We start from the raw sequence: 112,543 nt of genomic DNA on the forward strand, positions 1-112,543 counted from the left end.
GCGGTGACCCGCACCACCACGGCGGTCTCGGCGCCGGTGTTGACCAGTTGCCGCCCGTCCACACCGCCGAGCACCCGGGTGCGCCCCGCCACCAGTTCCTGCACCGCGAGCAGGTGGCCACCCTCACCGGTGACCACCGCGTGGACGCGTCCGCGCGCCACCAGCAGCACGTCGCCGTGGACGGGAGGACCCCCCGACCGCACGTCGGACAGCGCGACGAACTCGTTGGGGGCCAGCGCCACCACGGCCATCCGTGCCCGGCCGGGGGCGTACCGTCGGACGGCGCGCGGCGGACGCTGCCAGTGTCCGTGCCGCCGCGGCCACAGGCGGAGCCGGGTGAGGGCGTCGGCGGCGCCGCGGGCAGCCGGCACGAGTCGGCCGACGGTGGGCAGGGGCCGGGCGGCCAGGTGCGCGTAACCGCTGCGCGCCCCGGCCATCACGATGTCGCCGATCCCCTCGGGGGAGGCCGTGACGGCGTTCCCCCGCGTGGGCAGCGGTTCGGCGGTGGAGACGGTGGAAGCGGAAGAGACGGTGGAGAGACCGGACAGCATCGACGGTGGTCCTTCGTGGTGAGCCGCACCGTCCGCACACGACGGTGCGGCAGCGGCGGAAGTACTGCGGTCCGGAACCGCGGGGCGGCCCGGAGAGAGACGCGCCCGGGGGCGCGCGGTGAACGGAACCGCCCGCGCGGGCGGGTGGGTTCCGTGGAACGACGCGGATCAGTCGATCAGCGACAACACGAAGGAGCCGAACACAGCGCACTGGCCACACGTCGGAAGGCCACCGGGGCCTTGCGAACGATGGCTGACTGGAGCGTGACAGTGCGCGGACGCATGTCGTCAAGCAGACCAACCCCGAGATGTGATGTCAAGCTCGGGACGGCGATCGGAGTGTCGTCTCCCTCATCCCTCCCCTACCCGGAGAAACCGTGGAAACCGGCAGCACGGGAGGTTGTGGTTCGGAAGAGACCAATGATGGCATTGGGCTTTGCCGAAACCGCCGAAGCTCTGATTGCGTATGGGACGACGGGCGAACGGCACGGGGCGTTCCACGGGACCGGCGGCCACGCCCCTGGCTTTCGGGATGCGCACCGGAGGTGACACGTGGGATACGGCGGAGACTCCCCCTCTGAAGGACTCGGCCCCGTCGCCGTCGTGCCCGACTCGCTGGGCGCGCAGGTCGTGCGGTTCACGATCCGCTTCCTGGTCGTCGTGGCGTCGGGTGTCATGGGAGCCGGTTTCCTGGGGTGGCAGGCGGGGGTGCTGGTGGCGGTGCTGGTCGCGCTCAGCTACCTCCTGCTGGCCACCCTCGCTCCCCACCTGCGCGCGCCGTTCGGCCGGGGACGGCTGCTGCGCACCCTGTACCGGAACGGCTACCACGTGGTCCCGGGAGGGCGGTCCCGGCACGTGGCGGTCGGCGCGGGCGGTGTCTACCTGCTGGAGACCCGGACCTGGCAGCACGCGGTCTCCAGGAACGGCGACTCCTGGATGATCGGCGCGCTTCCCGCCGACCGCGCCGTGGAGCGCGTCGGTGCCCACGCGGCACGCCTGGAGCGCTCGCTGCACCTGGCGGAGAACTGGCCGGGAGTCAGGGTGGTGCCGGTGATCACGTCCGTGGGACGGCTGCCCGAGCCGGTGATGCGTTCGGGTCGCGTGGTCATCGCCCGCCCCCGCCAGGCGGTCGAGCACATCCTGGCCCAGCCGACCATCCTCGACCCCCAGGATGTGGACGACATCGCGCAGCGCTTCGCGTCCTGACGCCTCCGGGAGGACTCCGCGGCTGCTGGGACGCTGCCGCGGGATTCTCGCCGGACTCCGCGGGCATGACTTCCGCCGTTGTGGGCACGCACCTGACCGTGCTGACGAATTTCATCCCCGTTGTCGGGAAAAACGTCGTGCCCCGACCGGAGAAACCGTAATTTTATGCCCATGACGGACCGTGAGCTTCTCCAGGCTCTGCGATCGGGTGGCTCCACCACGGCACAGACCTGCGGCCTGCTCTTCGACGCCTACGGCGCGGAACTCTACGAGCACTGCCGGAACACGCTCGACGACGACGCCGCCGCGCAGAGCGCACTACGCGACACCGTCATCGTCGCCCTGGCGCACATCGGCAGGCTGTCCGATCCCGACCTGCTGCGGGACTGGCTCCTCGCCCTCGCCGACGCCGAGTGCGCGCGGCACGAGGCGGCCGCGTCGCAGTGGAGGGAACAGGACCACGACGGGAAGCCGCCGCGGGCCGCGCTGACCGGAGTCTCGTCCGTGACACAGCCCGCGGCACTGCGTGTGCGGGTTCTCAGCGGAGTGATCACCCCGGAACTGGCCGAGTACCGCAGCCTTGTGGCGGCCAGGGGCAATCACTTCGACCGGAGGGGTTTTCCACTTCCCGCCTCGGCCAGGCGTTCCCCGGGGCCCTGCTCCTACCTGGTTCCCGGGCTGATCGCCGGCGTCGGCGCGGTGGTGGCACTGGTCGTCGTACTGTTTCAACTGGTCAGCCGCACGGTTCTGTGAGGAGTTCCTTCTCCCGTGGGTCCGCCGGTTCGGTCCGGACCGGCGCCGGGGCATGACCTGTCGGCCGATCCGGCCGCCTCGTCACCACGACCGCGCCACCGTTGTCGTCTGTTGTCCGCGGGTCAGTCGTCCAACCTGATGTGTGCGTCGTTCTGGTGTCCGTGCTCGGCGGCGCGCTTGACGGAGTTCCTGATCTCCTGCTCGGCCTCGTGGCGGCCCACCCAGGTCGCGCCCTCGACCGACTTGCCCGGCTCCAGGTCCTTGTAGACGGTGAAGAAGTGCTGGATCTCCAGCCGCTCGAACTCATTTACGTGATGAATGTCACGAAGGTGCTCCATGCGCGGGTCCGTGGCGGGCACGCACAGCACCTTGTCGTCCCCTCCGGCCTCGTCGCGCATGCGGAACATGCCGATGGCGCGGCAACGGATGATGCATCCGGGGAAGGTGGAGTGTTTGAGCAGCACGAGAGCGTCCAGCGGGTCACCGTCGTCACCCAGGGTGCCCTCGATGAAGCCGTAGTCGGCGGGGTAACTGGTCGAGGTGAACAGCATGCGGTCCAGCCGGATGCGGCCGGTCTCATGGTCCATCTCGTACTTGTTTCGCTCTCCCTTAGGGATTTCGATCGTGACGTCGAATTCCATACTGTTCTCGGCTCCCCTAGCGACTAATGTCGCCATAGTTCACAGGTTTTTGCGACGTCGACGGAAGGCAGGTACCGGGAGTGCGGAACGATCGACTCTGGGCTCTCCTCACCTTGGCCTTGCTCACCCTGTTCGTGCTGGCCACCAGCCTGGTCGCCCGCGACGCGATCGCTGCGCGCCCACCGGAGACCGTGCCTGTTCCCGTCGCGGTCGCAGAGACGGTGCCTCTTCCGGCCGCCGCGGATGCCGAGACCGTGGATCCGGCCCGACTCGCGGATAAGCTCGATGATCCCATGTCGCGGTCGGGCATCGTCGAGGGGCTCTCCGCATACGTCGTCGACGCGGAAACCCACCAGGAACTCTATGCTCACGACGCGGACGAGGAGAGGGTCCCGGCCTCCACCACCAAGATCGTCACCGCCGTGGCCGCCCTGCACGCCGTGGGCCCGGACGCGCGGATCGACACCAGGGTCGTCCGGGGTTCCTCCCCCGACGAGGTCATCCTCGTCGGCGGGGGCGACCCCACCCTGACCGAGACCGACGACCCGGACCGCTACCCGCGTCTGGCTTCCCTCGAGGAACTGGCCGCCGGGACCGCGGACGCGCTGGCCGAGGCGGGCGTGACCACGGTGCGGCTGGGCTACGACGAGTCCGCCTACGCGGGGGACTCCCTGGGCCCCGGCTGGAAGCAGGGCTACGTCGACGAGGGCAGCACCGCCACGGTGCACGCGCTGATGATGGACTGCGGCCGGATCCAGACCACCGAGGTGTGCGGCCTGCTCGACATCGAGGACAAGTACGGTCCGCGGGAGACGGACCCGCCGCTGGCCGCCGCGGAGGCCTTCGCCCGGCAACTGGGCGAGGTGGGCATCACCGTGACGGGTGCGCCGCAGGCCACCCGGGCCGCGGCGGACGCCGAGACGCTGGCGAGCGTGTCGTCTCCCCCGGTGGGGACCCTGGTCGAGAAGATCCTGCTGGACAGCAACAACAACGTCGCCGAGGCCCTGGCCCGTCAGGTGGCGGTCGTCAGGGGCGAGGAGCCCAGCTTCGAGGGTGCGGCGAGGGCCGTCATGGCGGTCATGGACGAACTCGGCGTCGAGGGTGTGCGGGTCAGTGACGGCAGCGGTCTTTCGGTGGACAACCGGATCACCGCGCAGGCGCTGGTGGAGCTGCTGGTGCTCTCGGCCGACCCCGCGCACCCGGAGCTGTATCCGACGCTTTCGGGGCTGCCCACCGCACACGCCACCGGCAGTCTGGACAACCGGTACGCACCGGACGGATCCGCCGGCGCGGGCGCCGGTCTGGTCCGCGCCAAGACCGGAACGCTCAACGAGGTGAGCTCACTCGCGGGCACCGCCTACACCTCGGAGGGCAGGCTCCTGGTGTTCGCGTTCATGGCCAACCATCCCGGTGCGACATGGCAGGCCGTCGACATTCTCGCCTCCACCCTCACCGAGTGCGGATGCTGAGGGGCGGGGCGTCGAGCCGGTGACGGCTCGGATCTCTCGGTACGCGGTCAGGCCGCGGTGGACACCCGCGGGTGCGGGGCGATCATCGAGTTGAGCAGTGCTGCGGCGCCGGAGGGGTCGTTGGCGGGGTGGGTGACGGTCGTGCCGAACGGTCCGCTCCAGATGAACTTGCCGTCGCAGCACCACACGTTGAGACCGGAACTGGTGGAGACGAAGGCGACGTCGGGGGAGCCCGCCTGGTACCAGGGCTTGGTCTGGCCGTCGCTCAGTTCGCAGAAGAGGGCCTCGACCGAACGGTCAGCGCGGAACCCGTGTCTGGGGACGCGGCGCACGCGGGCGGCTTCCGTCAGCTTCACCCGATAGGTCCGTGGATTGTTCAGTCGTGGATGGCTCAAGGCTTCTCCTGCGGGTGGCTTCGGGGCGCCGCGGACCGCGGCGCTCCTCTCCTCCTTCGGCGGCCACTGGCTGTGTCCGCCGCGGTCGCTCCGCCCACTGGGCGGCGGACGACCGAAGGATCATCCTTCTTTACGAGGAACGGATTGCATCGTTACCTCACAGTGATCCTCGAGATCGGGATGCTAGCAGGATCTGCCCGCCGTTAGGAGGGTCTTCGAAATGTAGGCCATGTCACATTGTGATCATCTCGCAACCATGACATGGTGAGTGCTTTGCCTGGTCATTGCCTGTTTTGCGGTTCTTCGGAGCCCCTCCGCCCCCTCTCCGTCGGGAGAGTGGTCAGGACCATTCACACCGTCTTCTCCACACCTGTCGCCCCCTGTGCGCAGGAGGTCCGGAGCACACGGTCCGCCCCGATGCGCCCGCACCCTCCCGACAGACGTGTTTGATCCCTCATCACGGGGAGCGGACCGGACGGACGCGGACCATGCGTTCCGCGGGAGCACCCCCGGAGCGGACCGTGGTCACGGGAGTACGATCGGCGCTGTCGCGCGGTCGGCGGGGAACGGGGGGAACGATGAGTCTGGAGACGTCGCAGCACACCTCTGGACAAGAAAGATCCGATGACAGGACTACTACTGTCCGGCAGGTGGCGAGCGAGCCCCCCGGCGGCGCCCGCGCGTGGCTGGTGTGGGGCATCGCGGCCGTCGTCTACTTCCTGGCCATGTTCCACCGTAACGGCATGAGCGCGGCCGCCCTGCACGCCCAGGAGCGCTTCGACGTCGGTCCGGCTCTGCTGTCGGCCCTGCCCACGGTCCAACTGGTCATCTACGTGCTCTTCCAGATTCCCGCGGGCCTGCTCGCGGACCGTCTGGGACCGCGCCGGTCCCTGGTGATCAGTCTGGGAGTCATGGCGGCGGGCACGGTCCTGTTCGCGGTCGCTCCGGACGTGCGGACCGCCGTCGCGGGACGGCTCCTCATCGGTGCGGGCGACTCCCTGGTGTTCCTCAACGTCATCCGGACCGGTGCCCTGTGGTTCCCCCGGCGGCACTACAGCCTCGTCAGCGCGCTCACCGGACTCGTCGGCGGACTGGGGCAGCTCAGCAGCGCCGTACCGCTGTCGGCGCTGCTGAACGGAGTCGGCTGGGAGGTGTCCTTCCTCGGCGCCGGCGCGGTCAGCCTGCTGACCGGCGCCCTGGTCCTCCTGCTGGTCCGTGACCGCCCCGACGGCCGCCCCGCGCCCTCACACGCCCTCCCGTCGGTGCGGGAGAGCATCGTGGAGGCGCTGTCGCACCGCGGGCCGCGCGTCGGTATGGCCGCGCACGCGGTCATCATGGTGCCGTTCACCGTGCTGGGGATCCTGTGGGGCTACCCGCTGCTGGAGGAGGGTTACGGGCTCTCCGCGCGTACCGCCGGTCTGCTGCTGACCGGAGCGATGGCCCTACCGATGGCTCTCGTGCCGTTCCTGGGCCGGATTCCGGGCAGACACCCGAGCGCCCGCAGGCCGCTGGTGCTGGCTCTGGCCTGGACCGTCACCCTCTCCTGGCTGGGCGTGGTGGCCTGGCCGGGCGGCCTGCCCCCTCTGGCGGTCACCGCGGCGGTGATCGTGGTCAGCGCCTTCGCCACGGTCATGGCTCCGTCGCTCTCCTTCGACTACGCCCGCGACGGCCTGCCCGAGCAGCGCACCGGGACAGCCTCGGGGCTGGTCAACATGAGCGGCTTCACGTCGGTGATGCTCGGCGTGGTGAGCGCGGGAGTCCTGCTGGACCTCACGGGCGCCGACGCGTCCTTCCAGTTGGCCTTCGTGCCCATGGTCCTGCTGTGCCTGGCGGCCTCGGTCACCATAACGGTGTTGCTGCGACGCCCACGCCGGTGAGCCCGGCTCGCGGGGAACCGACGCCGCGCGGTCAGGAGGGGCACACCCGGAAGCCCCGACCGAGGAGGCCGGGGAGCATCGACTCCGGGGAGTTTCCCGTGGCCCCGCCCCGGGAGGCCGGGTGGCCCAGGCCGCCCGGGAACTTCCCCGGAGGTGGGCGTCAGCGCACCCGCACGCACAGGGCCGTGGCGATCGCCGCGATGCCCTCACCGCGGCCGGTGAGACCGAGTCCGTCGGTCGTGGTGGCGGAGCACGAGACCGGCGCGCCGGCCGCCGCCGTGAGCACCTTCTCCGCCTCGTGGCGGCGCGGGGCGAACTTGGGCCGGTTGCTGATGACCTGGATGGCGATGTTGCCGATCTCGTAGCCCGCCGCACGCACGCGTTGGGCGGCCTCGGTCAGCAGCGCCACCCCGGATGCCCCCTTCCACCGGGGGTCGGAGGTGCCGAACTGCGAGCCGAGGTCGCCCAGAGCGCATGCCGAGAAGAGAGCGTCGCAGGCCGCGTGCGCGGCGACGTCGCCGTCGGAATGCCCGCTGACCCCCACTTCGCCGGGCCATTCGAGCCCGGCGAGGAAAAGCGGACGCCCCGACTTGAAGGGGTGAACGTCCGTCCCGACGCCCACCATCGGCAGATCGCGAATCAACTCGGTATTTCTTGGTGTGGTTGGTTAACTGGTGAGAACCTCGTCGAGAAGAGCCTCGGCCTTGTCCTCGTTGGTCTTTTCGGCGAGAGCCAGCTCACTCACCAGAATCTGCCGTGCCTTCGCCAGCATTCGCTTTTCTCCGGCGGAAAGGCCGCGTTCCTTGTCGCGCCGCCAGAGGTCGCGGACGACCTCGGCCACCTTGTTGACATCGCCGGAGGCGAGCTTCTCCAGGTTCGCCTTGTACCGCCGCGACCAGTTCGTGGGTTCCTCGGTGTGCGGCGCCCGCAGCACCTCGAAGACCCGGTCCAGACCTTCCTGACCCACTACGTCGCGAACACCGACCTCCTCGGCATTGTCCGCGGGAACGCGTACCGTAAGATCACCCTTGTCGACCTTCAGAACGAGGTAGATCTTTTCCTCGCCCCTAATGGTTCGCGTTTCGATAGCTTCGATTCGAGCAGCCCCATGATGGGGGTAGACAACAGTGTCGCCGACCTTGAAAGTCATGTGACAAGTACCCCTTCCGCTACTACCAGGATACCACGAACCTGCCACTTAACGCACCTGTCGGATTTGCGAATGCGCAGGTCAATGCCTTAATTGCAGGCTCGACAAAGCGGGCCTGGGCCGCCTGTCGAAGCATCGGGAAAGCACACGCAACACACCCCAGGCCGCTTCTCCTGATAGCGGTGGGAATCTCCTATTCTACCCGCGGCCCCTCAGCTCGGCCACGGTTACACGCAGAACGGGGCCGTGGTCTCACCCACGACCCCGTCATCCTCTGTTCGGATGTCTGCTGTCACACGGGGGTCAGCCCTCCCCGTACGAGTCCTTGGGGCGCTCGCCCGTCACCAGGTAGACGAGGTGGTCGGCCACGTGGACGGCGTGGTCGCCGAACCGCTCGTAGAACCGGCCGGCCAGGGTGACGTCCATCGTGGGCTCCACGCCGTGCTGCCAGTTCGGCGAGAGGATGCGCTCCAGCAGCTTGCGGCGGAGCCGGTCCATGCGGTCGTCGTCCTTGTCCAACTCCCGCGCGGTCTCGACGTCCCGGTTGGCGACCACCTCCCCCGCCTTCACCACCAGCAGTTCGGCCTGGTGGCCCATCTCCAGGACGATCGACCGCAGCTCCGCCGGAATCGCCGAGTCGGGGTGCCGCCGTCGCGCGATCTTGGCGATGTGCACCGCGTGGTCACCCATCCGCTCCAGGTCACCGGACATGTGCAGCGCGGTGATGATGGTCCGGAGGTCCTGCGCGACGGGCTGCTGCCGCGCCATGAGGTCGAAGGTGCTGCTCTCGATCTCCTCGTTGAGTACGTTGAGCCGCTCGTCCCCGGAGATGACCTCCTGGGCCGCGTTGAGATCGGCGTCCAGCAACGCGGTGGTGGCGCGTGCGATCGCGTGTCGGGCCAGCCGGGTCATCTCGACCAGCCGGGTGGAGAGAGCGTCGAGCTCCTCGTGGTATGTGTCGCGCATGGTCTCAATCGTTCCAAGGGGTATCTGAATCACCGAGAAATCTACGGTGAACTCTCAAGAAAACTCGGTTGCGCGGGACCGTCAATCGGGTAACGGGGCGTTCTGTCCGCTTACGATCGAATTGTGGAAGGGGAGTTGCTGGCCGCGATCGCGGGACTCGTCGGGCTCGTGACGGGCGTCGCGGCCGGTCTGGCGTTCCGGATCAGCGAGTCAGATCGTGACCATACCCCCGATCCGGCGCCGCAATCAGGGCTGCCGGCGGGGATCGCCGAGGTGCTCGCGGCGCTGCCGTCGTCCGCGGTCGTCCTGGACTCGACCGACCGCGTTCTGCGGGCGAGTTCGGCGGCCCGCGCCTACCGCATCGTCAGTGGGGACGAACTGCTGATCGGGGAACTGCTCGCCCTGGCCCGCCAGGTGCGCCGGGACGGCGTGATCCGCGAGACCGAGATCGAGGTGGCGGTCCGCAGGTTCGGTCCCGACTCCACCTCCTTCGCGGTCCGGGTGGCTCCCCTGGGCGGCACCGGGCTGATCCTGGTGCTGGCCGAGGACCAGACCGAACGGCGGCGGGTGGAAGCGGTCCGCCGCGACTTCGTGGCCAACATCAGCCACGAGCTCAAAACCCCGGTGGGCGCGCTGTCGCTGCTCGCCGAGACGATCAACGACGCCAGCGACGATCCCGAGGCGGTGCGCCGCTTCGCCACGCGCATGAAGCACGAGGCGGACCGGCTGACCAGCCTCATCCAGGACCTCATCACCCTCTCCCGCATCCAGGGCGCCGAACCCCTGGCCGAACCCGTCGAGGTCGCGCTGGACACCGTGGTCGAGGAGTCGCTGGACGCGGTCCGCACTGCGGCCGACACCAAGAACATCGAACTGGTCTCCGGTGGCGACACGGACGTGCTGACCATGGGCGACGAGGGCCTGCTGATCACCGCCCTGCGCAACCTGGTCGCCAACGCCGTCTCCTACAGTCCCGAGAACACCCGGGTGGCGGTGTCGGTGCAGACCACCGCCACCACGGTGGAGATCAGCGTCGCCGACCAGGGCATCGGCATTCCCCAACAGGACCTGGAACGGATCTTCGAGCGCTTCTACCGAGTGGACGCGGCTCGTAGTCGGGCCACCGGAGGCACCGGCCTCGGCCTGGCGATTGTGAAACACGTCATGACCCTCCACCGGGGGGAAGTGACAGTGTGGAGCAAGGAGGGCGAGGGGTCGACGTTCACGCTGCGTCTGCCCCGGACCGAGACCCCGGAGCCGCCGAGCTCCGACGGCAACACCTATCGGGAGGCAGCACAGTGACGCGTGTACTCGTCGTCGAGGACGAGGAATCCTACAGCGACGCCCTGTCGTACCTGCTCCGCAAGGAGGGCTTCGAGGTCGCCGTCGCCCCGACCGGCACGGTCGCGCTGGAGACCTTCGACCGCACCGGCGCCGACCTGGTCCTGCTCGACCTGATGCTGCCGGGTCTGTCGGGTACCGAGGTCTGCCGCACCCTGCGGCAGAAGTCCAACGTCCCGGTGATCATGCTGACCGCCAAGGACAGCGAGATCGACAAGGTCGTCGGACTGGAACTGGGCGCCGACGACTACGTGACCAAGCCCTTCTCCTCGCGGGAACTGGTGGCCCGCATCCGTGCGGTGCTGCGCCGCCGCGGCAAGGACGACACGCTGCTGCCCACCACCCTGGAGGCCGGCCCGGTCCGCATGGACGTCGAGCGGCACGTGGTGACCGTGCGCGGCGGCCACGTGCAGCTTCCCCTCAAGGAGTTCGAACTGCTGGAGGTGCTGCTGCGCAACGCCGGCCGCGTCCTGACCCGCCCCCAGTTGATCGACCGCGTCTGGGGCGCCGACTACGTGGGCGACACCAAGACCCTCGACGTCCACATCAAGCGGCTGCGCGCCAAGATCGAGACCGACCCCAGCAACCCCCAGTACATCATCACGGTCCGCGGTCTGGGCTACAAGTTCGAGCCGGGGACCTGATCCCGGGCGGCACCGCCGCGGGGCGCGAGCGCTCGGGTGGAGGGGTCCGCTCCCCCGCACCTCCGGACACCGAGGCGGCCGGGTCCACACGGACCCGGCCGCCTTCCGTTCGCCGTGTCGGAAACTACTTGCCCTGGTTCCTGACCGCTTCGATGGCCTCCTTGGCGGCCTCGGGGTCCAGGTACTCGCCGCCCGTCTTGCGGGGGGTGTAGTCGTCGTTCAGCTCGTAGAGCAGCGGGATGCCCGTGGGGATGTTGAGTCCGGCGATCGTCTTGTCGTCGATGCCGTCCAGGTGCTTGACCAGGGCGCGCAGGGAGTTGCCGTGCGCGGCGACCAGCACCGTGCGGCCCGCGGCCAGGTCGGGGACGATCGAGTCGTACCAGTAGGGCAGCATCCGCTCCACGACGTCGGCCAGGCACTCGGTGCGCGGCATCAGCTCCGGCGGCAGGGCCGCGTAGCGGGGGTCGCCGTGCTGGGAGAACTCGTTGTCGTCGGCCAGCGGCGGCGGGGGCGTGTCGTAGGAGCGCCGCCAGACCATGAACTGCTCGTCACCGAACTCGGCGCGGGTCTGGGCCTTGTTCTTGCCCTGGAGGGCGCCGTAGTGACGCTCGTTGAGCCGCCACGAGCGCTTGACCGGAAGCCAGTGCAGACCGGCCTCGTCCAGCGCGATGTTGGCGGTGCGGATCGCCCGCTTGAGCACGGACGTGTGGACCACGTCGGGACGCACTCCCGCCTCGGACAGCAGCCTTCCGCCCTTGCGGGCCTCTTCCTCGCCCTTCACGGACAGGTCGACGTCCACCCAACCGGTGAACAGACCTTCGGCGTTCCAGACGCTTTCGCCATGGCGCAGCAGAACCAGAGTCGACATGTCTCTCAGCCTAGCGACCCGTGTTCCGACGCATCGCGGGGGGCACCGATTGGTCTACGCCAATTCTCCGATGTTTCACTCCTCCCCGTCCCCGTCCGACCCCTCCTCCACCAGGTGGCGGAAGGCCCGCAGGTTGCGCAGACTCGCCCCGCGCCTGGTGCGCCACGCCCACTCCTTGCGGATCGCCGTGGCGAACCCGCGCTCCAGCGCCGGGTTGAAGTTGTCGTCGGAGTAGGAGAGCACGCATCCCAGCAGCCGGTCCACCTCCTGCGGCGTGATCCCGGCCAGCGGCAGCCGCCCGGTGATGTACACGTCGCCCACGTCGTCGGCGGTGAAGGCCATCCCGTACATGTCGGCGCTGCGCCGCATCAGGTAGCGGTAGAACCCGCCCTCGTTCTCGTCCGGACGCCGGCAGAAGAAGCTCTTGACCAGCAGGCTGTGCTCGCCGATGTTCAACCACACCAGCGTCTTGAGCTTGCGCTCACCCGGGAGGGTCACCAGGAAGGCGTCGGACCTGGGCCGTTCGTACTCCAGCCCGGCCTCCTCGAGGGCGGTCTCGATCGCACCGGCCGCGTCGACCTGTTCCTGTGTGGGCATGCGGCTCCTCCTCGGTCTCGTCGTACTCCGTGGTCCTGACGTTCCCGGCCCGCGGCCCTCCTCGTACGGGGGTCACGGGCACGGCACGGTCAGTCGGCACCGTTCCAGGGCGCCCCGGTAGGCGTCCAGCAGTCCGTCGACGGTCGCCTCCCAACTGAGCCCCGAGGCGTGCCGGACCCCCGCGGCCCCCATGCGGTCCCGCCAGGCGGGCTCGGTGACCATCCGGTGCAGGACCCGGGCGTAGTCGTCGGGGTCGTGGCCGTCGATGAGCACCCCCGAGACCCCGTCGTGCACCGCCGTGGGCAGCCCGCCCACGTTGGCCGCGACAACGGGGGTTCCGCACGCCTGGGACTCCACCGCCACCAGGCCGAAGGACTCCGAGTAGGACGGCACGACCGTGGCGGTGGCCGCCCGGTAGTAGTGCGCGAGCTCGGCGCGCGAGCGGGGCGGTTCCAGGCGGACCACATCGGCGATGCCCAGCGAGCGCGCCAGGTCGGACAGCAGGTCGGGTTCGGCGCAGCCGCTGCCGGACTGGCCGCCCACGACCGCGACGACGAGCCGGTCGCGCAGGTGGGGAGCGGTCTCCAGGAGCCGTGCCGACGCGCGCAGCAGCACGTCGGGAGCCTTGAGCCGCTGCACCCTGCCGACGAACAGCAGCAGCGCGGTGTCGGCGGGCAGGCCGAGGCGGCGCAGGGCCCGTGCGCGCGGCCCGGGGGTGAACGTCTCCAGGTCCACGCCGGGGAAGACGGTGGAGATGCGGTTCGGGTCGGCGCCGTAGTAGTTGACGAGCTGGGCGGCCTCGTCGTCGGTGTTGGCGACGAGCCGGTCGGCGAGCGCGACGAGAGCGTCCTCGCCCTTCACCCGCTCCTCGGGCTCGGGGGTGTCGCCTTCGGCCAGCGACATGTTCTTCACCCTGGCCATGGTGTGCATGGAGTGCACGAGCGGCACCCCCCACTCCCGCGCGGCCGACCAGCCGGCCTGGCCGGAGAGCCAGTAGTGGGCGTGCACCAGGTCGTAGTGGCCGCTGAGGTTCTCGGCCTCGGCGCGCAGCACGCCGTGCACGAACGGGCACAGGTAGCGGGACAGAGCCGTCTTGTCGAGCCTGCCGTAGGGACCCGCCGCGATGTTGCGGACGGTGACTCCGGGCGCCATCTCGACCTCGGGAGGCTGCTCGAAGGAGGTGGCGCGGGTGAAGACGTCGACGGCGACACCGCGTCCGGCCAGCCGTTTGGCGACCTCGACGACGTAGACGTTCATGCCGCCCGCGTCGCCGGTCCCGGGTTGGTCGAGCGGGGAGGTGTGCAGACTGATGGCGGCGATCCTGCGGGGCCGCGCCGTTCCGATCTGACACTCCGTGCCCGGAGTCTGTGACGCCACTCGGCTCCCCGTCCCTTCCTGTCCTCGCGCGCTCACCGCGCGCCACACCGGTCAACATTCGCATCGGGGCGCAGTGTTCCCATATTGACCACGGAGGCGCGGCCGCCGGGAACGCGGGGTGGGGATTCTCCGGCGGGCGTCTCCGTCGGGACGTCAGGACTGACGGGGCAATCCGTCGAGCACCTCGGCGAAGACCGCGTACGCCCGTGTGTCGAAAAGAACAAACCGGACATCACGCACATCAGTGGGAGTGTTTCGGACCGTGGTGAGGGCGATGCGCGCGCCGTCGTCCATCGGCCAACCGTAGATTCCGGTGGAGATGGCGGGGAAGGCGACACTGCGCGCTCCCAGTTCGTCCGCGACGCGCAGCGACTCGGCGTAGCAGGAGGCGAGCAGCGCCGAGCGGTCGTGCCCGGCGCTGTGGACGGGACCGACGGTGTGGATGACCCACCGTGCGGGCAGCCGACCGGCCGTGGTGGCCACCGCCCGCCCCGTGGGCAGTCCGTTGCCGTAGCGGCCGGCACGGAGCGCGCGGCACTCGGCCAGGATCTCGGGGCCGCCGCGGCGGTGGATCGCGCCGTCCACCCCTCCGCCGCCGAGCAGGCTGGAGTTGGCCGCGTTGACCACGGCGTCCACCCGTTGTTCGGTGATGTCACCCAGGACCAGTCGGATGCCCATCTCTCCATGATGCGCCGCGTGCCGCCCGAAGTGTCCCAGGAGGCTTTCGGCCACGCTCTTTTACCTAAAGTAGCGACCCATTCCCAGAAAGTGTTTATCAACCCCCTCTTGCTGCGGAACAACCAGTAACAGCCCTGGTCAAAGCCCCTTTTCCCGCACGGAGGGACGTATGCCCAGACCTGAGAGATACGTGTCCAGGTCCGACCTCGGCTGGGGAGTGTCCGGCGCCTCCTCCGCCGACCCGAAGAAGGGCCTGGTGATCCACTACGACGGCTCCAACCAGAGACTCTCCGAGAAACCGCACTCGGCGTGCGCCAGGTACTGGAAGCAGACCCGCAGGTTCCACACGAAGGCCCGGGGCTGGGCGGACATCGGTTACTGCGTGGACGAGGAGACGGAGATCCTCACCGAGGACGGGTGGAAGAACTTCCGGGAGATCAACGAGGGCGACATCGTTCTCACCCTCGACCACGAGACAGGACTCTCCCGGTGGCAGCCCCTCCTGGCGGTGAACGTCTTCCCCGCGACGTTCCGTGAGCTGATCAGGATGGAAGGCCGCGGCCACTCCTCCCTGACCACCGCCGAGCACCGTTGGCCGGTCGAACGGTCCCACCGACGCACGGACACCCGGCACCGGGAGACCACCGAGAGCGGACGGGCCTCCACCGGTCGGGCCAGACGCACGCAGCAGGGCCGGGAACGCACGTGGGCGACCACCGAGACGCTGACCCACCGGGACCGCATCCCGCTGTCAGCTCCCTGCGGGAGCCTGCCGACCGATCCCAAGTGGTCGGATGCCCTCGTCGAACTGGTGGCGTGGTTCTGGACCGGAGGACACGTCGAGCCGCGGAGCGGGAACCGCCTCCCGTGTACGGGAGTAGTCGTCCACCAGCCGGAGAAGAACCCCGAGAACGTCACCCGGATCCGGGGGGCGCTGAACACTCTCCTCGGACCGCCGTGCGCACGCCTCCCCCGCGTGGGAGGCGCCTCGGACGGCGAACCCCGGTGGAGAGAGGCGCACAACGGGCGCCTCGTGGAGTTCCACCTCTCGGCGGACGCGGGCCGCATCCTGCTCGAACAGGCACCCGGGCGGGTCCCCGGTCACGCGTTCCTGCGTTCCCTCACCCGCGCCCAGCTCGAACTGTTCATCGAGGTCTCTCTTCTCGGGGGTGGCCGCACCGTCCCGGCGCGCAACGGCGGGGCGCTCGTTCAGGAGTCGAAGGCGGCCGCGGAGGCGTTCCAGTTCGCCGCGGTCCTCGCGGGGCGCGCGGCTTCGCTGCGGCGCTGCCCACCCACCGCGTCCACGGGCTGCGACACGTGGACGGTCGAGCTGCGGTCCGAGGCGTACCTCTCCCCCAGGGCGGCCGCAGCCCGTGAGTCGGCGTTCGCCATCACCCGGGAGCCCTACGAGGGGCGCATCTGGTGTCCGACCACACCGAACGGAACCTGGTTGGCCCGTCGCTCGGGAACCGTCTACTTCACCGGCAACAGCTACGGGGTCTGCCCCCACGGCTACGTGTTCGAGGGGCGCGGGCTGTACCGGACCCAGGCCGCGCAGCCCGGCGGGAACTCGACCTACTACTCGGTGACGCTCATGTGCGGCCCCTCCGACGAGATCACCGACGCCCAGGTCAACGCCGTCCGCCAGTTGCGCGAGTGGCTCATGGAACCGAGGTCGTCGATCAGCGGAACCGTCAGGGGCCACCGGGACTTCGTGGACACGTCCTGCCCCGGCGACAAGCTCTACCGGATGGTCCGCGACGGAGTCTTCAGCAAACCCGCACGGTGGGGGGGCGCCTCCGCCGGAGAGGAGGACACGGTGCCGCACTACCTCAACATGGCCCAGACCAAGGAGATCACCATCCCGCCCCACAAGTACGCCTCCCTGCGCTGGGACACCGTGTGGACCGACACTGCCGAGATCGCCCACAAGGACGGCCTCGCCGTCATCTCCAGGCCGTGCGACCTCAACGGCGCGCTCTGGCTGGACCTCGAAGGGCTGGCCGAGGGCGAGGACGTCCAGCTGCGCATGGCCGACTGGGAGCGCAAGGCGAAGAAGTACCACCTGCACCCCATCGCCGAGGGAGTCGGCACCGCGGGCCGGACGTTCCCCGCCTTCCCGGTGGTCAACCGGCTCGGTGAGGGCCGCACGATGGACCTGCGCGTCTACAACGTCGGCTCCCGCCCCCTCACCCTGCGCCGCGCCACCTTCAAGGGCCACGTCTGGCTGCACTGACCCCCGCGGACCGTCCCTCCGCGCTCCCTCCCCGGGGCGCCAGGCTCCCACCCCGTTCCTCTCCCCGATCCGCCCCCCTTCCCGTTTCCGTATGTCCGTCAGACCGGGAGGTCACCATGCTCACGTCCGTCGTCCGCACGATCGTGCCGCTCGTCGTCGGCGCGCTCAGCACCCTCACCGCCACCCACCTCGGTGTGGAACTGCCGGAGGCGGTGCTCACCGAGGCCGTCACCGTCCTCGTCGCGGGTGTCTACTACACGACCGTCCGCCTTCTGGAGGAGCGCGTCTCGCCCGCCTTCGGCCGCGTCCTGCTGGGCCTGGGGCTGCGCGGGAGGCCGGAGTACAACGTCGCCTGAGCCGTTCCGCCACGGGACTCCCGGACAGCCGTCGCACCGTGTCACCGACACTTCTCCGCAGCGTTTCACACGCTACGGACCAGGGGGGACTTCGCCGGGAATCTCGTGGCGGCCAGTGCGTCCACCGTGCGGGCAGCACGTCCGCCGGCGGGCCGGGGCTGTCGCCGAGGCGCGGCTGCTCCACCTCTTTTGGGGGCGCCGACACAGCCGGGGCCCCTGGAGTCCTCGACCCACCGTGCCGGTGGACGGGGCACGTCGCTGTGCCCGGATCGGTCGTCAGGCACGGGGCACCGCGCACGTACCCTGCCGCCCCGCACCGTCGGGAGCGGATGCCGCGGGGTCTGCCCGGGTCGCGCATCGGAACTCCCCCCTCCTACAGCGCGTAGTACTACCGCCGGTAAACTGGCCCTCATGAAGAACAGGCTCGGCGACCTTGAACGTGCGGTGATGGATGTACTGTGGGAAAGAACCGAGCCAATGACGGTTCGGGAAGTGGGGCGCGCCCTGGCGGACCGCGACCTCGCCCACACGACCGTCATGACGGTGCTCGACCGACTCGCCAAGAAGGGAGTCGTGCATCGCACCCGTGAGGGACGCGCGTGGCGATACCGCCCGGCCGCCAGCCGGGAGGCCTACGTCTCGGAACTGATGCTCGACGCGCTCGGCCAGACCGGGGACCGCGATGCCGCACTGGCCGCCTTCGTCCGTTCCATGAGCGGCCCGGAGGCCGAAGTACTTCGCCGCCTCCTCGCGGAGGGCCACGAGGAAGGCGACAGATCAAGGATGTAGTCGCATGGTCGTTGCCGCACTGCTCACAGCGATCGCAGGCGGCTGCCTTCTCGCCGCCTTCCTCCTGCTGGGCGCCCGGTGGCCCGCCCGGGGCCCGCACGTCGCCGTTGTCGCCTGGCAGGCGTTGGGGCTGGCGTGGGGAGTCTCCGTCATCGGCGCCCTGCTGGCCTTCGGTCTGGCGCCCTACGACCAGGGTGTGCTGTACGGCCTGACCGCCCTGATCCGGGACGCCGCCGCGAACGGGCTGCGCCTGGACGCCCTCCTGGAGGGGCGCCTCGCCGCGACCCGGGTGGCCGCCCTCGTCGCGGCCGCCGGACTGACCCTGATGCTCTTCTGGGGCCTGGCGGTCTCCTTCATCCAGGTGGTACGCACCCGCCGCCGCCACCGGGCACTCCTCGAACTGGTCGCCCACGACCACCCCGAGGTGCCCGGAGCCCGCGTGCTCGACCACCCCGCGGCGGCGGCCTACTGCCTGCCCGGTGTACTGAACTCGCAGATCGTCATCAGCGCCGGAGCACTGGAGGTCCTGGACCGCCGGGAACTCGCCGCGGTGCTGTCCCACGAGCACGCGCACCTGCGCCAGCGGCACGACCTCGTCCTCCTGCCGTTCTCCTCGCTGAAGCGCGCGTTCCCCCGACTCCGGTTCATGGAACGGTGCTACAACGCCGTGGCGTTGCTCATCGAGATGTGCGCCGACGACCACGCCCGCCGCCGCCACTCCCCCCGGGAGCTCGCGACGGCACTGGTGCGGTTCGGCAGTGCGGGCGGCGCGGCGATCCCCGCCGGAGCCATGGCGGTGGTGCCCAACGAGCAGCAGCCCGAGGTGCTCGCCCGCGTCTCCCGACTGCTCAACCCGGCGGCACTGTCCCGTCGGGCCACCGCGACCGTGCTGGCCGGGTCGGCCTCCCTCATGACCGCGACCTTCACCCTCTGGCATCTGCCCATGTGACAACGGATTCTCGGGCACGATCCGCGCCGGTCGTGCGTTTAGTCTGAAGGCAGGTTTCTTTCCCGAGGTAAAGGCCGGGTGCTCGCGTGTACGCCATGGGCTTCTTCGCTCTGCTGTTCAAGGTCATCTACCTGGCGACCTTCGTGACGTCGCTGTACGGGCTGATCGAGGCCGTCCGCACCCCCGCGGCGGCGTTCCCCGCGATGGACAAGCAGACCAAGGGACTGTGGGTGGGACTCCTCGGCGCCGGCACGGTGGTCTCGTTGGCCGCGCTGATGGGTGCCTTCGCTTTCCTGACGATCCTGGCGCTGGCCGCCGCCCTGATCTTCCTGATCGACGTGCGGCCCGCGGTGCGCAGCATCAACCGCCCCGGCGACGGCCCCTACAGCTCCTGGTAGCGGCTCACTGGAGCAGGTCGCTCTCGGCCGCCCAGGTGTTGCAGGCTCCGGGGGTCTGGCGGTCCAGTCCCCGCTCCAGCCACAGCACGCTGTTCCGCGCCGAGCCGTGCGTACGCTCGGCGTCGGTGCTGCCCTCGCGGTCCGCGGTGACCGCCGCGTCGTCGAGGAGCGTCCGGCGCTCGGCGTCCCCGATCGGGTAGGTGACGCTCACCGAACCGAGGAAGACCCCGGCCAGGCAGTTGGCCTGGAGTTCGCTGCGGCGGGTCCAGGCGCTCTGCTCCGCCGGGTCGCTCTCCGTGCGGCGGCGTTCGTGGTAGTAGTCCAGGATTCCCGCCTCGCCCTGCACGTGGTGCCCGTACTCGTGGGCGAGCAGGGAGGCGTAGACGACGCTGTCGGTGCTGCTGTGCCACTTGTCGACCACGTCGCGTACCCCGATGTAGACACTCTCGCTGGCCCGGCAGTAGAAGCCGCCCGCGGCCGACGGGTAGTCGCGGCACGGACTGCTTCCGGCCTCCTCCCAGAAGACGCGCTCCGGCGGCTGGAAGTCCAGCCCCGCCCTGGCGAACTGGGTGGCCCAGGCCTGGTCCAGGCAGTCCGTGACGGTGTCGAGGAAACGCCTCATGGATTCGGGGTCGTCGACGTCGAGTGCGGGAGCCGGGCAGGGCAGCGGGGCCAGTCGTCCGGTCGAGTAGAGCGGGTTGTGGACGAGCACCGCCTCGCCGGTGAACTCCGATCCCAGCCCGCCGACCGCTCCCCGCTGCTCCGGTCCGCCGGTCGCGGCGGGCGCCTCCTCCTGGGGCGCCCGGCTCGGCAGCAGGGCTCCGGTCACCGGCGCGCCGATTCCCTCGACGCTCTGTCCCACCAGGATCGCCAACGCCAGGACGGCCACGCCGATCGCCGCGAGGCGTCCGGCGCCGCGCGCCCTGCCCTGCGTTGTCCGGCCGTGTGCCCGTTCCACGTTCGTCCTGGCTCGTCCACCGGCGTGCCGGTCAGTCGACCAGTTCCTCCTCGGCTTCCCACGTGTTGCACGCCGCGGGGTCCCTGCGGTCCATGCCGTGGCTGGTCCACATCTGACCGTTGACTGCGCTGCCGTGCGTGCGACTGTCGCCCCGGTCCGCGCGCAGTGCGGCGTCCTGCATGATCTCCTCGCGTTCCGACTCCTCGATGGGAAAGCTACTTCCCACCGACCCCAGGAACACCCCGCTGAGGCAGTTGGCCTGGAGTTCGCTGCGGCGGGTCCACTCGTCGTGGTTCTCGCCGCCGCCTCCCCTCGCCTGCTGGTACTGCGGCAGGATTCCCGCCTCACCCTGCACATGGTGACCGTACTCGTGACCGAGCAGGAAAGTGTAGGCCGCGGCCTGGTCGCTGTGTCCGGAATCGGCCACGATGTCCTCCACGCCGAGGTACAGGCCCTTGTTGGCGTAGCAGTAGAACGCCGAGGTCCCCTCGACCGGATAGGTGCCGCACGGACTCTGCCCCGACGCGTACCAGTAGATCCGGTTCGGCGGGTCGAACGACACTCCCGCGTCCGCGAGGTGCGTTCCCCACGCCTCGTCGAGGCAGTCGGTCACCTCGTGCAGGAAGAACTCCATCGACTCGGGGTCGTCGGCGTCCAACTCCGGGGCCGGGCAGGTGACCGACCGCAGTTCACCGCTCAGGTAGAGCGGGTTGGTGCTCAGGGTCTCCCGGGACAGGGTTACGGTCTCCTCCCCGGACGTGGCCGCAGGTCGGGCCGTCTCCGCCACGGGGCGGGGTCCGGTGTCGAAGAGCGCGGCCACCAGCACGAATCCGGCCAGGGCGACGGCGGCCAGCCCCATGACCAGGACGACGGAGACACCGATCCCCAGAGGGCGCGGTCGTGGCCTGCCCCTGTGGACGGGCAGTGTGTACTCGACGGCGTGGCCCCGCCTCCTGTTCGGTGTCCTCACGTTGGTCGATCTCCTCACCCGCTTCTCCCATGGCCGACCCGCTCGGGTGACTTTTCGATTATGCCTGGACAAAAGGGATGACCTCCGCCCCACCTGCCTCTTCTCCCGAAGAGGTCAGAACGGTCGGTAGGCTCACCGTGTGCGATGCGGTGGGCGGGACAGGCGAGGGAGATGATGACGGGAACAACGGCCGGGACAGCCCTCCTCGGCGTTGCCGCCATCGCGTCCTCCGGCGTGCTGCTGGCGGCTCTCCCGGCGTCCGCCGCTTCCCACGATCCGCAGACACACACCATCCAGCAGGGCACGGTCCCCGACGGGCAGACCGTCAACGAGATCTCCCTGCGGCTGGACGACGGAGGTGTGCTGCACGCCCAGGAGCGCATCACCTTCGGCGGCGGCGGTCCCGCGGAGTTCACCCGGACCTTCGAGCTGAGGGAGCCCTACGACACCGACCACGACCGGCTGTACGAGGTCACCGACCTGACCGCCCAGAGCGGAGACGGCCGTCCGGTGGAGATCACCGTCGACGAGGGCGCGGCCACCATGGACGCCAGGCTGGACGTGGCCGGAGCCGAGGTCGTCATCGTGGACTACCGGGTCGAGGGCACGGTCAGCGAGGTCGGCAACCGGTTGGAACTGGAGTGGACGGCGGTCGGGGGGTACAGCGACTTCGTCGAGGAGACGACGGTGGTCGTGGACGCCCCGGCTCCCCCGCAGGCGCTGTCGTGCGCGGCGGGCGAGCCGTTCAGTTCCATCTACTGCACCTCGTCGGACATGGGCGGACCCCAGGCGCTGGTCGCCCGTTTCCTACAGACCGACCTGGACGTGGGGCAGTCGCTCGACATCGTGGTGAGCTATCCGAGGGGCAGCGCGCCCAGCACCCTGATCCTGGACCGCACCTGGTCGTTGACCTCGGCGTTCGCGATCACCCCCGCGACGGCGGGAGTCTTCGGACTGCTGCTGGTGGTGCTGGTCGGCGGGCTGGTACTGCTGATCTGGGTACGCGGCCGGGACGAGCGGGCGCTGCGCTCGGAGGCGCGGAAGGCCGACCACGCCCCGGTGGAGCCGGGCGTGGGCGGGAACCTGCGCTTCCACCCGCCGGACAACGTGCACCCCGGGCAGATCGGCACCCTCATCGACGAGCAGGCCGACGTGGTGGACATCACCGCGACCGTGGTGGATCTGGCGGTACGCGGCTACCTGCGCATCGAGGAGCTGCCGCACGCACGCCACGCCTCGGTGGACTGGCTGCTGACCCGCACCGGTCAGCGCGGCGAGGACGCGCTGTTGCCCTACGAGCGGCTGCTGCTGGGCGCGCTCTTCCAGAGGGGTGACCGGGTCCGGCTGTCGGAGCTGGGCGAGGGGTTCGCCGACCGGTTGGCCGAGGTGCGCGAGGAGCTGTACCGCGACATGGTGCGGCTGAAGTGGTTCGCGCGCCGCCCCAACCGGGAGCGCAACCAGTGGACGACCGTGGGGATCGCGTTGACCCTGCTCGGCGGGGTGGTCACCGTACTGCTGGCGGTCTTCACGCACGCGGCGTTCACCGGGCTCGCGCTGGTCCTCGCGGGCGCGGCGGTGACCGTGGGAGCGCAGTACGTGCCCGCCAAGACCAAGTTGGGCAGTGCCGTGTTCGCGCACGTCGCGGGGTTTCGGGCCTATCTGCTGCGCGCGCGGGTCAACGACATCCCGTCCGACCGCCGGGTCCACCTGTTCTCCCGCTACCTGCCGTACGCGATCATCTTCGACAACGTCGAGCACTGGGCGCGGATTCTGGCGGCCGCGGGGGCGGAGGAGTCGCACGGCCGGGGCCTGTTCTGGTACCACGGGCCGCAGGACTGGGATCTGGACGACTTCGCCGACTCCATCAAGGCGTTCACGTTGACCCTGTCGGGTGTCATCTCCAACACCCGGCAGTTCCGGGCCCTGGGATGAGTGGAGGAGGAGTCTCATGCGTGCGGTGGTGCAGCGGGTCAGCCACGCCTCGGTGACGGTCGACGGCGAGGTCGTCGGAGCGATCGAGGAGCCGGGGCTGCTGGCGCTGGTGGGCGTGACCCACACCGACGGGGCGGCGGAGGCCGCCAAACTGGCCCGCAAGCTGTGGACGCTGCGCATTCTGGAGGACGAGCGGTCGTGCTCCGACGTCGCGGCGCCGCTGCTGGTGGTCAGTCAGTTCACGCTGTACGGCGACGCCCGCAAGGGGCGCCGTCCCACCTGGCAGGCCGCCGCGCCCGGTCCGGTGGCCGAGCCGCTGGTGGACCAGGTGGTCAAGGAACTGCGGGGGCTGGGGGCCCGGGTGGAGACGGGAGTGTTCGGCGCGCGGATGTCGGTGTCGCTGACCAACGAGGGTCCGTTCACCGTCCTCGTGGAGGTCTGAGAGACGACGGGACGTATCAGTCCTGTAAAAGCGATCTTCCCCTTCAATACCGAACGTGTTAGATTCATCACCGGTCGCACCGATGGGAGCGCTCCCGACCGTGCTGACCGGACCGACAGGCTGAGGGGGCACGTCGGTCGCGCAACAGGAAGACAACCGTCGCGCGAAAGGAAACACCGATGACGGAAGTCCGTCACCGTCCCCCTGGGCGAGCCAGGCGCTCGCTCGGCCTCCTCCTCAGCTCCGCACTGGCCGCCGCCACCCTGTGGGCCACGGCCTCCCCGGCCCACGCCGAGGACACCCTGCGGGACCTCGCCGCCCAGAACGGCGGGCGCCACTTCGGGGCCGCGATCACCTACAACCCGCTCAACAACGACTCGCAGTACCGCGACATCGCCGCCACCCAGTTCAGCGCGGTCACCCACGAGAACGAGATGAAGTGGGAGTCGCTGGAGCCCCAGCGCGGCCAGTACAACTGGAGCCAGGCCGACTCGATCATCGACTTCGCCAAGTCCAACAACCAGATCGTGCGCGGCCACACCCTGGTCTGGCACAGCCAGCTACCGTCCTGGCTGAACAACGGAGGCTTCTCCGGCACCCAACTCCGGTCCATCATGGACAACCACATCGAGACCGTGGCCGGGCGCTACAGGGGTGACATCTACGCCTGGGACGTGGTCAACGAGGCGTTCAACGAGGACGGCTCGTTCCGCAACTCGATCTGGTACCAGGGCATGGGCGTCGACTACATCGCCCACGCGTTCCGCAAGGCCCACGAGGTCGACCCCAACGCCAAGCTGTACATCAACGACTACAACATCGAGGGCATCAACTCCAAGAGCAACGGCCTGTACGACCTGGTGGTCGACCTGCTCGACCAGGGCGTCCCGATCCACGGCGTCGGCATCCAGAGCCACCTCATCGTCGGCCAGGTGCCGTCCACGTTCCAGCAGAACATCCAGCGCTTCGCCGACCTGGGCCTGGACGTGGCGATCACCGAGCTGGACATCCGCATGCAGATGCCCGCCACGGACTCCAAGCTGCAGCAGCAGGCCAACGACTACCGGGCCGTGGTCAACGCCTGCCTGGCGGTGAGCCGCTGCATCGGCGTGACGGTCTGGGGCATCGACGACGAGCGCTCCTGGGTTCCCTACACCTTCGACGGCGAGGGCGCCCCGCTGCTCTACGACGGCCAGTACAACCGTAAGCCCGCCTGGTACGCGGTCTACGAGGCGCTCGGCGGCACCACCGACCCCACCGACCCGCCCACCGACCCCACCGACCCGCCGACCGACCCCACCGACCCGCCGACCGATCCCCCCGGTAACGGCGGCCCCTGCGACGTGGACTACACCGTGGTCAACGACTGGGGCAACGGCATGCAGGGCTCCATCACCATCAGCAACACCGGATCGTCCCCGATCAACGACTGGACCCTGCGGTTCACCCTCTCCGGCGTGACCATCTCCAACGGCTGGAACGGCGACTGGTCCCAGAGCGGCTCCCAGATCACCGTGAACGCCCCGTCCTGGAACCCCACCATCCAACCGGGACAGAGCACCCAGCTCGGCTTCGTCGCCAGCAAGAGCGGCAGCACCGCCGCACCCACCCAGTTCACCGTCAACGGAGCCACCTGCTCCTGACCCGATGAACAGACCGGGGCCGCCACACCAACGGTGCGGCGGCCCCACCTCCATGTCCGGGGGCCCTGGTCCCAGGAGCCTCCACCGGCGTCTTCGGCCCCTGCCGAGGGCAGGGGCAACAAGGTCAGTAGACCAGTGCCTGAGCGCCGTCGGCCATGACCTCCTCGACGAAGGTGGGGGCGCCCGCGATGCGCACCCCCTTGACGAGGTCGTCCTCGGTGAGCGAGCGCCGTGCCGCGCACTGGGTGCAGACGGTGACCCGGCCTCCCGACAGCACCACGTCGAGCAGGTCGCCGAGCGGTGCCGCGTGCGGCAGCTCGAACTGCTCCGCCCGCCCCGGAACAGCCAGCCAGCTGGCCTCCCCGGTCAGCCAGAGCGACACCCGCACCCCGCTCGCCACCGCCGCCGCCGCGACCGTGAACGCCTGGTTGCAGCGTTCGGGGGAATCCTCGCCAGCGGTCGCCTTGATCACCAACACGCGTTCCATGCCGTCAGCGTAACGCCCGCCCCACCGGGATTCTCCCGATTCACCACGGTTGATACGTTCTGTCCACCACGGCTCGCCCGGCGGCCGGCGTGTCGCGCACCCTGGGCCTTCCCGGTCGGCCGGGGGCCACGGCGACACGGGCGCGCAGCGCCGGGGCAGGACGTCACCCGGTTGCCGGGGCCGTGTCGTCGGACGGTTCCGCGCCGAGGATCTCGGCGGCGCGGGCACGCGGCGCCGGACCGAGCGCGGCCGACGCCGCGGCCAGTCCGGTACGGACGCCGTCGGGGGCGTGCGGAAGGTGGCGGGCGACCACGGCCCAGGCACGCTCCCGGATCGCGGTGTCCTCGTGGCCGAAGACGTCGGCGGCGGCCAGCACCACGGCCCCCGCGCGGGAGGGGTCGCGCCGGGCCGCCCGGTCCAGCCAGGTCAACTGGGCGCGTACCAGCTTCTTCTCGGTGCGGAGCAGCGCCGACCGGGAGGCCTCGACGAGGTGCTCGGTGCCGAGGAGGCCCGCGTCGTCCAGCGCCCGCAGCCTCTGCTGCGCAAACCCCGCGACGGTGGAGTGGGATCCGGGCAGCAGGCGCAGCAGTGTGGGTACCCGCTCGGCGCACTCCTCGTCTGTGGGGTCCAGGTGGGCGAGCACTTCGAGGCAGTAGCCCGCCCGGCTCGGCCGACCACCGCGCACCAGGCACGCCAGGACCGCGTCGAGGAGAGGGGCGCGGTCGACGCGCCCCTCCCCGGCGAGCGCGGCCAGCGCCCAGGGCCACCGGTCGGCGTCCTCCGCCTCGTAGGTCCACAGCAGGGCGACGCTGTCGTCGTCCTGGAAGATCCAGGGCAGCAGCGCGTCGAGGAGGGGGTCCTCGCGCAGGCGGTCCAGCAGCGTGTCGGGATAGTCCCGGCTGCTGATCCCCTCGGCGCAGTACCGGGGCGGGTACTCGATGCCGCGCATCCAGGCCCGGACGAAGTCGCCATGAGTGGGTACGGGGCGTCCCGACTCCACCATCATCTCCCTGGCCAGGGGGAACCAGAAGCGTTCGAGGCCGGGATTGCGTCTTTCGGCGATCCGGTCCGCGAAGTCGGCCCGCCACTCCTCGGGGCGGTCGGCCAGAACCCCGAGCAGCCAGAGGGCGTCGGGATAGCTCGTGTCCGCCCGCTGCAGCTTGGTGTGGCGGACCCACCGCGCCGCCGCCGCCGCTTCCCGCTCGCACACCGCCCCGGCCAGGAGCAGGGCCAGTTTGAGGCGTCTGTCGTGGACGCGCTCCCCCCGTGTTCCCGGGCGCTCCGGCCAGTCGGACGCCCGCAGCGGCCGCAGGAACCGCTTCAGGTAGGGCACGCAGGAGTGCCGGTCCCGCTCCGACAGCGCGGCCAGCCGCGCCAGCAGACCGCCGCGGTCGGTCTCGGCCACGGCGACGAGCACGCCCATCGCCTCGGGGGTGAGCTTCTCCACCGCCTCGTCCAGGACCTCCCGTTCCTCGGGAAGGAGTCTCCGGGCTCCGTCCGGTGAGACGCCGGTGCGTCGGGTGAACCGCGGCAGCGGGTCCACCGGATCGTCGATCGGCGGCTCCGGTGCGGGGATCGTGCTCATCGGCTGCTCCCTTCCTTTTCGGCGGCGCTGCCACGGGTGACGCGCACGGCCGGGGCGGGTGAGCACGGCCCGCGCCCGCCCCGGTACCTCGCCCACCACGGGCAGACGCGGCCACGCCGCGCCCGCGACGCGGACCCGGGCACGCGCTCGGCGTCGACGGCGGCCGGGTCACCGAAGCGGTGGGCCGGGGGCCGCCGGCAACTGTGGGCCTGCACCGCGCCGGTCATGGCCGGGATCATAGGGGCGGGTGGTGACAGACCGGGCCGGCTCAGCTCCGGTGCGGCCAGGGCATGATGCGGCCGTCCTGCTCCAGCCGGTGGATGAACTCCCAGCTCACCTTCGCGTCGGGATCCCACCAGGGGTGGAAGCTCCCGGGGACGCGCGGGTCTCCCACGCCCAGCGTGTCGACGAGGAGATCCACCAGTCCCGGCTGCATCCAACGCAGGCAGGCGTCGGTGGCCTGGGCATAGGTCAGGGACTCGCGGACGGTGATGAGCATCCCGTACCGGTGCCGGGTGAGCAGGAACGGCACGCACGGTGGAAGCGGGCTGTAGGTGATGGACAGTCTCGGCGGACGGGGACTCGCTCTCGGATGACCGTGGGGAGGAGTGGACACGTTGCAGACCTTTTGTCATGGTGTGGGGCGCGGCGGTCGCCCGAGGGGTTCAGGGCTTCCCGCGTGTCCGTCCCGATCCCGAGCGACCAGCACACTGCGTTTTGTAACCATTCTTACATCTCATGGCTGCTGAGGGGACAAAAAGCTTCGTCGGCCCCGAGTGTCGGTTTTCTGTCCGGGCGTCCACAGCGTCCCACGCCCCCGTCCGACACCGCCGCTCAGCACGAAGCGCCGTTGCCGCTCATGCGGCGCCTCTTCTCCCGGTGCACCACGAGCAGCGCCTGGACGCGGGCGGTCTCCAGGGCCTGCTCCACGAGTGCGCGCGCCTCCTCCTCCGGCATGTCGGCGGTGTCCGCCCGGAGGTCGACGTAGATGCGCTGCAACAACTCCTCGTTGCCGAGGAGGTAGCGGCGGGTCTCCGTCCCCTGACTCTCGTCGCGGACCACGGAGATGAGGTCGTTGACCTCCTCGGGGACTCCTCCCGCGGCCATGCGCTCGATCGACCCGCGCGTCCACCCCAGTTTGAACTCCAGCTTGGCGCACAGGTCCCGGCTGAACCGGGAGCGCCGTCCGCTCTCCAGATCCTGCAACAGCCGAGGGGGGATCTTCGGGGTCTGCTGGGCGAACTCGGCCTGACCGCATCCCAACTCCTCGCGGCGGGCTCTGACGGCCGCCCCGATGGAAGCCGTATGTTCGCCGAAGTCGATGCTGGGGCGGGCCATGTTCGTCGATCTCCTTCGATGCCGGGGGACGTCGGGTAATGCCGGTCATTCCCGCTGACGACCCCTCCCAATACCGCCGCCGACCCTATTGGACGAACCACCGCGGTAACCGGGGGAACGCGGTCCGCAGTACTCGGCCGAAGTGGCGATTCGACACCTATTGGTCGGCTGAGAACCGATATGGTTTCTCCAGCGATTGTCATCGCCTCTCTCCGCGACACACGCCCCGCGCGTCATGGGGCGGCTTCGGTTGCTGAAACCCCACGCCGGTCATCAGAACGGCGGGTTCCCCCGCGGTTCGTCGCGAGATCCGGACGACTGTGAAAGAGGCATGTCCGTGACCCAGAAGGTTCGCCTCACCTGCCCCCTGGGGCGCAAGTACGTCGGACTGTGGGGCGGCGCGGCGCTGGCGGCACTCGGCGGGGTCGTCATCGCGCTCGAACCGGCCCACTGGGCCAACGTGGTGTTGGGTGTGCTGGTCATCGTCGGTGGCCTGGTCCTGCTGTGGCTCGGCCTCCGCGCCAAGGCTCCCGTGCTGGAGATCGACGACCAGGAGTTCTGCTACGCCCGCGGACGCTACGTGGTTCGCATTCCGTTCACCGAGATCGGTTCCTACTACCTGCTGCCGGGCCGCACCCGCTCGCTCGGCCTGTGCGACACCACGGGGCGCCCGCGGGTCTTCCCGTCCGTGGAGGGCCGCCGCGCCGGACGCCCCTACCTGCCGCTGACCGGCCTGACCTCGCCCGCCAAGGTGGACGAGTTCATGAGCACCGCGGGTATCCCGCCGCGCGACCGGTCGATCACCTCGGGTTCCTGACCCGCCGCACAGAGCAGATCGACGGTGGGCCGCCCCTGGACGGACAGGGGCGGCCCACCGTCCTCTCCGCTCCGGCACCCGGCGGGACGGGGCTTCCGGAAGGCTAGAACTGGAGGTCGGCTCCCGCGTCACCGAGGGTGCGCTCGATGAACTCGGGGTTGGCGGCCAGCCACTCGCGGGCGCCGGCCTGCGGGTCGTCCTCGTGGTCGGCGAGGACGGCCTGCTCCAGGGCGCTCAGCTCCTCGTCGCTGAGTTCGAAGTTGCCCAGCCACTCGGTCAGCTCGGGGAAGTCCTCGCCGAAGCCCGCGCGGCCGACCGCGTGGATCTCCTCGGCGCCGCCCATCGCGCCCTCGGGGTCCTCCAGGTCCTTCAGGTCGTACTGGGCGTAGGCGATGTGCGGCCGCCACAGGGTGACCACGATCGGCTCCTCCTCGGCGATCGCCGAGTCCAGCTCGGCGAGCATCGCCGCGGTGGAGGACTCGATCAGTTCGTAGTCGTCCAGGCCGTAGGTGGGGATCGCCTCCTCCTTGGTGGTGCGCACCAGGCCCGACCCGGACTCGATGCCGACGATCCGGCCGTCGAACATGTCGGCGTTGTCGGCCAGGTCGGCGATGGAGTCCACGTCCTCCACGTAGGAGGGGACGGTGAGGGTCAGCACGGCGTTGTCGTACCAGACGCCCAGGTCCTCGACCTGGTCGCCGTACTCCTCCCAGTAGTCGGCGTGGGTGGCGGGCAGCCAGGTGTCCAGGAACATGTCGATGTCGCCGTTGGCCACACCCTGGTACATGGGGGCCACGTCGACCTCGGTGATGGTCACCTCGTAGTCGAGCTCCTCCAGGATCACCTCCCACATGTGGGTGGTGGCGATGGCCTCCTCCCACGGGATCAGGGCGATCTCGATCTCCTTGCCGCCGCCCTGGCCCGCGTCCTCGTCTCCGCCGCCCGCCAGGCCGCTTCCGCCGTCTCCGCCGCAGGCGGTGGCCAGCAGGACCAGCGAGGCCAGCCCGGCGGTGACCGAGGTCAGGCGTCGGGTGCGCTTGGTGGGTTTCACGTGGTGTTCCCTTCTCTTCCGGTGCGTCGCGTTTCCGTGCGGGGTGGGAGGCGCGTTCCGCCGCGCGTTCGGGCGCACGGCGGCGCGGTCTGCTGTCCGCGCTCAGGCCGCTGCCGCGTGTTCGGCCCGGGCCTGCGGGGACCTGCGGGTGACGGCGGCGGTGAGCCGGTCCAGGAAGATCGCGAGGATGACGACGGCGATGCCGCCCTCGAAGCCGAGCGCGCCGTCGTTGCGGGAGATGCCCTGGTAGACCTGGTTGCCCAGGCCGCCCGCGCCCACCATTCCGGCGATGACCACCATGGACAGGCCGAGCATGATCACCTGGTTGACGCCCGCCATGATCGTGGACAGCGCCAGCGGCAGTTGGATGCCGGTGAGGATCTTGCCGGTGGGGGCGCCGAACGCCTCACCCGCCTCGACGAGTTCCCTGTCGATCTGCCGGATTCCCAGTTCGGTGAGGCGCACGCCGGGCGGCATGGCGAAGATGACGGTCGCCACGACGCCGGGGACGGCGCCCAGGGAGAAGAAGAAGATCGCGGGGATCAGGTAGACGAAGGCGGGCATCGTCTGCATGAGGTCCAGGACCGGTTTGACGATCCGGCTGACCACGGTGCTGTAGGCGGCCAGGACTCCGATCGGGATGGCGACGACCACGGCGATGAGGCTGGCCACCAGCACCAGGGACAGCGTGGACATGGCGTTGTCCCACTGTTCGATGCTGATGACGACGGTGAGCGCCACCAGGGAGAACACGCCCAGCTTCCAGCCCGCCACCGCCCACGCCAGGGCGCTGAGCAGCAGCATCATGAGGGTGGCCGTGGGCTGGCCGATCACCTCGGGCAGTGCGCCGAACAGCAGCCAGCCGCACAGGATCGTCGCCAGCCAGCCGCCGGCCACGACGCCGACCGTCGCCAGCCGGGTGCGGTTGACCGCGGCCACGCCCACCAGTGCGGCGAGCGCGACGATCCCGATGACCAGGTTGGCCTCCACCCCGTCCTGGCCGAACAGGGCCATCGCCCACAGGAAGAGCTGGGGCGGCGAGTGGTTGATGATCGTGTTGCCCAGCTCGAACGCGGCCTGTCCGATGTAGAGGGCCACGGTCGTGGCTGCGATGACGAGCACCGGGATGAGGTGGACGCGCACCAGGACCACGGCCAGGACGGCGACCGCGATGGCGGTCAACTGGGCGGCCTGGGGTTCGACGAGGAACTCCCGGAGCGTGGTGACCGACCAGTCGATGACGGCGCCGATGCCCTCGAAGACCGCGCCGAAGTTGGTTTTGAGCCACTCGTTGAGGGCCTCGAAGCCCTCGCCGATGGGCAGGCGCGGCGGGAACGGGAGGAACCAGTCGATGACCGAGGAGAGCCAGCCGAGGACGACGCTCATCGGCGGGCCTCCTCGCGCCTGTCGCCGCTCGCGGGCTCGGGCACGGCGTCCTCGGGCGCCGCGAGCGCGGACAGGATCGTGGTCGGGGAGACCGCGCCGATCACCCGGTCCCTCTCGTCGACCACGGCGAGCGGGCCGTCGCAGGCGGCCACGCGGTGGAACAGCTCGGCGACGGGCGCGTCCGGCTCCACCCGCTCCCAGTCGGCGGCCTCGGCCCTGGACGCGGGCTCCATGACGGAGGCCGCGGTCAGTACGCGGCTGCGGTCCACGTCCTCGGTGAACCGGGCGACGTAGTCGTCGGCGGGGTGGTTGAGGATCTCCTCGGCGGTGCCGATCTGGGCGACACGTCCGTCCCGCATCACGCAGATGCGGTCGCCCAGACGCATCGCCTCGTTGAGGTCGTGGGTGATGAAGATGATGGTCTTGCCCAGTTCGGCCTGGAGTTGCAGCAACTGGGTCTGCATGTCGCGGCGGATCAGCGGGTCGAGGGCGCTGAACGCCTCGTCCATGAGGATGATGTCGGTGTCGGCGGTCAGGGCGCGGGCGAGCCCCACACGCTGCTGCATGCCGCCGGACAACTGCTGGGGCACGTGGTCCTTCCAGTCGGCCAGTCCGACCAGGTCGAGGGCCTGCGCGGCGCGTTCGTGGCGTTCGGCGCGCGGGACGCCGCGGACCTCCAGGCCGTAGGCGGCGTTCTCCAGCACGGTGCGGTGCGGGAAGAGCGCGAAGTGCTGGAAAACCATGCTGATCTTCTCGCCGCGCAGGGTGCGCAGGGCGCGCCGGGACAGGGTGGTGATGTCGGTTCCGTCGATCTCCACCGAGCCCGAGGTGGGTGGCAGCAGTCCGTTGAGCATGCGGATCAACGTGGACTTGCCGGACCCCGAGAGCCCCATGACGACGAAGATCTCGCCGGGCTGGACCTCGAAGGACACGTCGATGACGGCGGCTGTGACGTTCAGTTCCCTGATCGTGTCGCGGTGGCGCCCGTCTGACAGCAGTTCGACGGCTTGGGGTGCTCGTTTGCCGAACACCTTGTACAGGTGGTTCGCGCGTACAGCTGGCACGGCTTCCTCTTCAGGTCGACCTCGTCGTCCGGAACGGCGTCTTCGGCGTGGTGCCCCTTCCCCTTCGGGTGCCGCGACGTGCGTCGAAGGAGTGCGCGGGACCCGTGTCAGCCCCGGTGCACCAGGCACTCCCGTAGCCCCACACTCGAACACCACCAGCCCGATTTGAGTGGATACGTCACGATATAGACGCTGACCTGGGATTTTCCTTAGAAAGATCACGGCTAAACAACAGGTTTAAGGAGACGTGAACAGAAAATCCCTCTTGCGAGGGGGTCCGGAAGGACAGAAAGCAAGATTTTGTGATTTACATCACTGTCTCTCAAAGAGTGGTCTTTACCACATTCTTCCGTTGCCGCAGCTCACGATCGCACAAGGTCGGTCACCTTGTGCGCAGGTCCTCTTCCCCGTGGTTATCCTGCCTCGCACCCCGTGGGCACGGCCCGCTGACGGCGACCCCCTTCGCATAGAGTCGAAGAGTGACCCAGTCCCGGATCAGAGCAGCCCTGACCGTCGTGGTGTTCACCGCCGCGATGTGGATCTTCGAGTTCGTCGACTTCTTCCTCCTCGGCGGGACCCTGGATCTGCTGTTCGGCCTCCGCTCGTGGGTGGTCTCCGACCTCTGGTCCGTCTTCACGGCGCCGTTCATGCACGCCAACCTCGCGCACCTCGGCGCCAACACCGTTCCCCTGCTGGTGCTGGGCTCACTGGTGGCGTTCAGCGGACTGAGCCGCTTCGTCTGGGCGTCGATCATCATCGCGGTGGTCAGCGGCGCCGGGGTGTGGCTGTTCTCCATTCCGGGAGCGTTGACCGTCGGAGCGAGCGGACTGATCTTCGGCTACTTCGGCTACCTGGTGCTGCGCGGCATCGTCGAGCGCAGGACCATCGACATCGTGATCATGATCTGCGTGGTGCTCTTCTACGGCGGACTGATCTTCGGTGTGCTCCCGCAGGGGCAGGGGATCTCGTGGCAGGCGCACCTGTTCGGCTTCCTGGGCGGCCTGCTGGCCGCCTACTTCCTGCCCAGGCGCGCCGACCGTCGGCGGCTCCCCCCGGAGAACCGGGGCTACGGCCCCTACGGCCCGTCGCAGGGGTACCCGGGTTACTGATCTCCCCGCCGGACCGGCGTGCGCGCGAAGTTCCGGTAGGACCGCGACGGAGTGGGCCCGCGCTGCCCCTGGTACCGCGACCCGCAGGCCTCCGAACCGTAGGGGTGCTCGGCGGGCGAGGACAGTTGGAACATGCACAACTGCCCGATCTTCATGCCGGGGTACAGCTTGATCGGCAGGGTCGCCACGTTGGACAGCTCCAGCGTGACGTGCCCGGAGAACCCGGGATCGATGAACCCGGCCGTGGAGTGGGTGAGCAGCCCGAGCCGCCCCAGGGAACTCTTGCCCTCCAGGCGGCTGGCGATGTCGTCGGGCAGCGTGACCGTCTCGTAGGTGGAGGCCAGCACGAACTCACCGGGGTGCAGGACGAACGCCTCGTCTCCCTCGGGTTCCACCAGCCGGGTCAGCCCCGGCTGCTCCACCGCCGGGTCGATGTGCGGGTATCTGTGGTTCTCGAACACCCGAAAGTAACGGTCCAGCCGCACGTCGATGCTCGACGGCTGGATGAGCGCGGGGTCGTAGGGGTCCAGTTTGACCCGCCCCGACTCGATGGCGGCCCTGATGTCACGATCGGAGAGAAGCACGCTGACGAATCTACCTGCTGCACGATCCCCGCTACTCGGCGGTCTCCGAGCCCTCTGTCGCCTTGCGAACCGCGCCGTCCCGGTTATCCTTACCCATGTGCCCGCCGAGTGCGGTAACCTGTCTGCCGAGGCGCAGGGCGCTCACGCGGATGTAGTTCAATGGTAGAACTTCAGCTTCCCAAGCTGATAACGCGGGTTCGATTCCCGTCATCCGCTCTCACAGCGAAGGCCCAGGTCAGGGACAGTTCCCCAGACCTGGGCCTTCGGCGTTTCAGGGGCGATCACGCAACCTCGTGCCACATTCGTGCCAGATGCCTCAGAGCGGCGCCGGGACACCCGGAGGAAGGGCTTGGGGCAACGGTGGTTCGTCCGCCTCACTGAGGTGTGAGTGTTGGGTTCTGCGGCGGGTGCGGGTTCTTCTCGGAGAACCCAGGGAAGGCGAGGCATTCCACCCCGGCGCCCGGGGCGCCTCGACCGGCCACCGGCAGCCGGTGGGGTCCCATCGCGGGGGCTAGGCTGGAACGCCCCTGGGCCGATCGGCCGACCTGTCTTCTCCGCACGGCCGGTGCCCGCCGCGAAGGCGGCCGTCACACCTCAGTCAGCGGACACGACGGGAGAACCTGCGGTTCCAGCCCTCTCGCGCCAAAGTCGTCAGTGTTCTACCAGGATGGTGCAGGCCAACTCGTAGCGGTCGGGTGGAACCACGATGTCTGCGGTCTTCCCGGGGCGTTCCCCGGCGGAGTAGGTCCGGCGGATGACCATCACCACCGCGCCACGGCCCAGCCCCAACCGGTCGGTCTCGTCCGCTGTGGCGGTCCGCGCGGTCACGATCTCGGTGGCGTGGACGATGCGCTGGCCGATCACCGCCATCCGCTCAACCACGCCGCGCCCGGCGTGCGGTCCATCCTCGGGAAGCACGATCGCGGTGCCGCGCGTCAACTCCAGTAGCTCCCAACTCGTGGAGGGCATGACCGGTTCGTCGTCTCCGGTGAACACATACCGGGTGCGCATCACCTCGTCGCCAGGATTGATCGCGAGTCGTTCGGCGATTTCGGCCGTGTCCACGTGGAGAAGCACGATGCGGGTCCGGCCGCCGTCCTCGGTCCCGACCGGCTCATCCTGCCCTTCCACAACGTGGAACAGACGGTCACCGCCCCGGCCAACCTCGGCAGCGTGCTTGGCGCGGCCCTGTCGGCGGCAGCGCCGTGGCAGCACCGCACCACCGACCCGGCCGATGGGGAGGCGTCCCGGTGAGCACGTCCCTCGCCACCTGACCCCCACCCAGATAACAACGATCTTGACGTGCCCTATGAGCTGCGATTATGTCCCTCTCGCGACGGGTACAGCGGTGTCCCCAACTCCGTCTTGGTCGGTTCTCCGGTGTCCGGGTCATACTCGGTGCGTACCAGAGCCGAGAAAAACCGGTGCCTACCTGATCCCACAGCATCGCGACATTGGTGGAGAGCCAGTGGACGGCACCCAGTGACCGCCTCTGGTGCACACCCGCGACCGCCAGCAGCGACCCCTTGCCGTCGGGACGAGGCAGCCGTCCGAGGTAGGCGATGTCTTTCGGCTCGTGCGGAGGAAGGTCCGACCCGGCGTAGTGCACTGTCCCGGTCCGAGTGTCCCGGATGCGCCACGGTTGTCCCGCCTGCCCCTCCCAGCTGAACACCGGGTCCTTGTCGTAGGCCTGCCGCACGGCCTCACCCATCCGAGGCCCGCACAACACCACCAGGTCCGACCGGTTCGAGTCGATGTCACCCGTGACCAGGACGTGGTCGTTCTGACCGCCAGGTCGAAGCCGCGCGCCAGTTCCTCATCGCCCGCCTGACCGGCCTGACCCAACCCACGGTCTCGCGCACCGAGTCCGGCCGCACCCACCTGCGCGACCTGGCCCGCGTGCGCGCCCTCCTCACCGGCCTCGGCGCCCCCACACCAGCGGTCGCCGACGCCCTCACCCACACCGAGAAACCCACCACCACCCCACTCCCGCCACCGCCCACCCAGATAATGATCGGCGCCTGCGCCGAGCCTGGCCACCCGATTACCTCCCCAGGCGATGGTTTCGACGGAAGCGGGACACCCTCGGCGGTTTCAGTCCTGTGGTGTCGGGACCACCACGGTGAGGCGGGCGTTAACCGGTCGACGGGGCCGAGGTCGAGGTGTCAGCATGGCGACATGGAGCCGGTGGTTCGCGCATTCGACGACCGCGACCTGGACGCGGTGGTCGCCCTGTCGCTGCGGGCGTGGACGCCCGTGTTCGCCTCCCTTGAGGAGGTACTGGGCCCGTCCGGGCTCTTCGCGCGGATGTATCCCCAGGGCTGGCGGACAGACCAGCGGCAGGCGGTGGCGGACGTCTGCCGCTCGGAGGAGAACCACGTGTGGGTCGCCGAGGTCGACTCGGCCGTGGCCGGTTTTGTCGCGGTGCGACTCGACCGCGACGAGGGCATGGGCGAGATCTCCATGCTCGCCGTCGATCCCGCCCACCAGCGCGGCGGCCTCGGCTCGCTGCTGACCGCATTCTGCCTGGAGTGGATGAGTGGCCAGGGCATGGCGCTGGCCATGGTGGAAACGGGTGGCGATCCCGGACACGCCCCCGCGCGTCAGACCTACGAGAAGGCCGGTTTCACCCCGCTGCCGATCGTCAGGTACTTCAAACGGCTGCGCTGACCTCGGCGGCAGCGACCGCGGTTCCACGGTCGGAAGGCCCCTGCCGTCGAGGTCGACGGGGGGCCGGACGGGTCAGTCGGCGACGAGCCAGACACCGCCGGAGCCGACGACGCGGTTCCGGCTGACGCGGTGGGCGATCCTTCCGGTGCCTCGCGTTGGCGGCGCACGGCGTAGGTGCCCGGCGCGATGCCGGTGCCGCCGTGTTCGGCGTGGATCAGGTAGACGGGGGCGGTGGCGGTGAACACTCCCGGAGCGAGTCCGGGCCCGCCGTGGAACGCGGTGGTCCAGCGGCAGGTTCCAGGCCCGGCGGCGAGGGTGTGCGGGTTGCCGCCGACGGCGCTGCGCAGCAGCTCGCTCCCTGCCGGGGGCACCTCGGTCCACTTCCATGCGTCGGGAAGTCGGACCGCGTCGCCGACGGACCGGTGCGGAACAACGACCAGGTCGCCCTGGGCCTGGAGGCCGTCGAGGACGAGCACGGCCGCCTCATGCTCCAGGTGGTCCAGGACGTCCAGTCCGCTGCGTTCGGTGAGTCGGGCGGGGGTCATGGTCATGATGAATCACCTTCGGGTGCTCGGCACCGGTGGTCCCGACATCACGGGCTCCAGCGTGGCCCACAGGTCCAGCCGGGCACCGAGGTCGGCGGGGACAGGGATCAGCCCCAGACGGCGCCACACGTCGTACCGGGCGATCCAGTGCGTTTCGTGCTGACCGGTCCACAGCAGCCCGAACGGACCTTCGTTGCGGGCGTTGAGGGCGGTGCGCAGCGACGCGGCCACCGTGTCGTGGACGCTGTGCCGCAGCGAGTCGCCCACGGTGATCTCCAGCAGCAGCCGCAGCGGCACCTCCTCACGCAACGCGTCGTGGGGGAGCATCCGCTGCGCGGTCGCCCGCCCGGTGTGGTCCCGGACGTCCCTGGCCAGGCGCGCGCCGATTCTCCGGTCCAGTTGGTGGCGCAGGTCCGCCATGTGGGCGGCCAGCCTGGAGGCGAGCGGCATGCCCCCGGGGCGGTCGAAATGCGCGAAGCGCGGACGGGCTGGGTGGGACTCGGGCCGCGCGGCCGGGTCGACGCGCAGCATGGCCGCGGGGGACTCGACCCAGAGGAATCGGGGAGGTCGGCGGCCGACGAGTGCGTACAGCTCGGTGATGGCCACCTCAGCGGCCGAACGGTCGGCGGGGAGAGTGGACAGTGCGCGGCTCAGCCACTCCTCGCGGAGGTCGATGGCCTGATGCAGCAGCACGGAGTCGGAGGTCGGGCCGCCCGGCCCGATCCGCCCCCTCATCGGCTGGCGGCAGCGCCGCCTTTCCTGTTGCTCATGCGCAGACTTCCACAGCATCGGCCCGGGGTGCGCAAGGGGTGAGCAGTCGACCACGGCAGCCGGCAGCCGCCGGGCAGCGGCCCACCTGGCCGGTTGCGGGATTCACGTCGTTTCCGGGCCGCCGCTCCGGGCCCCGACGAACCGCCCCGCGAAGCCGCACCTCATCGGCCTCCGGTGAGCAGGTCCTCGGTGATGCGGGCCAGGACGCGGGGAGCCGAGTAGTTCAGGGCGTGTCCTTCTCCCGGGACCTCCACCAGGTGCCCACGCGGCAGCAGTTCCGCGGCCAGTGTCGCCCATCGGTACTCGCTGACACGGTCGCGGGTGCCGCGTACCACCACGGCGGGCGCGGACACCCCCGGCAGTTTGTGCGTGACGGGGTCGTCGAGTGCGTGGCGCAGCGTCTGCCAGAGCCGACGGGGACCGCAGCGCAGGTAGTCGCCGATGACGATCGGGACCAGTCTCGGGTGTTCGCTCCAGGCGGTCAGCAGCAGTTGCGCCACCTTCTGCAGGACGCCGCGGTTTCCGGCCTCCACCGTGAGGCCGTTGAGCACCAGGGGGCCGGTCGGTTCGGAGGCGGTGACCGCCAGGTCGACGGCGATCTGGCAGCCGACGGAGTTGGCGACCAGGGGGGCGCCCCAACGGCCGGTGGCGTGCAACCAGTCGGCCAGCGCGCGCGACAGGCCGGGAATGTCCAGTGCCCGCCTCGGTCCGGGGGTGCGGCCGAAGCCCGGCAGGTCCACGGCGACCACCCGGTGGCGGGGGGCGAGCGCTTGGGCGAACGGCAGGAAGTAGCGGTGCGAGACGCCCAGACCGTGGACGCACACCACCTCCGGCGCTCCCACCGGTCCCAGGATCGCGGCGTGTACGCGGGTCCCGGCCGCGGACGTGAACTCGTGCCCGTCCCATCCTCGGGAACCGGTCACCGTCGACGGGCCGGAACGTCGGAAGTGCTGGCCGTGGGCGTCGGCGCCGCGATGCTTCTGCTGCTCTCCCATGGTCTGTCCTGACGTCCGAGTCCCGGTCCGCGCGAGAACCCGTCCTTCGGCGGAGGGGTACCGGCGTGACCGCGTCTTCCCTACCCGTGGCGGGTCCGGGCAAACAGCGGCGGATTCCACCCGGAGGCGGGATCTCCGTTTCTTTTCCGAGGACCTCTCCACAGGGAATGGTAATTACCGATGGCCGATAACGGCCACGTACTTCACAGCACTGTTCTGAAATGGTAGGGTCGCGGCGCTCCAGGCTCTCAAAGGGCATAGCTCCATATCTGTGTCGGACAATCCATGAATGACCGGTGGAGCCGCCCCGGGCAGGACACAAACCGTACGTGAGCGGAAACGGTCCCGTCTTTCGGACCTGGGCTCCGTGGCCACTCCTGCCCTGCTCCACCTGCGAATATCCGACACTTTCCACTTCTTCCGGCGCCGTTCGGCCGATCGTTCCCACGGTTCTTCCGCCGCCACAGGGATGTGTCGGTCAGGACTTTCCGAGGTCAACGGACCGTGGTTCGCAGAGCGCCTGACCGGCTTCACCGGCAGGTGAATATCAGGTAGCCTTCTGGACGCCTCCTCCCCGTTGGCGCATCGGACTCCCCCTGCCCGCCGCCGGATTTCCCCATCGCTCCGCAGGTCCCGTTCCCGTAATTCACGCGGTGGGGTCCGCGCGTCGGCACCGGATGCCGCCCGGATCGTCGTCACCGGATCGAAGGTTCTCTCCCTTGGCCCGAAAACGTTCCGCGGGCAGCCGCGCCGTCGGCAGGCGTGGCCGTTCCCGCGCGCTCCCGCGGCCGTCCGCCGGCCAGTGGGTCGCCTACGTCACGACCGCCCTGGTCATCGCGGCGAGCCTGACCGCCTACGGCGGCTACTACAGCGTCTCGGGAAGCATCACGACGGCCCACGTCGACACCGACGCCTGGACGGACCGGCCGCCGACCGTCGAGGGCGTCCACAACATCCTGCTGATGGGCGCGGACGTGCGCACGGGAGACAACGCCGAGTACGGGATGGTCGAGGGCATCCGCCCCGACGTGACGATCATCGCCAGCATCGACGCGGACCGGGGCGCCGTCACACTGGTCAACCTGCCCCGTGACCTGATGGTCGACATCCCGGCGTGCGACCCGGCCGGTGACGGGTTCCCGGGCACGTCCGGGACCTTCGACCAGCTCAACCACGCGATGATGTACGGGGGCGTGGAGTGCCAGTGGAAGACCGTCGAAGCGCTCACCGGCGTGCACCTGGACCACTTCGTCCTGGTGGACTTCGTCGGGTTCAGGGAGATCGTCGACGCCGTCGGCGGGGTCCCGATGTGCATTCCGGAGCCGATCGACGACCCGAAGGCCAAGCTCCAACTGGAGGCGGGCGAACAGGTCCTCGACGGTGAGCAGGCCCTGGGGCTGGCACGCAGCCGGGACAGCACGGAGTTCGGCAGCGACCTCGGCCGGATCGAGACCCAGCAGCGGTTGATGGGCGCCATCGTGCGCAAGGTGACCGGCGGCGACCTGCTGTCCAGTTCCGCCAACGTGTACGCGTTCCTCAACGCGATCGCCGACGCGATGATGACCGACGACGAGCTGACCGTCGACGCGATGGCCGAGCTGGCGTTCGCGGTGCGCACGGTGGACCTGGAGCGGATCTCCTTCGTGACTCCCCCGGTGCGGGACTATCCGGCGAACCCGGCCAAGGTGGTCCTGGTGGAGGAACCGGCGAACCGGCTGTTCGACGCGGTTGGCGCGGGCGAGGTGCTGCCGGAGGAGGAGTCCGGCGGCGGGGAGCCCCCGGGCGTGGATCCCGCCGACGTCTCGGTGCGGGTGCGCAACAGCACGGCGGTCGACGGGTTGGCCGCGCGGACCGCAGAGGAGCTGCGGGCGCTGGGGTTCACCGTGCCGGAGGTCGGCGCTCCGCTCTCGCGCCTTCCGTCGACGACCACGGTCTACCACGGTCCGGGGCGGGAGGACGCGGCCCGGACGCTCGCCGCCGCACTCACCACCGCCACCGTCGAAGAGGTCCCCGACCTGGGGGATGACCTGGAACTGGTCATCACCGACGACTGGGGCGGGGTGGCGGGCGGCGACGGCTCCGAGGAGCCCGTCACCGAGGAGCTGGGCGGCACCACCGCGGCGTCGGACGAGGAGGCCGACGCCTGCGGGTGAGGGATGCGGTTCTCCACCGGTGGAGAACCGCCCGGGACCGGCCCGTGCCCGTCCCCCTGTCTCCGGCAGGGGGCAGGCTCTGCACCAGCCCCATGGTCCTGAGGACCGACCGGCGCATCGGGTGGGGCAGTGCCGCGGCGGCGCCGGCGAGCGGCTTCGACGCCGGTCCCACGGACATCCCGCGGTGGTCCCGGCCGCGCGGGAAGCTGTCCAGGGCGCGGACCATGTGCACCGGGGAGCCGAAGTCGATCACGGTGCGGGGAGCCGGCGGGTGCACGGGTCTTCCCTCCGCTCGTGTCCGTTCGGCGGGCGGCTGACGCGGCCCGCCGCCGGCATCCTGACCGAGGGGCGGCCGCCGGGCTCCTCACCGCCGCCGTCGGTTCACCAACGCGATCGCGGCACCGGCGGCCAGGGCGGCCACGGCGAGGCGGCGTGCGGCGGTGCGGCGCCTGCCGTGCCAGCCTCCGTGGACATCCCCGTTCCCCGGGGCCGGTTCGAAGAGGTTGCCGCTGCTCGCGGCGGCCGGTTCGCGGCGCGACAGGTGGCTGCGCTCCACCTGGAAGCCCATGAGCCGCTCGGTCAGCCCCGGAGCGATCTTCGACTGCGTGACGAAACTACGGCCGGCCGGTCCCACCACGACCTCGCGGCGCGGCCAGCGCACCAGGTCGAGGATCGTGTGCGCCACCCGCTCCGCGGAGTAGACGGGGGGCATCGCCACCGCCTTGCGGCCGGTGTAGTTGGCGGCGTGCTGGAACAGCGGCGTGTCGATGGTGGCGGGCAGCACGGTGCAGACGTGGATCTTCCTGTTGCCCTCCAGTCGCAGCTCCTGCCGCAGGCTGGCGCTGAGCGCCCGGATGGCGAACTTCGCCATGCCGTAGGCGTGCGTGTAGGGCTGGGCCACCACACCCACGATCGAGGAGACGTTGACGATCACGCCGCGGCCCTGCTCCCGCAGGTACGGCAGCACCGCTCGGGCGCCGTGGACGTAACCCATCAGGTTGACGTCGATGACGCGGCGGAAGTCCTCCAGCGGCACGTCGGTGAACGGGCCGAACACGGTGACCGAGGCGTTGTTGACCCACACGTCGATGCGCCCGTGGCGCTCGACCGTCCGCCGTGCCAGTTCGCGCACCGACTCGTAGTCGGTCACGTCGGTCACCACCGGCAGCGCCTCGGCTCCGGCGGCGCGGCACTCCTCCGCCGCCGCCTCCAGGGCCTCCCCCCGCCGGGCCGCGAGGACCACCGCGGCTCCCTTCTTCGCGAACATCCGCGCGGTGGCGCGCCCGATGCCGCTCGACGCGCCCGTGACGACCACAACCGAATCCCCGGTTCGCACGAGAACCGCCCTCCTGCAGGTAGCTGCGGGTGCTGCTGGATCGCGGCACCGCTACCCCCCGCCCCCCGCGGCAAACGACTGCGGCTCCCGGGGGTACCGGCCGGTGGCCCCACCGAGGCCGCGGTGCGGAGTTGCCCCGGGCGCTTGGCCGGAATACCTCACCTTCCCCTGGCCTTCCAGGGAGAAGCCTCCACCGCAGAGCCAGACCATCGAACCCCGGTATTGGGCACCTCACACCCGCGCAACCAGATTTTTGCATGACTGCACACTTGCACTCACGTAAGATTGCAGTCGTGCAATTTTCTGCTGCTGGAAGACTACCCCCATGACAGGAGCGCCGTATCCGACCGGTGAGACGCTGCGAGCGCGCAAACAGCGGCAGACCAGAGAGGCCATCCACCGGGCAGCCTTGCGCCGTGCCCTCGAACACGGCATCGAGAACGTGACCGTCGCCGAGGTCAGCGCGGAGGCGAACGTCTCCACGCGGACCTTCTTCAACTACTTCCCGACCAAGGAGGACGCGATCCTCGGCCTCCGGGACGTGCGGGAGAGCATCGACGGCGACGCGGCGATGGAGTCGCTGATGGACCGCGAGCCCACCGGAGACCTGGTGACCGACGTGGCCCACCTGGTGCGCTCGGTGTTCGCCGCGACGCTCAGCGGCAGCACGGTCAAGCGGATCCGGGAGGCCATGGTCCGCTACCCGCAGCTCCGCCGCCGCCAGCTCGAACGCGTCTCGCACATCGAGGAGCACCTGGGACGGGTCGTCGCCAGGCACCTCAGGTCGGACAGCAGGTTCACCGACGGTTCCGTGGACATCGACGACGCGGCCCGCATGATCGTCGTGGTCTGCGCGGGCGCGATGCGTTTCGCCGTCCACAGCTCCGCCAACGAGGACAGCCCCAGATCCATCGAGGAGAGCGAACTGCAGTTCGACCAGACGGTGGAGTTACTGAGAAAGGTGATACGGAAACTCCAATGACCATCACTGCCCCTTCGGAGCCTTCCGAGAAGGGTTCGGCCGCCGGCTCCAGACGCAGCATCGTTTTTGTCTTCCTCGCCCTGATGCTGACGATGCTGCTGGCATCGCTGAACCAGACGGTGCTGAGCACCGCACTGCCCACCATGGTCGGCGAGCTCAACGGGGTCGACCAGATGCTGTGGGTGATGACGGCCTTCGTCCTGGCGTCGACGATCATGATGCCGGTCTACGGCAAGCTCGGCGACCTCATCGGCCGCAAGGGCCTGTTCCTCACCGCCATCTCACTGTTCATGGCAGGCTCCGTGCTCGGCGGCCTCGCCCCCGACATGGGCTGGCTCATCGCGGGCCGGGTGGTGCAGGGGCTGGGCGGCGGCGGCCTCATGATCATGTCCCAGGCCATCATCGCCGACGTCATTCCCGCACGGCAGCGCGGCAGGTACATGGGGGCCATCGGCGCGGTGTTCGCCGTCTCCTCCGTCGCCGGGCCACTGCTGGGCGGCTGGTTCACCGAGGGCATCGGCTGGCGGTGGGCCTTCTGGATCAACATCCCCCTCGGACTGTTGGCCCTGGTCGCCGCGGTCTTCCTGCTGCGCCTGCCGAAGAGAAGGACCGCGCCACTGCGCGTGGACGCCGCGGGCATGGCGCTCCTCGCCGTCGCGGTCACCTGCCTCATCCTGACCAGCACCTGGGGCGGCAGCCAGTACGACTGGGGCTCTCCGGTGATCGTCGGTCTCATCGGCGGCACCCTCGTCGCCTCGGTCCTGTTCGTGTTCGTCGAGCGCCGCGCGGCCGAGCCGGTCATTCCGCTCCAACTGTTCCGCGACCGCAACTTCAACCTGACCACCGTCGCGGGCCTGCTCACCGGTGTGACGATGTTCGGCACCCTCGGTTACATGCCCACCTACCTGCAGATGGTCACCGGAGCCGAGGCCACCGTGGCCGGGCTGCTCATGGCGCCCATGATGGGCACCCTGCTGGTCACCTCGATCGCCGTGGGCCAGTTCGTGAGCCGGACGGGCCGCTACAAGTGGGTTCCCGTCGTCGGCTCCCTGCTCCTCGCGGGTGGGCTGGGGCTGCTGTCGACGATCACCCCGGACACCCCGGTCTGGTTCATCTGCGCCCACCTCGCCGTCATCGGCACCGGGCTGGGTACGAGCATGCAACTGCTGGTGCTGATCGTGCAGAACTCCTTTCCCCTGTCCCAGGTGGGCACGGCCACCGCGGCCAACAACTTCTTCCGCCAGATCGGCGCCTCGCTGGGTTTGGCGATCGTGGGCAGCCTCTTCACCAGCCGCCTCATGGACTCCCTGAGCCGACGCATTCCGGCGGGCACCGAGCTTCCCTCCGGAGGCGGCAGGTCGCTCACCCCGGAACTGGTCCACAGCCTTCCCGAGGTCCTGCGTCATCCCATCATCGACTCTTACAACGCGGCTCTCGTCCCGCTCTTCCTTCTGATGGTCCCCCTGGGACTCATCGCGGCCTTCCTGCTGGTCTTCGTCAAGGAGAAGCCGCTGGCCACCACCATCGACCGCACATGACGCGGAATCCGCCGGGGCACGGGGCCGGTGCCCGCGTTTGCGCCCACCCCGTCCGGGCAGCAGATGTGGCAGCCGTTTCGGTCGGACCGCCAGGGGTCCGCACCGGAACGGCCAGCCAGGAACGGACCTTCAGGAGACGGGGGACCGGATGGCGACCTCTCGGCGGATGCCGCGTCACCGGGCGCGGACGGCGCTGGTGCTGGCCGCGCTGCTCGCGGCGGGGCTGGTGGGTACCGGCTACACCAACATCGCGCTGAGTCTCCTGCTGGGGCTGCTCTGGTTGTTCCTGGCGTTCCGGCGCAGGCCGCGCAAGCCGCTGCCCCGCCCGGCGCAGCGGCCGCACCAAGAGGACGAACGGGGGGAGTCCCCGTAGTCCGCTCTCACCCCTCTTGTCCGCTTTCCCATTCTTTACACCTTACTTACAGGCCGTTAGCATTCACACTGAGTGGTTTTTTCTCCACTCACAGTGCCTACCGGTCCTGAGGGGGAGGGAAAGCGACCTTGAGGAGTCATGCATGTCCCGTACCTTGGCACGTGCCGCCACAGGCGTGTGCGGAGCGCTCGCCCTGACGGCGACCTCGATCGTCACCGGTGCGCTGCCCGCGGCGTCGGCGGCCGACGGCTGTTCCGTGGAGTACACCGTCGCCAGTGACTGGGGCAGCGGGTTCGTCGCCACCGTCACCGTCACCAACGACAGCGGCGGCCCCGCCTCCGGTTGGACCGTCGAGTGGACTCTGCCCCCGGACCACGGGATCACCAACGCCTGGAACGCCACGCTGACCCTGGACGGCGCCGGGGTGACCGCGACCGACGCGGGATGGAACGGTTCTCTCCCCACGGGCAGCAGCGCCTCGTTCGGCCTTCAGGGCACCGGCTCGGGCGCCTCCTCCGTCCCCTCCGACATCGAGTGCTACTTCGGCTCCTCGGGCGACCCCGGTGACCCGGGCGAGGGCGAGCCGGTCCGGATCATGCCGCTGGGAGACTCCATCACCGGCTCCCCCGGCTGCTGGCGGGCCATGCTGTGGCGCGACCTGACCGACGCCGGATACACCGACATCGACTTCGTCGGCTCCCTGCCCGGCGACGGCTGCGGCTTCTCCTACGACGGCGAGCACGAGGGCCACGGCGGCATGCTGGTCACCAACCTGGCCGACAGCGGGCAACTCTCCGGATGGTTGTCGTCCGCCGATCCCGACGTCGTACTGATGCACTTCGGCACCAACGACGTCTGGAGTTCCCGCCCCACCCAGACGATCCTCGACGCCTACAGCACCCTGGTCGACCAGATGCGGGCCCACAACCCGACCGTGACGATCCTGGTAGCGCAGATCATCCCCATGGACTCCGCGCGTAGCTGCGCCACCTGCGGACAGGGCGTCCAGGACCTCAACGCCGCGATCCCCGGCTGGGCGGCGAGCGAGAGCACGGCCCAGTCCCCGGTCGTCGTCGTGGACCAGTGGACCGGGTTCGACACCGACGTCGACACCTACGACGGCGTGCACCCCAGCGGGTCGGGTGACGCCAAGATCGCGCAGAACTGGATGTCGGCGCTGACCCCGGTGCTCGACTGAGTCCTCCCCTTCCGAGGGGACGTGTGGGGCACGGCGGTGCGGCCGTGTCCCACACGGCTCGCGCAGACCCGACCGCTGACCCGGTCCGGAGAAATCCGCATCTTTACAGACCAATTACGGAAAGTTACTATCTGCGGTGAGTGAGGGTGCCTCCACCCAGGGTGCCCACCGCTCCGAAGCCGGAGGGGGGAACGACCTTGAGGAGTCATCCATGTCCCGTACCTTCGCACGCACCGCGGCAGGCGTGTGCGGGGCGCTCGCCCTGACCGCGGCCTCGGTCGCCGCCACGGCCGCCCCCGCCGCCGCGTCCCCCGCCGACTGCGAGGCGACCTACGCCGTCACCGCGGAATGGTCCGGCGGGTTCGCCGCCGAAGTCACCGTCAGCAATCCCGACGGCGGTCCCGTCTCGGGGTGGACCGCCACCTGGACCCTGCTCCCCGAGCAGCAGATCGTCAACGGCTGGAACGGGGTCTTCCAGCAGAACGGACGTCGAGTCCGGGTTCAGGAGCCCCGGGACTGGTCACCGGACCGCCCGCTCCCCCTCCCCTCGAGCGCCACCTTCGGCTTCACCGCCACCGGCCCGGCATACCACATCCCCCGGGACCTCACCTGCTCCCTCGGCTGGTGAGCCGAGCCCCGACACCGGTCGCCCCGTCCGCGCAACACGGACGGGGCGCCGTGGCAGTGGTCACGGGCTTCCCGGACCGCTGCCCGACCTGGCGGTCTGCTCCATCTGCTCGCGCGACCGCTGGGTCTCCTGCTGGGCTGCCTCGCGTGTCTCCTGCCCGGCCTGGGTCGCGGTCTCCTTGATCTGCCCCGCGGCCTGCTGCGCGGACTCACGGGCGTCATCCCTGACCCGTTCGGCGGACTCCGTCAGCGACTGCCGGACCGGCTCGACCGCGTCGCCCATCTGCTCCCTGATGCGCCGGGCCGCCTGACGTTCGGTCTGGCTGTCGGAGATCAGGGAGGCCACCAGCAGTCCGGCGCCGAACGCGATGAGCCCGGCGGCCAGCGGGTTGCCCTGGGTCCGCTGCGCGGCCTGCCCCGGCATCGACTTCACCGTCTCCGTGGCCTGTCCCATGCCGCTTCTGACATTCTCCGTGGCCTGTCCCATGCCACTCCTGACGTTCTCCGTGGCCGCTCCGGCGCGGTCCTGCACGCTGTGGCCCGCCTCGCGGAAGGTGTCCCGGTCCGGAGCCCTGCCCATCACCCGTTCCTTCAGCCCCCGCGCCTTGTCGCGGACCTGCTCGGTGCGGCGCTGCGCCATCCGCTTGGGGCTGGCCCGATCGGCGATCCGGTCGACGTCGTCGCGCAACTCCGCCCGGGTCACCTCGATGTCGTTCCTTATCTCGTCGGGTGTTTGGCCCATTGCGCGTCCTCCTTGAGCGTCTCGACGGTCTGTTCGGGCTTGGGGGACACCTTGCGCATCCTGTTGCGGCCGAGCGCGGCCAACACCGCGGCGGCGATCGCCCACAGCGCGGCCACGATCAGCGCCGCCCAGCCTGCGTCCATCAAGTTCGCCAGCGCGTACACCAGGGCGAAGCTCACCAGGTTCAAAAACAGCAGTCCCGCTATGGCTGCCCCGGCGAGCATCGCGGCGGCCTTGCCCGCCTTGATGCCCTCCTCACGGAGCTCGGCCCTGGCCAGGCTGAGCTCCTGGCGGAACAGCTTCTGCAGATCGCTTGTCGCCTCGCTGATCAGCTCACCCAGCGAACCCTGGTCGCGCGTCCGTTCCTGCACTCCCGGCTCGCCGCCGGGGCGGGGAACCTGCGGTGTGGCCATGTCAACCTCCCTCTCCGAATCGCGACCGGTCGTACGGAGAGTCGTGCGGCGGCACGTCGTACCGGGCGGGCTCTTCCTGGCGCGGTCGCGGAGTGCTCTGGACCGGTCCGGGGGCGGAGTTCTCGATCGTCCCGGACGGCTGCTGGGACTCCCGCGTCTCCTTGGACATCGCCTTCGCCAACCGCCCGACCGCGAATCCGGCAAGGGCTGCTCCGGCGAGGAAGGCTCCGGGGCGCCGCCGCGCGAACGTGCGCAACTCGTCGGTCACGCCCTCGACCCCGCGCCGGTCCAGGAAGTCCGCGGTGTTGCGTCCGCTGTCGGCGATCCGCTGCACGGCGCCGCGCACCGGCGAGTCGGTCTCGGACCTGTCCGCCATGGACGCCAGGTCGTCCGACCACCCGCGTAGCAGCTCCGCGGCACGCTGGGTCTGGGTGCGTGTCTCCTCGCCGATCCGGTCACGCATCCTCGCGGTCACGTCCTGGACCTGGGAACGGGACTCGTCGACAACGCCACGAGCCTGCTCCTTCGCGGCCGTGGCGACCTCGCCCGTGGACTGGCGGGCCTGACCCATGGCCTCCGACGCTTTCTCCTTCGCCTGGCCGGACCGTCCTCCTGATCCGGGGGGCGCGGTCTCATATGCCATTACCGCCACCTCTTCGTCTCGGCTCTGTGCGGTTGCTGGTGTTCGCAGCTACCCACAGCACCTGCGGGCATTCCTGTCCCCGGGGCCGTTCGGGAACGCACAGCACCGGATCCGGTACGTGACAGGGCGGATCGGCCGGTGGTGCGGCGGTGGAAAAGTGACCGGCACGGCGGAGTCGGCCCGGTCTCCGCCATGGCCGCGTCCCTGTCGGCGCGTTCGCCGCGGGTCCGGGCGGGGCAGCCGGACCCGCGGCGCCTCATCCACCGGCCGCCGGCCCCCTGTCGGCCTCCCCGGTGCGGCGCCGACGGCGCCCGCCCAGTACCAAGGAACCATGTCCTTCTTTCCCCCGCGGCACCGGAACCGCGGCGGCAACCACGCTCCCGGCCCGCTCGCCGAACGGGGCTTCCTGCTGCTGCTGGTGACGACGTTGGGCATGTTCGCCAACCACGCCCCCCTGCTGTCCGTCGTCCCCCTGTGGTCCGCCGAGGGAGGCTCGGGACACGGTGGGGTGGGCGCCACGACCGGTGTGACCATGGCGACGACCGTGGGCATCCAGTTGTGCATGGGCCCCCTGCTGCGGCGGTTCGGTCCCTACCGGCTCCTGGCGGCCGGAGGGCTGCTGCTCGGCGTGCCGACGTTCGGCTACCCGCTCTCCGCCGACCTGGCCTGGGTGCTGTCCGTCTCGGCGGTGCGCGGTCTCGGCTTCGGGATCATCACCGTGGCCGGCAGCGCGCTGGTCGCCGAACTGACCACGCCCGCGCAGCGCGGCAGGGCCGTGGGATGGTACGGGATCGCCGTCGGCCTGCCCCAGGTCGTGTTCCTGCCACTGGGGGTGTGGGCCGCCGAGTCGTTCGGTTTCACCATGGTCTTCCTGGTCACGGGCGCGTCGAGCGCCCTGGCCGCTCCCCTGGTGGTCGCGGGGATGCCGCGGCGGCGCGCGGGCGGCGGGACGCCGCTGCGGGGCGGCCCGCGCTCCGCCGCCGGACGGCTGCGCCCCCTGGCCGCCCCGGGGACCCTCATGGTCGTCTCGGCGTGCGCGCTGGGCGGCATCACCTCGTTCCTGCCCCTGGCTCTGGAGGGGGCCGCGGCCGCTCCCGCCGCGCTGTTCACGCTCTCCGCCGCGATGATCGCCGGACGCTGGGCGGCGGGGGCGTGGAGCGACCGCACCGGCATGGGGCGCCTGCTGGTTCCCGGCACGGTGATGTGCGCCGCGGGCATGGGCGGTCTCGCGGCCGCGGCCGCCGCACTGCCGGTCCCGGCCGTGGCGGCGGCGGCGCTCTACGGGTTCGGCTTCGGCGCCCTGCAGAACGACACCCTGGTGGTGATGTTCCACCGTGCCGGGCCGCGGGGCCACGGCACGGCCAGCGCGGTGTGGAACATCGCCTTCGACGCGGGCACCGGGGTGGGCTCGGTGTCGGCCGGAGTGCTCGCCCAGACGGTGGAGATCCCCGGCGCCTACTCCGTCGCCGCGGTCCTGATCACCGCCGCCGTCCCGCTCGCCTGGAACGACGCCCGCCGCGAGCGCGACACCGCCCGGACCCCCTGAGGGGGTCAGAACCGCGCGGGAACGCGCTCCTCCTCCGGGGGCGGTCCCGGCGGGGTGCCGTCACCGAACGGGCGGCCTCCCAGGACCTCCCGGCCGTGCGGGGTGCGCCAGCCCGACAGGTCCGGGCCGAGCGGCACGATCCCCGACGGGTTGATCTCGCGGTGCACCACGTAGTAGTGCCGCTTGATGTGGTCGAAGTCCACGGTGTCGCCGATTCCCGGGGTCTGGAACAGGTCGCGGGCGTAGGCCCACAGCACCGGCATCTCGGTGAGCTTGTTCCGGTTGCACTTGAAGTGGCCGTGGTAGACGGCGTCGAAGCGCACCAGCGTGACGAACAGCGCGATGTCGGCGACGGTGATGCTGTCGCCGACCAGGTAGCGCCGCGTCGCGAGGTGGTCGGACAGCGCGTCGAGCCGGTCGAACAGCGCGGTGAAGGCACGCTCGTAGGTCTGCTGGGTCCGGGCGAACCCGCACATGTACACCCCGTTGTTGACGTCGCGGAAGATCGCGTCGCTGATCTCCTCGATCTCCTCGCGCAGCGGTTCGGGGTACAGGTCCGGCGCGCCCTCGCGGTGCAGGTCCCGCCACTCGGTGGCCAGCTCGGCGGGCAGCCGCAGGTAGTCGTTGGTGACGAGTTTCCCGCTGGGGACGTCCACGATGGCGGGCACGCTCACCCCGCCGGTGTACTCGGGGTCGCGGGCGTGGTAGGCCTCGGCCAGGTAGCGGATGCCGAGGACCGGGTCGCGGTCGTCCGGATCGAGGGTGAACCGCCAGCTCCGCTCGTCCTGGACGGGGTCGGCCACGGCCAGCGAGAGCGCCGGTTCCAGTCCCAGCAGCCGCCGGGCGATCATCGACCGGTTGGCCCACGGGCAGGCGCGGCTCACCACCAGCCGGTACCGTCCCGGTTCCACCGGCCACCCCTCGGCGCCGTCCGCGGTGATGCGGTCGACGAAGCGGCTCGGTGACCGCTTGAACTCCGGCTTGTCTGACTTGTCGGCAACCATGCGGGCCCCTCCTGTCCGTCCTGTCCATAGCGTGTCACCCCGCCCGCGGCCGGTTCCCGGGGGCTCCCCGTCCCGGATCGGTGCGGGTGGTCTGCCGGTCCACTTCCCACCGGTGCGGCCACATCCCCGGACGATCCGTGATTTCCCGGTATCTCGCCTCCGACTGGGTAGGGGGTGGCCCGTCAGGGGGGTCAACATGAAGCTCAACAGGGACCGGCCGACCGAGCGTCGGCTCAGCAACGTCTACCGCTTCGGCGCCGGACTGACCGGTGCGGCACTGGTCGTCTTCGGTCTACTCAACGCGGCGGGGCGGACCGTGTTCCTCACCGACGGGGGCGAGGTGGTCCCGGGGGTCTCCACCGCCGAGGCCACCGGTTTCCTCGCGGTGGCACTCGGGTCGCTCCTGGTCGGCGGAGCGGTCGTCGGCGGAACGTTCGCCTCCAGCCTCAGCATCGTGCTGGGCGCGGTCTTCGTCCTGGGCGGCCTGGTGTCCCTGGTGCTGCTGGACACCCCGTACAACCTGCTGGCCCTGCGCCTGCCGAACGTGATCTCCGGTTTCGTCGTCGGCGTGGCGCTGCTGACGTCCGGCATGTACGGGCGGTTCAGCGGCCGTCTGCCCTACGACAACCCGTACTGGCGCTCCCGCCACCCGCACGCCGTCGAGGAGCCGCCCCGACGGCTGCGTCCCTTCCACGTGGGACGAGGATGAGTACGGTGGTGACGCTGGTCACGGGTGCGAGCGGCTACATCGGCGGTCGGCTCGTGCCCGAACTGCTGGGCTCCGGTCACCGGGTGCGCTGTCTGGCCCGCTCCCCGGAGAAGCTCCGCGACCACCCGTGGCGCGCGGACGTGGACGTCGTGCGGGGGGACGTGCTGGACCGGGAGAGCCTGGCTCCGGCTCTGGAGGGCGTGCACACCGCCTACTACCTGGTGCACTCGATGGGCGGTGGGACCGACTTCGCCCGCCGGGACGAGCGGGGGGCGCGCAACTTCGCCGCCGCCGCCCACGCCGCCGGGGTCCGCCGCATCGTCTACCTCGGCGGCCTCACCCCGAAGGGGGGCCGCCTCTCCCCGCACCTGCGTTCCCGGGCCCAGGTGGGCGACATCCTCCTGGCCTCGCCCGTGCCGACAGCGGTGCTGCGGGCCGCGGTCATCGTCGGCTCGGGTTCGGCCTCCTTCGAGATGCTGCGCCACCTCACCGAGCGGCTTCCGGTGATGACCACTCCCCGCTGGGTGGCCACCCGCGTGCAGCCGGTCGCGGTACGGGACGTGCTACGCCTGCTCGCGCGGTGCGCGGAACTGCCCGCCGACGTCAACCGCGCCTTCGACGTCGGCGGACCGGACGTCCTCACCTACGCCGAGATGATCCAGCGGTTCGCCCGCGTCGCCGGAATCCGGCGGAGGCTGATCATTCCCGTCCCGGTGCTCTCCCCCGGCCTGTCGAGCCTGTGGGTGGGCGTGGTCACCCCGGTTCCGGCCGCTGTCGCGCGCCCCCTGGTGGAGTCGCTGCGCAACGAGGTGGTCTGCCGCGAGAACGATCTGGCCGACCTGCTCGACGACCACGACCGGATGGGCTTCGACGAGGCGGTGCGCCTGGCGCTGCGCCGTGTCCGGGAGGCGCGGGTGGACACCCGGTGGTCGTCCGCTGCCTGGCCGTCGGCCCCCGCGGACCCGCTGCCCACCGACCCGGACTGGGCGGGCGGCTCGCTGTACGTCGACGAGCGGGTCCGCGCGGTCGCGGCGCCCCGCGAGGCGCTGTGGCGGGTCATCGAGGGAATCGGCGGCGCGCGCGGCTGGTACTCGTGGCCGCTGGCGTGGGCGGCGCGCGGCTGGCTGGACCGGTTGGGCGGCGGGGTGGGTCTGCGGCGGGGACGCCGCGACCCGGACCGACTGCGCGTGGGCGACTCCCTCGACTTCTGGCGGGTCGAGGAGATCGAACGCGGTGCGCTGCTGCGGCTGCGCGCCGAGATGCGGCTGCCCGGATCGGCCTGGCTGGAGTTGCGCGCGGACACCGAGAACGGGACCACCCGCTACCGGCAGCGCGCGCTGTTCCGCCCGCGCGGCCTCGGCGGCCACCTGTACTGGCACGGCGTCACCGTCTTCCACGGGATCGTCTTCGACTCGATGGCCACCAACATCGCCGCCGCGGCCGTACGCGAGTCCGCCCACCAACCGGCGTGATCCGGACCACAGCGTGAAGGGCGTGCTGCGCGGGCCCACCGTCACCGGTGGGGGCGTCAGCGCGGCCGGTGCGGCGTCGGCCGCGACCTTCGCCGCTGGTCGCGGTGCCGCCGCGGCCGTTCCCGCTCCGGTCGGCGTTCCTGGCCGCTCTCGGAGTGCTGCTGGACGCACTGGTCGTGCGCTCCCCGACGGTTTGCGCACTCGGTCCGGACGTGGGCCGCGCGATGGGGATGGCCCCAGCCGACCGGCCCGCCGGTCCTGCCCCCGGGCGCGTCCCGCACCGGCTTCGGGCGGGGCGTCTCCGGAGGCTTCCCGACAGCTCCGCCGCCCCGGGATCAGGACCAGACCACGTGGGCCCTGGTACGCCACAGCTCCAGGACGGAAGCGTCCCCGGTCACGGTGAGACCGGTGGCGCCGCGCCGGTTCCACAGCAGCGCGTACAGGTCACCGGCGTTCCCGGTGACCGTGCACTCGGCGGCGCCCTCGGCCCGTTCGGTGTCCACGCCGTGCGGCGCGATGGTGACCAGCCAGGCGTCGCCGGTGTCGACGGCCCGCACGGCCAGCGTGCGGGGCGGGTCGGCGGTGATCCGCCCGTTGCGTCGGGCGAAGAAGCCGAAGAGCAGCTCGTCGACGCCGTCGACCGCGAGGTCGGCGGACACCGCAGCGGTGCCGCCCGCCGCCGCCTCGGCGTCCATCCGGTGCACCGCGGTCTCGTGGGCCTGGCGGCGCGCCCAGAACGCGACCGGGGAGGGAGCGGGCAGGAAACTCCAGCACTCGACCGCGGGATCCGCCGCCGCCAGGGTCTCCACGAGCCGGGTGTGCCCCTCACGGAACCAGTCGACCAGTCCGCCGTCGTCCGGCCGGGTCCCCGTGATCCGCTTCGCGTCCTCCGCTCCCGGCGGCCGGGCGAGCGGCCCGCCCACGATCGCCGCCGCCCAGCGGTGTACCCCGCCGGTGTGCCGCAGCAGGTCCCGCACCCGCCAGTCGGGGCAGGTGGGAACCTTCGCGTCCAGTCCAGCGGCCTCGGCGGCGTCGGCCATGCGCGCACCCTCCACGCGCAACCAGTGGACATGCTCGTCCCGTTCCACCGTCACCTCTCCTCGTCTCCGGGGGTCGTGCCGCTTCGGAGACCCCCCGGGCACGTCGGCGGAGAGGGGTCTCTGCGGGTTCGGGGCCGTTCGGCGTCCGTGCCGCCTCAGTCCCAGGGCCAGATCACGTGAGCTCTGGTACGCCACAGTTCCAGGACGGAAGCGTCCCCGGTCACGGTGAGACCGGTGGCGCCGCGTCGGTTCCACAGCAGCGTGTACAGGTCACCGGCGTTCCCGGTGACCGTGCAGTCGGCCATCCCGTAACCGCGTGCGGTGTCCACGCCGTCCGGTCCGATGGTGACCAGCCAGGCGTCGCCGGTGTCGACGGCCCGCACGGCCAGCGTGCGCGGCGGCTCGGCGGTGACCTGCGGGTTGCGGGAGGTGAAGAAGTGACGCAGGATCTCGTCGACGCCGTCGGCCGCGAAACCGGCGGACACCGGGGTCGCGCCTCTTCCCGCGGCCTCGGCGTCGATGCGGTGGATGGTCGTCTCGTGGGCCTGGCGGCGCGCCCAGAACTCCACCGGGGACGGCGCCGGTTGGAAACTCCAGCACTCCGTGTCCAGGTCCGCCGCTCCCAGGACGTCCACGAGCCGGGCGTGGCCGTCCCGGAACCAGGGGAGCAGTCCGTCGTCGTCCTCCGGCCAGTCGCGCACGATCGCCGCGTGCTCCTCTCCCCGGGGACGCTTCGTCAGCCGCCCGCCCACGATCGCCGCGGCGAACCGGTGCACTCCGCCGGTGTGCCGCAGCAGGTCCCGCACCCGCCAGTCGGGGCAGGTGGGAACCTTCGCGTCCAGTCCGGCGGCCTCGGCGGCGTCGGCCATGCGCGCACCCTCCACGCGCAACCAGCGAACGTGGTCGTCTCGTCGCGTCCTCACCGTTGTTCACCTCCAGGGGGCATACCTTCTCAAGGCAACCACACGGTGTTCAGGCGCGAATCGGCGGATCGACCGAAATCGTTCAGAACCGGGCCGCGGACTGCTCGACGGCCCGGGTGGTCCCCATGATGGCGGCCGACACCAGCGCCGGCCGGTCCGCCATGGGCACGTGGCCGCACCCCGGCAGGCTGACCAGGCGGGCGTGCGCGATGCGCGCGGCGGCCCGGCGCGCCGCACGCGGGGTGAGGATGCGGTCGCGGTCCCCCCAGCCGACGGTCACCGGACACTCCACGGTGTCCGCGGTGAACGAGTAGGCGGCGACCTCGGGAGCCAGCCGGGTGAAGGGAGATCCGGCGGAGAGCACGGTGGCGTCGAAGCGCACGTCGTTGTGGTGCCGGATGTCGGGGTCGCCGCGCAGCACCCGCCGCGCGACGGTCCGCATGAGCGGGCTGTCGGCCACTGCCACCCGGATGTGTTCGGGCACCCGCGCGGCCACTCCCATCCCCAGGGTGAGCAGACGGTTTCCCACGTTCTCGGGCCCGACGGTGAATCCGATGGGCGAGAACACGGTGGCCGAGGCGGCGGTTCCGCGCGCGGCCAACTCCAGTGCGATCGCTCCGCCCAGCGAGTTGCCCGCCAGGTGCGGTCTGCGCAGCCCCAACCGGGCGCAGAACCGCTCCACCGCGTCCACCAGCCAGGCGATGTCGTAGCGCTCCCCCGCACCGGGCGCGCTGGAGGCGCCGAAGCCCGGCAGGTCCAGCGCGATCACGTCGTGCGCGGTGTCCAGCATCCGCAGCACCGGCCGCCACGCCTGCCTACGGTGTCCCAGTCCGTGCAGCAGCACCAGAGGGCTGCCGCCTCCCCGTCTTTCGTAAACAATTCGCGACTCCCCCATGAATCACAGCTGTACCCGAGGAGGAAAAGGACATGCCCAAACGTCGAGCCCCACGGAATTCACACACGTTATGGCAGGTTTTCCGATACTTTTCCCACCGGACCGCCGCCCCGGTCGGCGGCGGTCCCTCCGGCCTGCCGATCCGGCGGGAGCCGACGTTGCCCGTCCAGCCGATTCCCGCCCTCAGCGGCGGCTGGGCGGCCGACGACCTCGACCGACCGGAGCGGCCTCGCCATCGACGTGGCCCCCAGGGGACTGGCGCGGTGACCGGAACCGCCGCTCACGGAATCCGGCGGGCCAGGCGCTCGTAGTCGACGACCATGCCGTTACCGTCCACGGTCAGGCCGAACGCCCCGAATCCGGAGTCGCGGTACTCGTAGCGGTCCAGCCCCTCCGAGGGGGGCAGGCGGGTGTAGCGCTGCCGCATCCGCTTGACCTTCAGTCCCGGCACGTCCACCCAGGCGACGTGGATGTCCCGGTGCTCTCCCGGTTCCAGTCCCAGGCGGCGGATGGGCAGCGTGTTGGTGAGCGGGGCCGCCGCCACGTCCACGTCCACGCACCCCTCCAGCTCGGGGGCCGCCGTGCCGTTGACCGTCCACTGCCCCGCCCGGTTCACCAGTTCCAGGGTGTGCGTGCCGCGCGCGTCGACGACGTCCACCCGAGCCTCCCTGGTCGTCCACGCCAGGTCGGTGTGCACGCTGAACCGGCACGAATAGCGTTCTCGCAGGTCGGCGACGACCTCACCGGCTTCCAGGCGGAACCCGCGCCGTTCGGTGACGAGGGTGCCGACGCAGAGCCCCTCGGCGACGTCAAGCCGGGACCAGGCGACAGGGAGCTCGTTCTTGGGGCTCATGTCGACCGTTCTACCGGTATTTCCCGCTTTGATGCCACACCCGGTGTCCGGTTCGTGACGCGGCGGAGGGCGCTTTCCGGTGGGCGTGGTCCGCCCTCCGCCGACGCCGGAGGTCAGGTGCCGCTCGCGACCTCCTCCTCGACCCTCCGGAAGTCCGCCGCCAACTGTTCCGTCGTCTTCGGACCGAGCGGGTTGAGCGCGAGGATCGCGACCACGGAGGCGAGCACCGCCGGGACCATCGCGTACAGGCCGACCGGGTCGACGCTCGGCCAGACCAGCGCGACCGCGCCGCCCGCGACCATGCCCGCCAGCGCGCCCACCCAGTTCATCCGGCGCCAGTACAGCGCCAGCACGATGACCGGACCGAACGCCGCGCCGAACCCGGCCCAGGCGTAACCCACGAGTTCGAGGACGCTCTCCTCACTGGTGAGAGCGAGGGCACCGGCTGCGACCGCCACCCCGACCACGGCGAACCTGCTGGGCCAGACCGGCGCGGTGGGCGAGGCGCCGCGGCGGACGAGAACGCGGTAGCCGTCCTCGGTCAGCGCCGCGGCGGCGACCAGCAGTTGCGAGTCGGCGGTGCTCATCACCGCGGCGAGGACCGCCGAGAGCAGGAAGCCCGCGACCCACGGGTTCATGAGCGTCTGGATCAGCGACAGGAACACGCTCTCGGGGTTGCCCAGCGGCTCGTCGAAGTAGGCGATGCCGACGAACCCGACGAGGACGGCCAGGGCCATCGCGGTGACCGCCCACGCGACGCTGACCACTCTGGCCCTGGCGATGTGGGCGACCGAGCGGATGCCCATGAACCGGGCCAGGATGTGCGGCTGCCCGAAGTAGCCGATTCCCCAGGCCAGGCCGGAGATGATCACCAGAACGCCGAGGGTGTCGGTGGGCCGCCACGCGCCGTCGGACAGGGACACCCCGCCGAACGCGGAGAAGAGGGCGTCACCGCGCGCGGTCACCCCGTCGACGACCCCGCCGAAGCCGCCGAGCGCGACCAGGGCGGCCACGAGGACCGCCAGCAGCGCGAGCCACATCATGACCGCCTGGATCACGTCCGTGAAGCTGACCGCGAGGAAACCGCCGAGGAAGGTGTAGAGCACGATGATCGAGGCGCCCAGGACCACCGCCACCGCGCCCGGCAGGTCGAAGACCTGGTCGAACAGCACGGCCATGGCGACCAGGCCGGAGGCCACGTAGAACAGGTAGAACACCAGGATGAGCAGGGCGGAGACGCCGCGCAGCAGGCCGCGCCGCTCACCGAACCGGTTCTCCAGGAAGGACGAGAGGGTCAGGGAGTCGGACTCCCCTCCGCTGCGGGCGTCCGTGGCGCGTTCGGTGTAGACCCGCAACCGGGGCGCGACGACGCGCCAGCTCGCGTAGAAGCCGACGGCCAGACCGACCGCGATCCACGCCTCACCCAGGCCGGAGAGGTAGATCGCGCCGGGCAGGCCCAGTAGCAGCCAGCCGCTGAAGTCACTGGCGTTGGCGCTGAGGCCGGACACCCAACTGTTGAGTCGGCGTCCGCCGAGGAAGAAGTCGGAGGGGGATGATGTGCGCCGGTACATCCACAGGCCGATGCCCACCATCACCGCGAAATAGGCGGCGAAGGTGAGCACCGAGGCCAGTACGGAGTCGGTCATGGGGGGCTCCTCACTACCCGCAACCGGGCAAAAGTGACTTAAGCCACATAGTGCTTCCGGAGAACGCCCCGATCAACCCCCACCCCGCCTCCGGCGGCAGGACGGGGCCGCTCCACGGGGAGCAGCCCCGTCACCGGAACGGTCAGTCGTCACCGCGAGGAGTGATGTTGACCCCGCCGCCGGACGGCACCGGAATCACCTCGATGTCGCCGTTCTTCAACGCCTCGTAGAGGACGTAGCCCTCGGGGCCGAGAACCTCGACGAGCTGCTCGATCGCCTCCAACTCCATCTCGACGCGCTTGTTCTCCTCCTCCTGGGCGGCCGTCTCCTCGATGGCCGTCTGCGCCTTGGTGAGGGCCTCGCGCACGTCCGCCGGCGGAACCGGCTGCTGGATCGTCAACTGCGGGGCGCCGCACTCCTGGCCCTCGGCGCCGGTGTAGTCCAGGGAGCAGAAGAACTCGCCGCCGCCCTGCTCCGCGATGTAGGCGGACAGCAACTCCCCGACCTTCTTCTCCCACTCGGCCTTGGCCTCGGCCGAGGTGTACAGGTCGCGCCAGGAGTAGTCCTTGCTGGCGTCGTCGAGGGCGCGGTTCAACGGCTGCCCGATGTAGGTGGCCAGCATCCGCACCCAGCCCGCGTCGGTGTCGGCGTCGTACTTCAGCCCGATGCGCTCGTGCCACTCGCGCAACGTCTCGCAGGTCGGGTTGAGGGTGAACGTGACCACCCCCTCCACGGTCAACTCCAGGTCGTCGTTGGACACGACGGTGGCCGGGGGCGCCTCGGCGTGCTCGGAGCCGCTGAACGTGAACGTGCGCTGGCCGCCCGGGTAGACGAAGGTCTGGTCACCGGGGCCGTAGTACTCGCGCTCACCGGGCTCGACACAGTTGTCGAACGTGGTGGAGGAGAACGCTCCGGAATCGTACTCCAACCCCACCTGGTCGGGTCCGGTGGACACGGAGCAGGCGGTGAGTCCCAGCACGGTCAGGGCGGCAGCGATACGGGGGGTCTTCACTGGGCGTCCATCTCCCTGTCGGTCGTCCTCCCCCCGGGAGCGCCGGGCGGGGAGGAGCGGGGACCGGTGTGCTCGGCGACGGACCGGGCCGCGGCCGACTCCGAGACGTGTCACATGCCGTGGGGCCGTGGCCACCGGTCGGGTTCACATCTTCTCTCTTCGGAGTCCCGAAGACACCCCCCGGTTCCCCGTCCGGCCGATCCCCCGCGACGCGGCGGGGCCGCGGCCCCGCCGCAGAATTCTCCCAGAGGGGGTTCTCCCCCTCCGCGGGAGAGGGAGAGCCACCGTGTAGTCCCGGGTCAGTCCCAGGACAGGCCGCCGCCCGTCTGGTACTCGATCACCCTCGTCTCGAAGAAGTTCTTCTCCTTCTTCAGGTCCATCATCTCCGACATCCACGGGAACGGGTTCTCCGTCTCGCCGAAGATCGGAGCCAGTCCGATCTGCTCGGCGCGGCGGTCGGTGACGAAGTGCATGTACTGCTCGCACAACTCCGCGTTGAGGCCCAGAATGCCGCGCGGCATGGTCTCCCGGCCGTAGGCGACCTCCAACGCGCACGCCTCGACGAGCATGGTGCGCACCTCGTCCTGGAACTCCTCGGTCCACAGGTGCGGATTCTCGATCTTGATCTGGTTGATCACGTCGATGCCGAAGTTCAGGTGGATGCTCTCGTCGCGCAGGATGTACTGGTACTGCTCGGCGACCCCCACCATCTTGTTGCGCCGCCCCAGCGACAGGATCTGCGCGAACCCGGTGTAGAACCACATGCCCTCGAACACCACGTAGAAGGCGACGAGGTCGCGCAGGAACGCCTGGTCCGCCTCCGGTGTGCCGGTGGTGAAGTCCGGGTTCTCCAGGTTGCGGGTGTAGCGCAGCGCCCACGCGTCCTTCTCGGTGATCGAGGGCACCTCGCGGTACATGTTGAACAGCTCGCCCTCGTCCAGGCCGAGGCTCTCGCAGACGTACTGGAAGGTGTGCGTGTGCACGGCCTCCTCGAACGCCTGCCGCAGCAGGTACTGGCGGCACTCGGGGTTGGTGAGGTGCCGGTAGACCGCCAGCACGATGTTGTTGGCCACCAGCGACTCGGCGGTGGCGAAGAAGCCGAGGTTGCGCTTGATCATGAGCCGCTCGTCCTCGGTGAGGCCGTCGGGAGACTTCCACAGCGCGATGTCGGCCTGCATGGCGACCTCGGTCGGCATCCAGTGGTTGTTGCATCCGGCCAGGTACTTCTCCCACGCCCAGCGGTACTTGAGCGGCAGCAGCTGGTTGACGTCGGCGCGGGAGTTGATCATCCGCTTGTCCGTGACGTCGACGCGGGCGGCGCCGCTCTGGATCTCACCGAGACCGGTGCTGTCGGCGGTGGTGGTCATGGGTTCCTTTCGGTTCGCTCGGGGCGCGGCCGTGCCCGCCCCGGGAGGGCACGGCCGCGGGAGAGAGGGGGAGCGGCGCCCGCTACTGGCAGGCTTCGCAGTCGGGGTCGTCCAGCGAGCAGAACGCTGCGTCCGGGTCGAGGTCGGGGGCCGGCGCCGCTCCGGGGGCCGGGTTCGGCGGGACGGCGGTCGGGCGGGGCGACGGGCTCGGGGAGGGAGTGGGCGACGGACTCGGGGAAGGCGCCGCGGCCGCCACGGGCGCGACCGCGTTGAGCCTGCCGTCGGTGCCCCTGAGCGTGCTCTTCTCCACGTGCGTGGCGCTCTGCGACCGCAGGTAGTAGGTGGTCTTGAGCCCCCTGCGCCAGGCCCGCCGGTACAGCTCGTCGAGCTTGCGTCCGCTCGGCTCGGCCATGTACAGGTTCAGCGACTGCGCCTGGTCGAGCCACTTCTGCCGCCGCGACGCCGCGTCCACCAGCCAGGACGGGTCGATCTCGAAGGCGGTGGCGTACAACCGCTTCAGGTCGTCGGGCACCCGGTCGACCGCACCGAGGCTGCCGTCGTGCAGCTTCAGCGCCGCCACCGTCTCCGCGTCCCACAGGCCGCGCTCCTTGAGGTCGCGCACCAGGTGGGGGTTGACGACGGTGAAGTCGCCGGACATGTTCGACTTGACGAACAGGTTGCGGTAGATCGGCTCGATGGACTGGCTGACGCCGGTGATGTTGGCGATGGTCGCGGTCGGCGCGATCGCCATCACGTTGGAGTTGCGCATCCCGGTGGTCCGCACCTTCTCGCGCAGCGTGTCCCAGTCCAGCCGCCGGGTGGTGTCCACCTCCAGGTCGCCGCGGCGCGCGTCGGCGAGCAGCTCCAGCGAGTCGATCGGCAGGACTCCCCGGCTCCACAGCGACCCGTCGAAGGAGGCGTAGGCGCCGCGCTCGGCCGCCAGGTCCGCGGAGGCCTCGATGGCGTGGTAGCTGATCAGCTCCATGCTCTCGTCGGCGAACTCCACGGCCTCCTGGGAGGCCACGGGCAGCCGCAGCGTGAACAGCGCGTCCTGGTAGCCCATCAGCCCCAGGCCGACCGGGCGGTGCCGCAGGTTGGCGCGTTCGGCCTCGGGAATCGTGTACAGGTTCACGTCGATGACGTTGTCGAGCATGCGCACGGCGGTGCGCACGGTCCGGCGCAGCCGCTCGGCGTCCAGCCCGTCGGGGCCGACGTGGTTGGCCAGGTTCACCGAGCCGAGGTTGCACACGGCGACCTCGTCGACGCTGGTGTTCAGGGTGATCTCGGTGCACAGGTTGGAGGAGTGCACCACGCCGACGTGCTGCTGCGGGGAGCGCAGGTTGCACGGGTCCTTGAAGGTGATCCACGGGTGGCCGGTCTCGAACAGCATGGTGAGCATGCGCCGCCACAGGTCCACGGCGCGCACCCGGCGGAACACGCGGATCTCGCCGCGGTCGGCGGCGCGCTCGTAGCCGACGTAGGCGCGCGCGAAGTCCTCGCCGTAGCGGTCGTGCAGGTCGGGCACCTCGTCGGGGGAGAACAGGGTCCACTGGGCGTCGCTCTCGACCCGCTCCAAAAACAGGTCGGGCACCCAGTTGGCGGTGTTCATGTCGTGGGTGCGGCGGCGCTCGTCACCGGTGTTCTTGCGCAGGTCGAGGAATTCCTCTATGTCGATGTGCCAGGTCTCCAGGTAGGCGCAGACCGCGCCCTTGCGCTTGCCCCCCTGGTTGACCGCCACCGCGGTGTCGTTGGCGATCTTGAGGAACGGGACGATGCCCTGGCTCTTGCCGTTGGTGCCGTTGATGTGGGCGCCGAGGCCGCGCACGGGCGTCCAGTCGTTGCCGAGTCCGCCGGAGTACTTGGACAGCAGGGCGTTGTTGCTGATGCCGTGGAAGATCTGGGCGAGGTCGTCGCTGACGGTGGTGAGGAAGCAGGAGGAGAGCTGGGGGCGGCGGGTGCCGGAGTTGAACAGGGTGGGGGTGGAGCACATGAAGTCGAACGAGGACAGCAGCTCGTAGAACTCGACGGCTCGCGCGTTCCGGTCGTCCTCGCGCAGCGCCAGGCCCATGGCCACGCGCATGAGGAACGCCTGCGGCAACTCGTAGCGGGTGCCGTCGCGGTGCAGGAAGTAGCGGTCGTAGAGGGTCTGCAGGCCCAGGTAGGTGAAGCCCAGGTCGCGTTCGGGGCGCAGCGCCGCGCCGAGCCGGTCCAGGTCGAAGTCGGCGAGTTCGGGGGTGAGCTGTTCCAGTTCGATGCCGCGCGCGACGTAGGAGCGCAGGTATTCGGGGTAGCGGCGGGCCATGTCCGCGTGGGTGGCCTCGTCGCGGCGTCCGCTGAGGAAGGTCAGCGCCTCCCTGCGGAGCTTGTCCAGCAGCAGTCGGGCGCTGACGTAGGAGTAGTCGGGGTCGACTTCGACGAAGGTGCGCGCCGCCATGATCAGCGCGAGTTCGAGTTCGGCGGGGGTGATGCCCGGGTACAGGCCCCGCCGGGCCTCCGCGACGACCGTCTCCGCCGACGCGCCGGGCAGTCCCTGGCACGCCTCGGCGACCACCTGCCTGATCCGCTCCATGGGGACGGCGGAGGGGATCGGGGCGGAATCGACGTCCGTGTCGATGGTCAAGGTGGCTCCAACCTGGTAGGTGACAACCGGTTGGGGGATTGGCGGAAACCGCGCACACCAAAGGAGCACGTGACGTGCGATCGTGAACTCTCCCCGTTGCGCGACGGCTCTACCGAACCCCCGTGTCTGTGCGCTGCGAGCGCGTGCCGGTGGCGGGATTCCGGGGTCGCGGACGCGTCGCTTCTCCGCGTCCTGTCCGCCTCTGGCCGTTCCCGACCCTGAACCAGTGCCTGACCGCGACCTCTGTCCCGTTCAGCACTGTGGAACAGCCCTGAGAGCACACCGCTTCCCGCCGCCGAGGCCCTGTGTCCCGCGGCGAACCACCGGCGGGGCACGACTCTACAACACATCATCTAGGGGTGCTCACCGGAAAGAGACACAACATCATGGTGTGTCGGTTCTTGACTTTCACTATGTGAAATCGCGAGGCAACTCTCGATGAGAGTGCTGTTGTTCCTGCCGATACGGGCCTGTCTCCCCTTCCGCCCAAGGCCCCTGTCCAGAAGGTCACCAGCAGGGTGGCAGGAGCGCGTACCACCCCTGCCACTACGGCAAACATGGCCAGGAGCGGATATGGACTCTCGCCCTCGCGTGTGAATGACGACTCCGTGGAGTACGTGACTCCTCGTACTGTTCCGTACCGGGTGTGATGGAGGCTTTGGTGTGTCCCGCGTTTTTCGGAGTCGGATTCCTGGATTCTGGGGCCACGTGACCTCAGGGAGGGCATCGTGGGACGTCGTGGATACCCGGCCGAGTTCCGGCCACACGCCCCGGGGTGAATCGCCCGCATCGCCGACCAGCCCGGCGTCAACCGCGAGACGCCGCGCACCTGGGTGGCCCGGGCCGAGGTCGACGCCGGGCAGCGTCCCGGCACCACCACCGACCAGGTTCGAAGGATCACCGAACTCGAACGCGAGGTGCGTGAGCCGCGGCGGGCCAACGCGATCCTCACATCCGCGTCGGCTTTTTCGCCGCAGGACCCGACCGCCCACACATCGAGTGGTCGCCTTCATCGCCGCTCACCGCGCCGAGTTCGGGGTCGAGCCGATCTGCGCAGTGCTGCGGGTCGCCCCGTCCACCTACTACGCGGCCAGGCCCCGGCCGCCCTCGCCGCGCTCGCGCACTGATGCGGCCACCAGCGAGGCGGTCGCCAAGGTGCACGCCGACAACCACGGCGTCTACGGGGTGCGCAAGGTCCACGCCGAGCTGAACCGCCAAGGCCACCGGGTACTCGACACGTGGCTGCTGCCCGGCGGTCACCTGGAGGCCGAGGGCACCGACCTGCTGGCCGCGTCCCCGCGCGAACTGGCGGAGGAGACCGGTCTGCGCCCCGAGCGGGTGGTCCCCGAGGGGGGAAACCGACGCGGTCCCACTCGACATCGACATCCACCGCTTCCCCGCCAACCCGGCCGAGGATGAACCCGAGCACTGGCACTTCGACTTCCGCTACCTGCACCAACCCCACAGCCGTGAGGTGCGCCTCCAGACGGAGGAGGTCACCGACCACGCCTGGCGTCCCACCCCGGACGTCCCCTCTCCACGTCCGGCCGCCAAACTCGCGGCCTCTCAGCGTCGGTAACCCCGGCAACCGATGACGTCGCACGTGACACCGGGATATCCGGCGTCGTCGCCGCACAGGCTCGCGTGTCCGTTTCCTTCAAGACCGTGCCGGAGGGCTCCGCCTACGGTGGCCGCATGGCTGTCACGTTGAACTACATCGGCATCACCACCTCGGACATGGCGCGTTCGCTGGCGTTCTACCGGCGGCTCGGCCTCGACATCCCCGCCGAGGCCGACTCCCAGCCGCACGTCGAGGTGGTACTCGGCGGCGGCATGAAGCTCGCCTGGGACACCGACGAGGTGGTCCACGCCTTCGATCCGGACTGGAGGGGCGACGGAGCCGCCGGACGGGTCGGGCTGGCCTTCGCCTGCGGCAGCCCGGACGAGGTGGACGCCGTCTACGCCGACCTGACCCGGGCGGGCTACACGGGCCTGCTGAAGCCCTGGAACGCGGAGTGGGGGCAGCGGTACGCCGTGGTGCGCGACCCCGACAACAACTCCGTGGACCTGTACGCGCCCCTGACCGAGGGGTGAGTCAGGCGTCCAGCAGCGCGCCCGGCGGCAGACCGGTCAGGGCGCGCACCTCCCGGGTGAGGTGGGGCTGGTCCGCGTAACCGGTTCGAGCCGCGGCCTCGGCCAGCGGCGTCCCGGACCGGACCAGATCCAGGGCGCGGTTCAGCCGCAGGACGCGGTCGAGGGTCTTGGGGCCGTAGCCGAACGCGACCAGGCAGCGTCTGCGCAGTTGGCGCTCGCTGAGGCCGACCGCCGCGGCCACCGCACGCACCCGCGCCCCCGAGGAGCCGCCCGCTCCGGCCCGCAGGCGGGCCAGCACCTCCACGGCCACCGGGTCGGCCAGCCCCTCGCGCAGCGGCAGCGCGGTGATGTCCGCCTCCAGCGCCCCGGCGGGGTCGGACGCGGCGGCCACACGCTCGGTGATCCGCCGGACCAGGGAAGCGGGCCACAGTTGGTCCAGCGGCACGCGCGCGTCGCGCAGCTCGGCGGCGGGCGCTCCCAGGACCACCGGTCCGCGGCCGGGAGCGAACCGGAGCCCGGCGTGGACGTCGCCGGAGGTCTCCCGAACCAGTTGCGCCGTGGTGTCGGGACCGGCCACGAGCAGCCCGCCCCGCGTCCAGACGATGTCCATGCATCCGTCGGGCAGCACCCGGCGCTCCCCCGGGTGTTCGGGAGCCCGGTACCGCCACAGCACCGCGCCCGCCACGGTCGACGGTCTCTCCTGGTACACGTCCGCGTCTCCGGTTCGTCCGGCGACTACCCGCCCGGTGTCGCCGCAGGTCTTCTCGGTCCGTAGGCGAGGCGGCGCAGCAGCGTCTCGGCCGGTCCGCGGCGGCCCGCCCTACGACCGAACTCCGCGACTCCCACGGTAGCGAGCCACACGGCGGCACCCGCCAGAACGGTCCCGGTCACCCCGAGACGGGGGTGCAGGTTCAGCGTGTAGGGCAGGAACAGCACCACCCAGGCCACCGACTGCAGCAGATAGCAGGTCATCGACCACTGGCCGCAGGCGGCCAGTGCGGTGACGAACGGCCCCCGGCGGTTCTCCAGACGCACGGCGAGCAGGGCGATGAGCGCGGCGTAGCCGAGACCGCCCGCGTATCCGGTGAGCGTGTGCAGGTGGAAGAACGCCCACGCCACCGCGTCCGTCGGTACCTCGATCCGGCCGGTGGCCACCAGCATCTGCGGTATCCCGCCCAGAGCCGCAACGGGAATCCCGAACAGCGCGGCGCGGCGCAGCAGTCGCAGGTGTTGTCGGGGTCGCTCCAGCAGCCGTCTCCGCGCGGCCCAGACGCCCACGAGGAACGGTCCGGCCGAGGTGATGGCGAGGAGTACGGTGAGAACCGGCCAGACCGTGGCGCGGATGGCGGCGTCGGTGAGCGGACCGACCTCCACGGCCTCTGCTCCCGGGTGCGCGGTGAGGCCGGTGATGGCGAAGACCGCCACCGTGTAGACCAGCGAGCCCAGGACGAGCCAGGCGCCGGCGTGCGTCCGGAGCCGCTCGGAGGCCGTGTGCACCGCGCCCGCGAAGAGCAGCGCGATCAGTCCGTAGGCGCCCAGGATGTCGCCGGAGTACAGCAGCAGGGCGTGGAGGAGTCCGAACAGCAGCAGCCACCGGCCGCGCCTGCGCACGACCCTGCGCGTTCCCGCCGCGTCCAGGCCCGCGGCCCGCTGCCGGTCGGTGATCATGACCAGTCCGTAGCCGAACAGCGCCGCGAACATGGGGTAGCCGCGGGCCTCGGCGAACAGGGTGACGACCGCGGTGGTGACGGCGTCCACGGGGGTGAGCGTGCCGGTGTGCTCGCCGCCCGCGAGGTAGGGGGCGACGAAGAGGTAGGCGTGGACGACGGCGATGACCAGCAGCATCGCACCGCGGGCGAGGTCGGGGGTGAGTGACCGCTCGGTGACTGCGGTGGCGCCCACGGCGGGTGGTGGGGCGGTGGAAGGGGTCATCGGTGCTCCCGTTCGTTCCGGACTGGTGGAAGGCTTGGACACATGGGGGGAGGGGCGCGTGGTTCCGCAGCACCTCTTGGATACGCAAGCGTATCCAATGGCGGCCGAAAAAGATACGGTCACGTATCCAACAGTGGAGAAGAGTCATGACTGACGAACAGGGAACGCGCGCCTCCGACCGCTCCCGGCGGCGGGGCGCGGAACTCGTCTCGGCCATCCACCGCTCGGTGATCGAGGAAGCCCTCCAGGCCGGTGTGAACGGGCTGACCATGGAGGGCATCGCCAAGCGCGCGGCCACCGCCAAGACCGTGCTCTACCGGCGCTGGTCCTCACCCCAGGAGATCCTCCTGGACGCGCTCCACGCGACCTACCCCCGGGAGACTCCCGCCCCCGAGGCCGACGACCTGCGCGGCGACCTGCTCCGCAGCCTGCGGCAGATGGCGGACTGGATGGGGCAGCCGACCGGGCGCGTCATAGGCGAGGTGATGCTCGAACGGCACCGCCACCCCGAACTGGTCGAGTCGCTGTACAAGCGGGTGTTCGACGCGCGCGGCGGCCGGTTCACCCTCACCGTCATGCGGCACTACGCCGAGCGCGGCGTCGTCGACCCCGCCCGCGTGACCCCGGTCGTGGCCGACATCGGCGAGGCGCTGCTCATCAAGTACATGACCGACAACGGCCGCCTCCCCGACGACGAGTGGATCGCCGCGGTCGTGGACCAGGCGATCCTGCCCGCCCTGGGCGTGGCCCCCGAGCGGGCGGCGCGGTCGTCGGCCTGACCGGGCGGCCGGACCTCACCCGTCCAGCAGTCCGTCGAGGTGGTCCTCGCCCAGCCCCAGGTCGAGGCGGATGCGGTAGCGGATGCGCAGCAGTTCCATCAGCAAGTCGTGCATGTACGGGGAGACGTCCTGGTGCCGGAAGCACTCCACGCCCCTGGTGGCCCAGACGTGCGCGTTCTCCAGGTCGGAGTGGGCCAGCAGGGTCTCGGCGACGTGGATGTAGGTGGGGAGGTTGCGGGCTCCCACGGCCCTGAGCCGGTCGAGCTGGGCGTAGGCCTCGCCGACGCGGTTGAGTTCCAGCAGCGCCCCCGCCAGGAGCGCCCGGGCGTCGATGATGGTCTCACCGCCGTCGTCGATCGCCCGCTGGTAGGCCATCGCCGCCCGCTCCGCCTCCTGCGCCATCTCCCACTGCTCACCCGCGCGCACGAAGAGCTCGGCCCGGCAGATCTCGCTGTCGGCCGCCACCCGGTTGGCGAGGTCGATCAGCTCCTCGGCGACCGCGATATGGTCTCCGGACTGCACGGCATGGAACTCCAACCGGTCAAGGTCGGCTGTCGTCACGCGGGTCATCGCGGTCCTTCCTGCTCCTCGCGGCCCCGGTGGTCACGTGCGGGAGCGCTCCAAAGCATCCCAGAAGCCCTGGCGCAGCGCGTGTCTGACCTCGTCCCTCAGCAGGAAGTCCACGGGCAGTGCGGACCCCTGGAGCAGACGGGCTTCCAGGTCGGAGGGCATCCGGGGTTTGCGCGCCAGTACCGCTTCCAGCCACAGCACGGGAGCGTCCCGAGCGATCGACTCGGCGAAGTCGTTGCCCTCCCTGTGGGCGACGGCGACGGCCTCCTCGATCGTGCGGCCGCCGGAGGGGTGGTACCCGAGGCGCGGTGCGGGATCGGTGTAGGCGCCCTGGTGGGTCTGGTTGTTCTGTGGACGGGGGCCAGCAGCGGATTCGAACCCCTGCCGGGTTCGTTGAGCGCTCCGGTACCGGGAGTCAGCTCCCGTACTGGCCCCAAAAGTAGGGTTTGGGCCGGTGTTACCCCCAAACCCCGGGTTCTCACCCGTGTTGCCGTACCGCGGGTCGGGGGGAATCTCCCGTGCTGGTGGTGGGGCCTCCCGTTCGTAGGAGCCGCCCACCATCGGGTCCCGGGGGTCCCGGGGCGGGGCCTGGTGCTGGTTGGACTGGCCCTGCCCCTGGGGTGGATAGCCCTGGGGGCGCATGCTCGGATGCGCGCCGGTCTGGGGCGCGGCGTGGCTGGGCTGGGCGCCGGTCGGAGCGCTGCCGCCCATGCCCGCCATGCCGGGGTGGGCTCCGGTGCCGTGCTGGTGCGGGTAGCTCCCCGGGTTGAGGGAGGGCTGGCCTCCGGTGCGCGGCTCCATGGCGGAGGCGTTCTGCGCGGCGAGGTGGTCGCCGCGCTGCTGGGCGAGGCTCTGGCGCATCGCGCGCAGTTGCTCCATCGCGCTGCCCGAGGCGGCCGGCTGGGCACCCGTCGCCGCGAACATGGCCTCCATCGTCGCCGCCGCGGGCTCGACCCGGGAGGCTCCCGGATGGGCCGTGGCGGGCTGGCGGGTCGAGGGGCCCGTGTTGGGACGCGACCGGCCGTTCGACAGCGGACCGCTCTGGCCGGACGGGATGGTGTCGTCCGCCGGTCCCGCTCCCGCCTCCAGGAGGTTGACGTGCGGGCGCAGGTGTCCCGCGCCGATCTCGATGAGGTCGTCGCACTCGCGGCGGAGCGCACGCGAGATGGTCCAGTTCCCCTCGATCGAGATGTTCACCACGGTGACCCGGACGCCGAGCTCCTGGACCTCGGCGACGACCGGAGCCATGTCCTCGTCGCCGCAGATGAGCACCGCGTCGCAGATCGCGCGGCTCTGGGCCAGCGGGATCAGGTCCTTTTGCACATAGTTCTCGACGCCTTCTCTCCGACCGGGGCGGATGCGGGCGGCGCGGAACTTCACACCGGGGATGTCCGCGATGCCTTCCTGCTCCTGGGAACGGCGACCGTCGGTCACCGCTTCGTACCAGTAGCAGCGCAGCAAGGGCAGTCCCGTGCGATCGCGGGCGACCTCGTTGAGGAGTTGCACGAGCGCCGCGTGGTCCCACGACACCGAGTCGCGGTCGCGTGTCCCGTGCACCGCCATCGCGCCCTCGGCCAGGAGGTAGCCGGCGTCGACGAACAGCGCGCAGCGATCCACGTGACACCGCCCCTTCCTTGGTTCTGGTGGCCTCGGACGCGCTGTGCGGCCGAGCTTGGTCCAGCAGTCGGATTCGGCCAGACTAGGGCCGGGCCACAGCCTAGCCAAGTCTGTGCGGTTTGTGGGGCGACTCTACCGGCGAAGGTCCTACATCCTCCGGTCACAGCTCCGCGGCCAGGGCCAGCAGCTCCTCCGCCAGAGGACGCCCGGCCGTGTGGCGCACCGGCCAGGAGCGCAGCTCCGCCAGCCGGGCCGGATGGGCGTAGGCGTCGCCGGTGCGCAGGTAGCCGCAGGGCGCGTCGGGCCAGTCGGCGGTCATCGGCAGCGGTTCGGTGAAGAACCCGGGCGGCCGCACGGGCGGGTCGAGGTGCTGCTGGGCGGCGGAGAGCTCGGCCCGCGTGGGCGTGCCCGGCTGTGGGACGAGCGCGTCGACCAGGACGTATCCGGCGACCGCGCGGTGGGCCGCGCGCTGCGCGGCGGCGATCGCGGGCAGCAGCGGTCCGGCCGCCCCGGACGCCACGAGCAGCAGCGGCCCGGCCGGGTCGGCGGCGGCGATCTCCAGGGCGGCGCGCGCCACGTAGCGGGACGCGTAGGGCGGACGGTCGTCGTCGGTGACCTCGGCGACGACGACCTCGGCTCCCCGTTCCGCGAGGTCGTGCGGCAGGCTCCCCCAGTCCGCGGCAGTACCCAGCGGGCTGTGCAGCAGCACCAGGCAGGGCAGGTCCGCCCGGCCGGTCACGGTCGGGGCCGGGTGGACTCGGTGACCCAGTCGAGGTACTCGGGGTTGCCGCCCTCGACGGGGACGGCGACGATCTCGGGAACCTCGTAGGAGTGCCGGTCGACCAGGTGCGCGGTCAGCTCGGCCAGCCGGTCGTCGGCCGTCTTGAACACGATCCGCCACTCCTCGTCGGTGTGGACGCGCCCCTCCCACCGGTACACGCTGGTGATGGGGCCGCTGACCTGGGCACATGCGACCAGGCCGGCGTCCACCGCCTCCTCTGCCAGGGTCTGGGCCTCCTCGCGGCCGCCCGCGGTGACCTCGACCCGCACGTGGCCGACGTCGCCCTCGATGTGCGTCAAAGCGCGCTCCCTCGACTGCCCGACGGTGACCGGCACGCTCTAGGCTCACAGCCATGAGCGACCGTGACGATCTTCTGCGACAGATCAACGATAAGGCCGTTGTGCACGGCAGGGTGACTCTCTCCTCGGGGGCCGAGGCCGACTACTACGTGGACCTGCGCCGGATCACCCTGGACGGGGAGAGCGCGCCGCTGGTGGGGCGGGTGATGCTGGACGCGACCGCCGACCTGGACTACGAGGCGGTCGGCGGGCTGACCCTGGGCGCGGACCCGGTGGCCACCGCCATGCTGCACGCGGCGGCGGCGCGGGGGCGCCGTCTGGACGCGTTCGTGGTGCGCAAGGAGGGCAAGGCGCACGGGTTGCAGCGCCGTGTCGAGGGCCCCGACGTCCGCGGCCGCCGGGTGCTCGCGGTGGAGGACACCTCGACCACCGGAGGGTCGGTGCTGACGGCCGTGACCGCGCTGCGCGAGGCGGGCGCCGAGGTGGTCGGCGTGGCCGTGATCGTGGACCGGGGCGCGCGGGACAGGATCGCCGGTGAGGGGCTGACCTACCGGGCGGCCTACACGTTGGACGACCTGGACGTCTGACCGCCTGTTCCGCTCCGCCGCGCCCGGGGGCGGGTCACTCGGCCACGGCGGTGAAGGTGTAGTCGGGGTCCTCCTCACTGACGTCCCTGGGGTCGCCGTTGACGCGTACCTCGACCGCGGAGGGAGTGCCCAGGGTGACGTCCATGCGTGGCTTGTCGTAGGAGACGTACTCACCCTGGGTCATGGTCGTGTCGATGAGCACCTCGCCTCCGGGAATCCGGACGAGCACGTCGCTGGACTCCCCCACCACCTGGATGCGCAGCACTTCCGTGTCCTCGGCGGAGGCGTCGGGCTCCGAAGGTGCGGAGAGGGCGCCGGACTCGCTGGGCACCAGGACGTCGCTGTTGCCGGGAAGGGAACGGTAGAAGAAGTACCCGCCCAGCACGACGAGGGTGACCAGCAGCACGATCGCCCCGGCGATCGCCAACGCCTGGCCGATGCCTCTCGGATCATTGCGATGTCGTCCCACGATGCTGAATGTAGCGCGAATCACCCATAACAATCGACAGTGGCACGACTCTCGTCTTTTCTCACACCGGGTCGGTGACCACGCGGAGCCGGCTCCTCACCGGGGATCACGCTCCGCGGCGCTTCGGACACCTGTTGCGCGCGGGTGACGTTCACGGCATTGTGGTCTAGACCTTTCGCGAAAGACCCGCCGTTCGGAATACTTGGCGGGTGATCCGGCGAGAACCCGTCGTGAAAAAATCGATGTGACGGACCTTCGAGGCTGGCCCGTCACCACTCCAGGCCAATCAGGGGAGTCAACACCATGCCTATCGCAACGCCTGAGGTCTACGCCGAGATGCTGGGCCGCGCGAAGTCCCAGGGCTTCGCCTACCCGGCGATCAACGTGACGTCGAGCCAGACCCTGCACGCGGCCCTGCGCGGCTTCGCCGAGGCCGAGAGCGACGGCATCGTGCAGATCTCCACCGGCGGCGCCGAGTTCCTGTCCGGCGCGACCGTCAAGGACATGGTCACCGGTTCGGTCGCGTTCGCCGAATACGCCCGGATCGTGGCCGACAAGTACCCGGTCAACATCGCGCTGCACACCGACCACTGCCCCAAGAACAAGCTCGACGGCTTCGTGCGCCCGCTCCTGGAGATCTCCAGGGAGCGCGTGGCCAAGGGCCAGGAGCCGCTGTTCCAGTCCCACATGTGGGACGGCTCCGCCGTGGAGCTCGAGGAGAACCTGCAGATCGCCGAGGAGCTGCTGGCCGCCTCCAAGGAGGCCCGCACCATCCTGGAGATCGAGGTCGGCGTGGTCGGCGGCGAGGAGGACGGCATCGTCGGCGAGATCAACGAGAAGCTCTACACCACGCCCGGCGACGGTCTGCGCACCGCCGAGGTCCTCGGCCTCGGTGAGAAGGGCTACTACATGGCCGCCCTGACCTTCGGCAACGTGCACGGCGTCTACAAGCCGGGCCACGTGAAGCTGCGTCCGGAGGTCCTCAAGGACATCCAGGACGCGGTGGGCGCCAAGTACGGCAAGGAGAAGCCGTTCGACCTGGTCTTCCACGGCGGCTCCGGCTCCAGCCTGGAGGAGATCCACGAGGCGATCTCCTACGGCGTGGTGAAGATGAACATCGACACCGACACCCAGTACGCGTTCACCCGGCCGATCGTCGACCACGTCATGAAGAACTACGACGGCGTGCTGAAGGTCGACGGCGACGTCGGCAACAAGAAGGTCTACGACCCGCGCTCCTACGGCAAGGCCGCCGAGGCGGGCATGGCCGCGCGGGTCGTCGAGGCCACGCAGCAGCTCAAGTCCGCCGGCAACCGCATGAAGTAGGAGCCGCGGAAGCGCTCCGCCGCGCGCGAGGCCCCCGGGCGACGGCTTCCGGGGGCCTTTCCGCGCCCTTCCGCACCGCCCGTTCCGGTCGCGGCCGAGGGCTGCCTGGCAGGATGGGGGGCATGGAGCCGAACCAGAACCTGTTGGGCGGTCCGCCGCCCACCGAACTGCCCGACCAGCCCGAAGCGCGCGAGGCCCTGGCCTCGGGAACCGACCCGGCCGAGGTCGCGGCGCGCTTCCCCGCCTACCCGGCCGCCTGGGCCGCGCTCGCCGAACGCGCCTACGAGGGGGGCGAGGACGTCGCCGCCTACGCCTACGCGCGCACCGGCTACCACCGGGGGCTGGACCAGTTGCGCCGCAGCGGGTGGAAGGGGCACGGCCCGGTCCCGTGGGAGCACGAGCCCAACCGCGGTTTCCTGCTCTCGCTGTACTACCTCGGCAAGGCCGCCGAGGCGATCGAGGAGACCGAGGAGGCCGAGCGGTGCGCCGCCTTCCTCCGGGACAGCAGCGAGACGGCGGCCAAGGCGCTCCAGGGCTGACCGCGGGCCGCCCACGGGCACCGCGGGCCGCACCGTCCGCTTCCGTTTCCACAGCCTCTGACTGGGGGTTATCGGTCGTGTAACCTCTATGTGCAAGAGCCCCTGCCGCTTCTTGCGCCAGGGGCTTCGGCACGTCCGGGGCACACCGGGGCACGGCCTCGGTCCGATTCGAGGAATGCAGAGGTAGACGGCGATGCCGGCGATCACGCTCGTTGGGGCCCAGTGGGGGGATGAGGGGAAGGGGAAGGCAACCGACCTTGTCGGCGGCCGCGTTGACTACGTGGTCCGGTACCAGGGCGGCAACAACGCGGGCCACACCGTGGTCATCGGCGACCAGAAGTACGCTCTGCACCTGCTTCCGTCGGGCATCCTCTCCCCCGACGTGGTTCCGGTGATCGCCAACGGCGTCGTCATCGACCCGGCGGTGCTGTTCGAGGAGCTCGACGGCCTGGTCCAGCGCGGCGTCGACACCTCGCGCCTGCTGATCTCGGCGAACGCGCACCTGATCATGCCCTACCACCGGGCACTGGACAAGGTCAGCGAGCGCTTCCTCGGCAAGGGCCGCATCGGCACCACCGGCCGCGGCATCGGCCCCACCTACGCCGACAAGATCTCCCGCGCGGGCGTGCGCGTACAGGACATGTTCGACGCCAAGATCCTGCGCAAGAAGCTGGAGCTGGCGCTCAACGACAAGAACCAGATCCTCACCAAGGTGTACAACCGCCGTGGCCTGGACCTGGACCGCATCCTCGACGAGTACCTGGGCTACGCGGAGAAGCTGCGCCCCTACGTGGCCGACACCTCGCTGGTGCTGAACCGGGCGCTGGACGAGGGAAGGACCGTCTTCCTGGAGGGGTCGCAGGGCACCCTGCTGGACATCGACCACGGCACCTACCCGTTCGTCACCTCCTCCTCCCCCACCGCGGGCGGCGCGTGCGCGGGGTCGGGCATCGGCCCCACCCGCATCACCAAGGTCATCGGCATCCTGAAGTCCTACACCACCCGTGTCGGCTCGGGCCCGTTCCCCACCGAACTGGAGGACGAGTGGGGCGAGTGGCTGCGCTCCCAGGGGCACGAGTACGGCGTCACCACCGGCCGCAACCGCCGTTGCGGCTGGTTCGACGCGCCGATCGCCCGCTACGCCACCCGGGTCAACGGCATCACCGACTTCTTCCTCACCAAGCTCGACGTGCTGTCGGGGCTGGAGCGCGTCCCGGTGTGCGTCGCCTACGACGTCGACGGCGTGCGGCACGACGAGATCCCCATGACGCAGACGGAGTTCCACCACGCCAGGCCGGTCTACGAGTACCTCGACGGCTGGGGCGACGACATCACCGGCGCGCGGTCCTTCGAGGACCTGCCGAAGAACGCGCAGGTGTACGTGCGGACGCTGGAGGAGCTGTCGGGCGCGCCGATCTCCGCCATCGGCGTCGGCCCCGGTCGGGACCAGACCCTGGAACTGCGTCCTCTCGTGTAGTCGCGGCCCGCGGCGGCGGAGCGTCCGCCCCGCGGGACGGGCGCGGTGTGCGGAGGCGCTCCGGACGCCGCGCCGTTTCCCCATTCCCCCCTCGAAACCAATAGGGTCCATTGCTGTGAAAGCCCTCGTGATCGGCGGCGGAGGCCGCGAACACGCGCTGGTGCGCGCGTTGTCCCTCGACCCCGGTGTGACCAGCCTGCACTGCGCCCCCGGCAACCCGGGGACCTCGGAGCTGGCGGAGAACCACGTCATCAACGTCACCGACGGCCTGGCCGTCACCGAACTGGCCGCGCGCATCGGCGCGGAGCTGGTGGTGGTCGGTCCGGAGGCCCCGCTGGTGGCCGGTGTCGCCGACGAACTGCGGCGGCGCGGCATCCCGGTGTTCGGCCCCGACCGGGCGGCGGCCCGGATCGAGGGTTCCAAGGCGTTCGCCAAGGAGGTCATGGCGGCGGCGGGCGTGCCCACCGCCGAGGCCCGGGTGTGCCGCACGGCGGCGCAGGTGTCCGAGGCGTTGGACCTGTTCGGCCCGCCCTACGTGGTCAAGGACGACGGCCTGGCGGCGGGCAAGGGCGTCGTGGTCACCGAGGACCGCGCGCTCGCCGAGCGGCACGCCCACGAGTGCGGCCGGGTGGTCATCGAGGAGTACCTGGACGGCCCCGAACTGTCGCTGTTCGCGCTCAGCGACGGCCGCAACACGGTGCCGCTGCTGCCCGCGCAGGACTTCAAGCGCGCCTACGACGGCGACCGGGGCCCCAACACCGGCGGCATGGGCGCCTACGCGCCGCTGCCGTGGGCTCCGCCGGGGCTGGTCGACGAGGTCATGGAGACCGTGGTGCGTCCCACCGTCGCCGAGATGGACCGGCGCGGCACGCCCTACCAGGGGCTGCTGTACGCGGGGCTGGCGCTGACCTCGCGCGGGGTGCGCGTGGTGGAGTTCAACGCCCGCTTCGGCGACCCCGAGACCCAGGTGGTGCTGGACCGGTTGGCCACTCCGCTGGGCGCGCTGCTGCAGGCCGCCGACACCGGGAACCTGGGCGGGGTGTCGGCGCTGGAGTGGCGTCCGGGCGCGGCCGTCACCGTGGTGGTGGCCGCCGAGAACTACCCGGGCGACCCGGTCAGGGGCGACCTGGTCGGCGGTCTGGCCGAGGCCAACGCGGTGGAGGGCGCCTACGTCCTGCACGCGGGCACCGCCTGGAGCGGCGCGCACGACGTCAAGGCCAACGGCGGGCGGGTGCTGAGCGTGGTGGGCTCGGGCGCCGACCTCGCCGAGGCCCGCGAGCGCGCCTACGAGGCGGTCGGCCGGATCGAGCTGCGCGGGTCCTTCCACCGCACCGACATCGCGGAGCGGGCGGCGCTGGGGCGGGGCTGAACGGCGGCTTCCGCGCGGAGTTCTCGTTCTCCTGACACGGGGCGACGGCCCCGACACCCTTGACCTATGAGCGGAAAGGTAAAGGTTGAGCGGCGTCGCGCTCGTCGCCCCGGACGCATCTCCACCAAGCACCAGGTCACCATCCCGGTCGCCCAACTGGAGGAAGCGGGCCTGGCTCCGGGCGACGAGGTCGAATTCGTCGTGACGAGCCCCGGACGGATCGAGATCAGACGCCCCAGGAGCCGCTTCGAGAGCGTCATCGGGACGGTCCCCCACCTTGAGGACTACGTCGACATCGACGAACTGCGCAACGAGTGGGAACGCTGATGGCCACGGCAGTCCTTGCCAGCGGTGTCATCATCGCCCTGCTCAGTCCGACAGACGTCTTCCACACCACGGCGTCCCAGGCGGTGATGCGCGGGGAAGCTGGTGGGGATGCGATCGTCGTCTCCGCCTCGGCCTGGGCAGAAGTCCTGGCCGGCTCGGTTCGCAAGGGCCCCGAGGCTGTCACCGACACTGAGCGCCTCCTCCACACGCTGGACGACGTGATCGACGTGGACCAGGAGATCGCTGCCCATGCGGCCCGCCTCCGAACGGACGACCTCAGCATCCGTCTTCCGGATGCCTTCGTGGCGGCCACCGCTCAGGTGTTGGAGGACGGTGTGCTGCTCACCACGGACACCGCGCTCGCGGAGAAGATCGCCCCCGGTCTCGCCGAACTCGTCACCGTCTGACCCGCCTGCCCATGCTCCTGAGACAATGGGAGCGTGATCGAGCGCTACACCCTTCCGGAAATGGGGCGCGTCTTCAGCGACGCCCACAAGTACGAGCTCTGGTGCCAGGTGGAGACCCTGGTCATGGAGGCCCACGCGGCGGCCGGGACCATTCCCGCCGACTCGGTGGAGCCGGTCCGCCAGGCGCCTCCGCCCACGCCCGAGCGGGTGGCCGAGATCGAGGCGGTGACCCAGCACGACGTCATCGCGTTCCTGACCGCCTGGGCCGACAACACCGAGCCGCGCGAGGCCGCCAAGTGGGTGCACTTCGGCATGACCTCCTCCGACCTGCTGGACACCGCGCTGGCCGCGCAACTGGTCGAGGCCACCGACATCCTGCTGGCCAAGGCCGACGCACTGGTGGCGGTGCTGCGCGACCACGCGCTGGAGCACCGCCGGACGCTGCGGGTGGGCCGCACGCACGGCATCCACGGCGAGCCCGACGTGTGGGGACACCGGGTCGCCGACTTCGCGTTCGGCATGGCGCGCTCCCGCGACCGGCTGCGCCGCGCCCGCGAGGCCGTGGGCGTGATGGCGATCTCCGGACCGGTGGGCACCTACTCCAACATCGACCCCGCCGTCGAGGACTACGTCGCCGAGAAGCTGGGGCTGCGTCCCGCGGACGTGTCCACCCAGGTGGTGCTGCGCGACGGCATCTCCGAGTGGGTGAGCGCGCTGGCGGTCGTCGCGACCGTCTGCGAGGCGATCGCGCTGGAGGTCCGGCACGGCCAGCGCACCGAGGTGCGGGAGCTGTGGGAGCCGTTCGGCAAAGGGCAGAAGGGGTCCAGCGCCATGCCCCACAAGAAGAACCCGATCCTGTCGGAGCGCATCTGCGGCATGGCGCGGATCGTGCGCGCCCAGATCGTGCCGGTCATGGAGGGCATCCCGCTGTGGCACGAGCGCGACATCTCCCACTCCTCCACCGAGCGCATCGCGCTGCCGGACGCGGCCGTCGCCACCGACTACCTGCTGCACCTGACCACCCGCCTGGTGAGCGGCCTGGTCGTGGACGCCGAGCGGATGCGGCACAACCTGGACTCCACCAACGGCCTCATCTACTCCTCGACGGTGGTCTCCGAGCTGATCGAGACCGGTCTGTCGCGTGAGGACGTCTACGCGCTGGTGCAGGCCGCCGCCATGCGCACCTGGGAGACCGGTGTCGCGTTCCGGCAGACCCTGCGCGAGCAGGCCGAGAAGGACGGCGTGGAACTGGACGAGGCGCGACTGGACGAGGTGTGCCGTCCCGAGCGGTTCGTGCGCCGCCTCGACCGCGTCTTCGACCGGTTGCAGAACCTGAACTGACCGTCGGCCCGTGTCGTCCGCGCCTTCGGCGGTCCCGCCGCCGAAGGCGCGTCCCTCGTAGATCGGAAAAGACCACCATGAGCGGTTTCGTCGACAAGCCGGTGCCCGTCGAGGTGCCGGGCCTCACCCACCTGCACACCGGCAAGGTGCGCGACCTGTACGCCACCGGGTCGGGGGACCTGGTCATGGTGGCCAGCGACCGGGTGTCGGCCTTCGACTGGGTGCTGCCCACCGAGATCCCCGACAAGGGGCGGCTGCTCACGCAGCTGTCGCTGTGGTGGTTCGAGCAACTGTCCGACCTGGTGGACAACCACGTGATCTCCGACGTGCCGCCGAAGGGCGCTCCGACCGACTGGGCGGGGCGCACCCTCGTCTGCCGCAGGCTCGACATGGTCCCGGTGGAGTGCGTGGCGCGCGGCTACCTGACGGGTTCCGGGCTGAGCGAGTACAGCGCCACCGGGTCGGTGTGCGGTGTGCCGCTGCCCGGGGGGCTGGTGGACGGTTCGCGGCTGGACCGGGCGATCTTCACCCCGGCGATCAAGGCCGAGGTGGGCGAGCACGACGAGAACGTGTCGTTCGACACGGTGGCGCGGCTGCACGGTTCGGCGCTGGCGACCCGGCTGCGTGAGCTGACCCTGGGCCTGTACACGCGGGGCCGTGCGATCGCCGAGGAGCGCGGCATCCTGCTGGCCGACACCAAGTTCGAGTTCGGGCGCGACACCGACGGCTCCCTCGTCCTCGCCGACGAGGTCTTCACCCCCGACTCGTCGCGGTTCTGGCCGCGGGAGGAGTGGCGTCCGGGGCGGCCCCAGCCCTCGTTCGACAAGCAGATCATCCGTGACTGGCTGTCCTCTCCCGCGTCGGGGTGGGACCGCGCCTCCGAGACGCCGCCCCCGTCGCTGCCCGACGAGGTGGTGGAGCACACCCGCGCCAGGTATGTCGAGGTGTTCGTGCGGTTGACCGGACGTACGCCTGATTTTGTCGGTGATTGACGACATTTCCCCAGGTCAAAATGTGTTGTATGGTCGATCGCGCAACGCCGTTCCACTGAAGGTGTGCCCGGTTCGCACCGGTGCGACGTAAAGTGGTGGGCGGCGCCCTGAGCACCCCGAACAGGTGTGAAGTATCTGTAGTGGTGCCAGAAGACGTCACAGAATCGCCCAGAAAGCATGAAACCGGGCACAGGTGGTGTGACCATGCCATTAAGCCTGCGATCACCGCGCCACTCGCGGCCGGGAAAGTGCGTTGCCGCAAAGGTGTCGCCGGTCGGCTAGCAACCGAACCCTTCTCGTCGGAACCCGCCGCGCACTTTCCTCATCAGATACTCCAGTAGGTCACACCGACGGGACCAACTTTGAATTTCCGCCTCACGAAGGAGCCGAAGAGCATGGGCCAGGAGGTTCGCTACCGCGTCCGCGGCGGTCATGCCCTGAACGGAACCGCGTTCATCCAGGGTGCGAAGAACGCTGTCTTGCCGATGATCGGCGCGGCCCTGCTCGCGTCCAAAGGTCGGACCGTTCTGCGGAACGTCCCCATCATCGAAGACGTCCGCCGGGCCGTCGAACTCGCCGAGTTCGTGGGCGCCAAGGTCGAGTTCCACGAGGCGGAGCGGACCATCGTCATCGACGCCTCCCACCTGAACGGCACCTCGCGCGCGGTGCTGCCCGCCGACATCGCCGCCCGCTTCCGCGGCTCGGTGCTGTTCGTCCCCGCACTCATGCACCGCATGGGCCACGTCCGCATCGAGGGTGTGGGCGGCTGCAACCTGGGCAGCCGCAACCTCGACTTCCACTACCGGGGCTTCGCCCGCCTGGGCGCCGAGGTCATCGAGGACGCCGAGCGCAACCACATCAACGTGACCGCGGGCAACCTCAAGGGCGGTCGCCTCTACCTCGACACCCCGTCGCACACGGGCACCGAGAACCTGATCATGGCCGCGGTGCTCACCCCGGGCACCACCGTCATCGAACACGCCGCGCTGGAGCCCGAGGTCCTCGACGTCATCGAGTTCCTGGGCCGCATGGGCGCCAAGATCAGCGGCGGCGGCACCGGTCTGATCACCGTCGAGGGCGTTCCGGAGCTCACCGCGGTCGAGCACACCATCATGTCGGACCGGATCGACGCCGGCGTGTTCGCGATGATGACCGCGGCGACCGGCGGCGACGTCAGCCTCGTCGGCGCGAACCTGGACCACCTGGGCGTGGCCCGCTGGAAGCTGGAGCAGATGGGCGTCCAGTTCAGCCAGCAGGGCGCGGTTCTGCGGGTGCGCCGCGACCCCTCCGTGCCGCTGCGTCCGATCAACGCGGTCACCTCCCCGTTCCCCGGTTTCGCCACGGACCTGCAGTCGCCGCTGATGGCGCTGGCGACGCTGGCCGACGGGGAGAGCTACATCCACGAGGCCATCTACGACGGCCGTTTCGCGCTCGCCGACGAGCTCACCAAGATGGGCGCCAAGATCGAGGTCGACGGCACGCGCGCCATCGTGCACGGCCCCACCGCCCTGCGGGGTTCCGAGGTCATCGCGCACGACCTGCGCAGCGGCGCCGCGGCGATCCTCGCCGGCCTGGTCGCCGAGGGCGAGACGATCGTGGCCCCCGCCTACCCGGTGGACCGCGGTCACTCCCAGTTCGCCACCCGCCTGTCCGCGCTGGGCGCCGACATCGTCCGGGAAGAACTCGACTGACCCGAAGATCCCAGTCCACGTGGGCGGGAAGGCACCCTTCCCGCCCACGTGTTTTGACGTTCTATGGGAAACGATCTTCACTGGCACTCAACAATGGGTACGATCGCCGCAATGCCGCGACAGAAAGAGCATGGGTCGGAACCGGTGGGCGCACAGAGTGCAGAGTGTGAAATGGTAGCGGGGAGCAACCCGAGGTGAGTGCGCAGCGTACTGGCGATTTGACAATTGGTGTCATCGGGCCGCACGAGGTTGTCGAACGCGTCATGTTGATGGGGCCGGGATCGACCGGACCGCTCAATGCCAGACTCATCGCAGCCGCCTATCGGGACGAGCAGGAAGCCACCGACAAGGTGCTCCGGCTGGGTTCGGCGATCGACGCGTACCTGTTCGCGAGTCCCGTGCCGTATGAGTTCGCCCGCAAGGCCGGTGTGCTGACGATGCCGGCCACCTACGTGCCGCTCAGCGGAGCGAGTCTGCACGAGGCGCTGCTGCGCGCCACCCTGGACGAGCGTTTCGACCCCACCAGGGCCAGCCTGGACGTGCTCAGCCGCACCGACGTGGTCGAGGCGTACTCCGAGGTCGATCTGCCCGTGGACGGCCTCCACGTGCACGAGGAGCTCGCCGGGACGGCCACGCTCACCGCCTTCCACGAGGGGCTGTGGCGGCGCAAGATCACCAGGATGGCCATCACCTGCGTGCGGGGGGTCGCCGAGCGTCTGGACGCCATCGGCGTGCCGAACCTGCGGCTGCGCCCCACCACGGCGGGGGTGCGCAGCGCGTTGCAGACCGCGGGTCTGCTGGGCGCCCACCACCGGTTGGAGGAGGCCCAGTTGGGCGTGGTGATCGTGGACGTGCCCACGCTGCGTGACTCCAGCCGCCGCTCCACGCCCCGCTACTGGCGCGACGAGCTCCGCCTGTCGCTGTACCGGCTGCTGATGCAGGAGGCGCACCGGATCAACGCGACGGCCCACCAGGTGGACGACCACACCTTCATGGTGACCGCCACCAGGGGGTCGCTGGTGACGGCGACCGAGGGGTTCCGCAAGCCGCCGTTCGTGGAGCGCGCCAAGACGGAGCTGGGCATCGCCGTCGAGGTGGGCATCGGCATGGGGCGCACCACCCAGGACGCCGAGACACACGCCAGGGCGGCGCTGAACCGCGCCCAGGCGACCCGGCAGAGTTTCGCGGTGGATCGGGAGGGGCGTTCCCTGGTGCCCGCTCAGCGTGCCCCACAGCGCCAGTCCGGCGAACCGCTGCGCACCAAGGGCCGCGAGACCCTGCTGCGGCTGTCGGAGAAGATCGCCGAGGAGGACGCGCCCCTGGTGGTGGACGCCGAGAGCGCGGGCCGGATGCTGGGGGTGACCCCGCGTACGGCCCGGCGGCTGCTGCGCACCCTGGTGGAGGAGGGGCTGGCCTGGCCGCTGCCGCCCAACCGCACCCTCCAACCGGGACGCCCCCGCCAGTTGTACCGCCTCATCGTGGAGAAGCTGGACAAGGACAAGGCGGAGAAGTAGCCGGACGATCCCGACGGATGAGGGCCGAGGTCGCGGAGAACGGCCCTCATCCGTCGGGATCACGGTGGGGCCGGGGTCAGCGCCGTTTCGGGTGGGCCCGGGCCGCCGCCAGGAAGGCGTCGTTGTCCTCGGGGGAGCCGATGCTGACCCGGGCTCCCTCGCCCGCGAAGGGGCGCACCGCGACTCCGGCGTTCTCGCAGGCGGCGGCGAAGTCGAGGGTGTCCTCCCCCAGCCGCAGCCAGACGAAGTTGGCCTCGGTCTCGGGAACGGTCCAGCCGTCGGCGACGAGCGCGCCGCGGACCCGTTCCCGCTCCTTGACGGTGGCCTCCACCCGTTCCAGCAGCTCCTGTTCGGCGTCCAGTGACGCCACCGCCGCCGCCTGGGCGAGGTGGTTGACCGCGAAGGGCACCATCGTCTTGCGCACGGCCTCCGCGACGTGGGGGTGGCCGACCAGGAAGCCCACGCGCAGCGCGGCCAGCCCGTAGGCCTTGGAGAAGGTGCGCAGCACCGCGACGTTGGGGCGGTCCCGGTACAGCCGCACCCCGTCGGGCACGTGCGGGTCCCGGACGTACTCGCGGTAGGCCTCGTCCAGGATCACCAGTACGTGGTCGGGGACCGCGTCGAGGAAGGCGGTCAGCTCCGTCTCGCGTACGGCCGTCCCGGTGGGGTTGTTCGGGTTGCACACGAACAGCAGGCGGGTGCGGTCGGTGACGGCCGCGGCGAGCGCGTCCAGGTCGTGGACCTCCTCCCGCAGCGGAACCTGCACCGGGGTGGCCCCCGACAGGCCGACCAGCAGCGGGTAGGCCTCGAACGAACGCCACGCGTAGACGACCTCCACCCCGGGTTCGGCCGCCGCCTCCAGAATCTGCTGGAGGATGCCCACCGAGCCCGCGCCCAGCGCCACGTGCTCTTCGGGAACCCCGAAGCGGCGGGCCAGCGCGGCGGTCAGCGCGGTCGCGGCGGGGTCGGGGTAGCGGTTGAGCTCGGCCGCCGCCTCCGCGACGGCCTCGCGCACCGAGGGCAGCGGACCGAAGGGGCTCTCGTTGGAGGAGAGCTTCGCCGATCTCCCGTCGGGACCGACGACCTTGCGTCCCGGCCGGTAGGGCGGGATCGAACCGAGCACCGCCCGGAAGTATGAGGTATTCCGCTCCGCCACCGTCGTCCTTCCTTGATACTGTGTGCAATCATCTGACTACTTCTCGGAGTCAGAGTCGGCTCTCCCCGTCCGGGAAGGCCACCCCTTCGCACGCCGGGAGAGCCGCACGGGCGTGCCACCGCGGTCGGTGAGTCCGCACAACCGCCACCGACGCGCTGCCACCCCTTTTCACCGCCTCCGGGCGAGACACCACAGAGAACAGGAACCACGTTTCATGAATCTTCCCAAGAAGCTGCTTACGGCCATTGTCGCGCCCCTGGGAGCCGCCGCGCTGCTCGGCGGCCTGGTCGGCTGTGGAGGCGACGACGGGACGGCCTCGGAGGACACCGCGACCGACTCGGCCGTCGACTCCCGGGAGGATGTGGCGTCCCGGCTCCACGAGGCCCAGTTGAGCGGGTTCCAGGGCCTCGAGCGGGTGGAGGAGGAGAGCCACGCGGGCCGCTACGGCGAACTCGACGCGGTGCGCGAGGCGGCGGAGAACCGCGACTCGGTCACCCTGGACAAACCGGAGTGCGCGGACCCCACGAGGCAGTGGGGGGAGTTGCCCGAGGTGCGCGAGGCTCCCGCCTCGCTGGCGCTCTTCAGGGGGGAGAACGGGGCCATCACCCACATCCTGCTGCGGCTGCCCGAGGACCTGGCCGCCCAGGCGGTCGACACCGTGCCCTCCGAGGAGTGCGCCACCTACGAGGCGACGATGGAGGACGGCAGCTCCCACTCGTACACGGTGCGCGAACTCGACATCGAGACGATCGGCGACCAGTCCCGGGGCATCGTCGTGGAGACGGAGAGCGAAGAGGGGGAGGCGCTGCTCTACAGCCTCCTCTACCGCGACGGCCAGCACCTGGGCGCGGTCTCCATGCTCGGCGGCCCCGACGCGGAGCAGCGGATCGTCGACTTCGCCACCGCCGCCCTGGACTACCAGAACGAGGTTCTGGGCTGAGTTTCCGAACTCCGCGGGTGGCGCCTGTCCGGCCGATCCACTACAGTTTCCACTGACTCGAACGCACGTTCGACTCCAGAGAGGGGAGGGGACATGACCACGGCAGCGTCCACGTCGGCCCGTAGGGCGATCCGGTCCGGCGTGGCGGGACAGTCCCCTCCCCCGCCCCGACACGGGTGACGGCGTCCGGACCGTTCTCACCCCGGTCCGGAAACGTCGGCCGAAGTCCCCGCCGCCGTGTCGGCGACCAGGGCGCGCACCTCGGGGCGCCGCCCGGCCACCTCGACCGCGAACACCACGTCGACCGTCCGCTCCCCGTCACGTCCCGCGAACCGGGCCAGCCACCAGCAGCCGTGCCGCCAGGTGTCGACCGGCTCGCCCGACGTCATCAGGGATCGCCTCTCCCGCCATTCGGCGCTGGCCCGCAGCCGCCGCAGCAACCGGCTCCGCGACACCTCCCGAAGCTCGCACGGTACGGGGGAGCGCAGCCGCACTCCGATCTCCCCGATCTCCGGGGACAGCGCGGCGATGACGACGACCTCCACGGCCAGCGCGGCCCCGTGCCAGAGGGTGGGATCAGCCAGCACCGCCCACCCGGGACGGGGCACCCCGACCGTGGCCGCCGCGGCGGCGAGGAACAGACCGCAGCGGGTCAGGCTGCGCCATCCGATCGGTTCGGTGCTCAGCCCGCCGAAGCAGCCGCATCCCATCTCCGGGTCGCGTCTGCGCATCTGGACGAGGGCCGCCAGACCGACGGCGAACACGACCGCGGTGGCGGTCCGGGCGGCCTCCGCCGCCGGCCCGGTCAGCGTCAGCAGCGCCACCGCGAGGACCGCCTCCAGGCCCGCGTGCGCAAGCGAGAACGGCCGCCGCAGCGGGACGGGGAGCAGCACCGCCGGTCCCTGCGCCGTGCGGTCCACGGCCTTGGCCACCGCGCCGAGCAGCAGCACGGCGGCCAGGACCGGCAGTTGGGCCTCACGAAGCGCTTCGATCACGGTGCACCCGCCGTCAGGGTCGCGGTGCAGCACCCGGCCTCGGGCTGTCCGCCCAGCGCCACGAAGGCGGCGAGGGTGAGTTGGGCGACTCGGCCGCGCTCCGGGGAACCGCAGGCGGTGCAGCGGTCGCAGAAGTGGCTGACCGCCGCGCCGCAGGCCACCACCGGAAGCACGGCGGCGATCCGGGCGCACTCGTTGACCAGGTGGACCGTCGCGCCGAGGGAGAGCAGCGGCAGCGGGGCGCACGGGGTCGCCCGGTCGCAGGCGGGGCCGCAGTCGCCGGTCCGGTCCAGGGCGGGATAGGCCACGCCCATGAGCGTGCCGGACGGGTCGGCGTGGGCACCGCCGGGCGCGGGGTCGTACCAGGACGCCGTTCCGGTCACGCGCATGCTTCCCCGGTGCACCGGGGGGCGCCGCGGTGCTTCCACCACGGGGTAGGGCGGCTGGGTGGTCGTGGGGACGAGGGCGTGGACGGTGCCGCCGTCGCGCACTCCGACGGCGTCGAACAGGTATCCCGGTTCCAGCCGGGGATGCCGTACCCGCATCCGACCGGAGGCCCGGTAGGGGATGACCGCGACGGCCGGTCCCCGGTCGTGTCCGGCGTCGACCCGCAGGGTGTCGCCGTCCACTGCGGTGATCACCCCGGTGATCCGGGCGAGGTCGGCCCAGACGCGCTCGACGACGAGTTCGGCGCCGGGGACGCAGCGGAGGAGCACGTCCTGCCCGGGACGCAGTTCGTGGGCCGCGCGGTCGCCGCCGTGCCAGAAGGTCGTCCGCGGGGTGAGGATGAAGCGCCGTTCCCCTTCGGGGGCGGCCAGGCCGAGCATGTGCGGGCTGATGTCGGTCAGCGTGCCCCGGACGACGTGGGCGGGCGCGCGGTCGGGCTCCGGCGCCGCGGCCGGGCCGAGCAGGGCGGCGGTCAGTCGGCGGCGGTCACGGGTCTCCGTTGCCAAGAGCACTCCCTCGCTCCGGGGGTCAGGTCGTGCGGCACCGCACCGTCGTCCACACGCTGTGGAAACTCCTCCATTCTCCCCCAGAGGCGCGCCCGCCCCGGTGGATCCCCTCCCGCCCGTGGCCCCGTCGGCCGAGGAGGGGCCGTTCCGCCGTCGCGGCACCGCCGCGTCCGCGACATGTCCGTCAACGCCCGCATTCACGGGACTTCGTGTCACATACTCGATCGATTTATTGGAAGATGGCGTTGAACAGGGCAAACGATGACACTCCCCGTGTCAGAGTGAAGAACGTGGGAGTGTGATCGAAAACACGTACCTCGGGGGTCGGTGGTCGTGTGAACGAAGCGACGCGAACCACGTACGACGAGTTCGCCGAGTACGTACGGCACCGTGGTCCCGCGCTGCGCCGCATGGCGCAGTCACTGACCGGCAACCACGCCGACGCCGAGGACCTGCTGCAGGCCGCGCTGATCAAGACCTTCTTCGCCTGGGACCGGATCACCAGCCCGAACGCCCGGGACGGCTACGTGCGCCGTGCGATGGTCAACACGCAGATCTCCGAGTGGCGGCGGCGCCGCCTGGACGTCTATCCCACCGACGAGATCCCCGAGCAGCGGATCGACGATCCGAGTTGGCGCACCGACCTGGCGGACGTCGTCAACCGAGCCGTCAACCGACTGCCCCACCGGCAGCGGCTCGCCGTCATCCTCCGCTACTACGAGGACATGTCCGAGGCCGAGATCGCCTCCGTGCTGGGGGTGAGTGTCGGCACGGTCAAGAGCACCGTCTCCCGCGCCGTGGCCAAACTCCGCCGCGACGCCGACCTCTCCGTCGAGCGCGCAGCCCCCTGACGCGCCCGCATCCGCCGCTTCTGTTTTGCACCTTGGCCACTTCTCTCTGTACGCTTGTTCCAGCCAGGAGGATTCGCCTAGTCCGGTCTATGGCGCCGCACTGCTAATGCGGTTAGGGTTCACGCCCTTCCGGGGTTCAAATCCCCGATCCTCCGCTCTCACGACCTGGGGTCTCTGTGTCGCTCATGCGGCCAAGAGCCCCAGGTCCTCTTGTTTGGGGAAGAACCTGGCGGAGGCTGGGCCCCAGGTCTCAGGTGGCCGGTGCCGGGAACTCGTCGAGGTTTGATGGCCGGATTCCGCGGCGGACACGGTTCCGCCGCCACTCCCGGCGAGGTCGAGGCATTCCACCGAACCCTCCAGAAGCGGCCCGCCCCGGACAGCCGGTGCGGAAAGCCCCACCCCCAGGGGTCTCCGCGAAGACCCCCGCGCCCACCGCAGAGCCGAACACCCACATCCCAGTCAGGAGCCCGGCGGGGCCGTCTCCCGGGCGCGGATCGCCCCGCATCCGCCCACGCCCGGTGCTTTTCCCCGCCCCGGTGGTGCGGGATGCTCGTGGAGTCCGTCGCGGGCGGATGCGGCGCCGGGGGCGTCTCGACCGTTCCGCCGCCGACGCACCCTTCGGGGGAGCTTCCCCGGACCATGCCTCTCCTCCGAGGCCGGGGCCGCAGCCCCCTCGGGACAGGGCCGTCCGGGAACTCCCTCCCCGGCGTCCCGGAAGCGGGCGTTCCCGGCGCGCACGGCCCATGCCGGATTTGGGGACGGCCCGCCGCCACGGGTCGCCTGCTTCCGGAAAGTGCGGTTCTGGAATGCCGTCTGTTGCACCCGCCCGGTCCGTGTCGGGAGGTTTCTCGGATTCCGGCCTCCTCCGGAAGGGTCCGTCGCGGCGACCCGATGCCGCCGACCGCGCCGGTACCGCTCGACAGCGGCGTCTCCTCCGGTGGGGGGAGTTTCCCGGGTCCTCGGCATCCTGGCGCCAGGACCGGACATCCGGTGGTCGCCCCAGAAGCGGTCCCCCCGGCCGCTCGAGGAGGGGGAGACAGCCGACACCCCCCATTTGAGGGTTTTGCCGGTTTTCTCCATTTACGAGGCGAAGAAAAGCCCCCTGAACAGGCCATTCAGAATTGCCAACACGGCTGGACCCAATTGCGGACCGAGGACAAATGGGCGATACGAAGACGGGTTCACATCACCCGCACCGGTCCCCGTCCCCGGCGTTCGGCCACGGGACGCACCCGTGCGGGGGAGCCGCACCGGCCCGGGCGGAGCTGCGGACCCGCCCTGCCCGCCCTCTTCGGGCGCTTCCCGGTATCGCCCCGACCGGTGCGGCTCCCCCGCGCCCACGGTCTTCACCGGCCCCGCTGGCCCGCCCCCGTGCTGCTGCGCCCCGCCTCCCGGCCCCGGGGCCCACGGAAAGCGCGGGGCGCCCTCGACGCCGAAAGGGCCGGGTGACGTCAGCGGATCGACCGCTGAGGAATGTCACCCGGCCCTCGGCACAGTCGGGTCGGCGGACCCGTCGCCGAGCATCACCCCCGAACCGCGTGGTACTCGTCCACGATCGCCTGGGGAATCCGGCCCCGGTCGCTGACCTGCTTGCCCGCGGCCTTGGCCCACGCCCGGATCTCCGCGCTCCTGTCCCGGTTGGGCGCGGTGCGCTGCTTGCCCCGGCCGGCGGCACGCTTGGCCGGGGCCTTACGGGCCGCCTCGACAAAAGGCGCGAGCGCGGCGCGGAGTCTCGCCGCGTTGTCACCGCTGAGGTCGATCTCGTAGGTGGAGCCGTCGATCCCGAACGAGACCGTCTCCTCGGCCTCTCCACCGTCGAGGTCGTCAATGAGAAGCACCTGAACCTTCTGCGCCATGAGGGCGGTCTCCATCCATCGGTTTAAGAGAGACTCTCGACACCAGACAAGCTATCTGGATAACCCCAACAGAATGGCAGGTTTCTCAGGATCCTCCGGCACTCCGTCTCAGGATCTTTATCTTTTCTATAGGATTCTGATAGATCGTACTCCGGCCCCGTCTATCCGTTTAAGAAACAGGACGCATTTTAGCTGTCGGGACCAGGAGAAACACGGCACGGGAAGCCTGTGCCCTCCGGAGGATACTACTATAAATCGTAACGAACGGCGGGCTTCCCGATATGTCGGAAACCGGATATGGCGGGGAAGCGCCACGGAACTCGCCGTCCTCTCCCCCGAAGAATCGCCTTTCGACGCCCGGAGCACCGTTCCGGCCTCCGGTCGGCGGTGCTCCCGGGCGGAGTGGCGTGTCAGTAGAGTTCCCTGGCGTACTGCTCGGTGTAGTAGCGCTCGATCTCCTCCAGCGCCTCGTCCCCGCGTTCCATGGCCTTGGCGAGACGGGCCCGGGACGGCACCGCGTCGGGCTGCCAGGTCTCCGGCCGCCACAGCGAGGACCGCAGGAACGCTTTGGCGCAGTGGTAGAACACCTGCTCGATCTCGACGACCAGTGCGAGCACGGGACGGTGGCCCCTGACGACCATCCGGTCGAAGAACGGCGCGTCCCGCACCACCCGGGCGCGGCCGTTGACGCGCAGTGTGTCACCACGGCCGGGGAGCAGGTAGATCAGACCGACGTGGGGGTTGGTCAGCACGTTCCGGAAACCGTCGAACCGCCGGTTGCCCTTGCGGTCGGGGATGGCGATCGTGGTGTCGTCGAGAACCAGGGTGAAGCCGGGAGGGTCGCCCTTGGGAGAGACGTCACAGCGGCCGTCCGCGCCGGACGTCGCGATGAGGCAGAAGGGGGAGGCGGCGAGCCACTTCCGGTCGAGTTCGTGCAGCGCCGCACGCTCCTTGGCCAGCGCCTGCGGTGCGGGGACACCGAGCAGCTCGGCGAGCTGGGCCTCCGAGGTGATCTCCACCAGACCGTCCTTCTCCATGACCGCCCCCAATTTCTGCCCCGGACGGCGCCAGATTAGCGCTCAATCGGTTAAGGAACCATGTTTTTCCTCCTCCCGGGCACTCTCACCCGCGCGTTGGGATACGCGCAGTCCGACGGAGGCCAGTTTGCGGACGGCGATGACGATGGCGGCCAGCGCGATGTCACTCCAGGAGGGGTCGGCGGTGAGGCGCAGCAGGCCCGCGGCGATGAGGAAGTCGACCAACACCCCCAGAGCCAGAACGGCCCGGCGTGTCCGGGCGAGACACACCGCGGCGGCCATCAGCCCCGCCGCGGTGACCAGCGGCACCAGGATCTGCACCGTAGCGGTCACGGCGCCGAGGACCCCCGTGTGCCCTGCTTCTGCTTCCCTTCCTGGTCGAGTTGGGCGCGCTCCTCGGCGATCTCCCGGGCGAGGAAGAAGTTCAGCGCGGTGCGGATCGCGGCGATCGCCGCCAACTGCCCGATCTCGACGAACGTCGGCGCCACCGCCGTGCGCAGGATGTCTCCGGCCAGTTGGAACTCCAACCCCAACGCCAGGAACCGGCCCAACCGCAGCCGGACCGCGGTGAAGTTTCGGCTTCCCGCACGGCGGCGCAACCCCACGACCAGGAACTGGACGAAGGCCCAGACCGCCCCCACGAAGATGACCAGTGCTCCCGCCGCCTCCACCAGGCGCACCAGCAGGTCCACGACCTCGTGCAGCAGCGGCTCGGGCAGCACGTTATGCAGCAGGTCCATGACCTATCGCTGACCGCGTCTCCGTCAGCCACACCCCCACGGCCTTCCCACTCCGAACACGCCGTCAGGAAGGCAGGCCGATGGCCTGCGCCACGGGCGCGGAGCCCAGGACGGCCCGGTAGACCTCCTCGTAGTTCCGCGCCATCGTCTCCCCGCCGAAGCGGCGGCACACATGCTCCCGGCAGGCCCGCGGGTCCAACCGGACGGCCTCGTCGACCGCCTCGGCCAGTTCGGTCCGCCGCGAGACGAGCACCCCGGTGACGCCGTCGCGCACCGTCTCCCGAAGCGCCCCCCGGCGGAACCCGACGACCGGAGTGCCGCACGCCATCGCCTCGACGGCCACCATGCCGAACGGCTCCTCCCACCGGACCGGGAAGAGCAGGCAGCATGCCCCGGCGAGCAGTTCCGACTTCTGCTTCCTGGACGCCTGCCCGACATAGTCCGTGTCGGAACCGAGCAGCGGACGGACCACCGCGTCGAAGTAGTCCCGCTCGTCGGGCTGGCTGCACTTGAGCGCGATCACGAGCCGCCGCCCGGCCTCCCGGGCCGCCTCGATCGCGATGTCGATTCCCTTGTCGGGGGTGCAGCGGCCCAGTACCAGCGTGTAGTCCTCCTTGACCGCGCGGAACGGGAACCGGTGCGGGGCCACCGCGTTGTGCACGGTCGCCGCCCACGGCAGGTCCGGTGCGGACCGCCGCTGGGCCTCGGAGACCGCGGCGATCCGGACGTCCCCGCGCAGGGACCGGTAGCACAGGGCCAGGTCCGGGGTGAGGAGCGAGTGCACGGTCGCCAGTGTGGGAGCCGTGCGCGCCGCGGCCATCAGCGGCCCCGCGACCGTGTGGTCGTGCACGAGGTCCGGCCGCAGTTCCGCGATGAGCCGCTGTGCCGCCGCGACGTGCGCGATCTCGACGGTGTGCTCCCCGATCCGCTCCTCCTGCGGCCGGCCGTAGGTGGTGCGGAGCTTCGCCCTGGTCCTGCGCCTGCCCACCCCTACGATCGTCACGTCGTGGCCGTGGTCGACGAGCCGGTCGGCAAGCTCTCCCAGCACCTCCTCGACCCCTCCGTACGCCACGGGCGGCACTTCGTACCAGGGCGGCGCCAACAGGACGAGACGCATCCGCGGACGGTCGGACGCGGTGGCGTTTTCCATGGTGGTCAACCTCCGGACGGAATCAGGCCGACTGTTCGCGCCCCGGCTCCCCCGCCCTCGGCGCGTACGAGGAGTTCCGGCCGCGTGGCTCGGTGACGAGGCGCAGGCCCTCCGGCAGGCCCTCGACCGAAACCGCGTCGCCGCGCACGTCCACGGAGAGCCGCGTACCCGCGACCGGGACACGTTCGATCCGCAGGCGCGCGCAGCCCGACGGCAGGGCGGGTGCCACGCACAACTCGCCGCGCGGGACCGACGGGGCGAACCGGAGCAGGGACCGCACCAGGTGGATCGGCGCCGCGGCCGCCCATGCCTGCGGAGAGCACGAGGTCGGGTAGGGCACGGGGGCGGGATAGTCCCCTCGGTCGAAACCGCAGAACAGCTCGGGCAACCGGTGGTCGAAGTGCTCGGCCGCCTCGAACAGGGACAACGCGATGCGCTGCGCGTGCTCGGTGAAGCCGTACCGCGTCAGTCCCGCCGCGATGAGCGCGTTGTCGTGCGGCCACACCGAGCCGTTGTGGTAGCTCACGGGATCGTAGGCGCCCATGTCACGGGCCAGGGTGCGCACGCCCCAGCCGGAGAACATCTCCGGCCCCAGCAGGCGTTCGGCCACGTACGGCGCCTTGTCCTCGTCGACGATGCCGCTCCACAGGCAGTGCCCCATGTTCGAGGCGCAGGCGTCGACCGGTTTCTTCTCCCGGTCCAGCGCCACCGCGTAGTAGCCGCGGTCCGGCAGCCAGAACCTCTCGTTGAACGCCTGTCTGAGATCGGCGGCCCGCTCCGCCCAGTACCGGGCCTCCCGCTCCTGCCCGGCCTCTCCGGCGAGCTGGGACCGTGCGAGGTAGGCGCCGTAAACGTAGCCCTGCACCTCGCACAGTGCGATCGGCGCCTCGGCGAGCCGCCCGTCGGCGAAGTTGACGCCGTCCCAGGAATCCTTCCATCCCTGGTTGACCAGGCCGTGGTCGGTGGTCCGCCGGTACTCCACGAAGCCGTCGCCGTCCCGGTCGCCGTGGCGTTCGATCCATTCCAGCGCCCGGTCGGCGTGCGGCAGCAGCTTCTCGACCCCGGTGGGATCGGCTCCCCACCGGCGCAGCTCCCCGAGGAGCACGACGAACAGCGGCGTCGCGTCGGCGGTGCCGTAGTAGACGCTGCCGTCGCCCAGCCAGAGGCCGCTCTCCGACCCCAGACGCGCCTCGTGCAGGATGCGGCCCGGCTCCTCCTCGGTCAGTGGTTCTCCTCGGTTCCCTGGCGGTCGGCCAGCGTCTGCAGGGTGCCCAGTGCGAGCGACTGGTCGACGGGCAGCGCCATGTAGGCGGTGAGCAGCGAGTCGCGTCCGAACAGGGCCATGAACCACGGGGCTCCCGCGGCGACGACGGGGCGTTCCGGATACCGGGGATCGGAGATCCGCAGCGCCCCGAGGTCCTGCTGGCTGCGGCGCAGCACCGCCTGGAGTGTCTCGTTGTCGGTGAAGACGACCGGGCTGCCACTCCGCCACGCCTGGAACCGGAGGGCCGGTTCGGCCTCCTCGACCGGCCTGTCCTGCGGGAACCGGGTCCGCAGTTCCTGGTCGTCGACAACGGGACGCACCTGTACGGTCGTCGACCACCTGCCGCGCGCCGGGACGACGACGCGGAAGGTGATGTGGTCGTGCACCACGGACGTGGCGCCGTCCGCGAGCACGACGACGCCGCGTCGCGAGCCACGCCGCCAGCGTTCGATGAGCGTGCGTGTGCCCTCACTGTGGAACACGTACTGCCCGTTCCTCCGGACCTCGCCCGCCTTGACCTCGAAGAGGTCGGCGAAGTCCGCGTCGACCACGAGGGTGACCGTACAGGCCGCGGGCTCACGCCCCAGGTTGCGCAGTGTGATGTCCTCGCGCATGCCCGTGCCCACGCGTCGGTCCCGTTCGACGAGGAGGGTGGCTTCGGCTCCTCCGCCGCGTTTTCTGGCCCGCGCGAGGAACACGGCTCGGTAGGGGTGGTCGTGGACGATGGCGGTGAGCGGCTCGGGCGCACTGCCGTTCACGGAGAACTCCCACTTCGACACGATGCGGATGTCGTCGTAGAAGACCCCGTGCGGACGGTCCGGGAGCATGCCGCCGTCCGCCGCCGAGACGGCGAAGGAGGTTCCCTCGACGATGGTCACCGCTCCGGCGCCCACCCCGGCTGACCCTGTGTCGGTGTTCCAGACGGTCATGGGGCCGCTTCTTCCCGCTTTCGGCTGGTTCAGCCGCATATGGGGTGCCCATTGCCGAAGGTTTCCCGCCGGGGGCGGCTGTGCCCCCGGGCAGGTCAGGGACGCTCGCGCGGCCGTTTCCGGGCGGGCGGGATCGGAACCGGGTCGCGGCCCTCGACGATGGTGTTGCGGATCGTCCCGATTCCCTCCACGGTCATGGTGACGGTGTCACCGGGTTCGAGAGGGCGGGGGGAGCGGACCCCGGTGCGCCCCCACAACTCGGCCAGGCAGCCGCCGTTGCCGCAGGTGCCCGAGCCGAGCACGTCACCGGGACGCACCAGGGTGCCGCGTGACGCGTAGGCGACCAGGTCCTCGAACGGCCATCCCATGTTGGACAGCAGGTCCCTGCCGACCTCCTCGCCGTTGACCTCGACGGTCATGGCCAGCCGCAGGAAACCCTCGCCGTCTCGGTGCGGCTCCAGTTCGTCGGCGGTGACGAACCACGGGCCGAGGGTCGTCGCGAAGTCCTTTCCCTTGGCGGGCCCCAGGTTGACCCGCATCTCACGGGACTGCAGGTCACGCGCTGACCAGTCGTTGAAGACCGTGTATCCGGCGATGTGCGAGCGGGCCCGCTCCGGGGAGAGGTCGCCGCCCTCCCGGCCGACCACGGCCGCCACCTCCAGTTCGAAGTCGAGCACCCGGCAACCGGGCGGGACGGCGACGTCGTCGTACGCGCCCACCAGAGCGTACGGGTTGGTGAAGTAGAACGTCGGAGCCTCGTACCACTCCGCGACCACCTCCGTGTCGCCGGTGACCGCGCGCGCCACCCCCTCCACGTGCTCCTCGAAGGCCACGAAGTCCCGGACCGTCGGCGGCCGCAGCGGCGGCAGCAGGCGCAGTCCGGCCAGGGGGATCGGGGACGCCTCCCGGACGGCCCGCTCCCCCTCCTCACGCAGCGCGTCCTCCCCCCGCCGGAGCAGGGCGAGCAGGGTCTGCCCGGCGGGCAGCGGATGCAGGACGTCGTCGACGACCACTCCGCAGCGGGGCCCGCCCTCGTACTCGACCGTGGCTATTCGCACGTGTCCTCCTCCGTCCGTGCCGGTACCGGGGCTCCGGCTCCCCGGCGTCTGAGCCTCACGACCGGCATGCGGCAGCGCACCGTGCGCCACCGAACCCGCCGGCGCCTCCGGTTCATCGCGGCGGTCGACCCGCCGACGGTGACGACGCCGCTCATCGTGTCGGCTCCCTACACCGGAGGGGCGACGAACACCCCCCGGTCGGGGTCGTTGAAGGACTCGGCCGCCACGAACTCGTCCATGGGGTTGGCGGTGCCCCACTGGTCGCTCACCTCGGGCCTGGTGAAGTCGTAGACGTGGGGGTGCCAGGCGTCCTCGTCCAGCAGTTCCAGTTCGGTGGTGTATTCGAGGGTGTTGCCGTGCGGGTCGAGGAAGTAGGAGAAGGTGTTGTTGCCCGCGAGGTGGCGGCCCGGTCCCCAGATCTTGCGCACTCCGCCGCGCAGCAGCCGTCCGGTGCCGCGCATGTACTCGTCGATGCCGCGCATCTCGAAGGAGATGTGGTGCAGCGAGGTGTGCGGGCCGCGTGCGATGGCCATGCTGTGGTGCTGGGGGTTGCACCGCATGAAGTGCATCATGTCGCCCATGTTGGGGTGGATGAGCGTGTCCGACAGCGCGAAGTCCAGGTGCTTCTCGTACCACTCGCGGGTGCGGTTGATGTCGGTGGAGTTGAGCACCACGTGCGAGACGCGCACGGGCACCGACTCCTTCTCCTCCAGCCTGCGGTGGACGCGCACCGCGACGTCGCTGGAGACCTCGATGGTGCGGCCGTCGACGTCGAAGAAGCGGAAGCCGTAGCCGCCCCCGGGGGTCTCCACCTCGCCGGGTTCGCTGATGATCCGCACGTTCTGCTTGATCAGCCGGTCGGCGAGCGCGTCGACGTCGGCGGCCGTCGCCGCACCGAAGGACACCAGGTCCAGACGCTTCTCCTCGGCCCTGCGCAGCCGCACCACGTACTGCTCCGGGGAGCCCTCGGCGGCCAGGAAGGTGATGCCGCTGTCGTGCTCGACCTCGGTGAGGCCCCACATCGTGGTGTAGAACTCGTGCTGCCTGTCGTAGTCGGGGACCGCGAGCGCGACGTGTCGCAGATGGGTGATGAGGCGATCAGACATGGTCGTCCTCCTTGTCAGGATGCGGCCGGACGGTGCCCGGCGTCGTGGGAAACGGTGTCGGTGAGGCCGAAGAGGTCCACGGCGTTTCCGCCGCGGACGGCGGTGGTCTGGTCGTCGGGGAGTCCCGCCGCCCTGAGGGTGCCGAGCGGGTCGTCGGAGCCCATGTCGAAGGGGTGGTCGGAGCCGAGCACGACACGGTCGGCCCCGACCGCCGTGACCAGGGACCGCAGGGTCTCGGGGGCGTGGACGAGCGAGTCGAACCAGATGCGGCGCAGGTAGTGACCGGGGGGTTCGGCGCAGCCGCGGGCGTCGGGGCGGACCCGCCAGCCGTGCTCGGAGCGGCCCAGGTAGGTGGGCAGGTAGCCGCCGCCGTGCGCGGCCAGGATCTTCAGGCCGGGGTGGCGGTCGAGCACCCCGCCGAAGATCAGGTGGGACAGCGCGACGGCGTTCTCGACGGGCTGGCCGACGATGTTGCTCAGGTACCACTGGTCGAGCCGTTCGTCGAGGGTGCAGCCGAACGGGTGCAGGAACACCACCGCGTCCAGTTCCTCGGCCCGGGACCAGAACGGGTCGAGGCGGCGGTCGGAGAGTTCGGTGATCTCCGTGCCGTCGTCGACGTGCGAGGAGATCTCCACTCCCAGCAGTCCGTGTTCGAGGACGGCGTGGTCCAGTGCGGCGACCGCGAGGTCGGGGTGCTGCAGCGGGGCCAGGCCGAGGCCGCGCAGCCGCTCCGGTGCGGCGGCGCAGTGTTCGGCGACCCCCTCGTTGGCGGTGCGGAAGATCCGTTCGGCCAGGTCGGGGGCTGCCCAGTAGTGGTAGTGCGACGGGGAGGGGCTGACGATCTGCACGTCCACGCCGGCCGCGTCCATGTCGGCCAGTCGGGTACCGGGGTCGGTCAGCCGGGGCCAGCGGTCCCGGATCATCCGGCCGTTGACCCGGAGGGCCTCCGCGCCGTTGCGGCGGCCCTCCTTCCCGCGGTGCGCGGCCAGCCCGTCGGCGTCCTGGGCGAGCGCGTCCACCCGCGGCAGCAGAACGTGGGCGTGCGCGTCGACGACCGGCGACATTCCGGCCCTCCCGTCTGGTCGGCGGCGTGGGGTCTGCGGGGTGCGCTGGTCGGCCGCGGTCACGCGGGCTCACCGACCATGGCCGCGATCCGGCCCATGAGGCCGGGGACGTCGGCGTCTGGGGTGGAGGCGAGCTGCCATTCGCACAGTTGGACGGAGGCCTCCACCACGGTGCGGGCCCGGTCGAACCGGCGGTCCATGAACGCGGTGAACAGCGACTCGTCCAGGGTGTCCCGGGTGGTGAGGAGTTCGGCGAGGACGGAGGCGTCCTCCAGGCCCATGGCCGCGCCCTGGGCGAGGGTGGGCGGGCAGGAGTGCGCGGCGTCGCCGACCAGCACGACCCGGCCCCGGTGCCAGGGCCGCTCCACCAGGTGGGTCTCGAACCAGGTGTAGTTGATCCGCTCGGGGTCGGTCATGTCGGCGCGGATCTCCTCCCACACCCCTCCGTATCCGGCGGCGAGGCGGCGCATCTCGGCGCACTGCCGCTCGCCGGTCAGGTGGAAGCGGTCCTGGGCCTCCTCGACCAGGTAGGCGTACATGGTGTCGGGGCCGGTGGGGCAGTATCCGGCGATGTGGCAGGGACCGCCGTAGACCAGGTCGGTGCGGGTCACCGTCTCGGGGCGGCGGGTGTGGATCCGCCAGATTCCCATGCCGACGGGGCGGGGGCGCACGTCGATGCCGAGGAGGGAGCGCACCGTGGAGCGCACCCCGTCGGCGCCCACCACCAGGTCGTAGGTCCCGGTGGTGGCGTCGTCGAAGCGGACCCGCACGCCCGCCGCGTCCTGGTCGATCTCCTCGACGGTGGTGGAGGTGCGGATTCGCGCGCCCGCGTCGGTGGCGGCCCCGGCGAGCACGGCCTGCAACCGGGGGCGTTCCATTCCCAGGGTGGCGGGCAGGTCGGGTCCGCCGGTGCGCGCGTCCTGCTGCTCGAAGTACAGCGTGCCGTCGGGTTTGCGCAGGCCGAGGGTGTCGAAGCCGAATCCGCGGGTCCTGACCTCGTCCCACACGCCGACCTCGCGCAGCACGCGCAGCGCGTTGCCCTGGAGGGTGATGCCGGAGCCGAGCGCGGTGATCTCCGGTTTGATCTCCACGACGTCCACGCCGACGCCCGCGCGGGCCAGCAGGGCGGCCAGGGAGCAGCCGACCGGGCCGGCGCCGACGATGAGGACGGATCCGACGCACGTCATGGGGGATTCTCCTTCGCTGGCGGAAGTCACTTCAGCGCGATGGGGTTGACGGGGGAGCCGACGGCGCCGGTGATCGGCAGCGGCGCGGCCACGAGCTGGAACTCGTAGACGCCGTCGGAGGCGCAGTCGGCGGCCAGCGCGTCCAGGTCCCACATCTCGCCGATGAACAGTCCGATGTTGGGGATGGCGACCTGGTGCAGGGGCTGGAAGGCGTGGTCGAACTCGTTGGGGCGCACCTCGAAGCCCCAGGTGTCGGTGGCGACGGCGGCGATCTCGGTGTCGTGCAGCCAGTCGGCGGTGGTGAACGACAGTCCGGGGGCCGCTCCGCCCGCGTAGTCGCCCCAGCCGTCGCGGCGGGCCCGGGTGAGCTGGCCGGTGCGCACGCACACGATGTCGCCGCGCCCCACCCGTGCGGTCCCGCCCTGGCGGGCGATGGTGGCCGCCAGGTGTTCGGTGGTGATGGCGAAGCCGTCGGGGAGTTCGCCGTCGGTCCCCAGGGCGCGGCCCACGTCCAGCAGCACGCCCCGGCCGGTGATCGCCGCGGCGGCGGTCTCGATCCCGGTGACCTGGTCGCCCTCGCTGGTGACGACCTTCTCGGCGGGGCGGCCGTTCCAGGCGCGGCCGTGGTCGAAGATGTGGCCGAGGCCGTCCCACTGGGTGGAGCACTGCAGCGGCATGGCGATGACGTCGTCGGCGCCGCCGATGCCGTGCGGGAAGCCCTGGTTGCCGAGTGCGGCGTCCACCCCGGTGTCGAGCATGGTGTGGACGGGGTTGGTGCGTCTGCGCCAGCCCTTCTGCGGGCCGTTCATGTCGAAGCGCTGGGACAGGGAGAAGGCCGCGCCGCGGCGGACGAGGCGCGCGGCGTGGGCGCGTTTGGCGTCGTCGATGAAGTTGAGGGTGCCGAGGACGTCGTCGTCGCCCCACCGGCCCCAGTTGCGGTTGCGGGCGGCGGACGCGGCGACGGCCTCCTCCGGCCCGGCGGGGTCGATCGCGCTCACCGCGCCTCCTCCGCGACGCAGCGGTTGCGCTGGACGCCCAGTCCGGTGATGGTGCTCTCCATGACGTCGCCGGGGCGCAGCAGGCGGCCCCAGTGCATGCCGTTGCCCGCGGGGCTGCCGGTCAGCACCAGGTCTCCGGGGGACAGCGGCACGGTCTGGGAGGCGGCCGAGACCAGGCGGGCCACGTCGAAGATCATGTCCTTGGTGGTCTCGTCCTGCATGACACGGCCGTTGAGGGTGAGCCGGATGCGCAGGTCCATGGGGTCGGGCACGAACTCGGCGGGGACCAGCCAGGGGCCGAGGGGAAGGAAGGTGGGCGCGTTCTTGGCGCGCAGCCAGTCGGTGCCGATGTCGGGCATGTCGCGGCGGAAGACGAGGTCGCGGGTGGTGATGTCGTTGGCGATGGTGTATCCGGCGACGTGGTCGAGCGCCTGTTCGGGGGAGACGCGGAACGCGGGGCGGCCGATGACCGCGGCGAGTTCCAGTTCCCAGTCGTGCTGGTCGCTGTAGGCGGGCAGGACCACGTCGTCGTCGGGGCCGCAGACCGCCGAGGGCAGACCGACGAACAGGTAGGGCTCTCCCTCGGCGGCGCGGCGGTCCATGAACGCCGCGGCCTCGGCGCGCACCTGCTCCTCGTCGCGGGGGTCGTCGGGGTCGCGGTGGGCCACCACCAGGTCGATGACGTGGGTGCGGTAGTTGGCGCCCGACTGCAGGACCTGGCCGGGAGTGAGGGGGGCGCGGACGCGCAGTCCGGCGCCGTCCCGCCAGCCGTCGTCGGCGGCGGCGAGTTCGGCGAGCCGGGGCACGGCGTCGTCCCAGACCCGCAGGAGACCGAGAAGTGCGGGTGGTCCGTCGCAGGGCAGCACCCCACCGGTGATCGCGTCGGTCAGGTCCCGGACGCGCTGGTCGCGCACCAGGCCGGGGAACACGCGGCCGTCGGGCGCCTCGAACGTGCCCAGCGCGAACCGCTCAGCGGCTGCGGGAGTGGCCACCACATCGCCTCCACTTCGAGAAGGGGTTGACGTGTGTCACTCTGTCAAATAGGTCACAATAAGAGAAATAGATAAGTGACATGGGAGCAATCCATGACATGGATTCTTCGGAGGCGGCATGAACAACCTCGCCAACCTGGACCTGAACCTGCTGACCGCGCTGCACGCGCTGCTCCAGGAGCGCAACGTCACCCGTGCCGCCGAGAGGGTCGGCCTGAGTCAGCCCGCGATGAGCGCGGCCCTGGGCCGACTCCGCCGCCACTTCGGCGACGACCTGCTGATCCGGGTGGGCAACCGGTTCGAACTGAGCTCCCTGGGCCGAGAACTCGCCGGACACACCGGGCTGGCCTGCCAGGTCCTGGAGCGGCTCTTCTCCGCCCGGGTCGGCTTCGACCCGATGACGTCCGAACGCGAGTTCACCCTGGTGACCTCGGACTATCCGCTGGCGGTGCTCGGCAGCGCCCTCACCGAGGCGCTGCGTGAGCGGGCGCCCCGCGTCCGCCTGCGTCTCCCCCAGGTCAGCAGGGGCGCGGTGGAGGACATCGACACCACCCTGCGCTCGGTGGACGGCGTTCTGATGCCGCACGGCATCCTGGGCGACCTGCCCGCCGTGGACCTCTACCAGGACCGGTGGGTCTGCATGGTCTCCGACAGCAACACGGCCGTCGGCGACCGGCTGACCATCGAGCACGTCCGCACCCTGCCGTGGATCGTCACCTACCAGCGCCCCACCTCCTACGCTCCGGCGGCCGAGCAGTTCGGGATGCTCGACATCGAGCCCCACATCGAGATCCGGGTCGAGGGATTCCTGTCCCTGCCGCTGCTCGTCGCCGGGACCGACCGGATCGCCCTGGTCCAGGAGCGGTTGGCCCGCCGCCTGCTGCCGCTGGGGGGATTCCGGATCATGGACTGCCCCTTCGAGGTGACGCCGCTGGTGGAGGCGTTCTGGTGGCATCCCGTCCACCGCCACGACCCCGGTCACCTGTGGCTGCGCGACTTCCTCGCCGAGGTCGGCAGAAGTGTCGGCGCGTCCGTTCCCGCCCCGGTGGACTGACCGACGCGGCGCATGCCCCCGTCCCGGAATCCGATTCCCGTACGGGAGTCCGGCCTGCCGGGGCCGAGGGCATGCTGGTCGTCCCGGTGCGGCGGTCGCGCCGCATCCCCGTCCGCTCCTCCTGGGTTCGCCGCACGCGTTCGCGGGCAGTCGTATGAGCTGTCCCGTGAGCACGGAGACCCAAGGAGGGGAAATGACCGCACCCACACAGAGCGTGGACCTCATCGACGTGATCATCACCGACCACCGGGAGGTCGAGCGCGTCTTCACCGAACTGGAGACGGGGACGTCCTCGCCGGAGCACCGCAGGAGGCTGGTGGACCACGTGATCACCGAACTGGTGCGTCACTCGGTGGCCGAGGAGCAGTACATGTACCCGGCGGCCCGGGAGAAGCTCGACGACGGCGACCGGATCGCCGACCACGAGCTCGAGGAGCACACCGAAGCCGAGCGGGTGATGAAGGACCTGGAGGGCCGCGACCCGTCCGACCCGCGCTTCGAGGAACTGCTGCGGACGCTGATGTCGGACATCCGCCACCACATCGAGGATGAGGAGAACGACCTGCTGCCCAGGCTGCGCGAGGCCTGCTCGCAGGAGGAGCTGCGGGACCTCGGGCAGAAGGTCCTCAGGGCGAAGGAGCACGCGCCGACCCGGCCGCATCCCAGCGCTCCCGACACCCCGCCCGCGAACCGGATCCTCGACCCGGGAGCGGGCATGATCGACCGGATGCGCGACGCGCTGACCGGACGCCGCTCCTGACCTCCGCCCGCCGCCGCGTGGAGGTCCGGAACCCGTCGGCGGCGGGGCCGCGGCGGCCGGAACGCTCCGGCCGCCGCACCGCTGTCCGGGACGGTGTCACCTCTTGCCGGGCACGGACGACATCGCGCTCATCTTGGGGATGGTGAACCCCGCCGGGATGATCAGGTCGTCGAGGCTGAGATCGTGGATCGACTTGTGGCCGAGGCCGATGAGGGACTCGTCGATGCCGGAGCGCAGGATCTCCAGCACCTGACGCACCCCGTCCTCGCCGCCCGCCGCGAGTCCCCACAGCCACACCCGGCCCACGAGCACGGCCTTGGCGCCCATCGCCAGGGCCTTGACCACGTCGCTGCCCCGGCGGATTCCGCCGTCCATCAGCACGTCGACCTGGTCGCCCACGGCCTCGACGACGCCGGGCAGCGCGCGCAGCGCCCCCGGGATGCCGTCGAGGTTGTTGCCTCCGTGGTTGGAGACGGAGACCGCGTTGGCGCCGCAGTCGACAGCCCGCCGGGCGTCGTCGGGATAGTAGACCCCCTTGACGAGGAACTCGCCGTCCCACAGGTCCCGCAGCCACCGCACGTCCTCCCAGGTGGGCAGCGGGGTCTGCGCCCATTCGACGTACGCCTCCCTGAAGGTCGGCGTGCCCTTGGCCTCCGTCCGCAGGTTGGGCGCCTCCAGGTTCGGTATGCCGCCGAGCAGGAAGCGCAGCGCCCAGCCGGGACGCGAGATTCCCATGGGCGCGAACTCCAGCAGCGTGGAGAAGGTGACCCGTTCCGGGATGGTGGGGCTGCCCCAGTCGCGGCGGCTGGCGAACGACCAGTCCAGGGTGAGGATCAGCGCCTTCGCTCCGGCCCTGCGGGCGCGTTCCACCCGTTCGGCGATGTCGTCGCGGGTGCCCACCCAGTACAACTGGAAGAACGCCTTGGGGTTGGCCGCGGCGACGTCCTCGAGGGGCATGCTGGCGAACGAACTGAGCCCGATGGCGGTGCCCGCCGCCGCTGCCGCCCGCGCCACGGCCACCTCTCCGCCGGGGTCGACGGCCTGGGCTCCGGCGGGTGAGACGATCACCGGGAAGTCGATCTCCTGCCCCAGCACGGTTGTGCTCATCTCACGGGCGGGCGGAAGTTCCGCGGCGATCCGCGGGATCAGCCCGATCTCGTCGAACGCCTGGATGTTGTCGTGCAGGGTGATGCCCTTCTCCGTCCCCGCGACGAGAGACGCGTACACCGCCGTCGGAAGGCGTTTGCGCGCGCGCCGCTGCGCTTCGGCGACGGACTCCAGTGGGGTACTCGTGAACAACACTGAACACACTCCTCGTCGGATGGATGCGACCCGCACCGCCATGCCGTGGAGACCGCCGTGCCCGCTGACGGTCGGCCGCTGGATAGTCCAGACGTTCACTAACCTGCGGGTGAGCTGGGCAAACCCGGAGCGGTCGCAGTGGCGCGGCACGAGGCGCGCCTGCGGCGTGCCGCCGCGGCGGTGGCGGATACTCGGGGCATGACGACACTGCGACGCAGCGCCGACCTGGGCTCGCCGGCCGCGGAGGTCTGGGCTCTCGTCGGCGACTTCTCCGCGATCGGCCGCTGGCATCCCACCACCCCCGACCCGGTGATCCGGGGCGCGGACTCCCCGAACACCCCGGGGGCCGAGCGTGTCTTCGGCGCGGGAACCGACAGCGCACTGGTGGAACGGCTCGTGGACCGGGACGGGGCGGCCCGCCGCCTCGTCTACACGATGCCGGACCCGCCGTTTCCCATCACCGGTCACCGGGCGACCCTGGAGGTGGTCGAACGGGACGCGCACCACTGCACGGTGGTCTGGACGGCGACGTTCGACTCCTCCGAGGAGGTGGCGCGGGAGTTGGAGTCCGCGATGGGCGACGGTGTGTTCACCGTGGGACTGGACGCGCTGGCCGAGCGTTACGGGCGCGGATGACCGCTGTCCTCGCTGGTCAGGGGGCGACACTCCGTCCTTTGCGAACTCATTGCCTGCTCGCGTGAACCTTCGCTCCGATACGGGGGAGTCTGTGTGGAGGGACGGGAACGGGAGAAGGACGGCGTCGATCGCCATCCCCGTCCCTCGCCCGAGCAAGCCCGTGAAGGGAAAGGGAAGGCAATGAACCGCACACGTTCCCGCGGCTGGATGCTCTTCGCCGCGACCCTGCTGTTCCTGACGGGAGCGATCAACATCATCCAGGGCATCACCGCCCTGTTCCTGACCGACAACCTCTTCAACTTCGGAGGCGAGGCGTTCTTCTTCAACCTCACCCCGTGGGGCATCCTGCTGGGTCTGTGGGGTCTGCTCCTGGTGGCGGCGGGCTTCGCCCTGACCACCCGTCAGAGCTGGGCGCGCATCGCGGCCGTCGTCCTTCTCGCGATCAACATCGTCGCGCAGTTGGCGTTCTTCGCCGCCAACCCGCTGTGGTCGCTGGCCGTCGTCGCCATCGACCTGTTCGCCATCTACGCCCTGACCGCCGGTTGGTCCTCGGCCTCCGCGCTGGAGGAGGAGCGGGAGTCCGAGCGGGGCACCGACGAGGCCTCCTACCGGTCGGGCTACGAGGCGGGGGTGCGGGAGAGCCGCGAGGTCCCGTCCTCCGGTGCGCACGTTCCGCAGCCGACCCGGGGTGAGCACGCGCGCCGAACCGGCTGAGCGTTCTCAGCCTGACGTCGGGGGTTCGACCACGACGCGGCGTTCCTCCGCCTTCGGGTGGAGGAAGGCCAGGAGTCGGCCCCCTTCGGCGGCCACCTCCTCCTCTTCCGCGGCGCTGAGCGCGCGGAGGGGGCGGACGGTCAGAGCCGCCGTTCTGTTTTCTCCGGTCGTCGCCGCCCACAGGGCGGTGACGACTCCGTCGACGAGGACCGTGTGCGGTGCGATCCCGTTCCGGGGAGTGAACGCGCCGAGGTCGACGGTGAGCACGCGGCGGCGGTCCGCATGGGAGCGCAGCAGGTTGTCGAAGTCGTAGAGGAAACGCACCGGCGCGGGCGTGTCGGGATCGGGGCGCGGCGCGTCGGGAAGGTCGAACAGTTCGGCGCCGTCCTCGCCGCGGAACACCGCGAGCCGGGGCCGCAGCCTGTCGACGACCTCGCCGAGCCGGGTCAGTCCGCACCAGGTCTGTACGTCGCGGACGGTGGCGGGACCGAACGCGGCGAGGTAGCGCAGAACGAGCCGCTCCGGTGCGGCCGCGGTGCCGGGGGAACGGCCCGTCCACGCCTCCGCCGAGGTGTGGACGGCGCGTCCGCTACGTCCCCACACCCCGCGCGGCGGGAGCTGCACCAGCGGCACGAACGCACGGATCGCCTGGGCCAGCGCGGCCGGATCGTGGTCGGGCCACCGCCGCGCCAGTTCCCGGCCCAACTCGCTGAAGGTCCGGGGTCTCTCCTCCACCAGCGCGCGGCCCGCAGCGGCGAGGTCGGCGGGGTCCACTCCGGCCAGGTTCCTTCCGTAGACGCTCCGGAACCCGCGTTCGATCATCGGCTGCACCAGGGGCCGCAGCCACAGGCAGTCGTCGGCGGTCACCAGGTGGAGGGTGGAGCGCATCAGCGCCGTGCGCACCACCCTCCCGTCCGTCAGCAGGCGCACGGTGTCGTCGGGCGTGTAGTCGGCCAGGCGGCTCCACAGTCCGACGTACCAGGTGTGGGTGGTCTGGGCCTGCAACCCCACCAGGCGCTCCAGCACCCGGGGAACGGTCGCGGTGGAGCGGCGCAGCAGCGACTGCCGGTCGAGGACGGCCCGGTTCAGTGCCCGCCGGGTGAGGACTGCGGTGGTTCCCATGTCTGACAGCATGCCCCCGATTGCGGTCAGTTCCTGACCGTAGAGGTGGGGACGGCACCGGGGAAGCGCAGGGAACCGGCTCCCGGTGCCGTGACCACCGCGGGGCTTCAGCGTCCGCGTACCAGCAGCGGCTGGCTGACCTCACCGAGGTAGCCGTCGGGGTCGCACAGGGTGGCGTGGGAGACGCCGAGTCCGTCGGCGGACAGGTGGGAGCGGCAGGACATGTGCACCCAGTCGGCCTCGGGGAAGCGCGCCAGGGTGGTGGTCATGGACGGCGGGATGAACAGCCACTCCTCCGCGGGCAGGGCGGCGGACAGGCCGTTGGCGGAGTCGGCGACGACCAGCGTGCGAGCCAGGGCGGTGAGCTTCTCCCCCTCGATCAGGGGAATGCGCACCCTCGTCCACACGTCCGCCTCACCGGAGTTCTCCCCGTGGCCGCCGCGGGTGTAGCGCCACTCGACGGCCTCGCCGTAACCCCAGTCGGTCAGGCCGAGCACCGTGTCCTGTTCGGGACCGGGCAGGGCGGGCGGCCTGGCCTGCCGGCCGGTGGCCGGCGGCGTCGGGCCGGTCGCGATCGCCCAGGCACGCGCGACCACCGCCGGACGGCCGTCGAAGACCATCCGCGCCTCGAACAGGGCGATCCGCCTTCCCGGGCGCACCGGGGCCACCTCGACGCGGAAGCCGCGGCGCGGGATGGCTCCGAGGAAGTCCGCGGAGATCCGGGCCAGGCGCATGTCCGGACCGGCGGCGCTGTCGAGGAGGTGCCCCAGCAGTGCCGTGGGCGGGCCGCCGTGCTGGGAGTCCGCGTCCCAGGGGCTCTCGGTGGCGCGGGTCGGTTCGTAGCGGCCGTCGCCGCGGGGCAGGTAGAAGGCTTCCGCCGGTTCACTCATGGAGCAGTCCTTGATCGGGAGGCGATGCGGTCGGGCGGAGGATCAGGGATCACGACAACCGAATGCTTCCGAATCAGATTCGGTTTCGGTTGCGGTCGATGATAGTCCGCTCCCCGAAGCCCCCGTCGAGGCATCGGGCCGGATCTGCGGTCCCCCTGCCCCCGCTCATCCCACGAGGAAGCGCGTGACGTCGGCCGCCTCGGCCTCGGCGGCCTTCCGCAGGGGTTCGGGCGGCCCGTCGAAGGGGGTGATCTCCACCGTTTCTCCGGTGCGCCGCCACGTCGCGACGGCGCGGCCGTCCACGATGACGGTGGGGCGGATCTGCCCTCCGCCGGGCCACACGGCCCGCTCGTGCTCGGGCGGCACGGACAGCGCCCGGTCGCGGTAGCCGACCAGGTAGTTGTCGTAGGCGGGCAGCAGCCGCAGGTCACCGGGGCCGTCGTCCTCGGCCGCCGCGGTCCCGGCGGCCCGTTCGACGGGCAGCGCGTACGGTTGCCCGTCGACGGTGACCTCGACGGTGTCGAGGCTCTGCCACGCGACCCTGGCGACGGGGGCGGGCAGCCCCGACCAGGACGCGAAGTCGGCGGCGGTCGCCGGGGCGTGGGCCGCGAGGTAGCGGCGGGCCAGGTGCGCCGCCGACTCCTCCCGGCTCCACCCGGGTCCGGTTCCGGGAACCCAGTCGTCCAGGGCGACGAACGCGGGTTCGCCGCCGCGCGACGGCCCGTAGCAGATCCGCCCGGCCAGCGCGCTGCGCCGGATCAGGTGGAAGGCGGCCTGCCCGGTGGCGGGCACCCCGATGGCGGCGAGGCGTTCGGTCAGTTCGGCGCGGGTGAGCGGACCCTCGCTGACCGCGTCGAGGACGAGGGCGTCGGCGCGGGCCAGCAGGGCGTCGTCGAAACCGAGTTCGGCGTAGCGGCGGCGGCTGGCCGCGAGGAACACCGGTCCGAGCAGGGCGAGCAGCCACCGCACGTCGGCGGCGGGGACGATGTGCAGGGTGCCGCGCAGGAACCAGCCGCGCACGATCGTGCGGTCGGTCCCGACGGCGCGGACGACGTCGCCGAGGCGGGCGCCGGTGGTGCGGACGCGCAGACCCAGCGCGGCGGCGGTGGCGTCCTGCGCCTGCACCGCGAAGACCCGGTCGAGGGCCTGGAGGGGGTCGCGGTCGCGTTCTCCGAGGAGGCGTTGGGCGGCGGCGCGCAGCCTGCGGGCGGCGTCGGCGGTGAGGATCGGCATGGGGGTCCTTACTCCAGCGGGCTGAGATCCCGGGGAACAGCCCGAATCTGTCAGGAAGCGTCATCGGAGGGCTGTCTGGGGTGGGGGAGGGTGCGGTGTTCCAGGCCGGCCCCTGCGGTGGGTTGCCACGGGTTGCCGGTGGCCGGTCGAGGCGCCCCGGCACCGAGTCCGGCCGCGGCTCCACCCGCCCGCACTGTGAAGACGGTCCCGCACCCTGGGGACTGGCCTGCGGTGGCCGGTGTTCTTTCGGTTCGTCTGTCTGTGGGGGCGCGCCTGGACTCGGCGCCGGGGCGCCTCGACCAGGCGCTGCCAACCCGTGGGGGCCGTTGCGGGGGGTGGGGTGGAATGCCTCGTCTTCCCGCCCCCGGGGGTGGTTGTCCGGGACTTCGAGCGTCCCCGCCTCGGCCGCCTGGCGTTCTCTTCCGCCTCTGAACCGCGATGATCCCGACAACAGGAGGCGGTGTTTCGCGGAAAAGGCCCTCCGGTGCCGGGGCGAATCCGAGGGGTCGTCGCAACACATGCTGATCAACTGGCCACGGCCAGGAGCTTGGCCAAACGCTCGGCCGGGGTCTCCCAGCCGAGCGTCTCGCGTGGGCGGGAGTTCAACTCGGCAGCGACCTCCTCCAGGCGCTCACGGCCGTGCTCGGGCAGGGTCGTGATGGTCTCGACCAAGGCGTCACGGACGCTCGCGGTGCCGCGCGTTCCAGGCAGATGGACGAGCATCACGTAGCGGCTGGACCGCTCGACCAGCGTGCCGATCGCCGAACCGTTCTCCTTGCCCACGATCAGACCACCCTCCCAGTGACCGGAAACCGCGCGGTCAGCGACCTCGGGCGGTCGCTCGCTGATCATGCGGGAAACGCGGTGTGCGCTGGTCCGGGCGGCGCTGAGGACGTCGCAGGGTGCGGCCGGTGCGCAGCGCCTTGGTCAGCTCGCGGCGCAACTCCCCGCGGCCCTGGACGTAGAGGGCCTGGTAGATCGTCTCGTGGCACACGTGCATCTCCGCCTGGTCGGGGAAGCTCAGCCTCAGGTGGTGGCTGATCTGCTCCGGACTCCACTTCATGCCCAAGCGGTGCTGGATGATCTCGCGCAGGAGCGGGTTGGCCGCGATCTTGCCGCCCTTGGGGCGGGGCCGACGGGCCTTGGCACGGGCGTGCGCGGCGTGGGGGCGGTACCGGTGACTGCCGGGGTGGCGGTTGCGGCGGATCTCCCGGCTGATCGTGGAGGGGGCGCGGCCCAACTCGGCGGCGACGGTGCGGATGGACGCCTCCTCACGCAGCCGATCGGCGATGTGGATACGTCCGTCCTCGCCCAGGTAGCGGCCAGTGCCACGGGCCTCGATCCTGCGGTTGCAGCCCGCAGAACCGGCCGAGGTCGCCGGTGCGTCTTTGGCTGGCGACCTCGGCCGTTTCTTTCGGCCCTCGGGGCGCCCGTAGCGCCACTCCCGTCCGGTGCGCGGGTGAACACCCACCATCCGGCTCGCCTGCGTGTTGCTGTAGCCCTGTTCCACCAGGGCAAGGTAGCGCTCACGCTCGGCGAGGAGCTTCCTGCGCCCCCGTGGTTTCCGGCTCTTGCGGATCTCGAAGTCGTCCACTGCACCCCTTCACAGATGGGGTGTTGCAACGGCCTCCAGAACCCAAGCGACGGTGGGGGCCTTCTCGATGCATACCCGATGCGTTTCCCGCGCTGAGCCTGCCCTCAACCACCGACGATCTCGACACGAGGGAGCCAAAACCGCAGCTCACAGGCCCTATCGGTCAAGATC

111 protein-coding genes, 2 tRNA genes, 2 pseudogenes and 1 other annotated feature (1 of these 116 cut by a window edge) are annotated in these 112,543 nt (G+C 70.7%); of the genes and pseudogenes, 50 read left to right on the forward strand and 65 right to left on the reverse strand.

The window, feature by feature from the left end; translation table 11 throughout:
- Positions 1-551, reverse strand: partial view of a hypothetical protein gene (locus NI17_RS18455; protein WP_068691157.1) — the 5' portion only. The gene continues 4 nt to the left of window position 1, outside the view; only the first 551 of its 555 coding nucleotides appear in the window; its start codon is at positions 549-551; its stop codon lies beyond the left edge, outside the window.
- 552 nt (positions 552-1,103) lie between these two features.
- On the opposite strand from NI17_RS18455, the gene NI17_RS18460 reads away from it, so the two are divergent.
- On the forward strand, positions 1,104-1,757 hold the full coding sequence (locus NI17_RS18460; protein ID WP_068691159.1) for a hypothetical protein: 654 nt from the start codon (positions 1,104-1,106) through the stop codon (positions 1,755-1,757).
- Positions 1,758-1,922: 165 nt separating this feature from the next.
- A complete protein-coding gene (locus NI17_RS18465) occupies positions 1,923-2,510 on the forward strand; it encodes a sigma-70 family RNA polymerase sigma factor (protein WP_199860034.1) in 588 nt (195 codons plus the stop codon).
- 122 nt (positions 2,511-2,632) lie between these two features.
- Here NI17_RS18465 and NI17_RS18470 read toward each other — a convergent pair whose 3' ends face one another.
- A complete protein-coding gene (locus tag NI17_RS18470; protein ID WP_068691163.1) occupies positions 2,633-3,151 on the reverse strand; it encodes an inorganic diphosphatase in 519 nt (172 codons plus the stop codon).
- Positions 3,152-3,264: 113 nt separating this feature from the next.
- On the opposite strand from NI17_RS18470, the gene dacB reads away from it, so the two are divergent.
- Complete coding sequence (gene dacB, locus NI17_RS18475; RefSeq protein ID WP_234401911.1) at positions 3,265-4,620, forward strand: D-alanyl-D-alanine carboxypeptidase/D-alanyl-D-alanine endopeptidase; 1,356 nt, start codon at positions 3,265-3,267, stop codon at positions 4,618-4,620.
- 47 nt (positions 4,621-4,667) lie between these two features.
- Here dacB and NI17_RS18480 read toward each other — a convergent pair whose 3' ends face one another.
- Positions 4,668-4,976: a hypothetical protein gene (locus NI17_RS18480; RefSeq protein ID WP_234401912.1), complete on the reverse strand. Its 309-nt coding sequence runs from the start codon at positions 4,974-4,976 to the stop codon at positions 4,668-4,670.
- 617 nt (positions 4,977-5,593) lie between these two features.
- On the opposite strand from NI17_RS18480, the gene NI17_RS18485 reads away from it, so the two are divergent.
- Entirely contained in the window at positions 5,594-6,892 is a 1,299-nt protein-coding gene (locus NI17_RS18485; protein ID WP_068691170.1) for an MFS transporter, read from the forward strand.
- Positions 6,893-7,052: 160 nt separating this feature from the next.
- Here NI17_RS18485 and ispF read toward each other — a convergent pair whose 3' ends face one another.
- The 3 genes from ispF to phoU all read right to left on the reverse strand — a co-directional run bounded on the left by ispF (position 7,053) and on the right by phoU (position 9,008).
- The gene (gene ispF, locus NI17_RS18490; protein WP_068691172.1) at positions 7,053-7,517 is read right to left on the reverse strand and encodes a 2-C-methyl-D-erythritol 2,4-cyclodiphosphate synthase; all 465 of its coding nucleotides are present in this window, start codon (positions 7,515-7,517) and stop codon (positions 7,053-7,055) included.
- Positions 7,518-7,559: 42 nt separating this feature from the next.
- Complete coding sequence (locus NI17_RS18495; RefSeq protein WP_068691174.1) at positions 7,560-8,042, reverse strand: CarD family transcriptional regulator; 483 nt, start codon at positions 8,040-8,042, stop codon at positions 7,560-7,562.
- A 303-nt stretch (positions 8,043-8,345) separates the two neighbouring features.
- A complete protein-coding gene (phoU, locus tag NI17_RS18500; RefSeq protein WP_068691176.1) occupies positions 8,346-9,008 on the reverse strand; it encodes a phosphate signaling complex protein PhoU in 663 nt (220 codons plus the stop codon).
- 123 nt (positions 9,009-9,131) lie between these two features.
- On the opposite strand from phoU, the gene NI17_RS18505 reads away from it, so the two are divergent.
- Positions 9,132-10,310 (forward strand): sensor histidine kinase, encoded by a 1,179-nt coding sequence (locus tag NI17_RS18505; protein ID WP_068691178.1) that lies wholly within the window; start codon positions 9,132-9,134, stop codon positions 10,308-10,310.
- Positions 10,307-10,993: a response regulator transcription factor gene (locus NI17_RS18510; protein ID WP_068691180.1), complete on the forward strand. Its 687-nt coding sequence runs from the start codon at positions 10,307-10,309 to the stop codon at positions 10,991-10,993. Before NI17_RS18505 ends, NI17_RS18510 begins: the two co-directional genes overlap by 4 nt.
- 124 nt (positions 10,994-11,117) lie before the next feature.
- On the opposite strand, the gene NI17_RS18515 is transcribed toward NI17_RS18510, so the two are convergent.
- The 4 genes from NI17_RS18515 to NI17_RS18530 form a co-directional block, all read right to left on the reverse strand.
- Positions 11,118-11,861 (reverse strand): phosphoglyceromutase, encoded by a 744-nt coding sequence (locus tag NI17_RS18515; RefSeq protein ID WP_068691183.1) that lies wholly within the window; start codon positions 11,859-11,861, stop codon positions 11,118-11,120.
- 75 nt (positions 11,862-11,936) lie between these two features.
- Positions 11,937-12,458 (reverse strand): YbjN domain-containing protein, encoded by a 522-nt coding sequence (locus tag NI17_RS18520; protein WP_068691185.1) that lies wholly within the window; start codon positions 12,456-12,458, stop codon positions 11,937-11,939.
- A gap of 72 nt (positions 12,459-12,530) precedes the next feature.
- Entirely contained in the window at positions 12,531-13,835 is a 1,305-nt protein-coding gene (gene mshA / locus NI17_RS18525) for a D-inositol-3-phosphate glycosyltransferase (RefSeq protein WP_119268147.1), read from the reverse strand.
- 153 nt (positions 13,836-13,988) lie between these two features.
- The gene (locus tag NI17_RS18530) at positions 13,989-14,513 is read right to left on the reverse strand and encodes an O-acetyl-ADP-ribose deacetylase (protein ID WP_068691188.1); all 525 of its coding nucleotides are present in this window, start codon (positions 14,511-14,513) and stop codon (positions 13,989-13,991) included.
- Positions 14,514-14,682: 169 nt separating this feature from the next.
- Between NI17_RS18530 and NI17_RS18535 the strand changes: the two genes are divergently transcribed.
- The 5 genes from NI17_RS18535 to NI17_RS18555 all read left to right on the forward strand — a co-directional run bounded on the left by NI17_RS18535 (position 14,683) and on the right by NI17_RS18555 (position 19,241).
- Entirely contained in the window at positions 14,683-16,749 is a 2,067-nt protein-coding gene (locus tag NI17_RS18535) for an N-acetylmuramoyl-L-alanine amidase (protein WP_068691190.1), read from the forward strand.
- A 116-nt stretch (positions 16,750-16,865) separates the two neighbouring features.
- A complete protein-coding gene (locus tag NI17_RS18540) occupies positions 16,866-17,105 on the forward strand; it encodes a hypothetical protein (protein WP_068691193.1) in 240 nt (79 codons plus the stop codon).
- A gap of 411 nt (positions 17,106-17,516) precedes the next feature.
- The gene (locus NI17_RS18545) at positions 17,517-17,894 is read left to right on the forward strand and encodes a BlaI/MecI/CopY family transcriptional regulator (protein WP_084012591.1); all 378 of its coding nucleotides are present in this window, start codon (positions 17,517-17,519) and stop codon (positions 17,892-17,894) included.
- 4 nt (positions 17,895-17,898) lie between these two features.
- Positions 17,899-18,843 (forward strand): M56 family metallopeptidase, encoded by a 945-nt coding sequence (locus NI17_RS18550; RefSeq protein ID WP_068691197.1) that lies wholly within the window; start codon positions 17,899-17,901, stop codon positions 18,841-18,843.
- Between the two features lie 95 nt (positions 18,844-18,938).
- Positions 18,939-19,241 (forward strand): DUF2516 family protein, encoded by a 303-nt coding sequence (locus NI17_RS18555; protein ID WP_068691355.1) that lies wholly within the window; start codon positions 18,939-18,941, stop codon positions 19,239-19,241.
- A gap of 4 nt (positions 19,242-19,245) precedes the next feature.
- On the opposite strand, the gene NI17_RS18560 is transcribed toward NI17_RS18555, so the two are convergent.
- Positions 19,246-20,199: a neutral zinc metallopeptidase gene (locus tag NI17_RS18560; RefSeq protein ID WP_068691199.1), complete on the reverse strand. Its 954-nt coding sequence runs from the start codon at positions 20,197-20,199 to the stop codon at positions 19,246-19,248.
- A gap of 31 nt (positions 20,200-20,230) precedes the next feature.
- Positions 20,231-21,169, reverse strand: a complete 939-nt coding sequence (locus NI17_RS18565) for a neutral zinc metallopeptidase (protein ID WP_234401914.1) — start codon at positions 21,167-21,169, stop codon at positions 20,231-20,233.
- A gap of 171 nt (positions 21,170-21,340) precedes the next feature.
- On the opposite strand from NI17_RS18565, the gene NI17_RS18570 reads away from it, so the two are divergent.
- The 3 genes from NI17_RS18570 (at position 21,341) to NI17_RS18580 (ending at position 25,186) form a co-directional block, all read left to right on the forward strand.
- Positions 21,341-23,101, forward strand: coding sequence for a DUF2207 domain-containing protein (locus tag NI17_RS18570; protein WP_394326754.1), 1,761 nt, complete (start codon positions 21,341-21,343; stop codon positions 23,099-23,101).
- A gap of 16 nt (positions 23,102-23,117) precedes the next feature.
- Positions 23,118-23,543 carry a D-aminoacyl-tRNA deacylase gene (gene dtd / locus NI17_RS18575; RefSeq protein ID WP_068691204.1) on the forward strand — a complete coding sequence of 142 codons (426 nt, stop codon included), beginning with the start codon at positions 23,118-23,120 and terminating at the stop codon, positions 23,541-23,543.
- Positions 23,544-23,722: 179 nt separating this feature from the next.
- A complete protein-coding gene (locus NI17_RS18580; RefSeq protein ID WP_068691206.1) occupies positions 23,723-25,186 on the forward strand; it encodes an endo-1,4-beta-xylanase in 1,464 nt (487 codons plus the stop codon).
- A gap of 124 nt (positions 25,187-25,310) precedes the next feature.
- Here the strand turns inward: NI17_RS18580 and NI17_RS18585 are convergent, their stop codons facing one another.
- The 4 genes from NI17_RS18585 to NI17_RS18600 all read right to left on the reverse strand — a co-directional run bounded on the left by NI17_RS18585 (position 25,311) and on the right by NI17_RS18600 (position 28,596).
- Positions 25,311-25,673 carry a DsrE family protein gene (locus tag NI17_RS18585; RefSeq protein WP_068691209.1) on the reverse strand — a complete coding sequence of 121 codons (363 nt, stop codon included), beginning with the start codon at positions 25,671-25,673 and terminating at the stop codon, positions 25,311-25,313.
- A 163-nt stretch (positions 25,674-25,836) separates the two neighbouring features.
- Entirely contained in the window at positions 25,837-27,258 is a 1,422-nt protein-coding gene (locus NI17_RS18590) for a DUF6493 family protein (protein ID WP_068691211.1), read from the reverse strand.
- Positions 27,259-27,526: 268 nt separating this feature from the next.
- On the reverse strand, positions 27,527-27,874 hold the full coding sequence (locus NI17_RS18595; protein WP_068691213.1) for a hypothetical protein: 348 nt from the start codon (positions 27,872-27,874) through the stop codon (positions 27,527-27,529).
- A gap of 218 nt (positions 27,875-28,092) precedes the next feature.
- Positions 28,093-28,596 (reverse strand): helix-turn-helix domain-containing protein, encoded by a 504-nt coding sequence (locus tag NI17_RS18600; RefSeq protein WP_068691216.1) that lies wholly within the window; start codon positions 28,594-28,596, stop codon positions 28,093-28,095.
- 331 nt (positions 28,597-28,927) lie between these two features.
- Here NI17_RS18600 and NI17_RS18605 point away from each other — a divergent pair, with 331 nt between their 5' ends.
- Entirely contained in the window at positions 28,928-29,413 is a 486-nt protein-coding gene (locus NI17_RS18605; protein WP_068691218.1) for a hypothetical protein, read from the forward strand.
- A 103-nt stretch (positions 29,414-29,516) separates the two neighbouring features.
- On the opposite strand, the gene NI17_RS18610 is transcribed toward NI17_RS18605, so the two are convergent.
- The 3 genes from NI17_RS18610 to NI17_RS18620 all read right to left on the reverse strand — a co-directional run bounded on the left by NI17_RS18610 (position 29,517) and on the right by NI17_RS18620 (position 32,914).
- Positions 29,517-30,464, reverse strand: a complete 948-nt coding sequence (locus NI17_RS18610; protein WP_068691220.1) for a glycine betaine ABC transporter substrate-binding protein — start codon at positions 30,462-30,464, stop codon at positions 29,517-29,519.
- Between the two features lie 102 nt (positions 30,465-30,566).
- Positions 30,567-31,850 (reverse strand): ABC transporter permease, encoded by a 1,284-nt coding sequence (locus NI17_RS18615; RefSeq protein ID WP_068691222.1) that lies wholly within the window; start codon positions 31,848-31,850, stop codon positions 30,567-30,569.
- Entirely contained in the window at positions 31,847-32,914 is a 1,068-nt protein-coding gene (locus tag NI17_RS18620; RefSeq protein WP_199860035.1) for a quaternary amine ABC transporter ATP-binding protein, read from the reverse strand. The genes NI17_RS18615 and NI17_RS18620 overlap by 4 nt, the downstream gene beginning before the upstream one ends.
- A gap of 479 nt (positions 32,915-33,393) precedes the next feature.
- Between NI17_RS18620 and NI17_RS18625 the strand changes: the two genes are divergently transcribed.
- Positions 33,394-34,023, forward strand: a complete 630-nt coding sequence (locus NI17_RS18625; protein ID WP_068691224.1) for a rhomboid family intramembrane serine protease — start codon at positions 33,394-33,396, stop codon at positions 34,021-34,023.
- Here the strand turns inward: NI17_RS18625 and dcd are convergent.
- Positions 34,017-34,607, reverse strand: a complete 591-nt coding sequence (gene dcd, locus NI17_RS18630) for a dCTP deaminase (protein ID WP_068691226.1) — start codon at positions 34,605-34,607, stop codon at positions 34,017-34,019. The two genes, NI17_RS18625 and dcd, sit on opposite strands and share 7 nt — an antisense overlap.
- 145 nt (positions 34,608-34,752) lie before the next feature.
- Here dcd and NI17_RS18635 point away from each other — a divergent pair.
- A tRNA-Gly gene (locus NI17_RS18635) sits at positions 34,753-34,823 on the forward strand.
- Between the two features lie 435 nt (positions 34,824-35,258).
- Here the strand turns inward: NI17_RS18635 and NI17_RS18640 are convergent.
- Complete coding sequence (locus NI17_RS18640; RefSeq protein WP_234401915.1) at positions 35,259-35,672, reverse strand: UTRA domain-containing protein; 414 nt, start codon at positions 35,670-35,672, stop codon at positions 35,259-35,261.
- On the opposite strand from NI17_RS18640, the gene NI17_RS18645 reads away from it, so the two are divergent.
- The 3 genes and pseudogenes from NI17_RS18645 (at position 35,673) to NI17_RS18650 (ending at position 37,277) form a co-directional block, all read left to right on the forward strand.
- Positions 35,673-35,861: a hypothetical protein gene (locus NI17_RS18645; RefSeq protein ID WP_068691228.1), complete on the forward strand. Its 189-nt coding sequence runs from the start codon at positions 35,673-35,675 to the stop codon at positions 35,859-35,861. It begins immediately after the preceding gene.
- A 573-nt stretch (positions 35,862-36,434) separates the two neighbouring features.
- Positions 36,435-36,545 (forward strand): annotated as a pseudogene (locus NI17_RS24805) (hypothetical protein); the annotation flags it as partial.
- A 240-nt stretch (positions 36,546-36,785) separates the two neighbouring features.
- On the forward strand, positions 36,786-37,277 hold the full coding sequence (locus NI17_RS18650; RefSeq protein ID WP_068691230.1) for a GNAT family N-acetyltransferase: 492 nt from the start codon (positions 36,786-36,788) through the stop codon (positions 37,275-37,277).
- Here the strand turns inward: NI17_RS18650 and NI17_RS18655 are convergent.
- The 3 genes from NI17_RS18655 to NI17_RS18665 form a co-directional block, all read right to left on the reverse strand.
- Entirely contained in the window at positions 37,217-37,828 is a 612-nt protein-coding gene (locus NI17_RS18655; protein ID WP_068691232.1) for a hypothetical protein, read from the reverse strand. The genes NI17_RS18650 and NI17_RS18655 overlap by 61 nt on opposite strands.
- Before the next feature lie 6 nt (positions 37,829-37,834).
- A complete protein-coding gene (locus tag NI17_RS18660) occupies positions 37,835-38,557 on the reverse strand; it encodes a hypothetical protein (protein WP_068691234.1) in 723 nt (240 codons plus the stop codon).
- A gap of 197 nt (positions 38,558-38,754) precedes the next feature.
- On the reverse strand, positions 38,755-39,588 hold the full coding sequence (locus NI17_RS18665; protein WP_084012595.1) for an alpha/beta fold hydrolase: 834 nt from the start codon (positions 39,586-39,588) through the stop codon (positions 38,755-38,757).
- Positions 39,589-40,307: 719 nt separating this feature from the next.
- Between NI17_RS18665 and NI17_RS18670 the strand changes: the two genes are divergently transcribed.
- Positions 40,308-41,741 (forward strand): LCP family protein, encoded by a 1,434-nt coding sequence (locus NI17_RS18670; protein WP_234401916.1) that lies wholly within the window; start codon positions 40,308-40,310, stop codon positions 41,739-41,741.
- A 364-nt stretch (positions 41,742-42,105) separates the two neighbouring features.
- Here NI17_RS18670 and NI17_RS18675 read toward each other — a convergent pair whose 3' ends face one another.
- A complete protein-coding gene (locus NI17_RS18675) occupies positions 42,106-43,077 on the reverse strand; it encodes an SDR family oxidoreductase (RefSeq protein WP_119268148.1) in 972 nt (323 codons plus the stop codon).
- Between the two features lie 325 nt (positions 43,078-43,402).
- Here NI17_RS18675 and NI17_RS18680 point away from each other — a divergent pair, with 325 nt between their 5' ends.
- The 5 genes from NI17_RS18680 to NI17_RS18700 all read left to right on the forward strand — a co-directional run bounded on the left by NI17_RS18680 (position 43,403) and on the right by NI17_RS18700 (position 47,796).
- A complete protein-coding gene (locus NI17_RS18680) occupies positions 43,403-44,059 on the forward strand; it encodes a TetR/AcrR family transcriptional regulator (RefSeq protein WP_068691242.1) in 657 nt (218 codons plus the stop codon).
- Complete coding sequence (locus NI17_RS18685; RefSeq protein ID WP_068691244.1) at positions 44,056-45,597, forward strand: MDR family MFS transporter; 1,542 nt, start codon at positions 44,056-44,058, stop codon at positions 45,595-45,597. Before NI17_RS18680 ends, NI17_RS18685 begins: the two co-directional genes overlap by 4 nt.
- A 148-nt stretch (positions 45,598-45,745) precedes the next feature.
- A complete protein-coding gene (locus NI17_RS18690; protein ID WP_068691246.1) occupies positions 45,746-45,970 on the forward strand; it encodes a hypothetical protein in 225 nt (74 codons plus the stop codon).
- A 142-nt stretch (positions 45,971-46,112) separates the two neighbouring features.
- Positions 46,113-47,168, forward strand: a complete 1,056-nt coding sequence (locus NI17_RS18695) for a cellulose binding domain-containing protein (protein ID WP_068691248.1) — start codon at positions 46,113-46,115, stop codon at positions 47,166-47,168.
- A 211-nt stretch (positions 47,169-47,379) separates the two neighbouring features.
- Positions 47,380-47,796, forward strand: coding sequence for a cellulose binding domain-containing protein (locus NI17_RS18700; RefSeq protein WP_068691251.1), 417 nt, complete (start codon positions 47,380-47,382; stop codon positions 47,794-47,796).
- Positions 47,797-47,856: 60 nt separating this feature from the next.
- On the opposite strand, the gene NI17_RS18705 is transcribed toward NI17_RS18700, so the two are convergent.
- Genes NI17_RS18705 through NI17_RS18715 form a run of 3 tightly spaced genes read right to left on the reverse strand, consistent with a single transcriptional unit; the run spans position 47,857 to position 49,593 of the window.
- The gene (locus NI17_RS18705; protein WP_068691253.1) at positions 47,857-48,537 is read right to left on the reverse strand and encodes a DUF3618 domain-containing protein; all 681 of its coding nucleotides are present in this window, start codon (positions 48,535-48,537) and stop codon (positions 47,857-47,859) included.
- On the reverse strand, positions 48,513-48,950 hold the full coding sequence (locus tag NI17_RS18710) for a phage holin family protein (RefSeq protein ID WP_068691255.1): 438 nt from the start codon (positions 48,948-48,950) through the stop codon (positions 48,513-48,515). Before NI17_RS18710 ends, NI17_RS18705 begins: the two co-directional genes overlap by 25 nt.
- A gap of 1 nt (position 48,951) precedes the next feature.
- Entirely contained in the window at positions 48,952-49,593 is a 642-nt protein-coding gene (locus NI17_RS18715; protein ID WP_199860037.1) for a hypothetical protein, read from the reverse strand.
- A 331-nt stretch (positions 49,594-49,924) separates the two neighbouring features.
- Here NI17_RS18715 and NI17_RS18720 point away from each other — a divergent pair, with 331 nt between their 5' ends.
- Positions 49,925-51,139 carry an MFS transporter gene (locus NI17_RS18720; RefSeq protein WP_243597545.1) on the forward strand — a complete coding sequence of 405 codons (1,215 nt, stop codon included), beginning with the start codon at positions 49,925-49,927 and terminating at the stop codon, positions 51,137-51,139.
- A 5-nt stretch (positions 51,140-51,144) separates the two neighbouring features.
- Here the strand turns inward: NI17_RS18720 and NI17_RS18725 are convergent, their stop codons facing one another.
- Positions 51,145-52,143, reverse strand: a complete 999-nt coding sequence (locus NI17_RS18725; protein WP_068691259.1) for a glutathione S-transferase family protein — start codon at positions 52,141-52,143, stop codon at positions 51,145-51,147.
- Positions 52,144-52,339: 196 nt separating this feature from the next.
- On the opposite strand from NI17_RS18725, the gene NI17_RS18730 reads away from it, so the two are divergent.
- Positions 52,340-52,852: a hypothetical protein gene (locus NI17_RS18730; protein ID WP_068691260.1), complete on the forward strand. Its 513-nt coding sequence runs from the start codon at positions 52,340-52,342 to the stop codon at positions 52,850-52,852.
- A complete protein-coding gene (locus tag NI17_RS18735) occupies positions 52,849-54,324 on the forward strand; it encodes an SDR family oxidoreductase (RefSeq protein ID WP_068691262.1) in 1,476 nt (491 codons plus the stop codon). Before NI17_RS18730 ends, NI17_RS18735 begins: the two co-directional genes overlap by 4 nt.
- A 335-nt stretch (positions 54,325-54,659) precedes the next feature.
- On the opposite strand, the gene NI17_RS18740 is transcribed toward NI17_RS18735, so the two are convergent.
- The 8 genes from NI17_RS18740 to NI17_RS18775 form a co-directional block, all read right to left on the reverse strand.
- Complete coding sequence (locus NI17_RS18740) at positions 54,660-55,418, reverse strand: maleylpyruvate isomerase family mycothiol-dependent enzyme (RefSeq protein ID WP_119268076.1); 759 nt, start codon at positions 55,416-55,418, stop codon at positions 54,660-54,662.
- Positions 55,419-55,519: 101 nt separating this feature from the next.
- On the reverse strand, positions 55,520-56,287 hold the full coding sequence (locus NI17_RS18745) for a maleylpyruvate isomerase family mycothiol-dependent enzyme (protein WP_084012597.1): 768 nt from the start codon (positions 56,285-56,287) through the stop codon (positions 55,520-55,522).
- Between the two features lie 82 nt (positions 56,288-56,369).
- A complete protein-coding gene (locus NI17_RS18750; protein ID WP_234401918.1) occupies positions 56,370-57,131 on the reverse strand; it encodes an alpha/beta fold hydrolase in 762 nt (253 codons plus the stop codon).
- A 331-nt stretch (positions 57,132-57,462) separates the two neighbouring features.
- Positions 57,463-58,035, reverse strand: a complete 573-nt coding sequence (locus NI17_RS18755; protein ID WP_068691270.1) for a putative glycolipid-binding domain-containing protein — start codon at positions 58,033-58,035, stop codon at positions 57,463-57,465.
- A 113-nt stretch (positions 58,036-58,148) separates the two neighbouring features.
- Positions 58,149-59,681, reverse strand: coding sequence for a sodium/proline symporter PutP (putP, locus tag NI17_RS18760; protein WP_068691272.1), 1,533 nt, complete (start codon positions 59,679-59,681; stop codon positions 58,149-58,151).
- A gap of 142 nt (positions 59,682-59,823) precedes the next feature.
- Positions 59,824-60,693, reverse strand: coding sequence for an SPFH domain-containing protein (locus tag NI17_RS18765; protein WP_068691274.1), 870 nt, complete (start codon positions 60,691-60,693; stop codon positions 59,824-59,826).
- Between the two features lie 299 nt (positions 60,694-60,992).
- Complete coding sequence (locus tag NI17_RS18770; RefSeq protein ID WP_068691278.1) at positions 60,993-62,060, reverse strand: ribonucleotide-diphosphate reductase subunit beta; 1,068 nt, start codon at positions 62,058-62,060, stop codon at positions 60,993-60,995.
- Between the two features lie 82 nt (positions 62,061-62,142).
- The gene (locus tag NI17_RS18775; RefSeq protein ID WP_234401923.1) at positions 62,143-64,629 is read right to left on the reverse strand and encodes a ribonucleoside-diphosphate reductase subunit alpha; all 2,487 of its coding nucleotides are present in this window, start codon (positions 64,627-64,629) and stop codon (positions 62,143-62,145) included.
- 1,011 nt (positions 64,630-65,640) lie between these two features.
- Positions 65,641-65,754, forward strand: a sequence feature (AL1L pseudoknot).
- On the opposite strand from NI17_RS18775, the gene NI17_RS18785 reads away from it, so the two are divergent.
- Together NI17_RS18785 and NI17_RS18790 are read left to right on the forward strand one after the other, a co-directional pair.
- Positions 65,680-66,099: an IS3 family transposase gene (locus NI17_RS18785; protein ID WP_084012598.1), complete on the forward strand. Its 420-nt coding sequence runs from the start codon at positions 65,680-65,682 to the stop codon at positions 66,097-66,099. Its footprint overlaps the feature before it by 75 nt.
- 276 nt (positions 66,100-66,375) lie before the next feature.
- Positions 66,376-66,774, forward strand: a complete 399-nt coding sequence (locus NI17_RS18790) for a VOC family protein (RefSeq protein ID WP_084012603.1) — start codon at positions 66,376-66,378, stop codon at positions 66,772-66,774.
- Position 66,775: 1 nt separating this feature from the next.
- On the opposite strand, the gene NI17_RS18795 is transcribed toward NI17_RS18790, so the two are convergent.
- Positions 66,776-67,483, reverse strand: coding sequence for a helix-turn-helix transcriptional regulator (locus tag NI17_RS18795; protein WP_068691284.1), 708 nt, complete (start codon positions 67,481-67,483; stop codon positions 66,776-66,778).
- 26 nt (positions 67,484-67,509) lie between these two features.
- Positions 67,510-68,706, reverse strand: a complete 1,197-nt coding sequence (locus NI17_RS18800) for a DUF418 domain-containing protein (protein WP_068691286.1) — start codon at positions 68,704-68,706, stop codon at positions 67,510-67,512.
- Positions 68,707-68,852: 146 nt separating this feature from the next.
- Here NI17_RS18800 and NI17_RS18805 point away from each other — a divergent pair, with 146 nt between their 5' ends.
- The gene (locus NI17_RS18805) at positions 68,853-69,485 is read left to right on the forward strand and encodes a TetR/AcrR family transcriptional regulator (RefSeq protein ID WP_068691288.1); all 633 of its coding nucleotides are present in this window, start codon (positions 68,853-68,855) and stop codon (positions 69,483-69,485) included.
- 15 nt (positions 69,486-69,500) lie between these two features.
- On the opposite strand, the gene NI17_RS18810 is transcribed toward NI17_RS18805, so the two are convergent.
- From NI17_RS18810 to cutA, 4 genes are all read right to left on the reverse strand, one after another.
- Complete coding sequence (locus NI17_RS18810; RefSeq protein ID WP_068691290.1) at positions 69,501-70,055, reverse strand: hypothetical protein; 555 nt, start codon at positions 70,053-70,055, stop codon at positions 69,501-69,503.
- 33 nt (positions 70,056-70,088) lie between these two features.
- The gene (locus tag NI17_RS18815) at positions 70,089-71,672 is read right to left on the reverse strand and encodes an NYN domain-containing protein (protein ID WP_068691292.1); all 1,584 of its coding nucleotides are present in this window, start codon (positions 71,670-71,672) and stop codon (positions 70,089-70,091) included.
- 160 nt (positions 71,673-71,832) lie between these two features.
- Complete coding sequence (locus NI17_RS18820) at positions 71,833-72,411, reverse strand: hypothetical protein (RefSeq protein WP_394326755.1); 579 nt, start codon at positions 72,409-72,411, stop codon at positions 71,833-71,835.
- Positions 72,408-72,743, reverse strand: coding sequence for a divalent-cation tolerance protein CutA (gene cutA / locus NI17_RS18825; RefSeq protein WP_068691368.1), 336 nt, complete (start codon positions 72,741-72,743; stop codon positions 72,408-72,410). Before cutA ends, NI17_RS18820 begins: the two co-directional genes overlap by 4 nt.
- A 62-nt stretch (positions 72,744-72,805) precedes the next feature.
- Between cutA and pyrE the strand changes: the two genes are divergently transcribed.
- On the forward strand, positions 72,806-73,339 hold the full coding sequence (pyrE, locus tag NI17_RS18830; protein WP_068691294.1) for an orotate phosphoribosyltransferase: 534 nt from the start codon (positions 72,806-72,808) through the stop codon (positions 73,337-73,339).
- 34 nt (positions 73,340-73,373) lie between these two features.
- On the opposite strand, the gene NI17_RS18835 is transcribed toward pyrE, so the two are convergent.
- On the reverse strand, positions 73,374-73,766 hold the full coding sequence (locus NI17_RS18835; protein ID WP_068691296.1) for a RodZ domain-containing protein: 393 nt from the start codon (positions 73,764-73,766) through the stop codon (positions 73,374-73,376).
- A gap of 345 nt (positions 73,767-74,111) precedes the next feature.
- On the opposite strand from NI17_RS18835, the gene fbaA reads away from it, so the two are divergent.
- The 10 genes from fbaA to NI17_RS18885 all read left to right on the forward strand — a co-directional run bounded on the left by fbaA (position 74,112) and on the right by NI17_RS18885 (position 84,791).
- Positions 74,112-75,134, forward strand: coding sequence for a class II fructose-bisphosphate aldolase (gene fbaA / locus NI17_RS18840; RefSeq protein ID WP_068691298.1), 1,023 nt, complete (start codon positions 74,112-74,114; stop codon positions 75,132-75,134).
- Positions 75,135-75,256: 122 nt separating this feature from the next.
- On the forward strand, positions 75,257-75,673 hold the full coding sequence (locus NI17_RS18845; RefSeq protein WP_068691300.1) for a DUF3151 domain-containing protein: 417 nt from the start codon (positions 75,257-75,259) through the stop codon (positions 75,671-75,673).
- Between the two features lie 193 nt (positions 75,674-75,866).
- Positions 75,867-77,150: an adenylosuccinate synthase gene (locus tag NI17_RS18850; RefSeq protein ID WP_119268180.1), complete on the forward strand. Its 1,284-nt coding sequence runs from the start codon at positions 75,867-75,869 to the stop codon at positions 77,148-77,150.
- A gap of 115 nt (positions 77,151-77,265) precedes the next feature.
- Positions 77,266-78,519, forward strand: a complete 1,254-nt coding sequence (gene purD, locus NI17_RS18855) for a phosphoribosylamine--glycine ligase (protein ID WP_068691302.1) — start codon at positions 77,266-77,268, stop codon at positions 78,517-78,519.
- 66 nt (positions 78,520-78,585) lie between these two features.
- A complete protein-coding gene (locus NI17_RS18860) occupies positions 78,586-78,846 on the forward strand; it encodes an AbrB/MazE/SpoVT family DNA-binding domain-containing protein (RefSeq protein ID WP_068691304.1) in 261 nt (86 codons plus the stop codon).
- A complete protein-coding gene (locus NI17_RS18865; protein ID WP_068691306.1) occupies positions 78,846-79,253 on the forward strand; it encodes a type II toxin-antitoxin system VapC family toxin in 408 nt (135 codons plus the stop codon). Before NI17_RS18860 ends, NI17_RS18865 begins: the two co-directional genes overlap by 1 nt.
- Positions 79,254-79,286: 33 nt before the next feature.
- Complete coding sequence (purB, locus tag NI17_RS18870) at positions 79,287-80,594, forward strand: adenylosuccinate lyase (RefSeq protein ID WP_068691308.1); 1,308 nt, start codon at positions 79,287-79,289, stop codon at positions 80,592-80,594.
- A 77-nt stretch (positions 80,595-80,671) separates the two neighbouring features.
- Entirely contained in the window at positions 80,672-81,586 is a 915-nt protein-coding gene (locus NI17_RS18875) for a phosphoribosylaminoimidazolesuccinocarboxamide synthase (protein WP_068691310.1), read from the forward strand.
- Positions 81,587-81,981: 395 nt separating this feature from the next.
- Positions 81,982-83,277: a UDP-N-acetylglucosamine 1-carboxyvinyltransferase gene (gene murA / locus NI17_RS18880; protein WP_068691312.1), complete on the forward strand. Its 1,296-nt coding sequence runs from the start codon at positions 81,982-81,984 to the stop codon at positions 83,275-83,277.
- Positions 83,278-83,540: 263 nt separating this feature from the next.
- Positions 83,541-84,791, forward strand: coding sequence for a transcriptional regulator (locus tag NI17_RS18885; protein WP_068691313.1), 1,251 nt, complete (start codon positions 83,541-83,543; stop codon positions 84,789-84,791).
- Positions 84,792-84,867: 76 nt separating this feature from the next.
- Here NI17_RS18885 and hisC read toward each other — a convergent pair whose 3' ends face one another.
- Positions 84,868-85,947, reverse strand: coding sequence for a histidinol-phosphate transaminase (hisC, locus tag NI17_RS18890; RefSeq protein WP_068691315.1), 1,080 nt, complete (start codon positions 85,945-85,947; stop codon positions 84,868-84,870).
- Positions 85,948-86,161: 214 nt separating this feature from the next.
- Between hisC and NI17_RS18895 the strand changes: the two genes are divergently transcribed.
- Complete coding sequence (locus NI17_RS18895) at positions 86,162-86,887, forward strand: hypothetical protein (RefSeq protein ID WP_068691317.1); 726 nt, start codon at positions 86,162-86,164, stop codon at positions 86,885-86,887.
- Positions 86,888-87,084: 197 nt separating this feature from the next.
- Here NI17_RS18895 and NI17_RS18900 read toward each other — a convergent pair whose 3' ends face one another.
- Together NI17_RS18900 and NI17_RS18905 are read right to left on the reverse strand one after the other, a co-directional pair.
- Positions 87,085-87,882 carry a MauE/DoxX family redox-associated membrane protein gene (locus tag NI17_RS18900; protein ID WP_068691370.1) on the reverse strand — a complete coding sequence of 266 codons (798 nt, stop codon included), beginning with the start codon at positions 87,880-87,882 and terminating at the stop codon, positions 87,085-87,087.
- A complete protein-coding gene (locus tag NI17_RS18905) occupies positions 87,879-88,835 on the reverse strand; it encodes a hypothetical protein (RefSeq protein WP_068691372.1) in 957 nt (318 codons plus the stop codon). The genes NI17_RS18900 and NI17_RS18905 overlap by 4 nt, the downstream gene beginning before the upstream one ends.
- A gap of 335 nt (positions 88,836-89,170) precedes the next feature.
- On the opposite strand from NI17_RS18905, the gene NI17_RS18910 reads away from it, so the two are divergent.
- Both NI17_RS18910 and NI17_RS18915 read left to right on the forward strand, forming a co-directional pair.
- Positions 89,171-89,686 carry a SigE family RNA polymerase sigma factor gene (locus tag NI17_RS18910; RefSeq protein WP_119268179.1) on the forward strand — a complete coding sequence of 172 codons (516 nt, stop codon included), beginning with the start codon at positions 89,171-89,173 and terminating at the stop codon, positions 89,684-89,686.
- Between the two features lie 66 nt (positions 89,687-89,752).
- Positions 89,753-89,841: transfer RNA gene (locus tag NI17_RS18915), tRNA-Ser, on the forward strand.
- Positions 89,842-91,209: 1,368 nt separating this feature from the next.
- On the opposite strand, the gene NI17_RS18920 is transcribed toward NI17_RS18915, so the two are convergent.
- From NI17_RS18920 to NI17_RS18980, 13 genes are all read right to left on the reverse strand, one after another.
- Positions 91,210-91,542: a histone-like nucleoid-structuring protein Lsr2 gene (locus tag NI17_RS18920; protein ID WP_068691374.1), complete on the reverse strand. Its 333-nt coding sequence runs from the start codon at positions 91,540-91,542 to the stop codon at positions 91,210-91,212.
- 410 nt (positions 91,543-91,952) lie between these two features.
- Positions 91,953-92,579: a pyridoxamine 5'-phosphate oxidase family protein gene (locus NI17_RS18925; RefSeq protein WP_068691319.1), complete on the reverse strand. Its 627-nt coding sequence runs from the start codon at positions 92,577-92,579 to the stop codon at positions 91,953-91,955.
- Positions 92,580-92,621: 42 nt separating this feature from the next.
- Entirely contained in the window at positions 92,622-92,912 is a 291-nt protein-coding gene (locus NI17_RS18930) for a DUF1622 domain-containing protein (protein WP_068691321.1), read from the reverse strand.
- Positions 92,909-93,319 (reverse strand): DUF1622 domain-containing protein, encoded by a 411-nt coding sequence (locus NI17_RS18935; protein WP_068691323.1) that lies wholly within the window; start codon positions 93,317-93,319, stop codon positions 92,909-92,911. The genes NI17_RS18930 and NI17_RS18935 overlap by 4 nt, the downstream gene beginning before the upstream one ends.
- 64 nt (positions 93,320-93,383) lie before the next feature.
- Positions 93,384-94,469: a glycosyltransferase family 4 protein gene (locus tag NI17_RS18940; protein WP_068691325.1), complete on the reverse strand. Its 1,086-nt coding sequence runs from the start codon at positions 94,467-94,469 to the stop codon at positions 93,384-93,386.
- Between the two features lie 22 nt (positions 94,470-94,491).
- Positions 94,492-95,574 carry an amylo-alpha-1,6-glucosidase gene (locus tag NI17_RS18945; RefSeq protein ID WP_234401919.1) on the reverse strand — a complete coding sequence of 361 codons (1,083 nt, stop codon included), beginning with the start codon at positions 95,572-95,574 and terminating at the stop codon, positions 94,492-94,494.
- 116 nt (positions 95,575-95,690) lie between these two features.
- On the reverse strand, positions 95,691-96,662 hold the full coding sequence (locus NI17_RS18950) for a glycogen debranching N-terminal domain-containing protein (protein ID WP_234401920.1): 972 nt from the start codon (positions 96,660-96,662) through the stop codon (positions 95,691-95,693).
- Between the two features lie 95 nt (positions 96,663-96,757).
- On the reverse strand, positions 96,758-97,720 hold the full coding sequence (locus NI17_RS18955; RefSeq protein WP_068691327.1) for a fumarylacetoacetate hydrolase family protein: 963 nt from the start codon (positions 97,718-97,720) through the stop codon (positions 96,758-96,760).
- A gap of 167 nt (positions 97,721-97,887) precedes the next feature.
- A complete protein-coding gene (locus NI17_RS18960) occupies positions 97,888-98,826 on the reverse strand; it encodes a VOC family protein (RefSeq protein ID WP_068691329.1) in 939 nt (312 codons plus the stop codon).
- A 14-nt stretch (positions 98,827-98,840) separates the two neighbouring features.
- The gene (locus NI17_RS18965) at positions 98,841-99,890 is read right to left on the reverse strand and encodes an amidohydrolase family protein (protein WP_068691331.1); all 1,050 of its coding nucleotides are present in this window, start codon (positions 99,888-99,890) and stop codon (positions 98,841-98,843) included.
- 59 nt (positions 99,891-99,949) lie between these two features.
- The gene (locus NI17_RS18970; protein WP_068691333.1) at positions 99,950-101,077 is read right to left on the reverse strand and encodes an FAD-dependent oxidoreductase; all 1,128 of its coding nucleotides are present in this window, start codon (positions 101,075-101,077) and stop codon (positions 99,950-99,952) included.
- Positions 101,078-101,103: 26 nt separating this feature from the next.
- Entirely contained in the window at positions 101,104-102,075 is a 972-nt protein-coding gene (locus NI17_RS18975; RefSeq protein WP_211329506.1) for a cyclase family protein, read from the reverse strand.
- Positions 102,072-103,067 (reverse strand): fumarylacetoacetate hydrolase family protein, encoded by a 996-nt coding sequence (locus NI17_RS18980; protein ID WP_068691617.1) that lies wholly within the window; start codon positions 103,065-103,067, stop codon positions 102,072-102,074. Before NI17_RS18980 ends, NI17_RS18975 begins: the two co-directional genes overlap by 4 nt.
- A gap of 118 nt (positions 103,068-103,185) precedes the next feature.
- Here NI17_RS18980 and NI17_RS18985 point away from each other — a divergent pair, with 118 nt between their 5' ends.
- Positions 103,186-104,121 carry a LysR family transcriptional regulator gene (locus tag NI17_RS18985; RefSeq protein ID WP_068691586.1) on the forward strand — a complete coding sequence of 312 codons (936 nt, stop codon included), beginning with the start codon at positions 103,186-103,188 and terminating at the stop codon, positions 104,119-104,121.
- Between the two features lie 193 nt (positions 104,122-104,314).
- Positions 104,315-104,881: a hemerythrin domain-containing protein gene (locus tag NI17_RS18990; protein ID WP_068691584.1), complete on the forward strand. Its 567-nt coding sequence runs from the start codon at positions 104,315-104,317 to the stop codon at positions 104,879-104,881.
- A 96-nt stretch (positions 104,882-104,977) separates the two neighbouring features.
- On the opposite strand, the gene mftD is transcribed toward NI17_RS18990, so the two are convergent.
- Positions 104,978-106,183 (reverse strand): pre-mycofactocin synthase MftD, encoded by a 1,206-nt coding sequence (mftD, locus tag NI17_RS18995; protein WP_068691583.1) that lies wholly within the window; start codon positions 106,181-106,183, stop codon positions 104,978-104,980.
- 198 nt (positions 106,184-106,381) lie between these two features.
- Here mftD and NI17_RS19000 point away from each other — a divergent pair, with 198 nt between their 5' ends.
- Together NI17_RS19000 and NI17_RS19005 are read left to right on the forward strand one after the other, a co-directional pair.
- A complete protein-coding gene (locus NI17_RS19000; protein ID WP_068691581.1) occupies positions 106,382-106,819 on the forward strand; it encodes an SRPBCC family protein in 438 nt (145 codons plus the stop codon).
- 180 nt (positions 106,820-106,999) lie between these two features.
- Positions 107,000-107,533 carry a DUF7144 family membrane protein gene (locus tag NI17_RS19005; protein WP_068691579.1) on the forward strand — a complete coding sequence of 178 codons (534 nt, stop codon included), beginning with the start codon at positions 107,000-107,002 and terminating at the stop codon, positions 107,531-107,533.
- A gap of 6 nt (positions 107,534-107,539) precedes the next feature.
- On the opposite strand, the gene NI17_RS19010 is transcribed toward NI17_RS19005, so the two are convergent.
- From NI17_RS19010 to NI17_RS19025, 4 genes and pseudogenes are all read right to left on the reverse strand, one after another.
- Positions 107,540-108,655 carry a winged helix DNA-binding domain-containing protein gene (locus NI17_RS19010; RefSeq protein ID WP_068691576.1) on the reverse strand — a complete coding sequence of 372 codons (1,116 nt, stop codon included), beginning with the start codon at positions 108,653-108,655 and terminating at the stop codon, positions 107,540-107,542.
- A 107-nt stretch (positions 108,656-108,762) separates the two neighbouring features.
- A complete protein-coding gene (locus tag NI17_RS19015; RefSeq protein ID WP_068691574.1) occupies positions 108,763-109,545 on the reverse strand; it encodes a thioesterase family protein in 783 nt (260 codons plus the stop codon).
- A gap of 165 nt (positions 109,546-109,710) precedes the next feature.
- On the reverse strand, positions 109,711-110,778 hold the full coding sequence (locus tag NI17_RS19020) for a winged helix DNA-binding domain-containing protein (protein WP_068691572.1): 1,068 nt from the start codon (positions 110,776-110,778) through the stop codon (positions 109,711-109,713).
- 525 nt (positions 110,779-111,303) lie between these two features.
- Positions 111,304-112,372: pseudogene (locus tag NI17_RS19025) on the reverse strand (IS30 family transposase).
- Between the last annotated feature and the right edge of the window lie 171 nt (positions 112,373-112,543).

It is taken from the genome of Thermobifida halotolerans, from assembly GCF_003574835.2.
GTDB lineage: Bacteria > Actinomycetota > Actinomycetes > Streptosporangiales > Streptosporangiaceae > Thermobifida > Thermobifida halotolerans.

Excerpts from the sequence above, each read along its gene's own strand:
- NI17_RS18465 (WP_199860034.1), top strand. The coding sequence starts at position 1,923 with ATGCCCATGACGGACCGTGAGCTTCTCCAGGCTCTGCGATCGGGTGGC.
- NI17_RS18470 (WP_068691163.1), bottom strand. The coding sequence starts at position 3,151 with ATGGAATTCGACGTCACGATCGAAATCCCTAAGGGAGAGCGAAACAAG.
- NI17_RS18485 (WP_068691170.1), top strand. The coding sequence starts at position 5,594 with ATGAGTCTGGAGACGTCGCAGCACACCTCTGGACAAGAAAGATCCGAT.
- ispF (WP_068691172.1), bottom strand. The coding sequence starts at position 7,517 with ATGGTGGGCGTCGGGACGGACGTTCACCCCTTCAAGTCGGGGCGTCCG.
- NI17_RS18495 (WP_068691174.1), bottom strand. The coding sequence starts at position 8,042 with ATGACTTTCAAGGTCGGCGACACTGTTGTCTACCCCCATCATGGGGCT.
- phoU (WP_068691176.1), bottom strand. The coding sequence starts at position 9,008 with ATGCGCGACACATACCACGAGGAGCTCGACGCTCTCTCCACCCGGCTG.
- NI17_RS18515 (WP_068691183.1), bottom strand. The coding sequence starts at position 11,861 with ATGTCGACTCTGGTTCTGCTGCGCCATGGCGAAAGCGTCTGGAACGCC.
- NI17_RS18520 (WP_068691185.1), bottom strand. The coding sequence starts at position 12,458 with ATGCCCACACAGGAACAGGTCGACGCGGCCGGTGCGATCGAGACCGCC.
- NI17_RS18530 (WP_068691188.1), bottom strand. The coding sequence starts at position 14,513 with ATGGGCATCCGACTGGTCCTGGGTGACATCACCGAACAACGGGTGGAC.
- NI17_RS18535 (WP_068691190.1), top strand. The coding sequence starts at position 14,683 with ATGCCCAGACCTGAGAGATACGTGTCCAGGTCCGACCTCGGCTGGGGA.
- NI17_RS18540 (WP_068691193.1), top strand. The coding sequence starts at position 16,866 with ATGCTCACGTCCGTCGTCCGCACGATCGTGCCGCTCGTCGTCGGCGCG.
- NI17_RS18545 (WP_084012591.1), top strand. The coding sequence starts at position 17,517 with ATGAAGAACAGGCTCGGCGACCTTGAACGTGCGGTGATGGATGTACTG.
- NI17_RS18550 (WP_068691197.1), top strand. The coding sequence starts at position 17,899 with ATGGTCGTTGCCGCACTGCTCACAGCGATCGCAGGCGGCTGCCTTCTC.
- NI17_RS18555 (WP_068691355.1), top strand. The coding sequence starts at position 18,939 with ATGGGCTTCTTCGCTCTGCTGTTCAAGGTCATCTACCTGGCGACCTTC.
- NI17_RS18570 (WP_394326754.1), top strand. The coding sequence starts at position 21,341 with ATGATGACGGGAACAACGGCCGGGACAGCCCTCCTCGGCGTTGCCGCC.
- dtd (WP_068691204.1), top strand. The coding sequence starts at position 23,118 with ATGCGTGCGGTGGTGCAGCGGGTCAGCCACGCCTCGGTGACGGTCGAC.
- NI17_RS18580 (WP_068691206.1), top strand. The coding sequence starts at position 23,723 with ATGACGGAAGTCCGTCACCGTCCCCCTGGGCGAGCCAGGCGCTCGCTC.
- NI17_RS18585 (WP_068691209.1), bottom strand. The coding sequence starts at position 25,673 with ATGGAACGCGTGTTGGTGATCAAGGCGACCGCTGGCGAGGATTCCCCC.
- NI17_RS18590 (WP_068691211.1), bottom strand. The coding sequence starts at position 27,258 with ATGAGCACGATCCCCGCACCGGAGCCGCCGATCGACGATCCGGTGGAC.
- NI17_RS18600 (WP_068691216.1), bottom strand. The coding sequence starts at position 28,596 with ATGGCCCGCCCCAGCATCGACTTCGGCGAACATACGGCTTCCATCGGG.
- NI17_RS18605 (WP_068691218.1), top strand. The coding sequence starts at position 28,928 with ATGTCCGTGACCCAGAAGGTTCGCCTCACCTGCCCCCTGGGGCGCAAG.
- NI17_RS18615 (WP_068691222.1), bottom strand. The coding sequence starts at position 31,850 with ATGAGCGTCGTCCTCGGCTGGCTCTCCTCGGTCATCGACTGGTTCCTC.
- NI17_RS18650 (WP_068691230.1), top strand. The coding sequence starts at position 36,786 with ATGGAGCCGGTGGTTCGCGCATTCGACGACCGCGACCTGGACGCGGTG.
- NI17_RS18655 (WP_068691232.1), bottom strand. The coding sequence starts at position 37,828 with ATGACCATGACCCCCGCCCGACTCACCGAACGCAGCGGACTGGACGTC.
- NI17_RS18660 (WP_068691234.1), bottom strand. The coding sequence starts at position 38,557 with ATGAGGGGGCGGATCGGGCCGGGCGGCCCGACCTCCGACTCCGTGCTG.
- NI17_RS18665 (WP_084012595.1), bottom strand. The coding sequence starts at position 39,588 with ATGGGAGAGCAGCAGAAGCATCGCGGCGCCGACGCCCACGGCCAGCAC.
- NI17_RS18680 (WP_068691242.1), top strand. The coding sequence starts at position 43,403 with ATGACAGGAGCGCCGTATCCGACCGGTGAGACGCTGCGAGCGCGCAAA.
- NI17_RS18685 (WP_068691244.1), top strand. The coding sequence starts at position 44,056 with ATGACCATCACTGCCCCTTCGGAGCCTTCCGAGAAGGGTTCGGCCGCC.
- NI17_RS18690 (WP_068691246.1), top strand. The coding sequence starts at position 45,746 with ATGGCGACCTCTCGGCGGATGCCGCGTCACCGGGCGCGGACGGCGCTG.
- NI17_RS18695 (WP_068691248.1), top strand. The coding sequence starts at position 46,113 with ATGTCCCGTACCTTGGCACGTGCCGCCACAGGCGTGTGCGGAGCGCTC.
- NI17_RS18700 (WP_068691251.1), top strand. The coding sequence starts at position 47,380 with ATGTCCCGTACCTTCGCACGCACCGCGGCAGGCGTGTGCGGGGCGCTC.
- NI17_RS18705 (WP_068691253.1), bottom strand. The coding sequence starts at position 48,537 with ATGGGCCAAACACCCGACGAGATAAGGAACGACATCGAGGTGACCCGG.
- NI17_RS18710 (WP_068691255.1), bottom strand. The coding sequence starts at position 48,950 with ATGGCCACACCGCAGGTTCCCCGCCCCGGCGGCGAGCCGGGAGTGCAG.
- NI17_RS18715 (WP_199860037.1), bottom strand. The coding sequence starts at position 49,593 with ATGGCATATGAGACCGCGCCCCCCGGATCAGGAGGACGGTCCGGCCAG.
- NI17_RS18720 (WP_243597545.1), top strand. The coding sequence starts at position 49,925 with ATGTCCTTCTTTCCCCCGCGGCACCGGAACCGCGGCGGCAACCACGCT.
- NI17_RS18725 (WP_068691259.1), bottom strand. The coding sequence starts at position 52,143 with ATGGTTGCCGACAAGTCAGACAAGCCGGAGTTCAAGCGGTCACCGAGC.
- NI17_RS18730 (WP_068691260.1), top strand. The coding sequence starts at position 52,340 with ATGAAGCTCAACAGGGACCGGCCGACCGAGCGTCGGCTCAGCAACGTC.
- NI17_RS18735 (WP_068691262.1), top strand. The coding sequence starts at position 52,849 with ATGAGTACGGTGGTGACGCTGGTCACGGGTGCGAGCGGCTACATCGGC.
- NI17_RS18755 (WP_068691270.1), bottom strand. The coding sequence starts at position 58,035 with ATGAGCCCCAAGAACGAGCTCCCTGTCGCCTGGTCCCGGCTTGACGTC.
- putP (WP_068691272.1), bottom strand. The coding sequence starts at position 59,681 with ATGACCGACTCCGTACTGGCCTCGGTGCTCACCTTCGCCGCCTATTTC.
- NI17_RS18770 (WP_068691278.1), bottom strand. The coding sequence starts at position 62,060 with ATGACCACCACCGCCGACAGCACCGGTCTCGGTGAGATCCAGAGCGGC.
- NI17_RS18775 (WP_234401923.1), bottom strand. The coding sequence starts at position 64,629 with ATGGAGCGGATCAGGCAGGTGGTCGCCGAGGCGTGCCAGGGACTGCCC.
- NI17_RS18790 (WP_084012603.1), top strand. The coding sequence starts at position 66,376 with ATGGCTGTCACGTTGAACTACATCGGCATCACCACCTCGGACATGGCG.
- NI17_RS18800 (WP_068691286.1), bottom strand. The coding sequence starts at position 68,706 with ATGACCCCTTCCACCGCCCCACCACCCGCCGTGGGCGCCACCGCAGTC.
- NI17_RS18805 (WP_068691288.1), top strand. The coding sequence starts at position 68,853 with ATGACTGACGAACAGGGAACGCGCGCCTCCGACCGCTCCCGGCGGCGG.
- NI17_RS18810 (WP_068691290.1), bottom strand. The coding sequence starts at position 70,055 with ATGACCCGCGTGACGACAGCCGACCTTGACCGGTTGGAGTTCCATGCC.
- pyrE (WP_068691294.1), top strand. The coding sequence starts at position 72,806 with ATGAGCGACCGTGACGATCTTCTGCGACAGATCAACGATAAGGCCGTT.
- fbaA (WP_068691298.1), top strand. The coding sequence starts at position 74,112 with ATGCCTATCGCAACGCCTGAGGTCTACGCCGAGATGCTGGGCCGCGCG.
- NI17_RS18845 (WP_068691300.1), top strand. The coding sequence starts at position 75,257 with ATGGAGCCGAACCAGAACCTGTTGGGCGGTCCGCCGCCCACCGAACTG.
- NI17_RS18850 (WP_119268180.1), top strand. The coding sequence starts at position 75,867 with ATGCCGGCGATCACGCTCGTTGGGGCCCAGTGGGGGGATGAGGGGAAG.
- NI17_RS18860 (WP_068691304.1), top strand. The coding sequence starts at position 78,586 with ATGAGCGGAAAGGTAAAGGTTGAGCGGCGTCGCGCTCGTCGCCCCGGA.
- NI17_RS18865 (WP_068691306.1), top strand. The coding sequence starts at position 78,846 with ATGGCCACGGCAGTCCTTGCCAGCGGTGTCATCATCGCCCTGCTCAGT.
- NI17_RS18875 (WP_068691310.1), top strand. The coding sequence starts at position 80,672 with ATGAGCGGTTTCGTCGACAAGCCGGTGCCCGTCGAGGTGCCGGGCCTC.
- murA (WP_068691312.1), top strand. The coding sequence starts at position 81,982 with ATGGGCCAGGAGGTTCGCTACCGCGTCCGCGGCGGTCATGCCCTGAAC.
- NI17_RS18885 (WP_068691313.1), top strand. The coding sequence starts at position 83,541 with ATGTTGATGGGGCCGGGATCGACCGGACCGCTCAATGCCAGACTCATC.
- NI17_RS18895 (WP_068691317.1), top strand. The coding sequence starts at position 86,162 with ATGAATCTTCCCAAGAAGCTGCTTACGGCCATTGTCGCGCCCCTGGGA.
- NI17_RS18920 (WP_068691374.1), bottom strand. The coding sequence starts at position 91,542 with ATGGCGCAGAAGGTTCAGGTGCTTCTCATTGACGACCTCGACGGTGGA.
- NI17_RS18925 (WP_068691319.1), bottom strand. The coding sequence starts at position 92,579 with ATGGAGAAGGACGGTCTGGTGGAGATCACCTCGGAGGCCCAGCTCGCC.
- NI17_RS18935 (WP_068691323.1), bottom strand. The coding sequence starts at position 93,319 with ATGGACCTGCTGCATAACGTGCTGCCCGAGCCGCTGCTGCACGAGGTC.
- NI17_RS18940 (WP_068691325.1), bottom strand. The coding sequence starts at position 94,469 with ATGGAAAACGCCACCGCGTCCGACCGTCCGCGGATGCGTCTCGTCCTG.
- NI17_RS18950 (WP_234401920.1), bottom strand. The coding sequence starts at position 96,662 with ATGACCGTCTGGAACACCGACACAGGGTCAGCCGGGGTGGGCGCCGGA.
- NI17_RS18960 (WP_068691329.1), bottom strand. The coding sequence starts at position 98,826 with ATGTCTGATCGCCTCATCACCCATCTGCGACACGTCGCGCTCGCGGTC.
- NI17_RS18965 (WP_068691331.1), bottom strand. The coding sequence starts at position 99,890 with ATGTCGCCGGTCGTCGACGCGCACGCCCACGTTCTGCTGCCGCGGGTG.
- NI17_RS18970 (WP_068691333.1), bottom strand. The coding sequence starts at position 101,077 with ATGACGTGCGTCGGATCCGTCCTCATCGTCGGCGCCGGCCCGGTCGGC.
- NI17_RS18985 (WP_068691586.1), top strand. The coding sequence starts at position 103,186 with ATGAACAACCTCGCCAACCTGGACCTGAACCTGCTGACCGCGCTGCAC.
- NI17_RS18990 (WP_068691584.1), top strand. The coding sequence starts at position 104,315 with ATGACCGCACCCACACAGAGCGTGGACCTCATCGACGTGATCATCACC.
- NI17_RS19000 (WP_068691581.1), top strand. The coding sequence starts at position 106,382 with ATGACGACACTGCGACGCAGCGCCGACCTGGGCTCGCCGGCCGCGGAG.
- NI17_RS19005 (WP_068691579.1), top strand. The coding sequence starts at position 107,000 with ATGAACCGCACACGTTCCCGCGGCTGGATGCTCTTCGCCGCGACCCTG.
- NI17_RS19010 (WP_068691576.1), bottom strand. The coding sequence starts at position 108,655 with ATGGGAACCACCGCAGTCCTCACCCGGCGGGCACTGAACCGGGCCGTC.
- NI17_RS19015 (WP_068691574.1), bottom strand. The coding sequence starts at position 109,545 with ATGAGTGAACCGGCGGAAGCCTTCTACCTGCCCCGCGGCGACGGCCGC.
- NI17_RS19020 (WP_068691572.1), bottom strand. The coding sequence starts at position 110,778 with ATGCCGATCCTCACCGCCGACGCCGCCCGCAGGCTGCGCGCCGCCGCC.